The organism is Neoroseomonas terrae, assembly GCF_018129025.1.
GTDB classification, from domain to species: Bacteria; Pseudomonadota; Alphaproteobacteria; order Acetobacterales; family Acetobacteraceae; genus Neoroseomonas; species Neoroseomonas terrae.
This window is the reverse complement of sequence record NZ_JAAEDI010000017.1, coordinates 1-112,260: the sequence shown is the minus strand read 5'-3', so window position 1 is coordinate 112,260 and position 112,260 is coordinate 1. Positions and strand designations below refer to the sequence as shown.

Below are 112,260 nucleotides of genomic sequence, written 5' to 3'. Positions count from 1 at the left end.
GCTTGCCACCTCCATGCCGTGGAAGGTGGATGGCGCCAAGGCACACGGCCCTGGCATTTATGACATGAAGGCCGGGTCCTTCTTCGCCTTCCATGCCGTTCGGGAGATCCTTCGCCAGAAGGTGAAGACGAAGCGCCCGATCATCCTGCTGCTGACGCCGGATGAGGAAGTGGGCAGCCCGACATCCCGCGCGCCGATCGAGAAGGCCGCGACCGGTGCGCGCGCCGTGCTGATCCCGGAACCTGCCGGCGGCCCGAACGGCGCCTGCGTCACCGCGCGCAAGGGTGTCGGCCGTTTCGTGATGAAGGTGCACGGCGTGTCAGCCCATGCCGGCGGCAACTGGCAGGACGGGCGCAGCGCCGTGGTGGCCCTGGCGCGGAAGATCCTCGAGATCCACGACCTGACTGACCTGCCCGGCGGCACCACCACCAACGTCGCGCCGATCTGGGGCGGTACGCGCCCGAACGTCGTTCCGCCCGAGGCCGGCTGCGAGATCGACTGCCGTGTCGCGACCGTTCCCGACGGTGAGCGCATCGAGCGCCTGATCCACGCCATGGCGGGGGAAGCGCACGGCATCCGCATCGAGGTGACCGGCGGCATGAACCGCCCGCCGATGGTGGAGACGCCCGAAATCACGGCGCTCTACGAGATGGCGCACGGTATCGCGGCACGGCATGGCTACACCCTGCCGAAGCAGCATCGGGGCGGCGGGTCGGATGGCAACTTCACCGCGGCGATCGGCGTACCAACGCTGGACGGGCTGGGCTGCACAGGGGCAGGCGCGCATGCGCCGTTCGAGCACGTGCTGTGGCAGGACCTGGCACCGCGCTGCGCGACGCTGTGCGAGCTGCTTGAGAGCATCGATTGAGGTTGCGCGGCGGGTTGTTGGAGAGGGGCGCCGCCCCTCTCCAAGCCACTCCCCGCCAAAGGCCGAAGGGCCTTTGGAAACCTCGATCTGGCGCCGGGCGGGCAAGGCGCCGGCCACGGCAGTGCGCCCATCACCAGGAAGCAACCACCGTGCACGACGACACCTTGTCGTGCCCAACGAACCGTATGGCCCAGCACCAAGTTGAGGTTTGCAAAGGCCTTTCGGCCTTTGCTGGGGTGGTCTGGAGGGGCAAAGCCCCTCCAATGCGCCCGTGATCCTGATCTACACCCTTGCCGCCATCGCCGAGATCGGTGGCTGCTTCGCCTTCTGGGCGGTGCTGCGTCTCGGCCGCAGCCCGTGGTGGCTGGTCCCCGGCGTGGCGGCGCTGATTGCCTTCGCCTGGCTGCTGTCGCGCGTCGATGCCGCCGCCGCCGGGCGCGCCTTCGCCGCCTATGGCGGCGTCTATATCGCCGCGTCGCTCGTCTGGATGTGGCTGGTGGAGGGCGTCCGGCCGGACCGCTGGGATGCCATCGGTGCCGCACTGTGCCTGACCGGCGCCGCGGTCATCCTGCTGGCGCCGCGCGGCGCCTGAGGTCAGGGCGGCAGGCGCAGCGCCGAATCGACGCGGATCGTCGTGCCGTTCAGCAGCGGGTTCGCGCAGATCGCCAGCACCATGGCGGCGAACTCCGCGGGCTTGCCGAGCCGTGCCGGGAAAGGCGGCAGCGCGCGGATCGCTGCCTGGGCAGCATCCGGCAGGCCGGCGAGCATCGGCGTCTCGAACAGCCCCGGGGCGATGGTGACGACGCGGATGCCGGATTTTGCCAGTTCCCGCGCCGCGGGAAGCGTCAGCCCCATCACGCCCGCCTTGGATGCGGCATAGGCGCATTGGCCGACCTGCCCGTCCTCGGCGGCGATGGAGGCGGTGTTGACGATGACACCGCGCTCATGGTCCGGCGCCGTCGGCTCCAGCCGCTGCATGCGCTGCGCGGCGAGGCGCAGCACATTGAAGGTGCCGACCAGATTGATGCGCAGCGTGCGTTCGAACAGCGCGAGGTCATGCGCGCCGTTGCGTCCGACAACGCGGGCGGCAGGCGCAATGCCCGCACAGTTCACGACCAGCCGCAGCGGTCCGAGGCCGCCGGCAGCTTCCAGGGCGCCCGCGACATCGGTTTCGCTCGTGACGTCCCCGGCGATCGGCGTGGCATCGCAGCGAGACGCGAGAGCGGCGAGGCCGTCCGCATTCAGGTCCATCGCGACGACATGCGCGCCGGCGGCGGCCAGCGCCTCGGCCGTGGCAGCGCCGAGGCCGGAGCCCGCGCCGGTAACGAGGGCAGCCGCTCCGTTCAACTGCATGGCGCATCGCTCCGCACGAAGGTCCAGTACCGCGGCATCCGGCCCTCGCGGATCGCCTTCGCCTCGTATCGCGTCGGATGCCAGTCGGCGGCGCGGTCGGTGACAACGCTGCGCAGCGTGAAGAACGCCTGGTCGGCGAAGACCTCCTCCACCCAGGCCTGATAGGTCGGGTCGTCGGAGGCGATGCGCCATTCGGCCCCGGCGCGCAGCACGCGGGCCACCAGCGGCAGCATGGCGTGGTGCACGAAGCGGCGCTTGGCGTGCCGTGCCTTCGGCCAGGGGTCGGGGAACATCAGGTACAGCCGGCCGAGCGCCGCATCCGGCAGCAGCGCGACAAGGTGGCGCGCATCCTCCGGCCACAGGCGCAGGCGGTCGGGCACCCGGCAGGTCGCCTCGGCGCCTTCGGGCACGACCCGCGTCAGCAGCGAGCACAGCCCGTTCTCGAACACCTCGGAGGCGATCAGCGCAACGCCGGGATGCGCCGCGGACAGGGCGAGCGCATGCTCGCCCCCGCCGAAGCCGACTTCAAGCCACAGGTCGGTCGCACCCGGGAAGGGGCCCTGCGGGTGGGCCGCCTCCGCCGCGGTGAGGCGGAAGCGCGGCAGGGCAAGCTCGATCAGCCGTTCCTGCCGCGGCCGCAGGGGATGCCCCCGGCGGCGGCCATACAGCCGGTCGGGAATACCCTCCGGCGTCAGGGAGGGCGCGCGATGCGGCAGGTCGCCCGGCCGCATGTCACCCTGCGTCGTCACCGGCCGAAGGCGCGCTTCAGCTCGTCGGTGAGGTCGGTCTTCTCCCAGGTGAAGGTCCCGAGATCCTCGTCCGGCGTGCGGCCGAAATGGCCATAGGCCGAGGTCGGCACGTAGATCGGCCGGTTCATGTGCAGGTGTTCGCGGATGCCACGCGGGGAGAGATTCACCAGCCCGTCGATCACCTTGGCGAGCTTCACCTCATCGATGTCGCGCCCGGTGCCGTGCAGGTCGAAATACACCGACAGCGGCTTCGACACGCCGATCGCATAGGACACCTGGATGGTGCACTTGTCCGCGAGGCCGGCCGCGACGACGTTCTTCGCGACATAGCGCGCGGCATAGGCGGCCGAACGATCGACCTTCGTCGGATCCTTGCCCGAGAACGCCCCGCCACCATGCGGCGCGGCGCCGCCATAGGTGTCGACGATGATCTTGCGCCCGGTCAGGCCGCAATCGCCGTCCGGACCGCCGATCACGAACTGGCCGGTCGGGTTCACGTACAGCTCGGCTTCCGGGCACATCCAGCCGGCGGGCAGCGCTTCCTCGATCAGCGGCTTCACCATCGCCTTGATCTGCGACTGCTCCATGCCTTCGGCGTGCTGGGTCGAGAGCACGATGGAGGTCGCGCCCACCGGCTTGCCGTCCACGTAGCGCAGCGTCACCTGGGACTTCGCGTCGGGCAGCAGGCCCTGCACGGATGGGTGCGCGATGCGGCGCAGCTCGCTGATGCGGCGCAGGATCAGGTGCGCGTAGTACAGCGGCGCGGGCATGAGATCCGGCGTCTCGGTGCAGGCGTAGCCGAACATGATGCCCTGGTCGCCGGCGCCTTCATCCTTGTTGCCGGCGGCATCGACGCCCTGCGCGATATGGGCGGACTGGGCGTGCAGGTGGCATTCGATGCTCGCCTTCTCCCAGTGGAAGCCGTCCTGCTCATAACCGATGTCATGGATCGCAAGCCGCGCCAGATGCATCAGGTATTCCGGCGTGACCGAACCGGGGCCGCGGACTTCGCCGGCCAGGACGACACGGTTGGTCGTCACCAGGGTCTCGCAGGCCACCCGCGAATAAGGGTCGGCCGTCAGGAAGGCATCGAGCACCGTATCCGAGATGCGGTCGGCCACCTTGTCCGGATGGCCTTCGGAAACGGACTCGGACGTGAAGAGATACTCGCCGGTATCGCGCATGGCTTGGTTCGGCCTCTTGTCGCGGGGGGAATTCGCCGGCTGGAAGCCCCGGCGGGCTGGGCCCGGGGCATCCGGGGACGATCGCGTATGGCAAGGGGGTGTGGCGGGGTCAAGGCAGCGCGGTTGCGTCCGGAGACGCTTTACGGTTCATCCATCCGGGGCTTTCCGGAACAGGGGGCGTGACGGCATGGCCGGGATAACGAAGCTGAGGGTGGGCGACGAGGATTTCCTCGTTGCCAGCATGATCGAGCGCTGCCCCCGGTCGATGATGATCCGCGAACTGGTGAAGAATGCGCTGGAGGCCGCCTGCCATGCGCCGCCGGGCCGCCGACTCGTCGAGATCACCGGTGTCGCGGTTGACGGCGTGCGCAAGCTGCGGCTGTGGAACACCGGGCCGGGGCTCGATGCCGATGAGCTGCACCGGATGTGCGACATCGCCTCCTCGGTCGGGAAGCTGCAGGCGCTGGACGGCAATTTCGGCATGGGAGCGAAGGTCGCCACCCTGCCGTCGAACCACCTCGGCGTGCGCTACCGGTCGTGCAAACGTGGGCAGGTCAGCGAGGTCACGATCGGCAAGCGGAACGGCGTCTATGGCCGGATCCTGCAGCCTGGCGGCGCCGCCGTCATCGACGTGACGGCAGCCGTGCGTGAGGCCGGCGCCGACACCACTCATGACTGGACGGAGGTGACGCTGCTCGGTCAGCGCGCGGACCAGGACACGGTGGCCGATCCCTACGGCGGCAATCCCCGGGTCCTGAAAGGGTGGGTGTTGCGGGAACTGCAGCACCGCTTCTTCCGCATCGCCGGCGGCGTGCGGGTGATGCTCGGCCCCGAGATCGCCAATACGCTGCGGCCGCGCGCCTTTGTTCCGCTCGACAGCCACATGGACCAGCGCTTCGCTCGCTGCGAGGTGGTCGAACTGCCGGAAGGCGTCATGGCGCGCTTCGGCTACGACCCGGCGCATCCGAGCCTGCCGGGGCGGAATGCCTCATTCGTTGACCGGCTCTCCCCCGACATCAGCTTCGGCGGCCTGGTGCATGACGACGAGTTCTACGATTTCCGATCCGCCACGCGCTGGACGCAGGAAGCGCCCGCTTTCGGCATCGGCTTCGGGGCACGGCACCTGTCCGTCGTCATCGAACTGCCGAAAGGATACCCCGCGCGGCCCGAGGCGTACCGGCAGTTCCTCCGCTACCGCAACGGCGCGCAGGACCCGGCGCGCCTGCCCGACTTCGCCGCCATGGTCCGCGCGCGCCTTCCGGGCTGGGTGCGGGAACTGGTGCAGAGCCTCTCGCCCGATCTCGACCTGCTGGGCGACGTCAACGATCAGCTTCGGCACCTGATGGCCGAACTGGGCCTGAAGCGAAAGCGGCCCCGCCTGCGTCGCCCGCCGCCCACTGGCCCGGAGACGATGGCAGGGGTCGCTGCTCCCCCGGATGCCGCCGCAGCACCCAAGGCCGCGCCCGATGTGACGCCGCCGCCGCCGCCGCCCGGCGACGCCGAGGGCCAGGTCGTCGATGAGGTCGAGGATCTGGAGGTGATCCCGGAACTGCTCCTGCTGCGCGACGAGCAGGAGATCGCTGATCGCAACCTGACGCACCGCGCCGCGCGCTTCTATCCGGAGACGCACCAGCTCTATGTCAACCTCGGCTACCCGAGCGTGCAGCGTGTGGCCGATGCATTGATCGCGACGGCGCCGGCCGAGGTGCCCGCCGAGCAGGCCCAGGCCGCGGCGCTGACTATCGCCGAGCGCATGCTGGTGCTGCGGCTCGGCCAGGCCTTGCTCTACGGCCTTTCCAAGCGCGAGGCGAAGGGCTGGGCGCCCATCGAAAAGCAGCAGGCGACCAGCAGCGAGATGCTGACCCTGGCGGCGGACACGCTCGCCGCCTTGTTGCTGGAAGCCCGGCAGATGTTCGATGACCGTCTGGGCGAGACCTACATGCCCAGCACGTCACGCATGCCATAGAGCCCGGGCGCGCGGCCCGAGACCCAGAGCGCCGCGCGCACCGCGCCGGTCGCATAGACCCGGCGATCGAAGGATTGATGCGTCAGGCTGATGTGTTCGGACGCTGCGGCAAACAGCAGCGTGTGCTCGCCGACCACCTGGCCCCCGCGCAGCGCCGCGAAGCCGATCGTGCCCGTGCCGCGCGCGCCGGTATGCCCGTCGCGGCCGCTCTCCCGGCCGGCCTCCTCGAGCGTCGTTCCCCGACCCGCGGCGACCGCCCGGCCCAGCGCCACCGCCGTGCCTGACGGCGCATCCACCTTCTGGCGGTGGTGCATCTCGACGATCTCGGCGTCGTACTGGGCGGCCGGAAGGGCGGCGGCCATGCGTTCGGCGACGGCGAGGAACAGGTTCACCCCCGGCGCGAAATTGGCGGCGTAGACGATCGGGGTGCGCTGCGCCGCCTCGGCCACCGCCGCTTCCTCCGCCGCCGTCAGGCCGGAGGAACCAAGCACCAGCGGCGTGCCCGTCTCGGCGGCCGCCAGCGCATGGGCGCGGGCCGCATGGGCGTGGGTGAAGTCGATCACCACATCGGAGGCCGCGCACAGCGCCACGATATCCGTCATCACCGGCAGCCCGGCGGGCAGCGTTTCGAGCGGCGCGCCGGGGCGGATGGTGCCGCCGGCCAGGGTGGCGCCGGCGGCGGCCGTCTCCTCGGCGAGAAGACGACCCATGCGGCCGGCGATGCCGGCAATGCCGATGCGGATGGTCAAGTGGCTGGTCCTTATCCTGTGGCGGGAGTCAGCGCGCTTGCCGTGATCGCCGCAAGGGGCGACAGGCCGGAGAAGGCGTTGCCCGGGAACCCCTCGACCAAAGCCGACGGTCCAAGGCAGTACTTCGTGGTGGCTGGTAAAGGCAGTTGGTTCGGACAGCCGGGGCCGGTATTCGATTCCAGACGACAATGTTATCGCGCAACACCCGAATGCCTGTCGCGATCTGCGCCAATATCGCAGCTCGGCTGGAACCCTCTGCACGGACCCGCGTTCTCCCGGGGCAACCCCCGCAAGGAGGAACCGAGATGAACACCGTCCCCGATCCCCGCCAGAACGCTCGTCCGACGACGAAGGACATGACGGCCCCCACCACCGGCCACCTGATCGCCGGCGGCAAGGTATCCGGTACCGACGTCTATTCACTCAATGCCGAGCACATCGGCAGCATCGAGGACGTGATGCTGGACAAGCAGACAGGCCGCGTCGCCTACGCCGTGCTGTCCTTCGGCGGCTTCCTGGGCCTGGGTTCGAAGCACTACCCGCTGCCGTGGGAGATGCTGCGCTACGACACCAGCCTGGGTGGCTATGTCGTGAAGATGGACAAGGAGCGGCTTGAAAAGGCGCCGGTCATCGAGGAAGGCTGGGCCGAACGTCGCCGGCTGGTCGACGACTACTGGGCGATGCCGGCGATGTAACGCCGGGCGCGGAGAGGGGGGTGGCCCCCTCTCCGGTGGCGCCTAGCGCCCCAGCCCGTCCCAGAACTCCTTCACCTTCGCAAAGAAGCCCTCGCTTTCGGGGCTCGTCTTGCTTGCGGATGTCGCCTCACCCTCGAACTCCTCGAGTAACTCGCGCTGACGGGTGGTGAGGTTCTGCGGCGTCTCGACGCTGACCTGCACATACATGTCGCCGCGCGCGGCAGAGCGCAGCACGGAGAAGCCCTTGCCGCGCAGGCGGAACTGGTCCCCCGTCTGGCTGCCGGCCGGAATGGTCACCCGCGCGCGGCCGCCATCGATGCTCGGGACCTCCACATGCCCGCCGAGCGCCGCCTGCGTCATACGCAACGGCACGCGGATGAAGATGTTCGCCCCTTCCCGTTGGAAGATCGGGTGCGGCTTCACGGCGATGTCGACGTAGAGGTCGCCCGATGGCGCGCCACGCAGTCCGGCCTCGCCCTCACCCGCCAGGCGGATGCGCGTGCCGTCCTCCACCCCCGGCGGGATCGTCACATTCAGGTTGCGGTCGCGCTGCACGCGCCCGGCGCCGTGGCAGATCTTGCAGGGGTTCTTGATGGTACGGCCGGAACCGCCGCAGGTCGGGCACGTGCGTTCGATTAGGAAGAAGCCCTGCTGCGCACGCACCTTGCCCTGGCCGTTGCAGGTACCGCAGGTCTGCACGCCTGATGTCGCGCCGTCCTCCGCGCCCGTGCCCTTGCAGGCCTCGCAGCTGACCGAACTCGGAATGCGGATATTGGATTTGGTGCCGCCGAAGGCTTCCTCCAGCGTGATCTCGACCTGCGTCCGCAGGTCTGCGCCACGGCCCGTGGCGCCGCCGCGCCCGCCGCGGCCCCCGCCGAAGCGGCCGAACATCTCCTCGAAGATGTCCTCGAAGCCGCCACCGAAGCCCTGGAAGCCACCGCCACCGCCGCCCGGTCCGCCCTGCTCGAAGGCGGCATGGCCGAAGCGGTCATAGGCGGCGCGCTTCTCGCCATCCTTCAGGACGTCATAGGCCTCGTTCAGTTCCTTGAACTTCACCTCGGCCTGCTGGTCACCCTGGTTGCGATCAGGATGATACTTCATCGCGAGCTTGCGATACGCCTTCTTCAGCGCATCCTCATCCGCATCGCGCCCCACGCCGAGGACTTCGTAGTAGTCACGTTTAGACATTGTTCAGGCCCTCAGACGGCGGGCGCCGCACATCCGTGCGGCTTGCCTTCGCGCCCTGCACTGGTCCGCCGGGGACCGCTGTTGGTCTGGGCGCGGTCGCGCTGTGCGCTCGCGGGTCGCGGCGGGCCGCGATCCGAAGACTTGCCCCCAAAAGATGCGCCGCCCGGTCCCTTGGGGAACCGGGCGACACTATTCACGACGACGCTGCCGCCCGTCAGGACGGCTTGCGCTTGTTCGGGTCGACTTCCTCGAACTCGGCGTCCACGACCTTGTCGTTGCCCGCCGCGCCCGAGGCACCACCCGGCGCCGCGCCGCCCTCGGCCGGCGGCGCTTCCGCCTGGGCCTTGTACAGCGCCTCGCCCATCTTCATCGACGCCTGGCCCAGCCGCTCGGTAGCACGGGTCATCGCCTCGGCGTCCTGGCTCTCCATGGCCGAGCGCGCCTCGGTGATGGCGGCTTCCACATCGGCCTTCTCGGCCGGCGGGATCTTGTCGCCATTCTCCTTCAGCGTGCGCTCGGACTGGTGCACCAGGGCTTCGAGCTGGTTGCGCGCCTCGACACCCTCGCGGCGCTTCTTGTCCGCCTCGGCGTTCTGCTCGGCGTCCTTCACCATCCGCTCGATATCGGCGTCCGACAGGCCGGACTTGGCCTGGATGCGGATCTGCTGCTCCTTGCCCGTGGCCTTGTCCTTCGCGCTGACGGACACGATGCCGTTCGCGTCGATGTCGAAGGTCACTTCCACCTGCGGCACGCCGCGCGGCGCCGGCGGGATGCCGGTCAGGTCGAAGGTGCCGAGCTGCTTGTTGTCGGCCGCCATCTCCCGCTCACCCTGGTAGACCTTGATGGTCACCGCGGTCTGGTTGTCGTCGGCCGTCGAGAAGACCTGCGACTTCTTCGTCGGGATGGTGGTGTTGCGGTCGATCAGGCGGGTGAACACGCCGCCCAGCGTCTCGATGCCCAGCGACAGCGGGGTGACGTCGAGCAGCAGGACGTCCTTCACGTCGCCCTTCAGCACGCCGCCCTGGATCGCGGCACCGATGGCGACCACCTCATCCGGGTTGACGTTGCGGGCGGGTTCCTTGCCGAAGAAGGACTTCACCACCTCGATGACCTTGGGCATGCGGGTCATGCCGCCGACCAGGATCACCTCGTCGATCTCGCCCGCCGTCAGCCCGGCATCCTTCAGCGCCTGCTTGCAGGGGTCGAGGGTGCGGGTGATCAGGTCGTCCACCAGCGCTTCGAGCTTCGCCCGCGTCAGCTTCATCACCAGGTGCTTCGGCCCGGAGGCGTCGGCGGTGATGAAGGGCAGGTTGACCTCGGTCTCCTTGGCGGAGGACAGCTCGATCTTTGCCTTCTCGGCCGCTTCCTTCAGGCGCTGCAGGGCGAGCTTGTCGCCGCGCAGGTCGATGCCCTGCTCCTTGCGGAACTCGTCGGCCAGGTAGTCGATGACGCGCTGGTCGAAGTCCTCGCCGCCGAGGAAGGTATCGCCGTTGGTGGACTTCACCTCGAACACGCCGTCGCCGATCTCGAGGATCGACACGTCGAAGGTGCCGCCGCCGAGGTCATAGACCGCGATGGTGCCGCCCTTCTTCTGGTCCATGCCGTAGGCGAGCGCTGCCGCCGTCGGCTCGTTGATGATGCGCAGCACCTCGAGGCCGGCAACCGTGCCGGCTTCCTTGGTCGCCTGGCGCTGGGCGTCGTTGAAGTAGGCCGGGACGGTGATGACGGCCTGGGAGACGGTCTCGCCGAGATAGGACTCGGCGGTCTCCTTCATCTTGGTCAGCACCATCGCGCTGACCTGCTGCGGCGCGTAGGACTGGCCGTCCACTTCCACCCAGGCATCGCCATTGGCGGCCTTGGTGATCTTGAAGGGCGCGAGGCCGATGTCCTTCTGCACCATCGGGTCGTCGAAGCGGCGGCCGATCAGGCGCTTCACCGCATACAGCGTGCCCATGGGGTTCGTGACCGCCTGGCGCTTCGCGGACTGGCCGACGAGGCGCTCGCCATTCTTGGCGAAGGCGACCATGGAGGGGGTGGTGCGGGCACCCTCGGCGTTCTCGATGACCCTGACGTCCTTGCCTTCCATGATGGCGACGCAGGAATTCGTCGTGCCGAGGTCGATGCCGATGACCTTGCTCATCCGATACTCTCCTCTGCGGCAGGCAGGGACGGCCCGAGAGGTGGCACCGTGCCCGCCCCCTGTGTGAACCGGCGGCGAGAGCCGCCGCGGATGGGTGGTGGGGGGATCCCCGCGCGGGGCGGGGCTTCGTGACGGGTTGGATGTATTGTTTGGCGAGGCGGCGGACAAGTCCCGGCGCAACGCCGCGCGGCAAATGTCCCTCCCGCCCCCGTGATGTGGCTGGACCTCTGCTTCAGCATGCATCTAAATTTCGGCACCCGGGGGCAGGGAGATTCCAACCATGAGTGCGGGACAGTATTTCGCCAATTGGCTTGATCATGCGCTGTCGACCAATCGCAAGGCGAGCATGAAGTTTGGCGAGGGGGCCTGGGTCGTCAAGCTGTCGGAACATTATGTTATCGGCAACACCAAGACGGCGACCGAGTGCTGGATCAGCGGTCACGGCGGATCCGATTCCGGGGACTATCTGATCGACAATGATACATTCACTGTTCCCACCGGATGCTCGGTCCAGTTCTTCCAGCCGCATGGCTATTGCCTGATCTACCGGACCAACAACCTGCGGACCGGCAAGCCGATCGTCGACAACCAGAACAACGACACCGCCTTCGGCGCGGGAGAGCGGTGCACCAACTACATCCTCAACAAGTTTGAAGGTCGGCATAATCAGGCGCCGGAGGACGCGAAGGCGGAGCGCGGCTACACCTACGAATCCCTGCAGTCGATCTGCGAGGAGGGCAAGGTGGTCGTCGTCACGATCCGGAACCGCTGGTTCAGTTCCCACGTGACGCTCCAGGACACGATCAAGGCCGTTCGCAAGGTCGCGCCGAGCATTACCAAGTTCAATTGCCTCTTCTGCCGTGTCGGCGACGACTATGAAGATGACGATCCGGCCTGGAACGCCGGCTCGGGGAGCTGGGTCAGCTAAACGCGGCTTCGAATGTCAGGCGCTGCGCCAGCGCACAGACGGCGCGGGTAGCGCCTCGCAAGCTCCGGTCCGGTCCGGTATCGTTCCGGACAGACCGGGGCGCCATCCATGACCTTCCAGCCGACACTGGGCCGACGCGGCCTTCTGGCCCTGCTTGCGGCAATGCCGACCGTGCCGGGCATCGCTCAGGCCCAGCCGGCGGTCCACCCGCTCAACGTCATCGTCATCGGCGCCGGGCTGTCCGGCCTCGGATGTGCCCGGGCGCTCGCCGATGCCGGGCACCGCGTCACCGTCCTCGAAGCCCGCCCGCGCACCGGTGGCCGCCTGCACACCGTCGATTTCCGGGGCGTCCGGCTCGACATGGGCGGCGCCTGGATCCATGGGCCCGAGGGCAACCCCCTCACGCCCCTTGCTGACCAGGCCGGCATCCGCCGGATGCCGACCTACGACGCGCGCAGCATCATGGCCGATGCCGATGGCCGCCGCCTGACCGAGGCCGAGACCACCGCCATATTCGACACCGTCGGCAAGCTGATCGCCCATGACAGCCCCTATGCCTATGCCGGCGCGCGGGACGTCTCGCTGGCCGAGGCGGTGCCGGTCCTCGACCCCACTACCCGCGCCACGCCCTATGAGCAGCGCGTCTCGGCCTGGCTTTCCTCCTACGTCGCCGGCTATGCCGGCGGTGACGCCGCCGAAGTCTCCGCCCAGGGCTGGTTCGGCGGGGAAGGCGAGATCCCGGAGGAGAACCACCTCCTCGCCCAGGGCTACAACGCCATCACCGACCTGCTCGGCCGCGGCATCGACATCCGGTTGCGGCAGGCGGTCCGGTCGGTGCGCCTCGCCGGCTCCGGCGTCGTCGTCGCTACCGCCGAGCAGGCATATTTCGCCGACCGCGTGGTGGTGACGCTGCCGCTCGGCGTGTTGAAGCGCGGCGACGTCGCCTTCGACCCGCCGCTGCCCGCCGCCCATCAAGGCGCGATCGCGCGCATCGGCAACGGCCTGCTGAACAAGATCGTACTGGCCTTCAACCGCCCCTTCTGGCCGCCTGACGCGCATTACCTGCGCAGCCTTTCCGCCACGCGGGACAACGCCGCACCCGAGATCGTCTCCCTCCAGCCGCATCTGGACGTGCCGGTGCTGGTGGCCCTGGTCGGCGGGTCCGCCGCCCAGCGCATCGAGATGCTGCCCGACGCCGCCCAGGTTGATCTGGTGATGGAGGCGCTGCGCCGGATGTTTGGCAGCGACATTCCGCGCCCGGTGGACAGCCGCGTCACCCGCTGGTCCCGCGACATCTATGCTCGCGGGTCCTACTCCTTCCTGCCGGTGGGCGGGTCGCTCGACGACCATGGCGCGCTGTCGCGGCCGGTGGCTGGGCGGATCTTCTTCGCCGGGGAGGCCGCGACCACCGAGGCGCCGTCCTACGCCCATGGGGCGCTGCTGGGCGGGCGGCGGGCGGCGCGAGAAGTGGCGGTGAGTTGAGAAAGAGCGGGGGAGGAACACCTCCCCCGAATCCCCCTCCGCTTTTTATCGGTTGGAGACTGATTTCACCGGCCGGCGCCAATAGACAGAAAAAGGAGGGGGTTCGGGGGAGTTCTCTCCCCCGACCTTTCTTCTTACCGCCCGACGACGACCATCGCCGGCTTCAGCAACCGCCCGTTCAGCGTCCAGGCCGGCGTCCAGCAGGTGACGACGGTGCCCGGCGCGAAGCCGTCCGGCGCCGGCTGCTCGGCCATCGCCTGGTGCAGCTCGGGGTCGAAGGGCTTGCCGGTCGGGTCGTCCCGCTTCACGCCGTTGCGCTCCAGGATGCCGAGGAAGGAGCGTTCGACCCCTTCGATCCCGTCGCGGATCTTGGTCAGCACCTCGGGTTCGCCGGCCATCCGGCCGGGCAGGGCGTCGATGCCGCGGCGCAGGTTCTCCGCGGCCTCGACCACGTCCCGGGCGAATTTCTGCGTCGCGTAGGCACGGGCTTCCTGCACCTCGCGCTGGGTGCGGGATCGCAGGTTCTGCATCTCCGCCTCGGCGCGCAGCCACTTGTCCTTGAACCCGGAAGCCTCAGCCTCGAGCGCGGCGATGCGTTCCTCGGGGGTTAGCTCAGGGGCGGGGCCGGCTTCGGATGCGGTCGGCGCAGCCTCGGTCTCGGCTGCCTTCAAGTCCTTGTCGTCGCTCATCAGGGATTGGCGTCTCGTTCACAGGCGCGGCGAAGGGCCGCGGGAGGCCCTTCACCTAGGCTGCCGAACGACCCGCGGCAAGGCGCCGGGCCTACCAGCGCCGGTCGCCGCGGTGGCGGTCGTCGTGCCGGCGATGATCGTACCGGGTCTGACGCGGACCGTCCCACCCCCGTCCGCGATGGGGCGGGGCAGCCCAGCGCCGCGGGGGCGGCGCGGCATGCCAGCGCGGCGGCGGCGGTCGCCAGCCCCAGCGTGGCGGCGGCGGCGCGGGCCGCTGGTACCAGACCGGGGTGACTGGCGCCGGACCCCAGCCGGGCTGGTACGGCGCCTCATAGGCGCAGGCCGGTGCCGCGGCCATGGTGGCGATAAGCAGGGCGGCGGCGGGAAGCAGGCGGTTCATGGCGCTTCTCACTTTCATGGAAGGGAACAGCACCATGGCGGCCGGGCGGCGCCGCGGCGCCTTGATGGCGATGGCGCGGCGGGCCGTGACGGATTGTGTCAAAGCCCTCGGCGCCGTCGCCGCACCCTCAACAAACGGCACCGGACGCGCCATAAGCCCCGCGATGGCCAGCCGCGACCTTTCCGTGCCGGGCGCGCGCCGCGCCGCCTGGCTCAATTCCCTGTTCGTCGACCACGCCTTGTTGCGGCTTGGCTGGCGAAACTGGGGCGTGGTCGAGAGCGGACGGCTCTACCGGTCCAACCACCCGATGCCGTGGCAGCTCGAGCAGGCGGCGCGCCGGCACGGCATCCGCACCGTCATCAATCTGCGTGGCCATCGGGAGGCCTGCGGGTCCGACGCGCTTGGCCGCTTCGCGGCGACGGAGCTGGGGCTTGAGCATATCGATGCGCCACTGGAATCGCGCGGAGCCCCGCACAAGGACCGCGTGCTGCGGCTCGCCGGCATCTTCGCGCGCATGACCGAACCCGCGCTGATCCATTGCAAATCCGGCGCGGACCGCACCGGCCTTGCCGCGGGCGTCTGGCTGCTGGCCCAGGGGCGGCCGGTGGAACAGGCGCTCGGCCAGCTTTCGCTGCGCTTCGGCCATGTAGCGGCGGCGCGCACCGGCATCCTGGACGCCTTCTTCCGCCGCTACGCGGCCTTCCTGAAGGCGCGCGGCCCGAAGCCGTTCCTCGACTGGGTGCGCGACGACTATTCGGAGGACGAGCTGCGCGCCGAATTCCGCAGCCGCCCCTGGGCGGACCGGCTCGTGGACGGCGTGCTCAGGCGCGAATGAGCGCGTCGACACCGCCGGTGACCAGCGCGGGGATGGCGCGGGCGACGCGTTCCGCCGGCCAGTCCCACCAGGCGATGTCCAGCAGGCGTCCGACGTCGCCCGCGGGGAAGCGCATCTTCACCACCTGCGCCGGGTTGCCGGCGACGATGGCATAGGGCGGTACGTCGCGCGTGACGACGGCGCGGGCGCCGACGATCGCGCCGTGGCCCACCGTCACCCCGGGCATGATCAGGCAGGCGGTGCCGAGCCAGACATCGTGCCCGACCGCGGTCGGCCCGCCCCCGCGCCAGGGATAGTCGGACAGCGGCAGCGCCTCGGCGAAGGACCCGCCGAAGATGCCGAAGGGGAAGGTCGACGGCCCCGCGACCGCATGGTTGGCGCCTGGCATCAGGAAGGTCGCGCGATGCGCGATGGCGCAGTAGCGCCCGATCGAGAGCGACCCGAAGCCGAAATTGTAGCGCACGCAGCGCTCCAGGAAGCGCAGCGCGTCTTCATGGTCGTGGTAGTAGGAGTAGTCGCCGGCCGTCACGTTCGTGACGTCGGGGAACAGCGACAGCAGCGGCTTCAGCAGCACCGTCGAGGTATCGCCAGGCACCGGGTACAGCGCGCCGGGATCGGGCGGGGCGCTCATCCGAATGTCTGCGTCCGCACGAGCCGCGCGTAAAGTCCGTCCTGTTCCATCAGCGCCGCATGGTCCCCCTGTTCGACCGCGCGGCCCCGGTCCATCACCACGATGCGGTCGGCGTCGCGCACCGTGGCGAGGCGATGCGCGATGACCAGCGTGGTGCGACCGGCGCGGAGCCGCGCCAGCGCCTGCTGCACCAGAGCCTCGTTCTCCGCATCGAGCGCGCTGGTCGCTTCGTCCAGCAGCAGGATGCGCGGGTTGCGCAGCAGGGCGCGGGCCAGCGAGACGCGCTGCCGCTGCCCGCCCGACAGCCGCGATCCGCCGGGGCCGAGCGGCGTGTCGTACCCATCGGGCAGCGCGGCGATGAAGTCGTGCGCGGCGGCGGCGCGGGCGGCCTCCTCGACCTCGGCGCGCGTCGCGCCAGGGCGCCCGCAGCCGATGTTGGCGAAGGCGGTATCGTCGAAGATCGTCGCCTCCTGCCCCACATAGGCGATGGCGTCGCGGAGGGAGGCAAGCGTCACGCTTCGCGTGTCGACGCCGTCGATCAGCACCCAGCCCTCGGTCGGGTCGTAGAGCCGCGGCACCAGCGCGATCGCCGTGGACTTGCCGCCGCCGGACGGGCCGACCAGCGCGACGGTCTGCCCCGGCTCGGCCGCGAAGGTCAGGCCGGTGAGCGCGGCGTCCGGTACGCCGTCGTAGGTGAAACCCACACCCGCGAAGGCGATGCGGCCATGACCCGGTGGCAGGGCCACCGCATCCGGCGCATCGACGATGCGGCGCTTCTCATCGATCACGGCATAGACCCGCGCCAGGCCGGCGAGCCCCTCCTGCAGCGCCGCGTTCAATGACCCCAGCGCGCGGGCGGGGCGCGAGGCGATCAGCAGGGCCGCGACGAAGCCGGTGAACTCGCCGACCGTCCCCGTTCCCGAGGAGACGCGCCAGCCGACGAAGACCAGCACGGCGGCCACGGCGAGGCCGCCCAGCGATTCGAGCATCGGATCCAGCGAGGCGCGCGTGCGCGCGATACCGTACAGGCTGTCCCGCAGCCGGGCGAACAGGCCGGCGGCACGGGCTTCCTCGGCGCCCTCCAGCCGGTAGGCGCGCACGACGCGCGCGGCGCCGAAGGATTCCGTCAGCGTGGCAGCGGCCTCTCCCACCCGTTCCTGCATGCCGCCCGAGGCGCGGCGGATGCGCTTGCCGAGCTTGAGGATCGGCAGCACCGCGATCGGGTAGAGCAGCCCGCCGACCAGGGACATCTGCCAGTCGAGCCACACCATCGAGATGACGAGCCCGACCAGCGTCAGCGCATCGGCCACGGCGCTGATGGATTTCGTCAGCGCCTCGCGGATCAATGCGGCATCGGTGGTGAAGCGTGCGGCGTGGCGGGCCGGGGCCTCCCGCGCCACGGTGGCGAGGTCGGCGCGCGTCAGCGCGCGGAACAGGCTGTTCTGCAGCCCTTCGATCACCCGCAGCACCACGGATTGGATCGCCACGGCTTGGCCGAACTGAGCAGCGGCCTTCAGCGATGTGACGGCGACGATGACGATCGGCACGAGCCACAGCCAATCATGCCGGCCCTCGGTGTAGCGGTCGAAGGATTGCTGGATGACGATCGGATACAGCGCGGTCGTGGCGGCGACGCCGAGCGTGCAGGCGAGCGCGATCGCGATCCGGCGCCGGTGCCCCGCCAGATGGTCGTGCCAAAGCCGCTTCAGCAGGGCGCGGGCGGAGGGTTCGAGGGCATTAGCCATGGCGGCGGGGATAACCCGGAACCGGGCCGGGGGGTATCCGGGGGCGCCGTTGTCACGGCGAGTCGGAGGGGCGTTGCCCCTCCAAACCACCCCAGCAAAGGCCGAAGGGCCTTTGCAAACCTCCCACCTGGCACCGGGCGACGCGGGCAGAAACAGCGCCGAAGCCCGCTTCCCTGCGCAAAATGCGCTTGGATGAGCTGGTGCGCCTGCTGCACCCGCCACCAAGAGGAGGTCCGGGTGCCTCAGGCATCAGGGGGGCACCATGGCCTTGCGAAGCAACTGGCGGGACCCTGTTGGCGGGGTGGTCCGGAGGGACAGAGCCCTCCGATCGGAGCTCGGCGGAAGTAATCAAGACACCAGGAAAGCGCCTGCAAACCTGTACCTGTCGCAGGCCGGCAAAAGCTGCAGCGATGCCGGGAGCCACGGCGGGCATGAGGGCACGCAACACGCCTCAGGAACGCTCTTGCCCGCCGCTGCGGTGAGGTGATAGTTCTCTTTTTGTTCCGGTGAACGCGGCGGGGCCGGATCCCCCACTCATCCCCCGAGTGCGGTCCCGCCGCTCTTACCTGACAATCGCCGGTTCAGTGCCGCGAGACAGGCGTGCCGGTCGTCCGCGCAGCCGCGGGTAATCCACCAGGCGCGCAATTCTTCCATCAGCGCGCCGACCGCCGGGCCGGGCGGCACGCCCAGCGCCAGCGCATCGCGGCCTGCGAGCGGGAAGTCCGGCACGGGTTCGGCAGCGATGCGCCTGCGCAGCGCCGCCCAGGCTTCTGCATCCTCGGTCCACGCGTCCGGCATGAACCAGGCCCCTCGCGGCAAGGCCTGCGCCAACCAGGCGCGTAACGACAGCAGCGTCGTGGTATCGACGCCGCGCCATCGCCGGGCCGCGCGCGCCAGCATCCGCCGCAACTCGGCACCCGTCACCGCGGGCGCGATGCGGAACACGTTCCAGGCGACGTCCTCGACGGCGCCGAGCATCGCGGCCAGCAATGCCGATTCGCTGCCCGAAAGGCGCAGCCGGCCCGGCAGGGCCGAGGCGGCCCGCATCATTGCGCCCTGGTCGTCGCGGACCAGCAAGCCGGCCAGTCGCAACATCGGATCGGCCGGCGCGCGGGTCGCGACGAGCCGCGGCAGCAGCCCGGGGGGCCGGACCTCCGGCAGCACGGCGCCGAGCACGCCGGTTTCCGTCATCAGCGACACCGCCGGGACGGGGTCGGGCACGGAAAGGATACGCTTCAGCTCCATCCACACGCGCTCGGCGGAGAGCCGCGCGAGCCCCGGCACCGCGCGCCGGATTGCCGCCACCGCGGACGCATCCGGTGCGCCGCGCCCGTAGCGCGCCTGGAAGCGGAAGAAGCGCAGGGCGCGCAGATAATCCTCGGCGAGGCGCGTGTCGGGGTCGCCCACGAAGCGGACCAGCCCTGCCGCCAGGTCCTGACGCCCGCCGAAGTAGTCGAACACCGTGCCGTCCGGCGCCATGGACATGGCGTTGATGGTAAAGTCGCGCCGCGCCGCGTCCTCCCGCCAATCGGCGGTCCATTCGACCGCGGCGTGGCGGCCGTCGGTCAACACATCCCGGCGGAGCGCCGTGACCTCGACCGGCAGATGGTCCTTCACCGCGGTCACGGTGCCATGGGCGAGCCCCGTCTCGAACACCTTCAGACCGGCCAGGCGCAGGCGTTCGGCGATCGCGTCGGGCGGGAAGGGTGCGGCGACGTCGATATCGGCCGAGTCGCGGCTGGCCAGCGCATCCCGCACGCAGCCGCCCACGGCCCGCGCGCCCGGCAGCGCGGCGAGCACGGCCGCGACGGCCGGCAGGTCGAGAAAGGGGGGCCGGATCGTCATCGCAGCCGTTCTCCGTGACCGGGTTCGATGCGGCTGCCTTCGAGATGTGCGGGCACATAGGTCATGCCGGGCGGCAGGCTGCGCGACACGCCGTACCAGAAGGCGCCGCCGACCATCAGCACGGCGCCGATCGCCGCGAGGATCAGCAGGACGGTGCTGGGTTCCGCCTGCGGATGCAGCCGCCGCCACAGGCCGTAGGCCGCAAAGGGCAATAGGAACAGCACCAGCTCGATCAGGTAGGGCATGCGACTCCGTCTCTGGGTGCAGCCTAGAGCAGATTCCGTTTGTCCTGGCCCGTAGCCTGCTGCGGGTGACGTCCGGCCACTATTGCTCGCCGCCGTGCGTGGTCCCGCTTGGAAGCTCATGTCGACGGTTGGAGAGAGCGCAGATCGTGCTCGGCGCAAGCCGACACGGTGATCGCGGTGCAGCAGATCGGTCGGATCCGCCAGTGAGCTGGCCGCACCCCTTCGTCGCGGCGCGACAGCCTCTCAGCCGCCCGTCGGCTTGCCGCTGAGCTTCCGCAATGACAACGGCCTCAGACGCACGATGCCCTCCGGGTCATCCGGATCGTCCGCGAACCGCATGCGGGACAGCAGGTAGTCCGCGGCAGCCTCTATTTCCGCCTTCAGCTCCGCAGCCGCTGTCACGCCATCCCGCGCTCGCAGGGCCTGCAACACTTCACGATGTTGGTTGCCCGTAGGGTTGCGCCCAAGGATGATCCATCGAGCATCCCAGAACATGGGTCCGCGCCGTAGCCATAGGCTTTCGATGATGCCGTACAGCATGGGTGCCGCCGCTGCGCGGTAGAGCGCGAAGAGGAAATCGCGATCCGCCCGAAGCATGCCTTCCGGATCATTACCGGCTCTCGCAGCCTCTCCGCCGAGGATCATCCGTTCGAGCGCGGCGAACTGCCCCTCATCGATCCTGCCCGCGGCCATGGCGACAGCCATCGGCTCCAGCGTCGCCCTGATAGCTGAGAGTTCCCTGAACGCGCGGCGAGTGAGTCGCGGCACAATTGCCGTGCCGCTCGAAAGGACGTCCAGGGCCTGCTCCGTCGCAAGCCGACGCAGCGCTGTCCGCGCAGGCATCGGACTGGTTCCCAACGCCGCGGCGACCCGGCGGATCGAGAGCTTCTGGCCAGGCGCGAAGATGCCTTCCATGAGCGCGTGGCGCAGGCGCTCAAAAGCCTGGTCCTCGAGCGATACGGCCGAAGCCTCGGATGTGCCTTGCGTAACTCGCATTTTGTGATCACACTATGACAAATAACGAGATTTCAAACAAAGGGACGTCTTTATGGCTCGCGGTATTCTGATCCGTCTGCCGGTACCATCCTGCAGGCACTTGTTCCGGTAGCGCCCGCCATGCCGCGCATCCTGGGATACGACCGTCAGCCTGGCGCCGACAGGACGGGCGGTTCCATCGCCCGGCGAAGCCGCCGCGATATCCTGCTGGCGGCTGCCGCGGCGGGAACGGCGGCGCTGCCGCGCTTTTCCCATGCGCAGGGCGGCGCGCCGCCGAAGCCCGACCGCATCGTCGTCAACGCCTCGGGCGGCTCGATGACGAGCAACCTGCGCCGGTTCTATTTCTCGGAGTACGAGCGGCAGCACGGCATTCGCGTCGTGGACACATCGCCTGTCGATTTCGGCAAGCTGCGCGCCATGGTCGCCAGCGGCAACCCGGAATGGACCGTCACCGAGATTGGCGGACAGGATGCGATGCGGGCCGTGGAGCTGAACCTCCTCGAGCCGATCGACATCAGCATCGTCGACCTGAGCGGCTTTCCCGCCATGGCGCGGCAATCCCACATCTATGTCGGCGCGACATCCTCGACGGCACTCGGTTACCGCACGGATGCATTTCCGGACGGCTCGCACCCGAAGGGCTGGGCTGAGTTCTGGGATGTGCGGCGCTTTCCCGGCGCTCGGTCACTTCGCAATCATCCGGTGGACAACCTGGAGTTCGCGCTGCTCGCCGACGGCGTCGCGCTCGACAAGATCTATCCGATCGACATGGATCGCGCCTTCCGCAAGCTGGATGAGATCCGCCCGCACATCGCGGTGTGGTGGACCACGGGCGCGCAGCCGGCACAGATGCTTGTGGACCGGGAGGTCGTGCTGGCCAGCGGCTGGAACGGGCGGTTCTTCGAACTTACCCGTCGCGGCGCGCCGGTGAATACGGATTTCACCGGCGGCTCGCTGAAGACCAGCGCCTGGGGCATCCCCCGCGGAACACGCAATGCCTATTGGGGCCAGCAGCTTTTCCGCACCATGACCAATCCGCGCCTGCAGGCGGCCTATGCGACCGAGTTGTCCTATGCCGGGCTGAATCCGCAAACGATCAGCTTCGTGCCGGAGGATATCCGCCCGCTGCTGCCGGCCGCCCCCGCCAATCTCGCGAAGCAGTTCTGGATGGATCTGGCCTGGTGGACCGAGAACGGCGCGCGCGCGCAGGAGCGTTGGAACCGCTGGATGCTGCAGCGTTGAACCGACAGACGGAGGTGTGAGCATGACGATCCTGACGAACCGCCGTGGCCTGCTGCGCGCAGCGGGCGGCATCGCGACCGCCGGCCTGCCGCTTCCGGCCTTCGCGCAGGGCAGCCCGCCGCCCAAGCCGGACCGCATCGTGGTGAACGCCTCGGGCGGCGGCATGGCGACGCAGCTGCGCCGCTCCTACTTCGCGGAGTTCGAACGCCTGCACGGCATTCGCGTGGTGGACACCTCGCCTGTCGATTTCGGCAAGCTGCGCGCCATGGTCACCAGCGGCAACCCGGAATGGACCGTCACCGAGATCGGCGGCCAGGACGTGGACCGCGCCAAGGAACTGAACCTGCTGGAGCCGATCGACACCTCGATCGTCGATCTCTCCCGCTATCCGGCGGCCGGGCGCAATTCGCACGCCTTCATCGGCTCCGCCTACTCGACCGTGCTCGGCTTCCGCAGTGACGTGTTCCGGGACGGTTCCCACCCGAAGGGCTGGGCCGAGTTCTGGGATGTGCGCCGCTTTCCTGGCGCGCGGTCGCTGCGCAACCACCCGGTGGACAACCTGGAATTTGCGTTGCTCGCCGATGGCGTGCCGATGGACCAGATCTATCCGATCGACATGGATCGCGCCTTCCGCAAACTGGATGAGATCCGCCCGCATATCTCGGTGTGGTGGTCCACCGGCGCACAACCGGCACAGATGCTGGTGGACCGGGAGGTGGTGCTGGCCACGGGCTGGAACGGACGCTTCTTCGAACTCGCCCGCCGCAATGCGCCGGTCGGCTCGGAGTTCATGCAGGGGTCGCTGAAATCCTCGGCCTACGGGATCCCGCGCGGTACGCGGCAGGCCTATTGGGGCCAGCAGCTGTTCCAGGTGATGACCAACCCGCGGCTGCAGGCGATGTACGCCACCGAACTCTCCTATGCCGGTCTGCATCCCGACACGGCGAGCTTCGTCGCCGAGGACATCCGGCCGCTCCTGCCAACGGCGCCTGTCAATCTCGAACGCCAGTTCTGGCTGAATGTCGGCTGGTGGACCGAGAACGGCGCCCGGGCGCAGGAACGGTGGAACCGCTGGATGCTGCAGCGGGGCTGAGACAGGCGTGGAACTTTCGGTCAAAGGCATCGTCCGGCGCTTCGGCCCGGTGACGGCACTCGGCGGCGTCGATCTCGACGTCGCCGAGGGCGAATTCCTCACCATCCTCGGCCCGTCCGGCTCGGGCAAGACGACGCTGCTCAAGACCGTCGCCGGCTTCGAGATCCCCGATGAAGGCCGTGTGCTGCTGGGTGGGGAGGACGTAACCCTCGCGCCGCCCCGCCGGCGCGACGTCGGCATGGTGTTCCAGAACTACGCGCTGTTCCCGCATATGAGCGTGGCGCAGAACGTCGCCTTCCCGCTGGAGATGCGTCGCCGCCCGCGTGACGAGGTGAAGCGCCGCGTCATCGAGGCGCTGCGCCTCGTGGAACTCGAAGGCTATGGCGACCGGTTGCCGCGCCAGCTTTCCGGCGGCCAGCAGCAGCGCGTCGCGCTCGCCCGCGCCGTCGTCTTCGGGCCGCGGCTGTTGCTGCTGGATGAGCCGTTCGGTGCGCTTGACCGCAAGCTGCGCGAGTCGCTGCAGCTCGAGGTGCGGCGCCTGCAGCGCCAGCTTCGGCTGACCACCCTGTTCATCACGCATGACCAGGAAGAAGCGCTCATCATGTCCGACCGCATCGCGGTCATGGACAAGGGGCGCATCGAGCAGGTGGGAGCGCCCGGCGACCTCTATGCCCATCCCGCGACGCGCTTCGTCGCTGACTTCCTGGGCGAATCCAATCTTCTCGACGGCAGCGCGTCGGCCGGCCACGCCGCCATTCCGGGCTTCGGCGCCGTGCCGCTGCCCGCCGGGCAGCCCGATGGCGGGGTCACGCTGCTGCTGCGGCCGGAGGCTTTGCGTATCGCGGCGGATGCCGCCGCGATGCCCTGCCGTGGTCAGGGCAAGGTGCTGGAGACCGTCTTCCTCGGCCAGTCGGCCAAGCTGCGCATGGCACTCGACGGCGGCGGCGAGGTGCTCGCCCGCCTGCCGCTCCGCCCTTCCGACCCGCCACCCGCGCGTGAGGGCGAGACGGTTGCGGTCGGCTTCGCACCGGAGGACCTGCATGTCGTCCCCCGGGGATAGCCGCCGCACCACCGCGCGCCGGCGCGAGACGGCGCTGTTCCTGCTCGCGGTGCCGGCGCTGCTGCTTCTCGGCATCATCTTCGCCTGGCCGGTGCTCCGGCTGCTCGCCATGTCGGTCGAAGACGGCACCCTCGCGAATTTCGAGAAGGCGACGCTCGACGAGCTCTATCTGTATGTGCTGTTCGACAGCGTGAAGATCGCCGCGATGGTCATGGCGATCTGTCTGCTGGTCGCCTATCCGGTGGCCTTCTGGCTGTCGCGGGCGGGACGCTGGGGCGTCGCGCTGGGCATGTTCGCGCTGCTGCTGCCGTTCTGGACCTCGGTGCTGGTGCGCACCTATGCCTGGCTGGTGCTGCTCGGACGCAACGGCGTGGTCAATCGCTGGCTGCGCGATGCGGGGCTGATCGACGCGCCGCTGCCGCTGCTGCACAACACCTCCGGCGTGCTGATCGGCATGGTGCATGTGCTGCTGCCCTACATGGTGTTCCCCATCTACGCCTCCCTCCTGCGCATCGACCCCGATCTGTCGCGCGCGGCGGAGGGCCTCGGCGCGCCCGCCTGGCGATCGTTCCTGCGCGTGACCTTCCCGCTGTCGCTGCCGGGGGTCTCGGCCGGCTGCGCGCTGGTCTTCGTGCTGTCGCTCGGCTTCTTCATCACGCCGGCGCTGCTGGGTGGTGGGCGCGTCATCATGGTGTCGATGCTGATCGAGCAGCAGGTGCGGGAGTTCCTCGACTGGCCCTTCGCCGCGGCCCTGTCGACGGTGCTGCTCGTCGCGACGCTCGCCATCTACGCGCTGATCGGGCGCATCACCCGGGGCGCGCGCCATGCGTAGGCGGCGCGTCAGCCAGATCCTGCTCGGCCTGTTCGCCGGGCTGGTCTTCCTGTTCCTGCTGCTGCCGCTGGCGGTGGTGTTCCCGATCTCGCTGTCTTCCGCGTCCTACCTGCAATTCCCGCCGCCGGGATTTTCCTGGCAGTGGTACCAGCGCTACCTGGATGACCCGAGCTGGATCGACGCCACGATCCGCAGCGTGAAGGTGGCGAGCCTGTGCACCGTGCTCGCCATGGGGCTCGGCGTGCCGCTCACCTTCTTCCTCGTCCGGTCGCGCCTGCCTGGCGTGCGCGTGCTGGACCGGCTGGCGGCGGCGCCGATCATCGTGCCGACCATCATCCTGTCCATCGCGTTGTACGGCGTGTTCGCTCGGCTCCAGCTCATCGGGGAATGGTATGGCGTCGCGGTCGCTCACACCGTGCTCGCGCTGCCTTTCGTCGTCATCCTGGTCAGCGCCGGGCTGCGCGGCTTCGATGAGGCGCAGGAGCAGGCCGCGGCCGGTCTCGGCGCGAGCTGGCCGGCCATCATCTGGCGGGTGACCCTGCCGCAGCTCAGGCCCTCGCTGGTCTCCGCCGCCTTCCTGTCCTTCATCAGCTCCTTCGACGAGCTGGTGCTGGCGATGTTCCTGTCGGGCGCGTCGATGACGCTGCCGAAGAAGATGTTCGACAACATCATGATGGAAATCGACCCCACCATCGCGGCGGTGTCGGTGTTGCAGATCCTGCTGGTTGCCGTCGCGCTCGGCCTGACCAGCCTGTTCGGCCGTGGCGCGCTGACCACGACCATCACGCGCTGAGGACGCCATGGACAGTTCCGTCTTCCACCCCGACTTCAAGGCGAAGCCCTTCTGGTGGGAAGCCATCGCGATGGGCGAGGACGACCCGCCGGCGGAGCTGCCGCCCAAGGCCGACGTCGTCATCGTCGGCGGCGGCCTCACCGGGCTGAATTGCGCGATCGAACTCGGCCGCGGCGGCACCAAGGCCGTGGTGCTGGATGCGGAGCCGCTCGGCTTCGGCGCCTCCACCCGCAATGGCGGCGGCGTGTCCGGCGGCAACAATGTCGGCAAGGGGCTGTCGGGCGCCAAGGGCCGCCAATCCCCCGAGGAGGTGCGCGACTGGCTGCGCGCGATCATGGGCGATGCCTCCGAGGGCCTCGCCCATATCGAGGCGCTGGTCCAGCGCGAGAACATCCAGTGCTTCTACGAACGCACCGGCCGCTTCGTGGGCGCCTGGACGCCGAAACACTATGACGGCATGGCCGCGAAGATCGATGCGCTGAACGAGTACGCCGGTGCCGACGCCTCCATGCTGCCGCGCGAGCGCCAGCGGGAGGAGATGGCCTCCGACTACTATTTCGGCGGCATGCTGGTGAACCGGACGGGCAAGATTCATCCGGGCCTGTATCACCGCGGCCTGATGCAGGCGGCGCAGCGCTATGGCGCCACGCTGCTGGGCCGCACCAAGGCCGGCGCGCTGACGCGCATCGCGAATGGCTGGCGTGTCGAGACGTCCCGCGGGCCGATCGAGGCCGGCGAGGTGGTGATCGCGACCAACGGCTACACCGGATCCCTCACGCCCGATCTGCGGCGGCGGCTGATCCCCGTGGCGTCCCACATCATCGCGACCGAGGAACTCGATCCGGATCTCGCGCGCAGCCTGATCCCGAACCAGCGCACGCTGGCCGATAGCCGACGCATCCTGACGTATTACCGCATGTCGCACGACAACAAGCGCGTGGTTTTCGGCGGCCGGGCACGCTTCACGCAGGTGACGCCGGAGGTCTCCGCCCCGATCCTGCATTCGATGATGCTCGCCCGCTGGCCGCAGCTGAAGGGTGTGCGCGTCACCCATGCCTGGACCGGCAATGTGGCCTTCGCCTTCGACTACCTGCCGCATATGGGTGTGACGCAGAAAGGGCTGCACTACGCGATGGCTTGCAACGGCGCCGGCGTCGCGATGCTGTCCTATCTGGGGGCGGAGGTCGGCAAGAAGCTGCTCGGCAAGACCAACAAGCTGCCGGTCTTCGACGGCCGGGACTTCCCGACCCGGGCCTTCTACACCGGCAATCCCTGGATGCTGCCGATGGTCGGAAGCTGGTATCGCTTCCGCGACTGGCTGGACCGGAAGGCCGCCTGACGGAGGGGGACAAGATGAGCGGGCCGGTCTTCTACGTTGTCGAGATCGAGCCGGCCGCCGAGGCCCTGCCCGCCTTCGCCGAGTGGTATGCCTCCGTCCACGCGCCGCATCTGTTCAATGCGGGCTTCAACAACTGCACGTCCTATGTCGGCGTCTCGGGCACGATGGCGGTCGTGGACATCTACCAGGCCGGCGACTGGGCGATGTTCCAGCAGCCGGCCTTCGACCGGTATCGTGACATTGCAGCCACCGATCCCTGGCGGCCCCCTGCGATCAGGGGCCTGCCCAACAGTCGCACGGTCTATCACCACCATCCCTCGACGCCCGTGCCCTCGCGCGATGCTGCCGCGCCCCTCGATGCCGACTGGATTCTGATCTGGCGGTTCGAGGGCGATGCTGCGCTCGAGGAGCGCATCGCCGCATGGCTGACCGAGGGCGGCGGCGCGACTCTCATCGACCATGGCGCGCGCCAGATACGGCTGCTGCATCGCGGCCGCGACGCGCCGACCGGCCCGTCGATCCGGCCGGCATTGTCGCTGGTCACCGAATGGGCCGCGCAGCCGCCATACGGCTTGGCAGCCACGCTGCCCGGCTGGCTGTCGTCGCGGATCGATCCCGCCCTCGGCTTCGCCGGGTGGCGCCTCTACCCCTGGGCGCGCGACCCCGCGCTGCGCCTCGCCACCGCCCCCAAGCGCATCGGAACAACGGCATGAGCCAGCTCTTCTCGCCCATCACGCTGCGCGGGCTGACACTGCCCAACCGCATCGTCATCGCGCCGATGTGCGAGTTCCACGCGGTGAACGGCAATGCGACGGATTGGCATATTATCCATCTCGGCCATCTCGCCTTGTCCGGAGCGGGGCTGCTGATCATCGAGGCGACCGGCGTCGAACCGCGTGGCCGCATCAGCCGCGAATGCCTCGGCCTCTACAACGACGAGAATGAGGAAGCGCTGAGCCGCGTGCTCGCCATCGTGCGGCGGTACAGCGGCATGCCGATCGGCCTGCAACTCGGTCACGCCGGCCGAAAGGCGTCCGTGCTGAACCCGACCGCCGGGCGACGCTACGGGCATGCGCCCGCTTCCGAAGGCGGCTGGGAACCCATCGGAGCCTCCCCGATCCCCTGGGCCGAGGGTTGGCCTGTTCCGCGTGAGATGACCCGCGCGGATATGGAGGAGGTGCTGGCATCCTTCGCCGATGCGACGCGGCGCTGCGCGCGGCTCGGGATCGACCTGCTCGAGATCCATGGCGCGCATGGCTACCTCGTCAGCAGCTTCCTATCTTCCGTCGCGAATCAGCGCAGCGATGCCTATGGCGGTAGCCTCGAGAACCGGATGCGGTTTCCCCTGGAGGTCTTCGACGCGGTGCGTGCGGCTTGGCCGGCGGATCGTCCGCTCGGCGTGCGCTTCAACGGCACGGATTGGATCGAGGGCGGCATCGACACGTTGGAAGCCGTCGCCTTCGGCACCGAGCTCGCCCGTCGTGGCTGCGACTATGCGGATATGTCGAGCGGCGGCAATGGCTTCGCCACCATCCCGGATGGTCCGGGCTATCAGGTGCCCTTTGCCGCCGCGGTCCGGGAAGGCACGGGCATGGCGACGATGGCCGTTGGCCTGATCCGCGAGCCGGCCCATGCGGAATCCATCGTCGCCAGCGGTCAGGCGGACATGATCGCAATCGGCCGCGGCATGCTGAACAACCCGCGATGGCCCTGGCATGCGGCAGAGGAGCTCGGCGCGCAGATCGAGGTGCCGTCCGCCTACATCCGGGCCGCCACGCGCACGGGGCGCAACGCCTATGCCCGCTGAGCCGCGCCGCTGGCATATCGACCTGCCCGGCACGCGGGTCGACGAGTTCCCCTGGCGGATCCACGTCCTGGAATTCGGCAGCGGCGGCCCTGCGACGGCCATCGTCGCCGGCATGATCGGCGACAAGCCGCTCGGCGTGCTGGCGATGCATGAGCTGGCGAAGCGGCTGACCGAGCGCAGCGTGAAGGGAACGGTCCTGATCCTGCCTATCATCAACCCCTTCGGCTTCCAGGCCGCGACGCGGCACAACCCCGACCTTGTGGAGCTGAACCGGCGCTTCCCCGGTACGCCGCACGGCGCCGTCTCCGACCAGCTCGCCCACGCGCTGTTCGCCGCGCTGAAGGAACGCGTCGACTGTGTCATCGACGTGCATTCCGGCACGCCCGTGCGCGCGACCGAGTTCGCGTATGACTACGGCAATCTCGAGCTGAGCGCCTCCTTCGGCTACATCCCGGTCATGGTGGGGCGGCACACGCCCGGCCAGCTTTGCGCCGAGGCGACGCGCGCCGGCATGCAGGCCACGCTGATCGAGTTCGGCGGCGCCGACCGCAACGACATGACGCTGGCGGTCGAGGGCTGCCTCAACATGCTGCGCTTCCGAGGCCACCTGGACGACGTGCCGACCGGGCCGGATCGCGTGGACATCCTCGACCAGGTGAAGCTGTTCTTCGCGTCGAAGGATGGTGCGCTGTGCAGCGACTTCGGCGCGGAGCGCGTGGGCAAGCCGGTCGGCCCGGGCGTCATCGGCTGGGTGACCAATGTCGTCACCGGCGAGCGGCTCGAGGAGTTCGTCATCGACCCGATCGGCGTCGAGACCGGCACCGGCCCGGGCTTCGACCGCTGGGGGCCGTCCGTGATGAAGCCCTTCGTGCCGAAGGCGCCGCCCATCCTGATGGTCGGCCAGGCCGTCCCTGCGATGGTCCGGCCCGGTACCCTGACCTACATGGCCGGCTGGGTCGGCGATACGATCGCAACACCGCGCCGCTGATGCGGCGTCAGGGAGGAGAGGACAATGACCCGAAAGAGGTTCTTCGCCGCAACCATCGCGCTGGGGTTCGCGATGCCCGCCGCGGCCGAGAGCGTGCTGCGCTACGCGCCGAGCTCCGACCTCGCGACGCTGGACGCGATGATCACGACGGCGACGACCGTCGGCCAGCATGGCAGCATGGTCTATGACACGCTGTACTCGCTGGACGAGAATCGCGAGCCGCGACCGCAGATGGTCGGGCAGGAGGAGATTTCCCCCGACGGCCTGACCTATCGCCTCACCCTGCGGCCGAATCTGCGTTTCCATGATGGGCAGCCCGTGACGTCGGAGGACGTCGTCGCCTCGATCAATCGCTGGATGATCCGCGACACGCTGGGGCAGCTGCTGAAGGCGAATCTGCAATCCTTCTCCCCGGACGGGCCGCAGACGGTCGTCTTCCAGCTCCACCGTCCGTTTCCCTTCCTGCGGCTTGCGCTGGGTTCGATCGCCGGCACGCAGCCGCTGATCATGCGGCGGCAGGATGCGCAGCAGGACCCGTTCCGGCCGGTCACCACGGCGATCGGTTCCGGTCCCTTCCGCTTCGTGCAGAGCCGCTACATGCTCGGCGCTGGCGCCGTGTGGGAGCGCAACCAGGACTACGTGCCGCGCGAAGAGCCGGTGAACGGCCTTGCCGGCGGCAAGCGCGCCTTGATCGACCGCGTGGAGATGCGCTTCATCCCTGATGCCGCGACGCGCGGCAACGCGTTGCGGCGCGGCGAGATCGACCTGATCGACCAGCTGCCCGCCGACATGATCCCGCTGCTGCAGCGCGATCGGAACGTGGTCGTCACGCGCCTCGCGCCACTGGCCTCCGTCTCTTACCTCAGGCCGAATTTCCTTCATCCGCCGTTCAACGACGTCCGGGCACGACGTGCGCTCGCCCTGGCGGTGAACCAGGCCGATTTCATGGCGGCGGGCTACGGCACGCAGGAATGGTGGCGGCCCGGCTGCTTCTCCTTCTTCGGCTGCGACACGCCGAACGGCACGGAAGTCGGTTCCGAGCCCTATCGCCAACAGAACCTGGAACGCGCGCGGCAGATGCTGCGTGAGTCCGGCTACAATGGCGAGCGGATCGTGCTGATCGGCACTACCGAGCTACCGGCTCAGCAGGCGCTCGCCGAGGTCGCCGCGGATGCGTTGCGCCGCATCGGCGCCAATGTCGACCTGCAGCTGATGGACTTCGCGGCGGTCCAGGCACGCCGGCTGAGCAAGGCGAGCCCTGATGCCGGAGGCTGGAACCTCACGCCTTCCGCGCTGTCCGGCACGGGCATGTGGACCCCGCTGCTCAACGTGACGATCAACACCAATTGCGAGCAGCGCAACTACCTCGGCTGGCCCTGCGACGAGAACATCGAGCGACTGCGTGCCGCCTACGCCCAGGAACCTGACCCCGCGCGACGGGAAGCGATCCTTGAGGAATTGGCCCGGGCGTTATGGGACTTCCTCCCGGTGATCCTGACCGGCAATTACTACTCGCCCTTCGCTTGGCGGCGGGAGGTGACCGGCGTCATTCGCAGCTCCCCGCTGGTGTTCTGGAACATCGAGAAGCGCTGACGCCACGGACGAAGACGGACCGCATGGCGTCCGCCGCAGGATGCTGGGCGAATTGGTCCATGCGGCTCCTCGTACGCGCAGTGTGCGATTGCTTCGTCGCCGGCGCGCTCATCGCGTTGTCAGGGGCCGTCGCGCACCTCCGATGGGGAGCCTGAAGGCAGCGCTCTTCAGCTCCCGATCGCCGGTCCCGTATCCATTGCCCGTCTGGTCCGACGACGCGGCGTTGCCGTCGTCGCGCGGCGGGACGGCGTCGTGACGGGCGGCGGCGGGGCAGCGGCGCGCACGGGTGGTGGTGGCGGCATCTCCGGCTGGCGGAGCAGTGCACTACGCAGCAGAAGGTCGCGTCGGATGGACATCAACTCAGCTTCCGGCGATTCGGGGTTCGGATGGTGTTCAACCTGCCGATCGAGGCAAATGAAGGACTTCTGGACGACCGATCCGTGATATTCCGCACTTGGACCGAATTCGGTGCGTGCTCCATACAGTCCAGTCGCGGGTGGCGGGCATGCCGGTTCCGCAATGCGGTCCTGCGGCAGCATCGGGCGGGTCTGCGACCCGGCCCGGTGATATCGTTGCGAGCGCTGCATCGATTTCTCATCCCCCAGACTGCCCTCGAACGAAACCGGGCGACGGGGGTTGCGCCGCTGCGCGCGGAACGATGCCCCGGCCGGCCCGTTAGCTCCGGCCCGCTTGGCGCGCGGCTTCGACGCGCAGGGCGGCCATGGCTTCGCGGCGCAGGCCCACGCCGCTGACAGGCACCGGCAGCCCGGCGGCGGCCAGGGCGGCCATCACCCAGCTGTTGCATGTGAAGCGGAGGCTGTAGCGCCGTCGCGAAGGCAGCAGCAACGAACCGCCGGGCGGGACTGGCGGCAGAGGGACCTCCAACTGGCCCGCAATAAAGGCGTCGATGGCGGCGTGGCCCCCGTAAGGAAGGCGCAGGGCCACGGATTCCTCCGCCGTGACCGGCGCCGGTCCTGGCAGCGCCTGGATGGCGACGACCGCCGGGCCACCCGCCAGCGCGCCCAACGCCTCGCCGGAGCCGGGCCGTGCCGCGCGCATCCAGGACTCGAGCCCGAAGCCGAAGGCGAAGGCCTGGGCCGTGGGAGAACCCTGGGCTAGCGGCGCCAGCCGGCCAGCCCCGATCGCGGCGGCCGTCAGGCAGAGATCGAGATGCCAGGATTGTGCGGTGACGAGCACCGCCTCCTGCGACAGCGGCCGCGGATCTTCCGCCGGGCCTGGCGAAGTACAGGCCCCGAGCAGGACCATGGAGAAGAAGGAGCGCCGATGCGGCATCCATCGGTTTCACCACGCCCTGCGGTCGCCGGTCCAGGCGCATGCTATTCCGGCCGCGCGCCGGTGCTGCGCACCACGGTTGGCCAGCGTTCTGCTTCGGCCCGGATCAGGGCTGCGAAACGATCGGGCCCATGGCCGGTGACGGTGAAACCCTGTCGCGTGAGGTCGTCTGCGACCCCCGGCAGCGCCAGCACGGCGGCGAGGTCGGTGGCGAGGCGGTCGATCGCCGGCTGCGGCGTGCCGGCAGGGGCGAGGACACCCTGCCAGGTCACGACATCGAAGCCGGGCAGAAGCGCCTCGGCCACGGTCGGCACCGCGGGTATGGCGGCGGACCGCTCCGTGCCGGTTACCGCCAGGGCGCGCAGGCGGCCGCCGCGAATGTGCTCGATGGCGGCCGGAAGGGTCACGAACAGCGCCTCGACATGCCCGGCGACCACGTCGATCACAGCCGGGCCGCCACCGCGATAGGGCACATGGGTGAAGCGCAGATCGGCCCGCTGCGCGAACAGCGCGCCGGCCAGATGTCCTATCGAGCCATTGCCCTGGGAGGCGACGGTCAGCCGGCCCTCCTGCTCCTTTGCCCATTCCACGAAGCCGGCGAGATCGCTGACGGGCGAGCGCGGGTTCACCACAAGCACCTGCGGCGCCCGCACGGCTTCGATAATCGGCGCGAAGTCGCGCACCGGATCGTAGCCGACGCGCGGATACAGCGCCGGGTTGATGGTCAGCGGATCGGATCCGACCAGAAGCGTCAGCCCGTCGGGCCGGGCGCGGGCGACTGTCTCAAACGCGATGTTGCTGCCCGCGCCGGGCAGGTTCTCGGCCACCACCGGCTGGCCGAGGCGCGGCGACAGATGCCGCGCCAGCAGGCGGCCCAGGATGTCGAGGCTACCGCCGGCCGCGACCGGCACGACGATGCGAACGGCCCGATCCGGCGCCCAGCCGCCCTGCGCGCCGGCGCTCCGCGGCAGCATCGCCGTGGCGCCGAGCAGGGTGGTGTGAAGGAGGAGATGGCGGCGGATCATCGGGAGCGCTCCGGGGCGACTGGAGCATCGATTTCTCTCGTGGCCCGGAAATCTTGCAAGCAAAAGATTTTCCTACTACTGACCGCCGCGATATCAGCCAAGGACTTGCTCGTGAGCCGCCGTTTCGACCCCGACCATACCGATCGCGCCATTCTGCGGCTCATCCAGCGCGACGCCGCGCTGTCGCTCGCGGACATCGCCAAGGAGGTGGGGCTGACACCCACCCCATGCTGGAAGCGCATCCGCAAGATGGAGCAGGAGGGGGTGATCACCGGCCGGGTCGTGCTGCTGGATCCCGAGAAGGTCGGGCTCGGCGTCTCGGTCTTCGTGGCGATCGAGACCGGTGACCATTCGGCGCCCTGGATCGAATCCTTCGCCACGACGGTCGCGAAGATGCCGGAAATCGTAGAGTGCTGGCGGCTCGGGGGCGACGTGGACTACCTGCTGCGCGTAGTCGTGCCCGACATGCAGGCGTTCGACACCTTCTATCGCCGGCTGACGGCACAGGTGCCGGCGCTGCGGAAGGTGACGTCACGCTTCGCGATGGAGCGGGTCAAGAGCACAACGGCGCTGCCGATCTGACACCGATACGGCGGCGGTGCCGGGCCTTTCAAACGGCCTGGCGGCCGTTCGTGCCCGCCTCCATTGGCGGCATCGCAACGGTGACCGTCGCGCCGCCGGTCGGCGCATTGCCGAATTCGAGTGAGCCGCCGAGCCGCTGCGCCATGCTGCTCATGACCAGCAGGCCGAGGCTGTCGCCGTCCTCGACGTCCGGCAGCGCGGCGAAGCCCGGCCCGTCATCCTCCACCGTCAGGCGTCGATGGCCGGCCGCGTTCACGTCGAAGCGGATGTGGATGCGCCCGGAAGCACGCCCGGCGAAGGCGTGCTTGATGGTGTTGGTCACGGCCTCCGCCACGATCATCGACAGGGTGGTCGCTTCGGCGGGCGAGATCGCGAGTCGCGGTGCCTGCACCGTGACCGCCACGCTCTGCCGGCCCGCGGCGGAGAGGATGTCGCGCGTCAGCGTCTCGAGCGCCTTCTCGAAGCCTGCTTCCCCGAGCGCGGGGTCGTGCAGCCGGCGATGGATGGTCGCGATGACCGACAGCCGCGTGACCGCGTCGTCGAGAACCGCGATGGCATCCTCGGTGGTCTCGACCCGGGTCGCCTCGAGCGAAAGCAGGCTCGCGACGAGTTGGATGCCGTTGGCGACGCGATGCTGCAGCTCGCTGAACATCAGGTGCTCATTCGCGCGCATGGCTTCTATCTGCGCACGCTTCCATTCCAGCCGCGCGAGCGCCTTGGTCAGCCGATGCACCAGCGCGATCTGCGTGGCGGCGATGATGACGAAGAATGCCAAGGCAACCAGATCGCGGGGCCAGGTGTAGACGCGCGTGGTGCCGGGCGACGGCAGGCCGAAGTAGGAGGCCGCTGCGACGGACGCTGCCACCACAGCCGCAGCCGGCTGCCAGCCGCCTGCGAAGGATGTGATTAGGACCGCCAGGAAGAAGGTGAGAAGCGGAAGCGATGCCAGCGCATCGGAGAAGTGGTGACGGGCCAGAAAGGCAAGCGTGAAGGAGATCGCCCCCACCGCCCACCCTATCCACGGCCTGCGCCCGGGGGCGTGCAATGCGGCCAAGCAGGTCCGTCTCCCTATGGAGAGGTAACGTGCAACTGGATCGCGCCGGCGTCATTAACCTGGGATAATGATCCACATGGAACCGGCCTTGCCCTGCGCAGCCTGCCCGCTGCGGCCCTTGCCGGACTTCAAGCCGGTGACGCCGACCGAGCTCGCGTCGATCTACGACGCCAAGGTTGGCCAACGCCTGTGTGCGGCGGGGGCGACCATTCTCGCCGAAGGGCAGGTCGCCACGCGCGTCTATACCCTGCTGAAGGGATGGGCCTTCCGCTTCAAGACGCTGGAAGACGGGCGGCGGCAGATCCTGAACTTCCTGCTGCCCGGCGATCTGCTGGGGTTGCAGGGCGAATTGCATGCCGCCCTACCGCATGGCGTCGAGGCGCTGACGCCGGTCAACCTCTGCGCCTTCGGCAGCGACGCCCTACCCCGCTTCTTCAGCCGTCATCCGAGCATCGCGCTCGACATCACCTGGCTGTCCGCGCACGAGGAGCGGCTGGTGGACGACGTGGTGCTGACGGTCGGCCGCCGCACCGCCATGGAACGTGTCGCGGCACTGCTGGTGCATCTGTACAAGCGCGCCGCCTCGGCCGGGCTGATCGAGACTAGCGGTATCCAACTGCCGCTGACGCAGATGCATATCGCCGACGCGCTCGGCCTGTCGGTGGTGCACACGAACCGTGTGCTGCAGCGGTTGCGCAAGGGCGGATTCATCCGCCTGGAGGACCAGCGCCTGTCGATTGGCGACCTGCAGGCCATGCGGCGCGTCGGGCGATACTGGGAGGAACCGGCCCCGCGACGGCCACTGCTGTAATTCGCCCGAAGGGCGGCTAGCCTGCGCCCATTGTCGTACGGTGGAGGCGCGGATGCTGAAGGTCTGGGGCCGGGTGAACTCGGTCAACGTGAAGAAGGTGCTGTGGATGCTCGACGAGATCGGCATCCCGTATGACCGCGTGAATGCCGGGCTCGAGCATGGGGTGGTGAACGACCCGCCCTATCGCGCGATGAACCCCAATGGCCGCGTCCCGACCATCGAGGATGGCGACTTCGTCCTGTGGGAATCGAATTCCATCCTGCGCTACCTGGCGATGAAGCACGGCAGCGCGTTGTATCCCGCCGAGCCCGCCGCGCGCGCCAGCGCCGACCGTTGGATGGACTGGCAGCTTTCCACGCTGAGCCCGGCGGAACGGAACCTGTTCTGGGGCCTCGTGCGCACGCCGCCCGAGAAGCGTGACATGGCTGCCGTGATGGCAGCGGCGAAAGCCGCGGGGGAATGCTGGTCGATGCTGGACGCACATATAGCGCGCCATGGCGGGCCCTTCATCGACGGCGCGGCGATGACGATCGCCGACATCGTCCTCGGCTGCTACGCGCGGCGCTGGTTCGGGCCGGAGGTCCAGGTCGAGGGCATGCCCAATTTCCCGGCCCTTGCCGCCTGGTATGCGGCGGTGGGCGAGCGCCCGGGCTTCGCCCGCTGGGTCGCCGTGCCGATGACATGAACGACGACGAGTACACCCGCGCCTACTACGAGAAGAACCGCCCGGAGCGGGAGGCGATCGCGCGCCGTTTGGACCGACAGCCCTTCGGCCGGATGCTGGCGCTGAAGGTTTGGGTGGAGCTGCGCCGCTGCAAGACGGGCGAGGGGCTGATCCACCAGTTCCATCGCGACTACTGCGGCCACGGCCTGATCCGCACCGCCGACGGCGTCATGCTGTGCGAGATCCAGGACGGGCATTTCCCCGGTCCGCCGATCGAGACCTGGCGCGACCGCGACGCGTTCGTGGACTTCATCGCACGGCAGTCGGACTGGACCTGCTCAGGGTGGGAACGGGCCGAGCCGGTGCTCTACACCGACGATCCCTGGAGGCAGTCGAATCAGCGACTGTGCCGCCGCATCCTCGACAGCTTCGACGCTCCCGACGACCGGGCGCGCAGCGATGGCGGTCCCTCGGTAGAAGACATCAAGGCCCTGCGGGACGCGGCGGCCGCCGCGATCGACCGCACGCCCTTCGGCGAGAAGCTGTCCCGGAAGGTGTGGCGCGAACTGTCCTGGTGCGACGACGGCGAGGTCGTGATGCACAAGCGCGAGCGCGGCTACGTCGGCCAAAGCCTGTTGCGTGACAACGGTGCCGTCGTGCTCTGCGAGATCGAGCACTCGGAAGTGCAGGGACCGCCCATCGCAAGCTGGCATGACCGCGACGAGTTCATCACCTTCCTCATGCGCCAATCGGATTGGAGCTGCGCCGGATGGGATCCGGCCGAGCCGGTGTTCCACCTCGACGCACCCTGGCGGCACCACCTGCAACGCCTGACGCGCGCGGCGCTGAAGCGGTTCGTCCCGTTCTGGTAGGGGGAAGTCGCCCTTGCGCCCGGGCCGCTCCCATGCTGATCCCCGCCGATGCGCCTGCTGCTGCTGAACGGCAACACCGATCCCGCCATCACCGCGCTTCTCGCCACCCGTGCGGCGGAAGCGATTCCCCGGCTCGGCCTGCCCACGGCCGAGGTCGTGCCGGTCACGGCGCCCTTCGGCGCGCGCTACATCTCGACCCGCGCCGCCGTGGCCGTTGCCGGCCACGCGGTGCTCGCGGCACTGGCCGAGCATGTCGGCACTGACAATCCGTACGGCTACGACGCCGCCGTGATCGCCTGCTTCGGGGAGCCGGGCATCGAAGCCGCGCGGGAATTGCTCCCCATTCCTATCGTTGGGATGGCGGAAGCCTCGATCGCTGCCGCCCTGGCGCTCGCGCCCCGCATCGCGCTGCTGACGGGCGGCGCGCTGTGGGTGCCGATGCTGGAGGAGTTCGCATTGGTTCGCGGCCACGGACGCGACCAGGTGATGGTGCGCGGCATCGCCCCTACCGGCGACATGATCGCCCGCGATCCGGACGGGGCGGCGGCGGCGCTCGCCAAGGCGGCACAGGAAGCCGTGGCGGACGGTGCGGGGGCAGTGGTGCTGGGCGGGGCAGGCCTCGCCGGGATCGCGCCGCGCGTCGCGCCGCTGGTGTCGGTGCCGGTGTTGGACAGCCTGGACTGCGCGCTGGCGGCGGCGCTGGGCGGCGGATGCGGCCGGGCGCGGGTGGCACAGGCGCCGATGGTAGGCGTTTCGGACGCGCTTCGGCGATGGTCCGCATGAGGGGCGGGGCAGCGCAGGGCCGTATGGGCGGCAGGCGGCCGGGGAGGGGCTTTGCCCCTCCCCGGACCCCACCCCACCAAAGGCCGAAGGGCCTTTGGAAACCATTATCTGGCGCTGGGCCGATCGGGACCGTTGGGTTGGTGGGAACCTCAACGGGCGCTGCGCCGAGGATGAATCCAGAGCGACGCGCACAGCGTGTGGCCCGCCATTGCGAACGGCCCGGCACCCCGGCACCAGATCAAGGTTTCCAAAGGCCCTTCGGCTTTTGGTGGGGGGAGGCCCGGAGGGGGGCAAAGCCCCTCTCCGGTCACGCCCGATGACCCAGGATCTCCCTGTCGCCGAGGCCCTCCCCGCCCTTCGTGACGCTCTCCAAGTCGGGTCGAACGCCGTCCTTATCGCGCCCCCCGGTGCGGGCAAGACGACGCTCGTCCCGCTGGTGCTGAAGGACGAGCCGTGGGCCGCGGGCGCCCGCATCCTGGTGTTGGAACCCCGCCGTGTCGCCGCCCGCGCCGCTGCGCGCCGCATGGCCGAGCTGCTCGGTGAGCCGGCGCCCGGCGGAACCATCGGCCTGGCCACGCGGCTAGACCGTGCCTTTTCCGACCGCACGCGGGTGGAGGTCGTCACGGAGGGGCTGCTGGTCCGCCGCCTGCAATCAGACCCCGGCCTCGATGGCGTTGCCGCCGTGCTGTTCGATGAGGCGCATGAACGCAACATCGATACCGACCTCGCTCTGGCGCTGTGCCTCGACCTGCAGCGGGCGCTGCGGCCGGAACTGCGGCTGCTGGCGATGTCCGCCACGCTGGATGGCGGGGCCTTCGCCAGGTTGCTGGGCGATGCGCCGGTGGTCGAGAGCATGGGGCGCGCCTACCCGGTCACGCTGAAGTACCGGCCGCGCGACCTTTCGGACGCGCGCGACCTGCCCGAGGCGATGGCCGGCGCGATCCGCGACGCGTTGCGGGAGCATCCCGGCGACGTGCTGGCCTTCCTGCCCGGCTGGGGGGAGATCCGGCGCACGCAGGAACGACTGTCGGGCCTCGATGCGCTCGTGGTGCCGCTGCATGGGGAATTGCCGCCGGCGGAACAGGACATCGCGCTGAACCCTGCGCCGGACGGACGGCGGAAGGTGGTGCTGGCGACGTCGATCGCCGAGACCTCCCTGACCGTCCCCGGCGTGCGCATCGTGGTGGATGGCGGGTTCCGTCGCGCCCCAAGGCTGGACCCGGCATCGGGCCTGTCCCGGCTGGTCACGGTGCGGATCAGCCGCGCGGCGGCTGAGCAGCGGGCGGGGCGCGCCGGCCGCACGGCGCCGGGCGTGGCGATCCGGCTCTGGACCGAGGCGCTGCATCGCGGCCTGCCGCTGGCCGACCGGCCGGAGATGCTGGAGGCCGAGCTGTCGTCGCTCGTGCTGGATGTCGCGGGTTGGGGCGCGTCGCTCGGCGACCTCGCCTTCCTCGACCCGCCGCCGGCCGGTGCCGTGAAGGCGGCGCAGGCGCTGTTGCGCGACCTGGATGCGCTGGATGGCGAGGGGCGCATCACCGCGACGGGCCGGCGCATGGCGCGGCTCGGCACGCATCCCCGCCTCGCGCGCATGTTGGTCGCCGCCACGGATGACGGGGAACGGGCGCTTGCCGCCGACCTCGCCGCGCTGCTGGAAGAACGCGACCCGATCCGCGATCGGGAGGCGCCGTCGGACGTGCATCTGCGGCTCGACCTGCTGCATGGCGCGGATCGGGCGGATGCGGATCGCGGCACGGTCCACCGCATCCGTCGCGCCGCGGCCCTGCACCGGCGGCGACTGGGCGTGCATGGGCAGGTGCAGGCGGATGGCGATGCTGGCGCGCTGCTGGCGGCTGGCTTTCCCGACCGGATCGCCGCGAAGCGCGGAGCTATGAACGGGGCCTTCCGCCTCGCCTCGGGCCAGGGGGCGCGGCTGCCGGCGACCGATCCGTTGGCGAAATCGGCGCTGCTCGCCGTGGCTGACCTTGCATTGCAGGGCACCGAGGCGCGCATCCGGATGGCCGCGCCGATCGACCGCGGCGTGCTCGAAGCCCGTTTCCCGGAACGGCTGCGGCGAGAGGAAGGCGCCGCCTTCGACGCGCGCGCCGGCGCCGTGCAGGCTCGCCGCCGGCTGATGTTCGGCCCGCTGGTGCTGGAGGAAGCGCCGCTGCCGCAGGCGGACCCGGCGGCCGTCGCGGCCGCGCTGGCCGCCGCCGCCGCCGACCGCGCCCTGCGCGACCTGAACTGGACGGATGCGGCGCGCCAGACCCAGGCGCGCATGGGCTGGATGCGAAAGGCGGAGGGCGAGGACTGGCCGGACGCGTCCGATGCCGCGCTGGTCGAAACGGTGCAGGATTGGCTCGCGCCGCATCTGCACGGGCGGACCCGGCTGTCGGACCTCGCCGCGCTGGACGTTACGGCCCTTTTGCGGGACGCCCTGCCCTGGGACCGGCAGCGGGCGCTCGACGCCGCCCTGCCGCCGCGCCTCGGCCTGCCATCCGGGCGATCTGCCGCGATCGACTATGCGCGGGAGGTGCCGACCCTCGAAGCCCGCGCGCAGCACCTGTTCGGCATGGCCGCCATGCCGCCGCTGGCCGGCGGGCGCGTACCGTTGCAGGTGGCGCTGCTCTCCCCCGCCGGACGGCCGATCGCCGTGACCGGCGACCTCGCCGGCTTCTGGAAGGGCAGCTGGGCCGAGGTGCGCAAGGAAATGCGCGGCCGCTACCCCAGGCATGCATGGCCGGAGGACCCCGCGGCCGGCGGTTGAACCCCCCGAGACGGCAGCGCAGATTGCATCCCGTGACCACAAAACCTCCCCTGACCGAGTCGCTCGCCCTGCCGCGCCGCCTGGCGCTGCTGCTGCCTCTCGCTGCCCTGCCCGGCTGCAATGGCTCCGCCCAGGCGCAGCGGGGCCTGCCCGATTTCGCCGACCTAGCCGAGAGCGTGCTGCCCGCCGTGGTCAGCATCCAGGTGACCAGCCGCGAGGAGAGCGAGCCCCGCCGGCCGGCAGACCGCCGGCGCGGCCGCGGCGAGCATCTGGTGCAGGGGGCGGGGTCGGGCTTCATCATCGAGCCCTCGGGCATCATCGTCACCAACGGCCATGTCGTCGGCAACGCGACGCGCGTCGTCGTCACGACGCAGGACGGTGCGGAATACCCGGCCCGCGTCATGGGTGTGGACGAACTGACCGACCTGGCGCTGGTGAAGATCACGGCGCCGGCGCCGCTCGCCGCCGTGTCCCTCGGTCATTCCGCGCAGATGCGCGTCGGGCAGTGGGTGATGGCGGCCGGCAATCCCTTCGGGCTCGGCGGCTCGGTCACGGCGGGCATCGTCTCGGCGCGCGGCCGCGACATCGGCGCGGGACCGTTCGACGACTTCATCCAGACCGATGCGCCGATCAATCCCGGCAATTCCGGCGGCCCGCTATTCAACATGGCGGGCGAGGTGATCGGCATCAACACGGCGATCTACTCGCCGTCCGGCGCCTCCGCGGGCATCGGCTTCGCCGTGCCGTCCGACCTTGCGCGGCCGGTGATCGAGGCGCTGATCCGTGGTGGCCGCGTGGAACGCGGCTGGCTTGGCGTGTCGGTCGGCGACGCCGAGGAACAGGGCCGCGGCCGCCGCGGCGCCGTCATCATGGGCGTGGAGCGCAACAGCCCCGCCGCGCGTGCCGGGCTGCGCCAGGGGGACCTGGTGACGGCGCTGAATGGGGAAGCGGTCGCGACCTCCCGCGCGCTCGTGCGCGGCGTGGCTGTGCTGCCGCCGGGGGAAACGGTGCGCCTGACGCTGCTGCGCGGCGGGCGCCAACAGGAGATCGCCGTGCAGATCGGACGGCGGCCGGGCGAAGGGTAGGACGACACACATGCGCATCCTGCTGGTCGAGGACGATGCGGAGGTCGCGCGCTTCGTGCGCAAGGGCCTCCAGGAAACCGGCCACGTGGTCGAACACGCGGGCAACGGTCGGGACGGGTTGTTCCTCGCCGCGTCGGAGCAGTTCGACATCCTCGTGCTTGACCGGATGCTGCCGGGCGGTGTCGATGGGGTGCGTCTGGTCGAGACGCTGCGCGCCCAGGGCAACCGCACGCCGGTGCTGTTCCTCTCTGCGCTGTCGGCGGTCGATGAGCGGGTGAAGGGGCTGAAGGCGGGCGGCGACGACTACCTCGTCAAGCCCTTCGCCTTCGCCGAGCTGCTGGCCCGCGTCGAGGCGCTGGCCCGTCGCCCCTCCGTCGACGCGCCGGCGACGCGGCTGAAGATCGCCGATCTCGAGATGGATCTGCTTTCCCGCACCGTCACACGCGGGGGCAAACGCATTGAGATCCAGCCCCGCGAGTTCCGGCTGCTGGAACACCTGCTCCGCCACGCCGGGCAGGTGGTGACGCGCACCATGCTGCTCGAGAAGGTGTGGGACTACCACTTCGACCCGCAGACCAACGTCATCGACGTGCATGTCAGCCGGCTGCGCCAGAAGGTCGACAAGGGCTTCGACAAGCCGCTGATCCATACCGTGCGCAACGCCGGCTACATGATCCGCGCCGAGGCCTGAATGTCCGCCTGGCAGGTCCGGCATCGGCCCGCACTCCCGCCCCGCCACCCATCCCCGGAAACGGACGCGGGTGGCCGGGCAGGGGAACGGGCCGGTGCCGGACGCCGAAACGCGCCTGCAGGCGCGTTTCCGAAGGGACTCTGACGATGCGGTGGTCGGGCGGGGGCCGCCCCTACGGCCGTCCCGTCCCCGAACCCATCCCCCACGCCTGGGACCCGCTGCTGCGCTTCGTGCGCAGCGCATCTTTCCGCTTCGCGCTGTTGTTCGCCGGGGTGTTCAGCGCATCGGCCGTGCTGTTCGCACTGGTGCTGTGGTTCGCGACCGCCGGCTCGCTCGACCGCCAGACCGATGCCGCGCTGCGCACGGATGCCTATGGTCTCGTGGAACGCTCGCGGGAGGCCGGGCCCGCCGCGGTCGTCGAGGCCATCGCCGAACGCCTCGCTGCCGATGTCGAGAACCATGCCATCTACCTGATGATCGCCGCCGATGGCCGGCGCCTTGCCGGTAATCTCGACCGCTGGCCCGTCGAGGCCGAAGGCGATGGCACCTGGGCGGTCGCCCTGGTGGCGCGCGAAGGATCGCAGGTCGAGGCGCGCACCTACACCATCGACCTCGATGGCTATCGCGTGCTGATCGGCCGCGACGTCAACGAGAAGCAGCGCCTGCGCGAATTGCTCGCGGAGGGTATCGCCTGGTCGGCCGCCGCCGCCGGCATCTTCGCGCTGATCGGCGCGGCCGTGCTGCGTCGCGCGCTGGAGCACCGGCTGCGCCCTGCTTCCCAGACCGCGCAGGCGATCGCCGCCGGCGACCTTTCCCGGCGGGTGCCTTCCTCGGGGCGGGAGGACGAGTTCGACCGGCTGGGCGAGAGCATGAACGCGATGCTCGACCGCATCGACTGGCTGATGGCCGGCATCCGTGGCGTATCCGATTCCATCGCGCACGATCTGCGCACGCCGATCGCCCGCGCCCGCGCGAAGCTCGAGGAAGCGCTGGCCGATGCCAGTGATGCGGACGCGCTGCGCGCGGCGATGGAGCAGGGCATCACCGACCTCGACAACATCACTCGCGTCTTCGAAGCCCTGCTGCGCATTGCCGAAGCCGAGGCCGGCGCGCGGCGCGCCGCCTTCGCACCGATCGACCTGGTGCCGGTCCTTGCCGATGTCGCGGAATTCTACGGCGCCGTGGCCGAAAGCCGGGGCCAGTCGATCGAGACCGATCTGCCCGAACGGCTGGAACTGGTCGGCGACCGGGACCTGCTGGCACAGGCCGTAGGTAACCTGCTGGACAATGCGCTGAAGTTTACCCCGGCGGGCGGCACCGTGCGCCTATCCGCGCAATCCCGCATCCGGGACGGCATCGAGATCGCCGTCGCCGACACTGGTCCCGGCCTGCCGCCTGAGGACCGCGCCCGCGCGGGGGAGCGCTTCTTCCGCGCCGATGCTTCCCGTGCGACGCCCGGCTCGGGGCTCGGCCTCTCGCTGGTGCTGGCGGTCGCGCATCTCCACGGCGGTGAGCTGGAACTGGAGGATGCATCGCCGGGCGATACGCCGCCGGGCCTGCTTGCCGTCATCCGGCTGGGGCGGGCATGAGGCCGATGAACGAGGCTTCATGCCGCGGCCACCGGGCCGCCAGCCCCGCCCGCTCATGGTGGCCGCGATGCGTGCCGTCCTGCCCCTGGTCCTTTTCTTCGCCGCGCCCGATTTCGTGGCCGGCGGGGAGCCGATGCCGCGCGTCACGACCGACAGCCGCGAGTACTGCACCGAACTCGCCGACCGACTGGTCGCACTCCCGGGCGCCCGCGAAGACACGGTCCGTCGGCTGGTGGAGGATGGGCTGCGGCTGTGCGAAACCGGCCACCCCCGCACCGGCGTCGCCAAGCTGCGGCGGGCGATCCGCGCGGCACAGGCACCGCCGTGAGCACCGGGCGGCGTTGAATGGGAGAGGGGCTTTGCCGCTCCCCGGACCTCTCCTCGCCGCAGCCCCGGTTACGCCGATACTGCTGTCGCCGTGGGCGGGGCGTTGCCCCCTTTGCTCGACGGTAAGATCGGAGAGGGGCGCCGCCGCTGTCCGAACCTCACCCCGCCAGGCCATGGATGGCCTGGACCGCCATGATCTGGCACCCGGCGCGAAAACCAGTTCTCCCGATCTCAGAACCCGTTCGTGCGCAGAACCGCGTGACGACCATGTCCCGACCCTGCGCGCGCAGCGCCGGGCCGAGGTTTGCAAAGGCCCTTCGGCCTTTGCCGGGATAGGGTTCGGGAAGGGGCAGAGCCCCTTCCTGATCCCCCGGCACGAACCGCTTGCGGCCCAGATGCTCCCGGCACCAGGGGCACCCGTTGGCGGGCCGGTTTGGAGAGGCTGCTCCCCTCCGGCCTTTGAGGGGGTGCGGCAAGGCCCCACCTGCCGCGCCCTCCGGTGACCCGTCCTCTCCTTGCCCCTGCACTGGCCGGCGCGGCGGCGACCTGTTCCGGTATCGGTCTTGCCCGCTTCGCCTATGTCCCGCTGTTCCCGGCCATGGTCGCGGCGGGCTGGGTCGACGGCGCCGGCGCCGGCCTGCTGGGCGCGATCAACCTGACTGGCTACCTGGTCGGGGCGTTGTCGGCACCGCGGGTTGCGCGGGCCCTGTCGATCCCGCGCGCCCTGGATGCGGGCATGATGCTGGCGGCACTCGCCGCGGCCTGCTGCGCCTGGCAGGGCGGGTTGGCGTGGCTGGGGTTCTGGCGCTGCCTGGCCGGGGTGGCGGGCGGCGTGCTGATGGGGCTGACGGGGCCGGCGGTGCAGGCCGTGGTCGCGCCGCAGCGGCGCGGCGTGGCGGGCGGCGTGGTGCTGCTCGGGGTCGGGTCCGGCGTGACGCTCGGTGCGCTGCTGGTGCCGGCGCTGGTCGGGCACGGCGTGCCGGCGGCCTGGCTGGGGTTGTCCGGCGCAACGCTGCTGCTGTGGCTGGCGGCGCGGCGCTTCTGGCCTGTCCCGCCACCCGCCGAGGCGAAGCGTTCTCCGGGCGCGCTGCCGCCGGTCGGGCTGCTGGTCCTGTCCTACGGCCTGTCGGGAGCAGGGTTGGTACCGCCGATGGTCTACCTTGCAGACCTCGCGGCGCGTGGCCACGGGCTCGGCGTGCGGGCAGGTGGGCTGATGTGGGTGGTGTTCGGCCTCGGTGCGGTGTCGGGCAGCCTGACGGGTGGGGCGCTGGCGGACCGGCTTGGCGGGCGGCGGGCCATGGTGGTGGCGTTGTCGGTTCAGGTTGCGGCACTCGGCGCGGCGCTACTGCCGGGTATTCACTGGCTGGTCGCGTCCGGGCTGCTGTCGGGAGTCGCGGCGGTCGGCGTCACGGCGGTCGCGCTGGCAACGGCGCGGGAACGTGCCGGGGTGGAGGCCGCCGTGGTGTGGGTGCGCGTCACGGCGGCGTTCGCCGTGGCGCAGGCGGTCACCGGCTTTGCCATGGCCGCGCTGTTCGGCGCGACGGGTGACAGCCATGCCGCGATTTTCGCAGCGGGGCTGGCACTGTCGGTGACGTCGCTGGCGGTGGCGATGGCCGATCGGCCGGCCTGACGCGCGGGGCTCAGCGCAGCCGCCAGACCTCGACCGGCCCGCGATCCTCATAGACGACCGAGGCGAGGTCGTAGCGATCGGCCAGCGCCTCCTCGATCATCGTCGCGATGCGTGGGCGCACGCGCGGCCACCAGCCGCGGTCGACGACGATCACCTGCGGGTTGCTGGCGAGGATGCGTTCCACTTCCTCATTCGGGTCGATGCCCGTCACCCGCCAATAGGGACCGACGAGCTGGCCCGGGAAGGCATAGCGCGTCGCCAGCCCTGCCTTCGACAGCACATACAGGGCCGGGTGGTAGTTCACGACCCAGACGGGGTCGCCCGGCTCGATTTCGCGCCGGATGGCGGCTGCCACTTCGCGGACCGGATCCGGCCCGCCCAGGCCGACGGCGGCGTAGAGCATCGGCACGGTGGACGATCGCCACGCATCGACCGCGACGCCCCCCACCAGCAGCGCGAAGGCGGAGACGACCAACCCCGGCCGGGCCGCCCGCGCCAGCCGCCGCGCGCCTAGCGCCGCCAGCAGGCTGAGCGGCGGCAGCCAGATCAGGAAATAATGCTGGTAGTACATGCCCGGCATGACCACCGCCCCGGTGGCGGCAATGAACCAGGCGACGGCGACCCAGCGCAGCAGCGCGACCGGCCCACGCTTCACCCGCGCCCGGATCAGCGCCGGCGGCACCAGCGCGAAGGTCCAGAGCAGGATCATCACGACGATCAGCGTGTAGCGGGCGGCATCCATGAACCCGACGCCTTCCCCGGCATAGCGGAGCGGCGCGATGAAGGTGCCGGTGATGAAGGCGGCGAGCTCGCCGCGCGCCAGATAGGCGAGGCCGAGTACCAGCGTCGGCGTGGCGCAGAGCACCGCGTAGGACAGCGCGTAGACGAGCACCCGGCGCCAGGAGAGCAGCCCGCGCAGGAAGGCCGGGCCGACCAGCAGGGCCCAGGCGAGGCAGCCCTCGAAGACCGAGACCGGCTTGATCGACAGCGCACCGCCGATCATCAGCCCCATGGCGAGGATCTTGAAGAAGGGCGGCGCCTCGTCGTGTTCGAGGGCCCGGCGCACCGCCCGCAGCGCGAGCGCCATCGACCACGCGACGAGCGGCGCGAACAGGATCTCGGTATTCGTGGCCAACCCGCCGAGCAGCGTGGTGTGGGCGAGGTAGAGCAGCCCCGCCGCCAGCCCCAGCGCCGGCGGCGCGGTCGCGAAGCGCACGATCGCGAACAGCGCCCAGGCCGTGAGCCAGGTGCTCACGAGGCCCAGCATGCGCGGCACCCAGACCGCCTCGCCGAACAGCCACATAATGCCGGCGAACAGCGCCGGGGCGCCGACCGGGTGCATGTCCCACACACCCACGAGCGGCCAGTTGCCGTTCAGCCATTCGCGCGCCTGCACCATGTACAGGCCCTCGTCGGTGTCGATCACCGCGGGGACGAAGGCGAAGGCGCGCAGCAGCGCCGCGGCGAGGAGCAGCACGACGGGCACCGCCCCGCTGCGCAGCAGCCGCCGCAGGCGCGGCGAAGGCGAGGAAAGGCCCGCGGGCTGTTCGGCTTGGCTGAGGATGGCGCTGTCCGGGCTCATGATGGTCGCACTGCGCGTCAGAACGCGGGGCGCATGTCCTTCCAGGGCGCGGCGCGCTCATAGGCGGCGGCGGCGCGATAGATCGTCGCCTCATCGAAGAAGCGGCCAACGAGTTGGAGGGAAAGCGGCAGGCGATCCTCCTTCGTCAGGCCGCACATCAGCGTCAGGGCGGGGTGGCCGGTGACGTTGAAGCCCGTACGCGCCTGGCGCGGATAGGTGATCTCGATGGCGGCCGCATCGTCGATGCGGCAGGCCGGGTCCATCGAGGACGCCGTGAGCAGCAAATCGACGCCGGCGAAGACGTCCTCCACAGCCGCGACCAGTTCGCGTCGGCGGCGCTGCGCCTGGACGTAGTCCTCGGCGCGAATGAACAGGCCTGGGGCGAGGCGCTTGCGGGTCAGGTCGGAATAGCCCTCCGGCGCGTCCCGCAGCCAGCGCCCATGGATGGCGGCGGCCTCGGAGAGCAGGACGGTGCGGTTCACCCCGGCGAATTCGTTCAGCGAAGGCAGGGTGACGGTCCTGATCTTCGCCCCTTCCTTCGCCAGCAGCTTCGCGGCGGCGTCCAGGGCGGCGGCCACCTCGGGCGCGGCGGGCTGGTCGCTTTCGTGGAAGTGCCGCACGAAGCCGATGGTCAGCCCCTTCAGCCCCTTCTTCATGTGCCGGCCGTAGCGTTCGGTCCTGCGTACGGCGGAGCCCGGATCCTCCGGGTCGTGCCCAGCCATGATGCCGAGCAGCAATGCGTTGGAGGCGACGTCCTTCGTCATCGGACCGACATGGTCGAGCGTATAGGACAGCGGAAACACGCCGCGGCGCGAGACGAGCCCGTAGGTCGCCTTCATGCCGACGATGCCGCAATGGCTTGCCGGGTGGCGCACCGAGCCTGCCGTGTCCGTGCCGAGCGCCGCCGGCAGGATCTGCGCGCCGACGATCGATCCCGAACCGGATGACGAACCACCCGGATGGTGCGCCGGGTTCCACGGGTTGCGGGCCGGGGGGAAGGCCTGGTCGAAGGCCGGTCCGCCGATCGCGAATTCATGCGTCGCGAGCTTCGCCGGGAAGATCGCGCCGGCCGCGCGCAGCGCCACGACCACCGCCGCGTCGGCCTGCTTCGCATTGTCCAGCAGATGCCGCGAATGGCAGGTCGTCGGGTGACCGGCGAGGTCGATGATGTCCTTCAGCCCGATCGGCAGCCCGTCGATCGGCGAGCGTGGGCCGGACCGGGCGATGCGCCGCGCGGCCTTCTTCGCGTCTTCCCGCGCCGATTCCCACAGCGGCAGGATGGTGGTGTTGAGCCGCGGCTCCAGCGCTTCGAACCGTGCGTGCAGGGCGTCGAGATAGTCGACCGGCGAGAGTCGGCGCCGGGCGATGGCGGCGGAAACCTCGGCGAGGGTCAGGTCGTGCAAGGCAGCGTCCATCAGCGGGCGGCCTTCGCGGCGGGGACAGCATAGGCGGGCATGGGCTCGGCCCGCTCATCGGCCGGATGGGCGAAGGCTCCGGCGAGGCGACGGGCGTGCGCGGCTGCCTCGGCGATCTCGGCCTCGCGACCGCGCCACGCTTCTCCCAGTCCGGCTGTCCTCGCGAGTGCCTTTTCCTCGTCCATGCCCCAGCATCCTTGGTTCCTGACGGCGGCCAACCTGCCGCAAAAGCGGGCGGGGAGAAAGTTGCCCCCCGGAGATGGCGAGGTGATGGCGCGGGGTATCCGCTGCGCAGCCGTCCGCGCGTGGCTGCGTCCCGGCCGCAGTCGGCGCCGCCTATGCAGCCCATCGTCCGGGATCTCGCCGTGAGCGCCATCGAACGGCGGGCGCCGTGATCGAAACGGCCGAGCCGCTTGCCGTCCCGAAGGCGGCGCGAGCTGTGCCCGGCGGCTGGTCGAGGGCGCCGCGGACCGACCCGCGCCCGCGGATTTGCCGCCGTCGCAATCCGGCGTATGGGTCAGCCATGACTCAAGCGCCCAGCCTGCCCCTGACGGGGCTCAAGATCGTCGAGCTCGGCCACTACATCGCCGCACCCTTCGCTACACGGCTGCTCGCCGATCTCGGTGCCGAGGTCATCAAGGTGGAGCCGCCGGGCGGCGACCCCGTGCGCGGCTGGGGCAGCAGCGTCGACGGCAATGCGGTGTGGTTCAGCGTCCATGGCCGGAACAAGCTGTCCGTCACGCTCGACCTCAAGAAGCCGGAGGACCGCGCGCGGCTGGTCGCGCTGCTGAAGCGCGCCGATGCGCTGATCGAGAATTTCCGCGCCGGCTATCTGGAACGCATCGGCCTCGGCCCAGATGTGCTGCACGCGGAGAACCCCCGGCTCGTGATCGGCCGCATCTCGGGCTACGGGCAGGATGGTCCCTACCGAGACAAGCCGGCCTTCGGCGCGATCGGGGAGGCCATGGGCGGGTTGCGACACCTCACCGCCAACCCCGGCCAGACCGAGTACCCGCCGCCGCGCTGCGGCGTGTCGATCAGCGACGACCTCGCCGGCATGTATTGCGCCATGGCCGTGATCGCCGCCTGCTGGCAGGTGAAGGGCGACCCGACGGCGAAGGGCCGGGTCGTCGATGTGGACCTCGTCAGCAGCGTCTTCTCGCTGATGGAGGGGATGCTGCCGGAATACGGGCTGTTCGGCTGGGTGCGGCAGCCGCAGGGCGCAGCCATCAAGACGGCGGCGCCGACCAACACCTATCCCTGCGCGGACGGGAAGTGGCTGTGCGTCGCCGGCAATTCGGACCTGATCTTCAAGCGGCTGATGGCGGCGATCGGGCAGCCGGCGATGGCCGCCGATCCGCGCTTCGCGACCAATGCCGGCCGCTGCGAGAACGTCGCGGAACTGGATGCCGCCATCGCCGACTGGACGCGCACGCAGCCCGCCGCCGAGGCCGAGGCCATCCTCGAAGCGGCGGAAGTGCCGTGTTCCCGCCTGTTCGACATGGCCGACTGCGCCAACGACCCGCATTTCCGCGACCGCGGCTGGGTGATGGAAGTGGCCGACCCGCTGCTCGGTCAGGTGCTGCACCCGGCGGCGCCCTTCCGCTTCGACGGGGTCAGCCCGCAGGCCATGGTGCGCTGGCCGGGCGTCGGTGCCGGCGCCCACAATGACAAGGTCTTCGCCGCGCTCGAGCGGGGAGAAACCACGCCGCTGTCGGCGTGACGCGATACGAAGGAACGCAATACATGACGACGACCACGACCACCGCCGCGCGCGGCGCCGCGACGGCGCGCTTCTGGGGCATGGCGCTGCTGGGCTCGGCCGTGCTGGCCGCCTCGGCGCAGATCAGCCTGCCGATGTGGCCGGTGCCGGCCACGCTGCAGACGCTGGCCGTGCTGCTGCTGGGCGCGCTCGGCGGGTCGCGGCTCGGCGTGGCGAGCGTCATGCTGTACCTCGCCGAAGGCGCCATGGGGCTGCCGGTCTTCGCGGGCGGGGCCGCGGGCCTGCCGGCGCTGGCCGGGCCGACGGGCGGCTACCTCCTCGGCTTCCTGCCCGCCGCCTGGATCGCCGGGCAGGTCGGCAAGGGCGCGCTGCGCCAGGCCGCCATGCTGACCGCGGCGCACCTCGCGCTGTTCGTGCCGGGCGTTGCCTGGCTGGCCGGCTTCGTCGGGATGGAGCGCGCGCTGGTCGCGGGCTTCATGCTGTTCGTGCCGGGCACGCTGGTGAAGACTGCGCTTGCCTTCGCCACGCTGCGGGCGATGCGGCGCGGCTGACCCCTGCTCGCCGGGCCTGCGCCATCCGCGCAGGCCCTCGCGCCGCAGGCCCAGGCGTGGGAAAAGGGGGTCGAGACCAGGAGGATCCCCATGACCGACGCCGCCATCATCAGCGAGGTCGCCCCGCGCGACGGCATCCAGTCGATCACCGGCGCCCTGGTCAGCACCGAGGCGAAGATTGCCCTGATCCAGGCGTGCTATGATGCCGGGCTGCGGCGGATGGAGGTCGGCTCCTTCGTCTCGCCCAAGGCCATCCCGCAGATGGCGCAGACGGAAGTCGTGCTGTCCGCCTGCAAGAAGATGCCCGGTCTCGAATCCACCGTGCTGGTGCCGAACCGCCGCGGCTTCGACGCGGCCATCGCGCATGGCGCGGATCGGCTCGGCTTCTTCATGTCGGCCACCGCCGGACACAACAAGGCGAACCTGAATCGCACGCGGGAGGAATCCTTCGCCGAGCTCGCCACGCTGGTGCAGGACACGCCGAAGGGCGTGAAGATCCGTTTCAACCTCTCCTGCGTGTTCCACTGCCCCTTCGACGGCGTGGTGCCGGAAGCGGAGGTGATGCCCTGGATCGAGCGCATCGTGGCCGTGCATCCCGAGATGGAGATCGCGCTTGCCGACACGACCGGCAATGCGAGCCCCGACCAGGTCGGCCGTATCTTCCGCCACGCGATCACGACCTGGGGCGACCGCTTCGCCTTCCACGGGCATGACACCTACGGCATGGGCGTGGCGAATGTCTCGGCGGCCTGGGAAGCGGGCTGCCGCGTCTTCGACAGCGCCGCCGGCGGCATCGGCGGCTGCCCCTTCGCGCCCGGCGCGACGGGCAATGTGGCGACCGAGGACCTGGCCTGGATGTTCCGTCGCATGGGTGTCGCGACCGGGATCGACTGGAACCGGCTGCTGGTCGCGGCCGACATGGCGGCGGCCATTCCGGGTGCCGTTCCCGGTGGGCGCATGCGCGCGGTGCCGGCGGCGCGGAAGGCGGCGTGAGAGAGCACCCGACCCGCTCGCCCGCCCTTTCGCGCGCGGGCACGACACCCAATCTGTGGCGGCGCATGCGACACGGACCTCGCCTTCTGATCCTTCTGCTCCTCGCCGCCGGCTGCGCGCCGGCAGGCGACATGGCGCCCGGCGAGGATGACGGGACGCAGGCGGAGATCGCGGCCGGGGACGGCACCATCGTCACCGACTACGGCGGTGGGAACGCGCCGGTCACGCGGTATGTGCGGCGGCCCGACGGCACCGCGGTGATGCCCGGCCAGGGCCAAGGCCCCGTGGCGGCGGTGCCGGGCGGCGATGGCGGCAGCGAGGCGCCAGCCCCTGGCACGCCGCGCAGCGGGCGGGCGATCGGCACGGGTTCCGCCTTCGCCGTCACGACCAGCGGCATCGCCGTGACCAACGCCCACGTCGTGCAAGGCTGCAGGACCGTGGTGGACGACCAGGGCCGGCAGGTGCGGATCGTTGCTTCCGATCGCCGCCGCGACCTTGCCATCATCGATGTCGGGCGTCGCTTCCGTTCAGTCGTGCGGTTCCGTGAACGGAACGCGGTCGACCTCGGCGAAAGCGTGCTGGTCTTCGGTTTTCCCTATGGTCAGGCGCTCGGCACCGGGCTGAACGTAACCAACGGCATCGTCACCGGGCTGGCGGGCCCGGGTGGCGATGCGTCCCGCTTCCAGATGAACGCGGCCGTGCAGCCGGGCAATTCCGGCGGGCCGGCGGTGGACGACGCGGGCATGCTCCTCGGCGTCGCGGTCGGGCGGCTGAACGACATTGCCGTGCTGCGCGCCACCGGCAGCCTGCCGCAGGGCATGAACTTCGCCATCCGCGCCGACCAGGTGGAACGCTTCCTCGCCGAGAACGGCGTCATGCCGGAACGTGGTGGCGGGGGCGCGGCGGGCAGCGGCGCCCGTGCCGTCTCGGCCGCGGTGGCGCCGGCGGTGTTCCAGATCCTCTGCCGGGGATGACCGCTCACGGCGAATTGCCCACCCTCGGCCGCAACCTGTTCATGATTCCGGCGCTTTTAGCTGCGACTATCTGCAGCATGCCGCGGAATGCATTGCGGCCGCCTGGAGGGATTGCATGTCTGATGCCGAGATGGACCGGCGGATGGCGGAGCTTGACCGCCTGTTGAACGACCCCGAGACCCGGATGGATGCCGAGCGCGTCTGGACCATCCTGGCCGAAATCAAGACCGTTCGTTCGGCTTGCCCTCGCCGCGCGTGAGCCGGCGGAGAGGGACTTTACCCGGACCCTGCCCAGCGGTCCGGAAGGCGTTGCAATCCTCCATCTGGCATCGTCGCCACAGCGGGAATGATGCCGAATCGCGCTTTAGTCACTGACGGAGCGCGCGTGCAGCGTGGGCCAAGAGATTGCGGTCGTGGATGCCTAGCATCCTGGCAGGGTAGTTCGGAGGGGCGGCGCCCCTCCGATCCGCAGCATTAGGACCTAGGGTTGGAGAGGGACGGCGTCCCTCGCCCGTGGCCCTCAGCGCGCTGCCGCGGCTGGAAAAGCGAAGTTGTCGTATGAGTTCTCCGAAACCCGGAACCACTGGTACAACTCGTCGCGATACGGCCGGTACGCTTCCCAGATCTTCTTGAACCGCGGGTTCCGCGCCGAGGTCTCGGCGTAGACCTCATTGGTCGCGTTCCACGCCGCCTGCATCACGTCGCGCGGCCAGAAGCGGAGCTGCGCACCGGCGGCAACCAACCGCCGCAGGGCAATTGGGTTCAGGTGGTCATAACGGGCCAGCATCTCGGAATCCTGCTCGTTGCAGGCGGTTTCGATGGCGGCCTTGTAAAGGTCGGGCAGTGCGTCGAAGGAGCGCTGGTTGATCATCAGATGCAGCCGCGCACCCGGCTCCCAGAAGCCCGGCGCGTAATAGTAGCGGGCGACGCGCACGAAGCCGAGCTTCTCGTCATCATGCGGGCCGACGAATTCGACGGCGTCCAGCGTGCCGCGCTCCAGCGACGGGTAGATGTCCGCAGCGGCGACCTGCGTCGGCGCGGCGCCGAGGCGTTGGAACACCTGCCCCGCGAAGCCGGCGATGCGGAACTTCAACCCTTGCAGTGCGGCGAGGTTCGGCACCTCGTTGCGGAACCAGCCGCCCATCTGCGCGCCGGTGTCGCCGGCGGGGAAGGAGATGGCGTTGTAGTCGCTGAACAGCTCCGCCCCCAGCGCCGCGCCGCCGCCATGGCGCCACCACGCAGTGAACTGCCGCGACTTCATGCCGAAGGGCACGGCAGTGAAGAAGGCGAAGGAGGGATCCTTCCCGACATAGTAGTACGGCGCCGTGTGGGCGCATTCGACCGAGCCCGACTGCACCGCCTCGAGCGCCGCCAGTGCCGGGGCGATCTCACCGCCGGGGAAGGCCTGGATGCGGAAGCGCCCGTCGGTGAGCTGGCCGACGCGCCGGGCGATGCCCTCCGCCGTCCCGAACAGCACGTCGAGGTTGCGCGGGAAGGAGGAGGTCAGGCGCCAGCGCACTTCCGGCATCTGGCTTTGCGCCAAAGCGGGGGTGGCGAGCGCAGCGGGCGCGGCGGCGGCCGCGGCTGCCACCAGGGAACGACGATTCATGGGACCAGTTCCTCCCGTCGGGTTATGGCGAAGAGCGCGTCCCCATAAGCGAAGCCGGACGCCGGGGAAAGGATCAGGCGATGGCCGGCCTGGGTGCCGGCGGCGCGGCGCCGCGCAGCGCATAGGCGAACTGCACCGCCCCGGCCACCAGTCCCATCCCGACGCCGAGTTTCCAGGCCAGGGCATAGTCGCCGTTGAGGTCGAACAGAACCCCGCCGCCGAAGGCACCGAGGAAGGAGCCGAACTGGTGCGACATGAAGGCGAGGCCCTGGATCATTGCCTGGAACCGCAGGCCGAACATCTCGACCACCAGGCCCGAGACCAGCGGCGCCACGCCGAGCCAGAGGAAGCCCATGATCGCGGCGAAGACCATCGTCGAGGCCTCCGATGGCGGCCACGCGAAGTACAGGCCGAGCACCAGCGAGCGCACGAGGTAGATGGCCCCGAGCAGCACGCCCTTGTTCCACCGCCCGCCCGCCCATCCGAAGAACAGCGACCCCAGCACGTTGAAGCCGCCGATCAGCCCCAGCGCCTTGGCTGACAACATCGGGTCCTGCCCGCAAAGCGTCAGGTAGGACGGCAGGTGCGTCGTCAGAAACACGAGTTGCAGCCCGCAGACGGAATAGGCCGCGGCCATCACCAGGAACGGCGTGTGCGTCATCGCGCGGCCGAGCGCGGCCCACATGCCGGGCGCTTCCCCCGGCGGCGGCGGCGGGATCGGCACGCGGTCCACGCGCCCGGCGATCCAGGCGGCCGGCAGCATGGCAAGGCCGAGCAGCAGGAACCCCCACACCCCGACGCGCCAGCCCCACCCATCGGCGAGCAACTGGCCGATCGGCGCGGCCATGAGCGCGCCCGCCGACCCCGCCGCCGAGACCAGCCCGAGCGCCGAGGACCGCAGCGCCGTCGGCACCGGCCGCGCCGCCACGGCGAGCGCCATGCCGCTGCCCGTGCAGGCCAGTGCGACGCCCATCAGCACGCCGGCGCCAATCGTCAGCGAGATCGCGCCTTGCGCCAGGGCCATCACAGCGAGCCCGGCGAGGTAGCAGACCACGCCGCCCAGCAGCACCGGCCTGAACCCCCAGCGTGCCGCCGCCGCCCCGGCGAAGGGCTGCAGAATGCCCCAGCCGAGGTTCTGCACCGCGATCGCCATCGTGAACTGCGCGACCGAAACGCCGAGATCCTGCGTCGCCGGCGCCATGAACAGGCCGAGGCTCTGCCGCAGCCCCATCGCGATGGACAACGTGACGGCCGCGCCGAGCAGAATCGGCAGGCTCGGGCGGAGGGATGCGGTCATGCGCGCGATGCTGGCCCGTGGAGCGCGGCGCCGTCGAGCGGCAAGGCCATGCGTGACAGGCGCGGGGGCATGCGGCAGGCGCGGTGCAGAGTGGCGGGCAGCTTGGCGTAGCGGCCTGCATTGGACGTGTTCGCATCAGCGGAGGACGTTCGGCCCGGCGGGGCCGAAGGTTGGCCGGCAGAGACCGGACCGTGACCGGCGGGCTTTTCGCAAGGATGGAGGTCCTGCCGTGCCCCATGCGTTGGATCCGACGTCGGGCGCTGGGTCCAGCCCGCGTGCGGTCGGTCCCAACCGGCATGCCCCGGACCAGGTCGAGGAGTCCAGAGGCCTTTCGGCCTTTGGTGGGGTGGTCTGGAGGGGCAAAGTCCCTCCAGATATTCCGCTACGCGACCAGCGCGCCATTCCTCGCCACGACCCGACCGCCGGACACGACCACCCGCCGCGCCGGCCGCGCCACCACCGCTTCGGCGAGCGTCCGCGCCTCGACCAGCACGAGCTCCGCCCGGGCGCCTGGGGCCAAGCCGTGGTCGACAAAGCCACAGCCGGCGGCGCCGGCACGGCTGACGCAGTCGAAGGCCAGCGCGACCTCATCATCCCGGCGGAAGTTGTTGCGCAGGCCGATGAGCATGGCGCGTTCGAGCATGTCGGGCGAGCCATAGGGCGTCCAGGTGTCGCGGATGCCGTCATTACCGCCGAAGATCGTCACGCCCGCAGCGCGGCAGGGGGCGACCAGCGGCACGGGGCGGGAGGCGGAGGCCGTGGTCGCGATGGCGACGCCGAGTTCGGCCATCTGGCCGAGCAGCGTGTCGCGCTCGCGTTCGGGAATGTCGCCGAGGCAAAAGGCATGGCTGACGACGACCCGGCCCTGCATGGACAGGGCGCGGGTGCGCTCAAGGATGAGCTCCAGGGAGAAGGCGCCCATGGAGCCGGGTTCGTGCAGATGGATGTCGACAGGTTTCGCGTGCTTCTCGGCAAGGCGGAAGACAATGTCGAGATGACGCACGGGGTCGCGTTCGATCGCGCAGGGGTCGAGGCCGCCGACGATGTCCGCGCCCATCGCCAGCGCGGCATCGAGCAGGCTGTCGGTGCCCTGGCGGGCGAGGATGCCGGATTGCGGGAAGGCGACGACCTGGATGTCCTGCACATCCTTCATCGCCTCGCGCGTCTGCAGCACACGCTCGACATGCTGCGTCCCGCCCGAGGTGTCGACGTCGACATGGCTGCGGATGCGCGTAGTGCCCTGCGCGAGGAACGCGCGCGCCAGGGCGAGCGAGGCGGCGCCGGCATCGTGGCCGGTGCGCGCGCGCCATTCGCGCTCGGTGTCGATCTTGTCGATGATGCGGGGGCCGACCTCGTTCACCAGCCAGTCGGGCTGGTGGAGGGTGGTCTTGTCGAGATGCGTGTGGCCTTCGACGAAGCCGGGCAGCAGCAGCGCACCGCGGCCATCTTCCGTGGCGATGCCTGCGGGCGCGGGTCCTTCCGCGATGCGGCCCTGCAGGACCAGAACATCGGTGGCCGCGCCGCCCATCGGGCGCACGTTGCGCAGCAGCAAGTCGGTCATGCGGCCAGCACCCAGTCGCGGAAAAGGTCGAGGTCGATGTTGCCGCCGGAGAGCACCAGGCCGACGCGCTTGCCGCGCATCGCATCCCGTTCCTGGAGCAGGGCGGCGAGCGGTGCGGCGCCGGCGCCTTCGGCGAGGTTGTGCGTGTCCTGCCAGTAGCCGCGCACGGCTTCCGCGATCGCCGCATCAGGCAGGGTGACGATGCGCGAGGCGCCCGCACGGATGATGGCAAGGGCGGCAGGGTCCGGGATGCGCGTCGCCATGCCGTCGGCCTGGGTGTCGGCCCGGTTCGTCATCACGACCTCGCCCGCGGCGAATGACAGCGCATAGGATGCCGCACCTTCCGCCTGCACGCCGATGATGTCGGTCGACAGGCCGAGCAGGTCGCGCGCGAGGATGCAGCCGCAGATGCCGGAGCCGAGGCCGATCGGCACGTACAGCGCATCGAGCGGCGGTGCGCCGCGGAAGAATTCCAGCGCATAGGTCGCGACGCCGATGACGAGGTCCGGCGCGAAGGATGGTGCGAATTCGAGGCCTTCGACGGTGGCGAGCCGCATCGCTTCCTGGCGAGCGGCGTCGAAATCCTCGCCATGCTCGATCAGCCGCGCCCCGAAGGCACGCATCGCAGCGTTCTTCTCCGCGCTGTTGCCGTGCGGGACGAGGATGGTGACGGGAACGCCGTGGCGATGCCCGGCATAGGCGAGCGACTGGCCGTGGTTGCCGCGCGTCGCGCTGATCACGCCCTTCACGTGCGGGCGTTCGTGCTTCAGCCGGTCCATGTAGACGAGCCCGCCGCGCACCTTGAAGGCGCCGGCAGGCGTGTGGTTCTCGTGCTTGACCCAGACTTCCGCCCCGCAGCGCGCGGCCAGCAGGGGCCAGGCAATCTGCGGGGTGGGAGGGAAACACTGATGGACGAGGTGCGCCGCCTCCTCGAGCTCGGCCAGTGTGAACATGACGGTCGGCGGCGCTCTCGGGGCTACAGAGGCTTCAGGTTGGTGGCGGCGGCCTTGCCCCGTTCGGTGACGACCTCGTAGCTGACCTTCTGGTTCTCGTTGAGACCCGTCAGCCCCGCCTTCTGCACGGCGGTGATGTGGACGAAGACGTCCTTGCCGCCATCCTGCGGGACGATGAAGCCGAAGCCCTTCGTCGCGTTGAACCACTTCACGGTGCCAGTCGCCATGCGCTGTCTCCTTGCCCTGTGCCCGACGGCGGTGGTGGCCGTCGACATCTTGTCCGTCAGCGGCCCGGATCGGCTTGGAGGCGACCGGGCATCCGGAGGCACGGCAAGGCGAGGCAAGACGCAGTCGGAACCGAAATCAGGCACAGATTGCCGCGGCGGCGTCAATCAAAGCTGACGCAAACGGCGCGCGGCATGATTCTAGTCAACGCGGATCCCGAGTTCCGGAATCGTCCGGCCCCAGAAGGCGTGTTCGTCGCGCACCTGCCTGGTGAAGGCTTCGGGGCTGACCGGTGCGGCAAGCGGTTCCAGCCCGTCGCGGCCGAGCTTCTCATGGAAGATGGGCATGGCAGCGATCTCGGCGGCGGCGGTACGCAGCGCGGCGACCGGTTCCGCCGGCGTGCCGGGCGGGAAGAAGGCACCGTGCCAGCCGGTGACGGCGTAGCCCGGCAGGCCCTGCTCGGCGACCGTCGGTACATCGGGGAAGGCGGGCGAACGCTGCGCGCCGGTGACGGCGATGGCCCGCAACTGTCCTTCGCGCACCAGCGGAATCGCCGGCGGAGGGGAGGAGACGTTGAACTGCACCGTGCCGTTCACCGCATCCATCAGCGCGGGCGCGGTGCCGCGGTAGGCGACGTCGTTCAGCTCGATATCCGCCATCTTCGCGAGCAGCTTGCCGGCCAGGTGGTTGTTTCCGCCATTGCCGGAGTGGCTGAAGGTGATGCGGCCGGGCTGCTGCTTCGCCAGCGCGATCAACTGCTGGATGTTCGTCGCCTCGAAGCGCGGATTGGCGACCAGGATGTATTGGTAGTTGGCGAGGATACCTGCAGGGATCAGCACCAGTGCAGGGTCTTCCCGCTGCGCGGTGCGATAGACGTGCGGGTTGATGACGACGTTGGAGGAGACGGCGTAGAGGAAGGTGTAGCCATCGGGCCGCGCACGCACCGCCTGCGTCGTGCCGATGTTGCCGCCGGCGCCGCCGCGATTGTCCACCACCACGGACTGGCCGAGCTTCTGCGAGAGGATCTGCGCGAATTCGCGCCCGACGATGTCGGTGCCGCCGCCGGCAGCATAAGGGACGATCATGGTGATCGGGCGGTTGGGACGCCAGCCGCTGCCCTGCGCGTGGGCCAGCGCGGGCGCAAGAAGGGTGGGGGTCAGGAGAAGGCCGCGGCGCTTCATTGGACGGTCCCGTGGGTTTTTTTGGGCCGCTCCCTTAGCACCAACGCGAGGTATGGCCATAGCGGAATGAATCGGCCGCGGAGACTAACCGTGTGCGCTGCGACAAGCGCGCGACTGTTGCGCCCGGTGGCAGAAGCTTGCGGTCCAGGATGTCCAGCATCCTGGCGGGCGCGAAGCACTGCTTCGCGGTGAAAGAGGAGGGCAGACCCCTACTCCGATCACTGCCGGGAGCCGGCCGGGCAGTCGGCAAAAAGAAAGGGCGGTCCCGAAGGACCGCCCTCCCTGCTTCGGACCGGGAAGACCCGATCAGAAGTCCATGCCGCCCATGCCGCCCATGTCCGGGCCGCCGGCCGGAGCCGCCGCCTTCGCCGGACGCTCGGCCACCATCGCTTCCGTGGTGATCAGCAGCGAGGCCACCGAAGCGGCATCCTGCAGGGCAGTGCGCACGACCTTGGTCGGGTCGATGATGCCGGCGCCGACGAGGTTCTTGTACTCGTCGGACTGGGCATCATAGCCGTACTCGTAGGTGTCGGTGCGCAGCACCTCACCGGCGACCACGGCGCCGTCCTTGCCGGCGTTCTCGGCGATCTGGCGGATCGGCGCCTGGATCGCGCGGCGCACGATCTCGATGCCGACCTGCTGGTCGTTGTTGTCGGCCTTCAGGCCCGACAGCTTCTGCGAGGCGCGCAGCAGCGCCACGCCGCCGCCCGGGACGATGCCTTCCTCGACCGCGGCGCGGGTCGCATGCAGCGCGTCATCGACGCGATCCTTGCGCTCCTTCACCTCGACCTCGGTCGAGCCGCCGACGCGGATGACGGCCACGCCGCCGGCCAGCTTCGCCAGACGCTCCTGCAGCTTCTCGCGGTCGTAGTCCGAGGTGGTCTCCTCGATCTGCGCCTTGATCTGCTCGCAGCGGCCGGTGATGGCGGACTTGTCGCCAGCGCCGTCGACGATCGTGGTGTTCTCCTTCTCGATCTTCACGAGCTTGGCCTTGCCGAGCATGGCGAGGGTCACGCTCTCGAGCTTGATGCCCAGATCTTCGGAGATCACTTCACCGCCGGTCAGGATGGCGATGTCTTCCAGCATCGCCTTGCGGCGATCGCCGAAGCCCGGCGCCTTCACGGCGGCGATCTTCAGGCCGCCACGCAGCTTGTTGACGACCAGGGTGGCCAGCGCCTCGCCCTCGACGTCCTCGGCCACGATCACGAGCGGACGGCCCGACTGCACCACGGCCTCGAGAAGCGGCAGCATCGGCTGGAGCTGCGACAGCTTCTTCTCGAAGATCAGGATGTAGGGGTTTTCCATCTCGGCGATCATCTTCTCCGCATTCGTGATGAAATACGGGGAGACATAGCCGCGATCGAACTGCATGCCCTCGACGACGTCGAGCTCGGTCTGGATCGACTTGGCTTCCTCGACGGTGATGACACCCTCGTTGCCAACCTTCTCCATCGCCTTGGCGATCATTTCGCCGATCTCGGTCTCGCCATTGGCGGAGATCGAGCCGACCTGCGCCACTTCGGCCGAGGTCGTGATCTTCTTGGTCTTGGCTTCGAGGTCCTTCACGACCTCGGCCACGGCCTTGTCGACGCCGCGCTTCAGGTCCATCGGGTTCATGCCGGCGGCCACGGCCTTCGCACCCTCGCGGATGATGGCCTGGGCCAGCACGGTCGCGGTGGTGGTGCCGTCACCGGCCAGGTCGTTGGTCTTCGAGGCCACTTCGCGCACCATCTGGGCGCCCATGTTCTCGAACTTGTCGGCCAGCTCGATTTCCTTGGCGACCGTCACGCCGTCCTTCGTGATGCGCGGGGCACCGAACGACTTGTCGAGCACGACGTTGCGGCCCTTCGGGCCCAGCGTCACCTTCACGGCGTCGGCCAGGATGTCCACGCCGCGCAGCATCTTGTCGCGCGCCGAGGCGCCGAACTTCACGTCCTTAGCAGCCATTGTCTTTTACCTTTGCGATTGAATTGCGATCGAGGGAGCGCGGCGCCTCAGGCAGCCAGCACGCCCATGATGTCGCTCTCCTTCATGATGAGGAGTTCCTCACCATTGAGCTTCACCTCGGTGCCCGACCACTTGCCGAAAAGGATGCGGTCGCCGGCCTTCACGTCGAGCGGGCGAACCTCGCCCTTCTCGTTCACGGTGCCGGTGCCGACGGAGACGATCTCGCCTTCCTGCGGCTTTTCCTTGGCGGTGTCGGGAATGATGATGCCGCCGGCGGTCTTCTCTTCCGCGGTGACGCGGCGAACGAGAACGCGGTCGTGCAGGGGACGGAAGTTCATGAGTGTCCTCTCCTGAGAGCCTCGGGTTGGTGACGGCTCGCCCTGGGAAGCCTGGCCGATCGCCGGAGCGCACCGGCCGCTAGCACTCCCCCCAGAGGAGTGCCAGCGATCTAAGCCCCGTCCTGGCCGGCGTCAAGCGCTCGGCAGCACTCACGGAGTGAGAGTGCTAATATCCTGATCGTAAACGATTTTTCTTGCGATGTACTGCGCCGCACATGTCATGCTGATGACGAAACCCGCCTTGGCGAGGCGGCGTTGCTGGATGACGAAGCCTTCTGTGAAAGGGCCAACCACGGTGCTGCAGGGACTGGAACCGATCCTTCGCATTCCCGACTGGCGGATGACCACCGCCGAGCTGCTGTACCACCTGCCAGACCATCCCCATGTGCTGCAGGCCTTCCTGTGGCAGAAGGTGGATCTGGCGCCGGCCTTCCCTGAGCTGAGCCGCTTCCTTGATTTCTGGCGGCGGGAAATCGACGGGCCGCTGCATTCGGTTCGGGTGGCTTCGGCGGCGCTGACGCGGGCGGCCGAACTTCGCTACGCCAACGGGGTGTTCACCCTGCACTGATCGCCAGGGCGCATTGCCGGGCGCGCGCGGGCATGCACGGATAGCGGGTCCACCGCAGCAAGGGCTATCCATCCGTGACATCCTCGCCCCTCTGGCAGCACTCCGCCACCGAACTCAGCGCCCTGATCCAGTCGGGAGAGGTGAGCGCCGCCGAGGCGGTCGCGTCCGCCGTCGAGCGGATGCATGCGGTCAACCCCGCGCTCAATGCCGTCGTCACCGACCTCTCGGCCTCGGCGTTGGAGCGCGCGAAGGCGCTGGATGCCACGAAGGGCCCGAAGGGGCCGCTGCATGGCGTGCCCATCACCATCAAGATCAACATCGATCAGCAGGGCGAGGCGAGCTCGAATGGCGTCGTCGCCTTCAAGGACCTGATCGCGCCGGGCGACGCACCGCTGGTGAAGAACCTGCTGGGTGCGGGCGCCGTCGTGATCGGCCGGACGAATGTCCCGGAATTCTCCCGCCGCTGCGAGACCGACAATCCGCTGTTCGGCAAGACATGGAACCCCTGGGGCAAGCATGTCAGCGCGGGCGGGTCGTCCGGTGGCGCAGGCTCGGCGGTCGCGGCCGGCATCGGCGCGCTGGCGCATGGCAACGACATCGGCGGCTCGCTGCGGTTCCCAGCCGCCGGCAATGGCGTCGTGACCGTGAAGCCGGGCGTTGGGCGCGTCGCGGTCTACAACCCCTCGCAGACGGCCGAGCGCGGCATCCTGGCGCAGCAGATGTCGGCCCAGGGGCTGCTGGCGCGGTCGGCGCGGGATCTGCATCTGTCCATGCCCGCGATGGTCGCCCCCGATGCGCGCGACCCATTCCATGTGCCCCTGCCGTGGCGCGGCCCGACGCTGGATGGCCCGGTCAAGGTCGGCTTCAGCCTTGAAGCGCCGGACCTGCCGCTGCATCCGGAGGTGGAGAAGGCGTTGCTCGACGCCCGCGCCGCGCTGACCGACGCCGGCTACGTCGTCGAGGAGGTCACGCCGCCTTCGCTCCGCGAGATCGCCTTCGAAGGACGCTCGGCTTTGATGACCGAGAGCTACCACCTGATGGCCGACGACATCGCGAAGTATGGCTCGCCCGCCATCGCCGGCGTCTTTGAGCAGAACTACCGCCGCACGCCGACGGTCGGGATGACCGAGATGCTGGCGATGCTGGCCCGCAGGACCTTCTACGCGCGGCAATGGTCGGTATTGATGGAGAAGTACCCGCTGTTCCTCTCGCCCTTCTTCCCGCAGCCCTTCTATGCGCCGGGGCGTGACGCGGAGGGCCCCGAAGGATTGCGGGAGACCATCGGCCAGGCGTTCTGGTCCACACTCGGCAACTATCTCGGCCTGCCGGCGGGGAACGTGCCCGCGCGGCTCGGGGAATTCCCGGACGGCCCGAAGCCGGTCGGCGTGCAGATCCTCGGGCGCCGCTGGCGGGAAGACCTGGTGGTGGACGCGATGATCGCGATCGAGGATCGGCTGGGCACGCTGTCGAAGCAGCTCTGGGCGCGGATGGGCTGAGGCCGTTGCCTCGCCGGGTTGCGCTCGCCGCTGGAGGAGTTTCACCTCAGCAAAGCCCGAAGGGCCTTTGCAAACCGCGACCTGGCATTGCGCGCGCAGGGTCGGAACACGGTCGTCGTAAGGCTCCGCGCACGGAGGGCCTTTGAGATCAGCAGCATGGGCCTTCGCGCCCCGCACCAGATGATGGCGGTCCAGGCCATCCACGGCTTGGCGGGGTGAGGTTCGGAGAGGGGCAGCGCCCCTCTCCGATCATACCTTCGGGCAAGCAGCGGAAGCGCCGCTCCAATCCCTGTCGGGCGCAGTCGCCGCTCTGACCGCGCAGACTACCGCGCCGGCGCTTCGAGGTTGCTGGGGTTCAGCCCCAGCGCCTGCGCCGTGGTCGGGTTGATCTGGCCGTTCGGCTCCAGTCCGCGGCCGCGCTGGAACCGTTCGAGCGCCGCCTGGGTGCCGGCGCCCCACAGCCCATCCGCCTGCTGCCGATAGAAGCCGAGCGCCCGAAGCCGCGCCTGCACGTTGCGGATGGCGGCGGGGCTCAGGGCAATCGGGGCGGATCCGGCGGGCGCCGCACCGGCGGCCGGTTCCGCCGGCGGCGGCAGAAGCCGCGGCACGCCGATCCCGAGCGCCTGCGCCGTCGCCAGGTTCATCGATCCCGTCACCACCATGCCCCGCGCCTGCTGGAAGCGGTCCAGCGCCGTCTGGCTCTCCGGCCCCCAGACGCCGTCGGTTGCGCCGGTATAGACGCCGGCATCGCGCAACCTCTCCTGCACCACCATCGTCGCGGAGGGCGACAGCGGCTGCATGAAGGATAGCGGTGCGGGTGCCTGCGCCCAGGCTGGCGCGGCGGCGGCGAGCGTCGCGGTGACGAGGGCCAAGCCAAGCAGGCGCGGCATCGGTCGCATCGGAAATCCTCCTTTGTCGTCGGACAAGGGAACGTTGCGACCCTCGCAAGGTTGCTCGCGCGGGCGTCAGCCGCCGCTGACCGCCGTCATCACCAGCATCTCGGCGCCGGGCCGGAGGGGCGTGTCGAGCGTGGCGCGCTCTCCATCGACGAAGACCTTCAGGTGGCGGCGGATCGCCGGCGTCGAATCGCATAGCCGGTCGGCCATGCCGGGCCAGCGCGCATCGAGCGCGGCGATGGCCTCGGCAACGGTAGCGGCCGAAACCGCCAGCCGCTTCGGGGCGCCGGGGAAGAGGCGGCGCAAAGCATCGGGCAGGATGACCTCGGCCGGGTCAGCCATCGAGGACCAGCGTGTCGACGCTGAGGATGCCGGGCAGGTGCTCGGCGATGCAGGACCAGCTTTCGCCCTCATCGGCGCTGGCGAACAGCGCGCCGCCGCTGGTGCCGAAATAAATGCCGGCGGGGTCCATCCTGTCCACCGCCATCGCCCGCCGCAGCACGCCGAAGAAAGCGTTGGCCTGGGGCAAGCCCTGACGCAGTGCCTGCCAGCTGGCCCCGGCGTCGCGCGTGCGCCAGACGGCTGCCGCGGCATCGGGCATGAAGCGGCCAGCCTGGTCGCCGTTCAGCGGCAGCAGATAGAGGGTGTCGGGGTCGCGCGGATGCGCCACGGCCGGGAAGCCGAAGCTGGACGGCAGCCCGGCCTCGATGCTGGTCCAGGCGCGGCCGCCATCGTCGCTGCGGTACATGCCGCAATGGTTCTGCTGGTACAGCCGGTCCGGCATGCCGGCGGCCATCGCGAGCGCGTGAACGCATTGGCCGAATTCAGGGTAGCGCTGGTCCTCCGGCGCGTAGTCCTGTCGCGTGCCCCGGTTGCGCGGCGCCCAGTTGCGGCCGCCATCCTCGGTGGCGAAGACGCCGACGGCGGAGATCGCGATCCAGACCCGGTCGGCGTCCGCCGGGTGGGGAAGGATACCGTGCAGGATCAGGCCGGCACCGCCAGGCTGCCACTCGGCGCGGCTTGGGTGGTCGGTCAGGCCCGACACGTGGGTCCATGTATCGCCGCCGTCGGCGCTGCTGAACAAACCGGCAGGCTCCACCCCGGCCCACAGCGCGCCATCCGGGCCGAGCGCCAGCGACCATGCGGATTTGATCGGCGTTTCTCCCTCGGCATAGGCGAGGCCGGCACTGGAATGCGTCCAGCTCTCCCCCAGGTCGGTGGAGCGCCAAACCGCCGGGCCGAACCATTCATTGCCACCGGCCGCCCAGATCGTGCCGGTCTTCGGGTCGGCGATGGCGTGGTTGATGGGCCAGGTCTCGCAGAAGGGCCCGCGCAGGGACCAGCTGCCCCGCGCCGCATCGCCATCCACCAGGAAGGCGCCCTTCCGGGTCCCGAGCAACAGCATCACGCGATTTGCCATCTCGTTTCCTCCGTCCCTTACGATGTCCGCTCGAGCGCGGCAGCCAGCCGGTCGAGGCTGCTTTCCCAGAACCGGGTGTAGCGCTGCAGCCAGGCCATCGCGTCCGCCATCGGCGCGGCGACCAGCCGGCAGGCGACGGTCCGGCCGGTCTTCTGCCGGATGATCAGCCCGGCACCCTCCAGCACTTCGAGATGCTTCACCACGGCCTGCAGCGACATCGGCAGGGGGCGGGCCAACTCGCTGACCGAGAGGCTGTCCTCCTCGGCGAGCCGTGCCAGCACCGCACGCCGGGTCGGGTCCGTCAGGGCGGCGAAGATGCGGTCGAGCTCATGAGACTGAACCATTTGGTTCAGTGTTGGCATCCCCGGAGGGCGACGTCAAACGGAAGCTGCCGTGTCCCGCCGCGCCGCGATCAGGAACTCGCGATTGCCTTCCGGGCCGGTGATCGGGCTCGGCTCGATGCCGAGCACCTGCCAGCCCGGCAGCGCCGCCCACCAGTCGCGGACGGTGGCGCAGACAGCCTCATGCACCGCCGGGTCGCGCACAACGCCGCCCTTGCCGACATTCTCGGGCCCCGCTTCGAATTGCGGCTTGATCAGCGCGACGGCAAAGGCACCGGACGCGGCCAGGGCGAGGGCCGCCGGCAGCACCGTGCGCAGGCCGATGAAGGAGGCATCGCAGACCACGGCACCCGGCGGTTCGGGGATCTGCCCGGCGGTCAGATGCCGGGCATTAGTGCGTTCCAGCACCACCACGCGCGGGTCGTTGCGCAGCTTCCAGTCGAGCTGTCCATGGCCGACATCGACTGCATAGACTTTCGTAGCACCTTGGGTCAGCAGCACATCCGTGAAGCCGCCGGTGGAGGCGCCAATGTCGAGGCCGATGCGCCCCGCCGGCGACAGGCCGAAGAAATCCAGCGCATGGGCGAGCTTGATGCCGCCGCGGCTGACCCAGGGATGGTCCTGGCCGCGAACGATGAGCGGTGTGTCCTCGGCCAGCAGATCGCCCGCCTTGGCGATGCGGCGTTCGCCGGAAAAGACCTTCCCGGCGAGGATCAGCGCCTGCGCCTTGGTGCGGGATTCAGCGAGGCCCCGTTCGACGAGGGCGATGTCGGCGCGTTGCCTGGGCATGTCAGGTGGCGCCGCTGCGACTGTCGGAGCCGGAGAGGGTCGCTGCCCCTCTCCGGACCTCACCCCGCCAAAGGCCGAAGGGCCTCTGGACACCTTGAGTTGGTGCCGGGCGCCAGTATTCGACGAACATGGAGAAGGCGCCGTGGGCACGATGCCAGGGATGTTCCGGACGCCCGGCACGACGCGTGCGCCGTAGCGGCGAAATCCCCGCCCTGCCCAACACCGAGGTTCCAAAGGCGTTCCTGATGAGCCCGATAGGTCCGCTGTTGTCGTTGGAGGGGCGTCGCCCCTCCAAGCCACCCCAGCAAAGGCCGAAGGGCCTTTGCAAACCTCCACTTGGCGCCGTGCACCATGGCCAGGAATAGCGCCGAGACCCGCTTTGGCGCACGAAACGCGTCTGGAGGGAGCAACAAGCTCGCCATGCCCGGCGCCAACAGATTGCGGTCCAGCTGCTCCAAGCACCTGGCGGGGTGGTTCGGAGGGGCAGCGCCCCTCCGCTCTCTGCTGCGGCAAGCAGCCGGATCATCAGAACGGCCTTTCGCCCCTGGCTCGGCAGGGCACCTCCCCGGAAGCGCGACGACCGACTCATCACAGCACCGGACTGAACATCGTCAGCGTATTCTCCCACAGGCGGCGCGGGATTGTCCGCCGCGTCAGCTTCTCCGGCCGGACCTCGGTCGCGCTGCGCAGGTAGCTTTCCTGCCGTTCGCGGATGTCATGAGCCATCTGCTCCGAGGACAGCAGGATGTTGTTCTCGAAGTTCAGGTCGATGCTGCGGCGGTCCATGTTCGCCGAGCCGATCAGAGCGACGGCGCGGTCGGGCACCAGCGTCTTCGCATGGAGCAACCCACCGTGGAATTCGAAGATCCGGACACCGGCGGCCAGCAGATCCGGGTAGTAGGCCTTGCTGATGGCACTGACTGCCCAGGAGTCGTTGCGGGCAGGCACGATCAGCAGCGTCTCCACGCCGCGCCGAGCGCAGGCGATCAGGGCGGCGAGCAGGGGGGAGTCCGGCACGAAATAGGGGGTGGAGATGACCACCTCCCGCTCGGCGCCGCCGAGCAGGGCGATGAAGACGTCCGACATCGCGCCTTTCGGCGAGTTGGGGCCGGTGCCGAAGGCGATGGCCGGAAAGCCGTCCGGCTGGGGGGCAGGCGCCGGGCGGGCGAGAACGGCCGTGAGGTCCTCGCCTGCCTCCGCCATCCAGTCGCTGGCGAAAAGGAGCTGGTTCTGCAGGACCACGGGCCCTTCGAAGGACGCCATGATGTCCACCCAGGGCGCGAAACGGGGCTTGATGCGGAATTCCGGATCGGCGCAGTTCTGGCTGCCGCAGAAGGTGATGCGGTTGTCGATGACGACGATCTTGCGATGGTTGCGCAGGTCGGCGCGGGTGCCGAGGAAGACGAGTGGGCCGCGGGCGACGGGCAGGGCACTCTGCAGGTGCACGCCGGCGTCCCGCATGCGGCGCCAGTGGGCGGAGCGAACGAGCGGGCGTGAACCGATTCCGTCCGCGATGACGCGACAGGTGACGCCGCGCGGCGCGGCGCGGCAAAGCGCATCGACGACCTTCAGGCCGTTGGTGTCGGCCAGCCAGATGTAGAAGGACAGGTGGACCGTGTCGGTCGCGGCGTCGATGGCGGCGACCATGGCATCGATGGCGGCGTTGGAATCCGCAGCGAGGCGGGCGGTATTGCCGCCGGCGGTCGGACAGCGGGCGAGTGCCTCGCAAAGCCGGAAGGCGGCGCGGAACCGTTCGGGGATGGCGTCGCGCGGGGCGGCGGCGGCCTCGCAGCCGGCGCGGGTGCGGCTCGCCAGCAACTCCAGCACCGCTGCGGAACGGCGCCGCAGCCGCCGCGCCAGCCAGGGTTCGCCGACCAGCAGATAGGCGATGACGCCGAGGCCGGGCAGCAGCAGCAGAGCGAGGACCCAGGCAGCACGCGACATCGGGTCGCGGCTTTCCACCAGCAGCGCGCGCAGGATGACCAGCACATGGATCACCGCGAAAGCGATGACCAGCAGAAGGTGGGCGGTCGTCACTGCCGCGGGTTCGTGGGCGGCCGGCGGTGCCCGATCAGGCCCTCGCCGGCTGCACGGATCGCGCCTGGCCCAGCGCGGCGAGCGCGGTGGCGACGATCTGCGGAGCGTTCAGCCCGGCTTCCTCATACTGCTTCTTCGGCGCTTCATGGTCGATGAACCGGTCGGGCAGGCACATCGGCCGGATCTTCAGGCCGCCGTCGAGCAGGCCGCGCGTCGCGAGATGCTGCATGACCAGTGCACCGAAGCCGAGGATCGAGCCTTCCTCGATGGTGATCAGCACCTCGTGCTCGCGCGCCAGGCGTTCCACCAGGGCGGTGTCGAGCGGCTTCGCGAAGCGGGCGTCGGCCACGGTGCAGGACAGGCCGTGGGTGGCGAGGTCGTCCGCCGCCTTCAGGCATTCGCGCAGCCGCGCGCCGTAGGACAGGATGGCGATCGACGTACCCTCGCGCAGCAGGCGGCCGCGCCCGATCTCCAGCACCGAGCCGCGCGCCGGCAGGTCGAGCCCGAAGCCCTCGCCGCGCGGGTATCGGAAGCCGCAGGGGCGGTCGTCGATCGCCGCGGCGGTGGCGACCATGTCCATCAGCTCCGCCTCATCCGCCGCGGCCATCAGCACGAAGCCGGGCAGGCAGCCGAGATAGGCGATGTCGAAGATGCCCGCATGGGTGGCGCCATCGGCGCCGACCAAGCCCGCCCGGTCCATGGCGAAGCGCACCGGCAGGGATTGCAGTGCGACATCGTGCATCACCTGGTCGTAGGCGCGCTGAAGGAAGGTGGAATAGATCGCGCAGAAGGGCTTCATCCCCTCCGTCGCCATGCCGGCCGCGAAAGTGACGGCGTGCTGCTCGGCGATGCCGACATCGAAGCAGCGCTTCGGGAACTCCTTGGCGAAGAGGTCGAGACTGGTGCCGGACGGCATGGCCGCGTTGATCGCGACGATGCGATCATCGGCCCGTGCCTCGGCGATCAGCGCCTTGGCGAAGACCTTCTGGAAGGCCGGCGGGCCGGGCGGCGCCTTGGCCTGTTCGCCGGTGACGACGTTGAACTTCTGGACGCCGTGATACTTGTCGGCCGCGGCCTCCGCGGGGGCGTAGCCCTTGCCCTTCTGCGTGACGACATGCAGCAGGATCGGGCCGGCATGGTCCGTGTCGCGCAGGTTGCGCAGGATCGGCAGAAGATGGTCGAGGTTGTGACCGTCGACCGGGCCGACATAGTAGAAGCCCAGTTCCTCGAACAGCGTGCCGCCGGTGAACCAGCCACGGGCATATTCGTCGGCGCGCCGTGCCGCGCGTTCCAGCGGGCGCGGGAAGCGCTTCGCCAGCCGCGCCATCATGTCGCGGATCGACAGGAAGGGGCGGGAAGAGATCAGCCGCGACAGATAGGCCGACATCGCGCCCACGGGCGGGGCGATCGACATGTCGTTGTCGTTGAGGATGACGAGCAGGTTCGCCTTCGAGGCGCCGGCGTTGTTCATGGCCTCATAGGCCATGCCGGCGCTCATCGCGCCGTCGCCGATCACGGAGATGACGTGCCGGTCGTCATTGCCCTTGAGGTCGCGCGCCACCGCCATGCCGAGGCCGGCCGAGATCGAGGTGGAGGAATGCGCCGCGCCGAACGGGTCGTATTCCGATTCCGACCGCCGGGTGAAGCCGGACAGCCCGCCGCCCTGGCGCAGGGTGCGGATGCGGTCGCGCCGGCCGGTCAGGATCTTGTGCGGATAGGCCTGGTGGCCGACGTCCCAGATCAGCCGGTCCGTCGGCGTATCGAACACCGCATGAACCGCGACGGTCAGTTCCACCACGCCGAGCGAGGCGCCCAGGTGCCCGCCGGTGACGGAGACGGCGTCGATCGTCTCGGCGCGCAGCTCGTCCGCCAGGGTCTTGAGCTGGTCGGCCGAGAAGTTGCGCAGGTCGGCCGGCACGGACACGCGGTCGAGCAGGGGGGTGGCCGGACGGGTCATCAGTTCCTCCGCGCGATCGCGTAGGCCGCGAGCGCCCGCAACAGATCGGCACGATCGCCCAAGGCGTCCAGATGTGACGCGGCCTGGGCGGCCAGGGTTTCCGCCTGGGCCTGGGCGCGCGGCAATCCGAGCAGCCCGACCAGGGTGGCCTTCCCGGCCGCGGCGTCCTTGCCAGTGCGCTTGCCGGTCTCCTCGGGGGAGGCGGTGGCGTCCAGCAGGTCGTCGGCGATCTGGAAGGCGGCGCCGAGATCGCGGCCGTAGGAGCACAGCGCCTGGCGAAGCTGGGGCGGGGCCTTGCCGAGAATGGCGCCCGCCTCGGCGGCGAATTCGATCAGCTTGCCGGTCTTCAGCGTCTGGAGCCGGCCGATCTCGGCCTCTTCCAGCGGTTCGGCGGCGGCTTCGGCCAGCATGTCGAGCATCTGGCCACCGCACATGCCCCGCGGGCCGGCGGCGCGGGCGAGGCAGCGGCACAGCTCGGCCCGGACGGCCGGGTCGGCGTGGGTTTCCGGTTCGGCGAGCGCATGGAAGGCGTTGGCCTGCAGCGCGTCGCCGGCGAGCACGGCGGTCGCCTCGTCGAAGGCCTTGTGGACCGTGGGCTTGCCGCGCCGCAGGTCGTCATCGTCCATGCAGGGCAGGTCGTCATGCACCAGCGAATAGGCGTGCAGCATCTCGATGGCTGCGGCGGCGCGCAGCGCGCTGTCGCGCCCGACGCCGAACTGCCGCGCCCCTTCCAGCACCAGGAAGCCGCGCAGCCGCTTGCCCCCGCCGATCGCGGCGTGGCGCATGGCGTCGAACAGGCGCGCTTCCGGTCCTTCGGAGGGCGGGATCAGCAGGTCGAGCGCCTGGTCGATCTCGGCCGCCGCCTCGGCCATGGCCGTGCGCAGCGCCTCCGCCTGCTGGCTATTCGACATCGCGCAGCGTCAGCCCCGATGGCGTTTCGACGATGGCCTGCACCTTCTGCTCGGCCTCTGCGAGCTTGCGCTCGCAATGCGTCCGGAGCGCCGCGCCGCGCTGGTAGGCGGCGACCGACGCTTCGAGCGCGCCCTGGCCGCTTTCCAGCGCCTTCACGATGCCTTCAAGCTCGGCCAGCGCCTGCTCGAAGGTGAGGGTATCGATGTCGGCGGGCGTCTGGCCCGCCTCGGTCCGTGTAGTGGCCATGCCCGGCCATTCTACCGCCAAAGAGCGCGGCGGGCTATTCCGGCTCGATGCCCGCCATGCGGATGGCGGCGGTCCATTTGGCGGTCTCGGCGCGGACGAAGGCGACGGCGTCGGCCGGGGTGGACCCGCGGATGTCCATGCCGAAAGTGCCGAGCCGGGCGCGCGTTTCGGGCAGTTCGAGCGAGGCGTTGACCGCGCGGTTGAGCCGCGTGACCCGCTCCGCCGGCGTGCCGGCCGGGACGAACAGGGCGAACCAGGCAATCACTTCATAGTCCGGCAGGTTGCCGGCTTCGCGCACCGTCGGGATCTCCGGCACCGCACCCGAGCGTTGGCCAGAGGTGACGCCGAGGATGCGAAGGGCGCCGGCCTGGGCCTGCGGCAGGATGACGGCCTGGTCGGCAATGAACAGGTCCACGCGGCCCGACAGCACGTCCTGCACCGCGAGCGGCGAGGAGCGGTAGGGGACGTGCAGCATCTTGATGCCGGCCATCGCCGCGAGCGATTCGGTCGCGACCCGCTGGGAGGCCGAGGCGGAGGCGAAAGTGATGCCCTCGGGCCGGGCCTTCGCCGCGGCGATCAGCTCGGCCAGCGTCCGGTAGGGGCTGTCGGCCTTCACGGCGACCAGCAGGGGGACCGTCGCGATGGTGGAGACGGGGATGAAGCCGTTCTCCATGTCGAACGGAACACGGCGGAACAGGGCGTTCGCGGCGGCGTTGGTGGAGTTCGTGCCGATCAGGACGGTGTTGCCGTCCGGGGCGGCGCGGGCCACGGCCTCGGCGCCGATCAGGCCATTGGCGCCGGCGCGGTTCTCGACCACCACGGGCTGGCCGAGAGAAGGGCGCATGCCCTCTGCGACGACGCGGGCGACGGTGTCGGTGGCGGAACCGGGCGCGAAGGGGACGATGCCGCGGATGGGTTGGTCGGGCCAAGCCTGTGCGCCGGCGGTAGCGGGCAGGAGGGAGGCCGCCGGCAGGGCGGCGAGCAGGGCGCGACGGTTCATGGGCGTTCCTTCCCGAAGGATGGGGGCGACATAAGGCGCGGCGCCGGCCCCGTCCAGCGTGCTGCTCGCAGCTCCGTGTGTGGGCCTATTGCGCCGCGCGCCGGTCGCGGATGAACAGCGCCTTCGATTGGCCGTCCCCGCGTGCGCGTTCCTCGACCTCGAAGTGGCGCGACAGCGACTTCACCAGGCCGCTGAGCTTGGCGTGGCCCCAGCTTCTGGAATCGAAATCCGGCGACTGCTTGGCGATGATGCTGCCCACGGCCGAGAGCGCCGCCCAGCCTGTGTCGTCCGATGCGGATTCGACGGCGTTGCGGAGCAGGTCGACCGGCACGCGGCTTTGCTCGGGCGCGGCCTTGGCCGCTGCCTTTGCCGCGCGCGGCTGGAGTAGCTCCGTGTAGACGAAACGATCGCAGGCGGCGACGAAGGCCTTGGGCGTCTTCCGTTCCCCGAAGCCGATCACCTGCAGGCCATTCTCGCGAATCCGCCGCGCGAGGCCGGTGAAATCGCTGTCGCTCGACACGATGCAGAACCCGTCGAGTCCGCGCGTATGCAGCAGGTCCATCGCATCGATGATCATCGCGCTGTCGGTCGAGTTCTTGCCCTTGGTGTTGGCGAACTGCTGCATGGGCTGGATGGAATGGTCCAGCAGCACGGTCTTCCATCCGCCGAGCTGCGGCGTGGTCCAGTCACCATAGGCGCGCTTCACGCTCGAGACGCCATACCGCGCGACTTCGGTCAGCAGGGCCTCAATGACCTTCGGATTGGCGTTGTCAGCGTCGATCAGCACGGCGAGGCGGTCGGAACCCGTAGCATCCGACGTCATCGGACAGCCCCCGTCCTCATGCGCGCATCAGCGTTCGGACATGGGTCGCCGCCGACCGGCCCAGGGCCTCGAGGTCATATCCACCTTCCAGCAGCGAGACGATCCGGCCGCCGCAGCAACGGTCGGCCAGGACGCAGAGCGCCTCGGTGACGGCGGCGAAATCCGGCTCCCGCACACGGAGCTGCGCCAGCGGGTCGGCGGCATGGGCGTCGAAGCCGGCGGAGATGACCAACAGCTCCGGCGCGAAGGCCTCCACCGCCGGAATGATCCGGTCGGTCCAGGCGGTACGGAACGCCTCGCCATCCGAACCAGGCGGCAGGGTGACGTTGAGGATGTTGCCGACGCCGTGCTCGTTCACGTCGCCGGTGCCGGGGTAGAGTGGCCATTGGTGGCTGCTGGCGTAGAAGATCGAGCCGTCCGTCTCGACGCAGGCTTGGCTGCCATTGCCGTGATGCACGTCGAAATCCACGATGGCGACCCGCGCGGCGCCGTGCGCGGCCTGCGCGTGCCGCGCCGCGACCACGGCGTTGGAGAACAGGCAGAAGCCCATCGGTCTGGCGGGCTCGCAGTGGTGCCCGGGGGGGCGGGTGGCGCAGAAGGCGCGCAGGACTTCGCCCGTCATCACGGCATCGACCGCGGCGACGGCGGCACCGGCCGCGCGCAGCGCCGCCTCCGCGCTGCCCCAGGACATCACCGTGTCGCCGTCCAGGGCAACGTGTTCGTCCGGTTCCGGCCGGATTGCCAGGATCGCCGAGACATAATTCTCCGGATGCACGCGGCTAAGCTGCTCGGTGGTCGCGAGCGGCGCTTCGCCGCGGATCAGGTCTGTGAATTCTCCGGCGTCGAGCGCCTTCAGCACCGACCGCAGCCGATCCGCGCATTCGGGATGGTGCGGGCCCGGATCGTGGTGCAGGCAGGCCCGGTGGGTCAGGAGGAGCACGCTCACGCGGGCGGGTCCGCCCGCTTGCGGATCACGAAGCGATAAGCGCCGGCTTCCTCCCCGAAGGCGACCAGAGCATGGCCGGTTTCCTTGCAGAAGGCGCGGAAATCGGCGACTGAGGCCGGGTCGGTCGTCAACACGGTCAGCCGCGAGCCGGCGGGCAGGCCGCGCAGCGCCTTGTTGGCCTTGAGGACCGGCAACGGGCAGGTCAGGCCCTTCACGTCGAGCAGCGTTTCACCCATGCGCCGATTGCACCACCCGGCGCGGCGCGGAGCAAGCGCGGCGGTTGGGGTGCCGCGCCGTGCTTCATGGGGTACAGAATGCTCCGGTAAGGACAGGAGCGAGGATGCCGGATTCGATCGCGATGCTGACCGCTGGCCAGCGCCGGAACGAAGCGTGACGGGGATGCGGTTTGGAATCGACTTGGGCGGCACGAAGGCCGAGATCGTCGCGCTCGACCGCGATGGCGCGGTGCGACTGCGCCGCCGGGTTGCCACCCCGACGGGCTATGAGGAGATCGTCCAGGCCATCGCCGGCCTGGTGGGGCAGGCGGAGCAGGAAACGGGGGAGCGCGGCAGCGTCGGCATTGGCATTCCGGGCAGCCTCAGCCCTGCGACCGGCCTTGTGCGCAACGCCAATTCGCAGGCGCTGAACGGCCGTCCGCTGGACCGGGACGTGGCGGCGGCGATCGGCCGCGATGTCCGCGTGACCAACGACGCCAACTGCCTGGCGATGAGCGAGGCAGCCGATGGCGCGGGCGCGGGGTATCGCACCGTCTTCGCGGTCATCGTCGGGACCGGCTGTGGCGGCGGCATCGTCTCCTCCGGCCGATTGCTGGACGGGCCGAACGGCACGGCCGGGGAATGGGGCCATACGCCGCTGCCCTGGATGCGGCCGGCGGAGTTCCCGGGCCCTCGCTGCTGGTGCGGGCGGCATGGCTGCCTGGAGACGTTCCTGTCCGGGCCGGCGCTGGCCGCGGATTGCGACGGGCCGGGCGCGCGCGATGCCGGCCGCATTCCCGCCCGCGCGGCGGCGGGGGATGCGCTGGCTGTCGCCGCGCTGGCGCGGCATGCGGACCGCTTGGCGCGCGCGCTGGGGCTGATCGCCAACATCATCGACCCGGACGTGATCGTGCTGGGCGGCGGGCTGTCGAACATGCCGCACCTATACGCCGACCTACCGGGGCTGATGGCGCCGCATGTGCTGGGGGACGTGGCGCGGACGCCGATCGTGCAGGCGAAGCACGGGGATTCGTCGGGGGTCTTCGGCGCGGCGCGACTATGGGATGCCGGGTGATGCCGCAGGGGTAGGCGCTGACCCTCCCGCGCGCTCGGTCCATCGCTCGGACTCGGTTTCGCGGGGAGCGCTTGCCCCCCGGACCACCCCACCAGGATGCTGGGCGTCCTAGACCGCAATCCGTCGGCACGGGGCGCGAGGGAGAACCACGACCCTGTCCGCGCGTTTGGGACGCACGGGCGGACCCCGGCACTGTTCCCGCCACGGCGCGCGGCACCAAATTGAGGTTTGCAAAGGCCCTTCGGCCTTTGCTGGGGTGGTTTGGAGGGGCAACGCCCCTCCAACACCGACCTGCCCGTTTGAGAACCGCCATGCCCGCCCTCTGCCGTGACTGCTTTCACGCCGCCGAGCCCGTGTTCTCGCGCTGCCCCGTCTGCGCATCGCGGCGCGTCGCCGCGCATCACGAGTTGTTCCGCCTGACCGTCGCGCATGTCGATTGCGATGCCTTCTATGCCAGCGTCGAGAAACGTGACCGGCCAGAACTGCTGACGAAGCCGGTGATCGTGGGTGGGGGTACGCGCGGGGTGGTATCGGCCTGCTGCTACATCGCGCGCACGCGGGGCGTGCGGAGTGCGATGCCGATGTTCAAGGCGCTGGCGGCCTGTCCGGATGCTGTCGTAATCAAGCCGGAAATCGCCAAGTACGTGCGTGAGGGCCGACGCATCCGCGCGATGATGGAGGCGCTGACGCCGCTGGTGCAGCCGATGTCGATCGACGAGGCGGTGCTCGACCTGGCAGGCACGGAGGCGCTGCATGGCGCGCCGCCGGCGGTGGTGCTGGCGCGCTTTGCGCTCGCGGTCGAGCGCGAGGTCGGGGTGACCGTCTCGATCGGCCTCGCGGCGAACAGGCTGATGGCGAAGCTGGCCGCGGAGCGGGACAAGCCGCGAGGCTTCGCGGTGATCGGCGGCCCCGAGGCTGCCGGTTGGCTGGCGCCGCAGCCGGTGTCCGTCCTGCCCGGGGTGGGGCCGGCGGTGACGAAGCGGCTGCAGGCGGCGGGGTTCTCGACGCTCGGGCAGATAGCGGCGCTGGATGTGCGGGAGGCGATGCGGCGCTTCGGGGAGGACGGGCCCGCCCTGGCCGCACGGGCGCGGGGCGAGGATGTGCGCCGTGTGAATCCGGACCGGGAAGCGAAGTCGATCAGCGCCGAGACCACCTTCGAGAGCGACATGACGTCCCGCCAGGCGCTGGAGGCGCCGCTGTGGCGGATGTGCGAGAAGCTGGCCCGGCGGCTGCGGGAAAAGGAACTGGCGGCGAGCGGCGTGACGCTGAAGATGAAGACGGCGGGCTTCGCGACGCGAACGCGCGCGGTGCGACTGCCGCAGCCGACGCGGCTGCCGGACGTGCTGTTCGCCGCCGCGCAGCCGATGCTGGCGAAGGAGACGGACGGGACCGCTTTCCGCCTGATCGGCATCGGTGCGCAGCCGCTGGTGCCGGCGGCCCGGGCCGATCTCGGCGATCTGGCGGACCCCGAGGCGCCGAAGCGCGCGGCGCGCTGGCAGGCGGTGGAAGCGCTGCGCGCGAAGTTCGGCGAGGATGCGGTGCTGCGCGGGCGCGGCTTGCCCCATGCGCGGCCCAAGCCGTCCTCGAAGGGGTAGCGCTCCACGCCCACCCAGCCGCAGAGGTGACGCATCGGCTCGTCGTCGCGCGAGGCCTCGCCGGTCATGGTCCCCGTCGTATCGTCGTGCTGGCGCGGGATGCAGTCAGCGGCTGCTTTCCTGCGAAGACCATGCGCGCGGCGTGACCTGGTTTACGCCGCGGCGTCCTCCCGGATCATCGCCGCCCCCTTCTCCCCGATCATGATGGTCGGGGCGTTGGTGTTGCCGGTTGTCAGCGTGGGCATCACGGACGCGTCGATGACCCGCAGGCCCTGGAAGCCGCGCAGGCGCAGGCGGCTGTCGACCACCGCATCGGGTCCTTCGCCCATGCGGCAGGTGCCGACCGGGTGGTAGATCGTCGTGCCGTATTGGCGGTTGAAGGCGAGAAGCTCGTCGTCCGTGGCGACGCCGGGGCCGGGCAGGATTTCCTGGACGCTGTGCCGGGCGATGGCCGGCTGGGCGAAGATGTCGCGCACCATGCGGATGCCGGCGGCGAGCAGTGCCTGGTCCGATCGTGCCGAGAGGTAGTTGGGCCGGATCGCCGGCTTGTCGAACGGGTCGGCGGAACGCGCCATGACGGTGCCGCGGCTGTCCGGCTTCACCGGGCAGATGGCGCAGGTCATGCCTGGTTCCGTCTCCAGCACGCCGAACTTGCCTGCTGCATAGGAGGCCGGGGTGAACGACAATTGCAGGTCGGGGCTTTCCAGGCCCTCGCGCGAGCGCGCGAAGACCTGCGCCGTCGTGACGCCGAAGGTCAGGGCGCCGTCGCCACGCAGGAAGAAGCGCGCGACCTCCCCGGCGAGACGCAGGCCGCGCGCGAGCTGGTTCGTGCTGACGCTATCCCTCACGCGATGCTGCACGCGGGAGACGTAGTGGTCCTGGAGGTTGGCGCCGACCGCGGGCATGTCGGCCAGCACGCCGATGCTGAGTGACCGCAGGTGCTCCGCCGGCCCGATGCCGGACATCTGGAGGATGTGCGGGGAATTCACCGCGCCGCCGGACAGGATCACCTCCCGCCGCGCCGTGATGCGGCGCGTCTCCCCGCCCTGGCGGTACTCGGCGCCGACGCAGCGGCGTCCGTCGAAGATCAGGCGGGCCACCTGCGCATCGGTTTCGACCTGCACGCGGTTGCCGGCGCCGCGCAGATAGGTCCGCGCCGTCGAACCCCGCCAGCGGCCGATGCGCGTCATCTGGGAATAGCCGACGCCTTCCTGTTCCTGCCCGTTCAGGTCCTGCCGGAACGGATGGCCGGCCTGCTGCGCGGCCTCGATGAAGCGGTGGGTCAGCGGCAGGATGGTGCGGTAGTCCTCGACCTGGAGCGGGCCGTCGGTGCCGCGATAGTCGGGATCGCCGCCGCTGCGATAGGTCTCGGACTGGCGGAAGAAGGGCAGCACCTCGGCATAGGACCAGCCGCGGCAGCCCATCTGCGCCCAGATGTCGAAATCGGCCGGGTTGCCGCGGACATAGAGCATGCCGTTAATGGAGGAGGTGCCGCCGAGCGTGCGGCCGCGCGGCCAGCGGATCTCGCGGTTGTTCACGCCCTCAGCCGGTTCGGCGACGTAGCCCCAGTTCACGAGGTTCTGGTTCTGCAGCAGCTTCAGCATCCCGGCGGGGATGTGGATCCAGGGATGGCGGTCCTTCGGCCCGGCTTCGAGCAGGGTGACGCGCGCACCGGTCTCGGACAGGCGCGCCGCGACGACGCAGCCGGCCGAACCGGCGCCGATGACGAGGTAGTCCGTTTCCATCCCGCGACTTCCGCTGTGGTTGCGGGCAGGGTCCTACGGGGCGGGGCTGAAATCCATCCCCTCGAACGCACCGAGCATGGTGCGGAGCTTGTCCGGAACCGGCACGGGGCGGCGCGTCGCCTGGTCGGTCAGCACCCACACGATCTCGCCCGTGGCGAGCAGCGTATCGGCATCCTTCGGGAAGATGCCGGGCTGGAAGGTGACGGAGCTGCGGCCGATGCGGGTGCAGCGGACGCCGACCTCGATCTCCGCCTTGCGGCCGATCGCCACCTTGTACTCGACAAGGCCGCGGACGACGTGGAAATCGCAACCGGAGGCCTTCACCTCATCCTGGTACTGCCAGCCGGCGGCGCGGATGTAGTCCGACACGGTCTCGTCGTACCAGGTCAGGTAGTGGGCGTTGAAGACGATGCCCTGCGTGTCGAGTTCGACGTAGCGAACCCGATGGGCCATGAAGAAGCGGAAGTCGGCGCGGCTCAGCGGGCGCTTCGCCACGCCGTCCATCCGGTCAGCCCCGCGCGGTCTTCACGGCGGCGGTCGCGGCCTGGCACATCAGCCCGACCTCGTTCGCGATGGTGACGAGCTTGAAGCCCTTCTGGATCATCTTGTTGGCATAGGCCGGGGTGCCGTTGTGCAGGCCGGCGGCGATGCCGCGCTTGCCCGTCTCCTCAAGCAGCATGTCGTAGATCGCGAGGATCTCCGGGTCCTCGACATCGAGCTTCGGCTCCTTGCCGTAGGAGAAGCAGAGGTCCGAGGGGCCGACATAGATGCCGTCGATACCCGGAACATCGAGGATCCCCTTGATGTTCGCGATCGCCTGCTTGGTCTCGATCATCGGGATGACGAGGATCTCGTCATTCGCGGTCTTCTGGTAGCCGCCCGAGGAACCGTAGGCGCCGGCGCGGATCGGCCCGTTGGACCGCGTGCCCTTCGGCGGATACTTGCTGTACTGCACCAGGGCGCGGGCTTCCTCGACGGTGTTCACCATCGGGCAGATGACGCCCATTGCGCCGGCGTCGAGCACCTTGCCCACGATGCCGGGCTCGTTCCACGGCACGCGCACCATCGGCGTCGCGGTGGAGAGCTGGATGCCCTGGAAGCAGGCCACGCAGGACAGGTAGTCCTGGACGCCATGCTGCATGTCGACGGTCACGCTGTCCCAGCCGCATTTGGAATACATCTCGGCAGAGAAGGCGTTCGGGATGGCGAGCCACCCGTTCACCACGGCCTTGCCGGCCTTCCACGCTTCCTTGACCGCATTCGCCATGGCGCCGTTTCCTCTGTTGTTGGCACTGCTATGGCAGGGACGCTAGGACGCGCCCCGGCCAGCGTCAAACGCACCCCCTGGACGGGCAGGCATGCGCCCGGCAGGCTGCGCTGCATGTCCACCTGGGCCGTCAGTTCCGAGACCGGCGCGCTGACCGATGTGCTGGTCTGCCCGCCGGATCACTACCGCTGGATCCCCACCAATTCGATCGTGCGCCGCACGCTCGCCGGGGCGCAGCAGCCATCCGCCATGGCGCTGGCGGCACAGCATCAGGAACTGGTGGCGGCGCTGCGGCAGGGCGGGGCCCGGGTGCATGTGCTGCCGCCGGAAGCGCACCTGCCCTACATGGCCTATACGCGCGATTCCGCGGTGGTGACGCCCTGGGGGCCCGTGCTGACGCAGCTCGAACGCCCCCAGCGGCGGGGCGAGTATGCCGCGGTCATCGACTTCCACGAAGGTGCGTTCTGGCGGAAATCCTCGGCCGGGACGCTGGAGGGTGGGGACATCCACATCATCCGGCCGGGGCTCGCGGTCGTCGGCGCTTCGGGCGGGCGCACCGACCTGGCCGGCGCGGAGCAGTTCGCGGCCTGGCTGCGGGCCGAGGGGTGGGAGGTGCGGGTCGAGAGCTTCGACGAGCATTTCCTGCATCTCGACGTGCTGTTCTGCATGGCGGCGCCAGCGCTGGCGGTGGCCTGCCTGGATGTGCTCGATCCGGACTTCGTCGGCTGGCTCGGCGGGCATGGAATCCGCTGCATCGACGTGGCGTATCGGGACGCCATGCAGCTTGGCTGCAACATCCTGGCGCTGGGCAACGACACGGTCGTCTCGGCCCGAGGATCGGCGCTGCTGAATGCGGCGCTGCGGGCGGAGGGGCTGACGGTGCTCGACCCCGACCTGTCCCTGTTCACTGCCGGCGGGGGTGGGCCGCATTGCCTGACCTGCCCGCTGGGCAGGACCGAGCCATCCGCCTGACCGTCTTGCCAGCGTCCCGGAATCGTCGTTCCTGGCGCATCGGACTGGAGCAGATTCCGATCAGGTGGACTGACCTGATCGCGTGGAGATGCTCGTCCGATCACTTGCCTGGAGCCGCGGCCAGACGCCGACGCGAACGGAGGCGGCTTTAAAGTTCCGCGTGGAAGGAAAGCCAGCATGGAAGCCAGTACCGCCGTTTCGGCCGTGATCGCCGCCGCGCGCGAGATCCTGGGCGACCGCCTCAGCGTGAATGCCAGCGTCCGCGAACAGCATAGCCATGGCGAGGACACCACCACCCCCACCCTGCCGGATGCCGTCGCCTTCGTGGAGACGACCGAGGAAGTCTCGCGCCTGCTCGCCTTGTGCCATCAGCATGGCGTGCCGGTGACGCCCTTCGGCGCGGGCACCTCACTGGAAGGGCATGTGAACCCGGTACGCGGGGGTATCTCGCTCGACCTGTCCACCATGAAGGCGGTGCTCGAGGTGAACGAGGAGGACATGGACTGCCTTATCGAGCCGGGGGTGACGCGGCAGGAGCTGAACACCTTCCTGCGCGACAAGGGGCTGTTCTTCCCGGTCGATCCCGGCAGCCACGCCTCGCTCGGCGGCATGTGCGCCACGCGCGCCTCCGGCACCAATGCGGTGCGCTACGGCACGATGCGGGAGGCGGTGCTGGGCCTCGAGGTCGTGCTCGCCGACGGCCGTGTGATCCAGACCGGCGGGCGCACGCGCAAGGCGTCGAATGGCTACGACCTGACGCGGCTGTTCATCGGCTCGGAAGGCACGCTCGGCGTCATCACCAAGGTGCGGCTGCGGCTGCAGGGCATCCCGGAGGCGACGTCCGCTGCCGTCTGCCAGTTCCAGTCGCTGGCCGCCGCGGTCGAGACGGTCATCACCGTCATGCAGACCGGCATTCCCGTCGCGCGCATCGAATTGCTGGACGACGACCAGATGGCGGCCTGCATCAAGTATTCGAAGCTGGAGGGCTTTGCCCCGATCCCGACGCTGTTCCTGGAGTTCCACGGCACCGAGGCCGGCGTGAAGGAACAGGCCGAGGCGGTCGAGGCCATCGCGACCGAGTTCGGCGCCTCCGGCTTCACCTGGGCGACCGATGCGGAAGCGCGCAGCAGGCTGTGGCAGGCGCGGCACGACGCGTATTGGGCGGCGATCGCGTTGAAGCCGGGCCATCGCGGCATCACCACCGATGTCTGCGTGCCGATCTCGCGCCTCACCGAAGCCGTGCTCGGGGCGAAGAAGAAGTCGGAGGAGAGCGGGTTGACCTCCTGCATCGTCGGCCATGTCGGGGATGGCAACTTCCACTGCCTGATCCTGTTCCCCGAGAACGAGCCGGACGGGCTGGAGCGCGCCTGGGCCCTGGACCGGGCGATCGTGGCGGAGGGGTTGTCGCTCGGCGGCACCTGTTCGGGCGAGCACGGCGTCGGCCTCGGCAAGCGGGAGTTCCTGGAACAGGAGCACGGGCCGGAGGCACTGGCCGTGATGCGCAGCGTGAAGACGGCGTTCGACCCGCGTGGCATCCTGAACCCGGGGAAGATGTTCAGGAACTGACGGCCATGCCCATCATCACGCATGACGCACCTGATGCGCCGCCGACGCTCGGGGGCTATGCCCAGGCGGCGGAGGTTGTCGCACCCGCGCGGCTGCTGTTCGTCTCGGGCCAGGTGCCGCTGCTGGCGGATGGCAGCCGGCCGGAAGGCTTCGCGGCGCAGTGCCGCCAGGCCTGGGCGAATCTCGAGGCGCAGCTGCGCGTCGCCGGGATGGGTCTCGACAATTTGGTGAAGGTGACGACCTTCCTCGCCCAGCGCGAGGACGCTGCGGAGAACCGTGCCATCCGCAATGAGGTCCTGGCCGGGCGGCGTGTCGCCCTGACCGTCATCCTGCCGGCCATCTTCGACGAGGCCTGGCTGATCGAGATCGAGGCAGTGGCGGCGGCGTGAACGCGCTGGGGCTCGCCATCCTGACCCTTGCGCTCGGGCATGTCTTCTCCAATGCGGTGCGGACGCTGCCGGCGATGGCGGCGGATGTGCTGCAGCGGGATCTCGGCCTCACGGCGGATGGGCTGGCCGCGCTGACGGGCGCCTTTCCGGCGGCCTTCGCGCTCGCGATGCTGCCGGTCGGCGTGGCGCTGGACCGCTACGGCGTGAAGCCGACGGCGCTGGCTCTGCTGGCGATCGCCGCGGCGGGTTCGCTGCTCGGCGCGGCGGCGACCGGGCCGTGGTCGATGCTGGCGGCGCAGATCGTGCTCGGCATCGGCTGTTCGGGGATGCTGATGTGCCCCGTGACCTATGCCGCCAAGACCATGCCGCCGCAGCGGTTCGGGCTGTGGGGCGGGATCATCCAGGCCTTCGGCAATACCGGGATGTTGCTCTCCGCAAGTCCGTTGGCGCTGCTGGTGGACCATGCCGGCTGGCGCAGCGGCTATGTCGCCTGCGCCCTGCTCGCGGCCGGTGCCGCGACCGCGGTCGCGTTGGTGGTGAAGGAGATGCGCGCCGCGCCGCAGGCCCCGCGCAGCATGCTGGCGGATGTGCGGGAGGTGCTGGCTCTCAGCCTGTCCCGCGATATCCGCGGACCAGTGGTGATCGCCTTCGCCTCCTTCGCCGCCGTGCTCGGCGTGCGCGGCCTGTGGGGTGGCCCCTGGCTGATGGAGGTGAAGGATTTGGCGCGCGTGCCCGCCGGCAATGTGCTGCTGGCCTGCACCGTGGCGCTGATCATCGGGCCGGCGGTGGCGGGGGTGCTGGAACGGCGCTTCCAGCGGCACCGGAGCGCGATACTGGTGGCCGGGCATCTGGGCGCCGCGGCGGTGATCGGGCTGATCGTGGCGGGCGGGCCGCTCGGCTGGGGGGTGGCGGCGGATGTGGTGCTGCTGGCGGCCTTCGGGCTGCTGATCTCCGCGCAGGTAATCTGCTTCGCGCTGGTGCGGGCGGCGGTGCCGCCGGAACGGGTCGGCCGGGCGTTGTCGGCGATGAACATGTCCTTCTTCGGCGGGGCGGCGGTGCTGCAGGCGCTTTCCGGGCTGGCCGCATCGGCCGGCGGGATCGGCGCGGCGCTGCTCGTCTTCGCCGTGGCGCTCACCATCTGCTCCGTGGCCTTCCTGCGGCTGCCCGGGCCGCGCTGACGCGTCACGTTGGCCTGCATCGTCGCGGCGGCTAGCATGCTGGAGGGGGGCCATACCGCATGATCCGCAGCATCCTGTTGGCGTTGGACGATACGAAGGGCGCCGTCGCGGCGCGCGATCTGGCGATCGGGCTGGCGCGCCGCACCGGCGCGGCACTGACGGCGGCAGCCGTGCTCGACGTGCCGCACGCACGAGACGCGCATGAGGCGGTGCCGCCTGGTGGCGGCGCTTTCAAGGAACGCCGGGACGCCGCGCGCGCCGCCCGCCTGGAGACCGAAGCCGATCTCGCCCTCGCGGCCTGTGTCGGGGCGGCGGGGGAAACGCCGGTCACGCCGCTGCGACTGACCGAGGCACCCGACGCCGCGTTATTGCTGGCCGGTACATCGCATGACCTCATCGTCATCGGTCGCGATTCGACCCTGGGGCTCGAAACAGCTCCGGACGGGCTGGCGCCGGTGATCGGGGCGCTGTTGCAGGACGGGGCGCGACCGTTGCTCGTCGTCCCACCGGCGCCACCGCGGGTCGAGGGCGGCGTGCTGGTCGCCTATGACGGGTCCGTGGGTGCGCAGCGCGCGCTGCAGCTGTTCACGCTGCTCGGCCTGGGCGAGGGCATGGCCGCGCGCGTCGTCTCGGTCGATCCCGCGGAGCCTACGGCGGCCCTCCTGGCGGAACAGGGGGCCGCCTATCTGCGCCGGCACGGCATGGCTGCCGAGGCTGTCGGGGTGGCTGGCTCGCATCCGCTCGACATCCTCCTGGCCGAGGCGGCAGCGATGCCGGCACGGCTGCTGGTCATGGGCGCCTATGATCATTCAGGGTTGCGCCTGCTGTTCACGGGCTCCGCCACCGAAAAGCTGCTGCTCGGCGCATCCTGTCCGGTCTTCGTCGCGCACTGATGCGGCAGAGGGCCCTTCCGGCGTACTGAAGGCGGGCCATCGCCCGTCGCGTTCCTGCTTGACGCGCCGCACCGTGAACCGCCATGTCGGAGCGCCTCGAGTGGATGCCGTCATGAATCGACTTTTCGCCGGTGCCGTCGCGCTGATCCTGCTCGCCGGCGCCCAGCCTGCCGCCGCGCAGTTCGGCCCGCAGGGGCCGCCTGCTGTCGGCGTGATGACGGCCGAGCGGAAGCCGATCACGGAAACGTCGGAATTCGTCGGGCGGGTCGAGGCGACGGACCGCGTCAACATTCGTGCCCGCGTCACGGGCTTCATCCAGGAACGGCTGTTCCGCGAGGGCGGCGACGTGACCCAGGGCGAGGTGCTGTACCGCCTTGAACGGGCACCCTTCGAGGCGCAGCTCGAGCAGGCGCAGGCAAGCCTGGCCTCGGCCCAGGCGCAGCTGGAGAATGCGAGGGTGGCGCTGACTCGCGCGCGGGACCTGCGGCAGACCGGCGCGGGCACGCAGGTCGCGCTGGACAACGCTCAGGCGCAGGAACGAACCTCGTCTGCACAGGTGCTTTCGGCCCAGGCAGCGGTGCGGGTGGCAGAGATCAATCTCGGCTACACCGAGATCAATGCGCCGATCGCCGGACAGATCGGGCGCACCAACCTGACCATCGGCAATGTGGTGGGCCCGGATGCCGGCACGCTGGCGACCATCGTCAGCCAGGACCCGATGCGGGTCGCCTTCACGGTCAGCCAACGCACGGCGCTTGACCTGCGCAACCGCTTCGAGGGCCGTGGCGGGCCCGATGCGGTGCGGGTGCGCATCCGCACGACGGACGGGCGGATGTACCAGGAAACCGGCCGCGTCGACTTCGTGGACAACCAGATCGACCGCAACACCGACACCATCCTGGTGCGGGCGCTCATCCCGAACCCGATACGCCGGCAATCGGACAGCAACGTGCCCGTCACGCCGCGCGAACTGGTCGATGGCCAGTTCGTCACCGTGTTCCTGGAAGGTGCGGAACCGGTACTGACCATCACCCTGCCGCGCGCGGCCGTGCTTCAGGACCAACAGGGCTCCTACGTCTTCGTCGTGGGTGCGGAGAACAAGGCGGAGAGGCGCAACGTCACCCTCGGCCGGTCCTCCGGCCAGACGGCCGTGATCGAATCCGGCCTGCAGGGCGGCGAGACGGTGATCGTCGAGGGTATCCAGCGCGTACGCCCCGGCCAGCCGGTGAACCCGGCACCTGCCGGGGCGCCGCCCGGGCCGCAAGCGCCGGCGCGGGGCTGAGCGGTCGTGTTCTCGGCCGTTTTCGTCGATCGCCCTCGCTTCGCGATCGTGATCGCCATCGTCACGGCACTCGCCGGGGCGCTGGCGATGACGCGCATCCCTGTCTCCCAGCTGCCGGACATCGTGCCGCCGCAGGTGTCGGTGGTGACGCGCTTCCCTGGCGCCTCCGCGACCGTCATCGAACAGACCGTCGCGCAGGTGATCGAGGCCTCCGTCAACGGCGTGGACCGCATGATCTACATGCGGTCGAACAGCGCCAATGACGGGTCCTACAGCCTCAACGTCTCCTTCCAACTCGGCACGGATCCGGACCTCGCCACCGTCAACGTCAACAACCGCGTCCAGGCGGCGCTCGCCCGATTGCCGCAGGAGGTGCAGCGGCAGGGCGTGACGGTGCGCAAGCAGTCCTCCGCCGTGCTGCAGTTCATCTTCCTGTATGCCGAAAGCGGCGACCACACGCCGCTGTTCCTGTCGAACTACGCCACCATCAACATCGTCGACCGGCTGGCACGCGTGCCGGGCATCGGCCAGGTCAGCCTGTTCGGTGCCATGGATTACTCCATGCGCATCTGGTTCGAGGTTGACCGGCTGATCAGCCTGAACCTCACGCCGTCCGACGTGGTGGCGGCGATCCAGGCGCAGAACGTGCAGGCGCCGGTCGGGCGGCTCGGCGGACGGCCGATGCCGGACGACCAGCAGTTCCAGATCAACCTGGAGACCCAGGGCCGGCTTTCCACGCCCGAACAGTTCGGCGACATCCTGATCCGCGCCAATCCGGACGGGTCGGTGCTGCGGGTGCGGGACGTCGCGCGCGTCGAGCTCGGCGCCGCCAGCATGGACACCGAAAGCCGCTTCGACGGCCGGCCGGCGGTGACCTTCGGCGTGTATCTCCAGCCCGGCGCCAATGCGGTGACGGCCGCGGAGAATGTCCGCCGCACCATGGACGACATGCGGACCCGCTATCCCGCGGGCGTCAACCACCGCATCTTCTTCGACACCTCGGACTTCGTGAACGACACGATCCGCGAGGTGATCAAGACGCTGGTCGAGGCCTTCATCCTCGTCGTCATCGTGGTGTTCCTGTTCCTGGGGAACATGCGGGCGACGATCATCCCCACCATCGCCGTGCCGGTCAGCCTGATCGGCACCTTCATCATCCTGCTGGCCCTCGGCTATTCGGCGAACACCATCTCCCTGCTGGCGATGGTGCTGGCCATCGGCATCGTGGTGGATGACGCGATCGTCGTCGTCGAGAATGTCGAGCGGGTGATGGAGGAGGAGCCGAACCTCACCCCCGCCGAGGCCACCAAGAAGGCCATGGCGCAGATCACCGCGCCGATCATCGCCATCACGCTGGTCCTGCTGTCGGTCTTCGTACCGATCGGCTTCATCCCCGGCCTGTCGGGCGAGCTGTTTCGCCAGTTCGCGGTGACGATCAGCGCCGCGATGGTGATCAGCGCGATCAACGCGCTGACCCTGTCCCCAGCGCTGTGCGCCGTGTTCCTGCGCCCACACGCCCATGCAGGCGGGCGGCGGCCGGGGCTGATGGGGCGCTGGCTGCGCGGCATCGACTGGGTGCGCGACCGCTATGCCGGCGCGGTGTCGCGGCTGGTGCGGGTGTCGCTGCTCTCGCTGGTGCTGACCGCCGGCTTCTTCTTCGGCATCTGGCAGATGTCCAAGATCACCCCCTCGGGCTTCCTGCCGCAGGAGGACCAGGGCGCCTTCTTCGTGCAGGTGCAGCTGCCGCAGGGCGCCTCCGTCTCCCGCACGCGGGAGGCGGTGGTGCAGGTCGAGGAGATCCTGAAGAACATCCCGTCGGTGCAGGGGACGCTTGCCATCGTCGGCTTCTCGCTGATCGACGGCGGGGCGCAGTCGAATTCCGCCTTCCTCGTTGCGCGGCTGAAGCCCTTTGCCGACCGGACGACGGCGGCGATGTCGGTGAATGCGGCGATCGGGCAGGTCTTCGGCGCGGGGCAGGCGGTCCGGACCGCCAATGTCTTCGCCTTCAACCTGCCGCCGATCATCGGCCTCGGAACCGGCGGTGGCTTCGAATACATCCTGCAGGATTATGAGGGGCGGCCGCCGGCGGAACTCGGCGCCGTGATGCTGTCCCTGATCGTCGCGGCGAACCAGAATCCCGATTTGACGGCGGTGTTCTCGACCTTCAACGCGACCAACCCGACGCTGTATCTCGACCTTGACCGGGAGAAGGCGCAGGCGCTGGGGCTGCGCATCTCGGACGTGTTCACGGCGCTGCAGGCGACGCTCGGCGGCTTCTACGTCAACGATTTCAACCTGTTCGGCCGCACCTGGCAGGTCAATCTGCAGGCCGAGGCGTCCGACCGGCGGGATATCGACAACATCTGGCGCATCCATGTCCGCAACAGCCGCGGGGAGATGGTGCCGCTGCGGGCGGTCGCCGATGTGCAGACGCGGATCGGGCCGCAGACCATTTTCCGCTACAACAACTACCGCGCCATCTCGATCAGCGGCGCGCCGCGGGCCGGCGTGTCATCGGGCGATTCACTGGCCGCGATGGAGTCGCTGTCCGCCCGCATCCTGCCGCCGGGCTATGGCTATGAATGGACCGGCACGGCGTATCAGGAGAAGCTGGCGGCGGGGCAGACGGTCTACATCCTCGCGCTGGCGGTGATGTTCGCCTATCTGTTCCTGGTCGCGCTGTACGAATCCTGGGTCATCCCGATCCCGGTGCTGCTGTCGGTGGCGGTCGGCGTGCTCGCGGCCTTCGGGGCGCTGTTCGTGGCGAGCATGCCGCTCGACATCTATGCCCAGATCGGCCTGGTGGTGCTGATCGCGCTGGCGGCGAAGAACGGCATCCTGATCGTCGAATTCGCGAAGGAGCAGCGGGAGGCCGGGCTTTCCATCCGGGAGGCGGCGATCATGGGCGCGCGGCTGCGGTTCCGCGCGGTGATGATGACGTCCATCGCCTTCGTGCTGGGGCTGGTGCCGCTGGTCTTCGCGACCGGCGCCGCCATGCTGTCCCGCCGGGCGGTGGGCACGGCGGTGTTCGGCGGCATGATAGGCGCCGCGGTGATCGGCATCTTCGTCATCCCGATGCTCTACGTGGTGTTCCAGTCGATGCGGGAGGCGACGAAGCGGCGGTTTGGCCGCAAGGAGCCGGCCGCGGGGCACTGAGCGGGGGGTGCCGGCGACGGCGCCCCTTCCCATTTGGCCGCCGCATCGCAGATGATGGGTGCAGCCAAGGGAGAAACCGCGCATGGCGAAGTTCGGCCTGAGCCAATCCATCCGTCGCGTCGAGGATCCGCGCCTGCTGAAGGGCGCCGGCCGCTACACGGATGACGTCGCGGTGCCCGGGCAGGCGCAGGGCTATGTCCTGCGCAGCCCGCATGCCCATGCGAAGATCACCGGTATCGACACGTCGGCAGCCAAGGCCATGCCAGGCGTGCTCGGTGTCTGGACGGGGGCGGACCTCGCCGCCGTCGGGGTGGGGCACCTGCCCTGCCTGGCGCCGGTGAAGTCGGTGGATGGCACCCCGACCTCCGACACGCCGCACCCGGTGCTGGCCGAGGGCGTCGTGCGCTATGTCGGCGATCCGGTCGCCTTCATCGCGGCTGAGACGATCACCCAGGCGCGCGACGCCGCCGAGGCGATCATGGTCGATTACGACCTGCTGCCGGCGGCGACCGATCTCGCCACCGCGACCGAGCCCGGACAGCCGCAGCTCTGGGGGAGCGCGCCGAACAACACCTGCTTCGACTGGCATGTGGGCGACGCGGCCAAGGTGGACGCGCTGATCAAGGGCGCGGCGCATGTGGCGCGGCTGCGCGTGGTGAACAACCGCGTCATCGTCGCCTCGATGGAGGCGCGGGCCTCGCTCGCCGAGTACGATGCGGCGCGCAACCACTGGACCATCACGACCAACACCCAGGGGTCCTGGCTGGTGCGCGACGTGCTGGCCAAGAACATCTTCAAGCTCGAGCGTGACAATTTCCGCGTCATCACCCCCGATGTCGGCGGTGGCTTCGGGATGAAGATCTTCATCTATCCCGAGCATGTCCTGACCGCCTTCGCGGCCCGCGAGATCAACCGCGCGGTGAAGTGGACGTCCGAGCGCACTGAGGCCTTCCAGTCCGACACCCATGGGCGCGACAACATCACCGTCGGCGAGCTCGCGCTCGACAAGGATGGGAAGTTCCTTGCCCTGCGCACGAAAAACTGGGCGGGGATGGGGGCCTATCTCAACACCTTCGCGCCCTTCATTCCGACCGGGGCCGGGACCAAGGTGCTGGCCTCGGTCTATGGCTTTCAGGCGATTCATGCGCAGGTCATCGGCGTGATGACCAACACCGTGCCGGTCGATGCATATCGCGGCGCCGGGCGGCCGGAAAGCAACTACCTGGTCGAACGGCTGATCGACACCGCGGCGCGCGAGATGGGCATCGACCGTGTCGAGATCCGCCGGCGCAACATGGTGCCGTCCGCGGCCATGCCCTACGTCTCCGCGATGGGGCAGCGCTACGATTCCGGCGAGTTCGCGCAGCTCATGTCCTCCGCCCTGACGAAGATCGACTGGGCGGGCTTCCCGGCGCGCAAGGCGGGGGCGGCGAAGAGCGGAAAGAAGCGGGGCATCGGCCTTGCGTATTATCTGGAAGCCACTGGCGGCGCGCCGACCGAGAACGCCGCGGTGAAGTTCACCGATGACGGTTTCGCCGATGTTTATGTCGGCACCCAGTCGACCGGCCAGGGCCATGAGACGGCCTATGCCATGATGACGAGCTTCGAACTCGGCATTCCTATCGAGAAGATCCGCGTGAAGCAGGGGGACTCCGATACTCTGCCCGATGGCGGCGGCACCGGTGGCGCGCGCAGCCTGTATTCCGAAGGTCAGGCGATCCTGGTGACGACCGCGAGCGTCGTCGAGAAGGGTAAGAAGGCCGCCTCCGAGCATCTGGAAGCCTCGGTCGCCGACATCGAGTTCGCCCCGCGCGATGGAGGCTTCACGGTCGTCGGCACGGACCGGTCGGTCGGCATTCTTGACCTGGCCGCCGCGCAGCGGAAGAAGGTGGCGGCGGGGATCGAGGCGACGCTCCTCGATGCGCAGGAAACCGCCGAAATCAAGTCCCACACCTTCCCCAATGGCTGCCACGCCGCCGAGGTGGAAGTGGACCCGGAGACGGGGATCGTCAGCGTGCTGCGCTACATCGTCGTGGACGATGTCGGCCACGCGCTGAACCCGCTGATCGTGCGGGGGCAGGTGCATGGCGGGGTGACCCAGGGCATCGGCCAGGCGCTGCACGAGCGCACCGCCTATGACGGGGAAAGCGGGCAGCTGCTCTCGGCTTCCTTCATGGATTACGCGCTGCCGCGGGCCGAGGACCTGCCGGACATCGACGTCGACCTGATCGAAGTGCCGTGCGAGACGAATCCGCTCGGCGTGAAGGGTGCGGGCGAGGCGGGCGCGGTGGGCTCACCCCCGGCGGTGATGAACGCGCTGGTCGATGCGCTTTCCGATGCCGGCGTGCGGAGCATCGACATGCCGGCGACGCCGGAGGCCGTTTGGAAGGCGCTGGCCAAAGTCGCCGCGTGACGTGATCGGGCAGGGGAGACGCCGCGCTCCCCTGCCTGGATGAAACCCTACGGCGCGCGGCCGGTTCCTCTGGATGCAACCAGGAGACGCGCCATGCGCAGCAGCATCCTTTCGGCTGATGGTGGTCGCCGCACCCATGTCGTCATCCTTGATGAGGGCGAGGATGCCGTCGCCGCTCTCGGTAGCTTCGCCAAGGAGCATCGGATCACCGCCGCGCAGCTCACGGCGATCGGGGCGTTCAGCGCCACCGAGGTCGCTTTCTGGGACACTGGAGCCAAGCAGTACCGCTCGGGCCGTGTCGATCGGCAGGCCGAAGTGCTGAGTCTGGTGGGTGATATCGTGCTGGACGAGCACGGTGAGCCCGCCTGCCATATCCATGTCGTGCTCGGCCTCGAGGATTTCAGCGTGCGCGGCGGCCATTTGAAGTCGGCGACCGTCCGTCCGACGCTCGAGGTGATCGTGAATGAAAGCCCCGCGCATCTGCAGCGGCGCTTCGACCCGAAACTGGGCCTGGCGGTGATCGTGCCGCAGGCATAGCCATCGCGTCGCTCAGGGACGGGCATTGAACGTCCCGGATCGAGGTCAGTTGCCGGCGCTACGACGCTTTGTCAGGTCGCGCGGCTTCCTCAGCGCCGAGGCGGCGGATCGTGTCGAACCGCGGCCTCGGCCCGTGGCATAGCATCCTGCACCGGCTGCCGGTGGCGCCGGCGCTGGGACGCCTATTCAGCCTCGCGTCGGCGCGGCCGAGACATAGCCGGCAGCACGATCCTGCGCCGCCGCCGTCACCGCCCGCTGGCCCGGGTCGCCATGGCCGCCACCGCCGGGCGTGGCCATCGAGACGGTGTCGCCGGCCTTCAGCACGTATTGCCGCTTCGGGTCGACCTTCTCGCCGTTGATCTTCAGCACACCCGGTGCGCCGTCCTGCCCGCCCTCGATCCCGAAGGCCGGAAAGATGGTGCGTTCGGCCAGGAAGGAAACTGCGATGGGCGTGGGGGACCGGCTCTCCAGCAGGATCTCCTGTCCCAGCCCGCCGCGATGGCGGCCGGGCCCGCCGCTATCCGGCCGCAGCCGCTTGTGGCGGATGCGGAGCGGGGCGATGTGCTCGCTGATCTCGACGGCGGTGGAGGAAACGTTGGACGGCCAGGACAGGCAGGAAATGCCGTCCCCATGCACGTTGCCGCCCATGCCGCCGTTGAAGAAGAACATGTTGGCGTAGGGCTTGCCGGATGCGTTCACGCCGGACTGGTTCATGCCCCACATGGGGGACCCGCAGGCGGCCATCACCCGGTCGGGCACGATCTGCCCCAGGCAGCCGAAGACCAGCATCGGCAGGTAGTGACCGATCAGCATGCGCGACCCGCCGGGCGAGGGAAATTGCGGGTTCACGATGCAGCCGGGCGGCGCGACGATCGAGATCGGCCGCCAGGCGCCCTCATTGTTCGGCAGCGTGGGGCTGGTGCAGACCTTCACCCCGTACACCACCATCGCATAGGTGTAGCAGAGCGCGCAGTTGATCGCGCGGTCCACCTGCGCGTCGGTGCCCGTGAAGTCGGCCGTGACGGTGTCGCCCTTGATCGTCAGTGCCAGCTTGATGGTGATCGGCGTGTCGAGCAGGCCGTCGGTCTTGAGCTCGCTGCGATAGGTGCCGTCCGGTAGGGCCGCGATGGCGCCGCGCATCGCCGTTTCGCAGCGCCGATGGATCTCGGCGGCAAGATCCGTGAGGTCGGCGAGCTGCGCCTGCTCCATCAGCACATGCAGGCGTTCCTCCATGAGGTCGAGCGCGACGACCTGGGCCCAGAGATCGCCCATCGTCTGCTCGGGCGTGCGGACGTTTTGCCGGATCATGGCGACCAGCGTGTCGTCGGTCACGCCGGCGCGCATCAGCTTCAGCGGCGGGATCTGCAGGCCTTCCTCGAAGACCTCGCGCGGTTCGGGGCTGCGGATCTTGCCGCCGATGTCGGGCGCATGCGCCGTGCTCGCGCTGAACGCCACCACGCGCCCGTCGCGAAAGATCGGCTTGGCCACGGTGATATCCGGCAGATGGCCGGTGCCGAGCCAGAGGTCGTTGGTGATCAGCACGTCGCCGGGCTGCAGCGTCTCGATGGGGAAGAAGCGGATGAAGTGCTTCACCGTCTCCGGCAGCGTGCCGATGAAGGACGGGATGCTCTCCGTCGCCTGCACCAGGGACTGCCCGTCGGCGTCGGTGACGACGCAGGAGAAGTCGTAGGATTCACGCACCAGCGTCGAGAAGGAGGTACGCACGAGCGCCGCCGCGGCTTCGTCGACCAGCGAGATCAGGCGGCGCCAGAGAAGTTCGAGTTCGACCGCGTCGAAGGTCCGGGTCATGCGATGCGCTCCGCGAGGATGGCGCCGTCCGGCAGCACTTCGATGCGCGCGCCGGGGCCGACGATGAAGGTGCTCTCGTTCTCCTCGAAGACCGCGGGGCCTTCGAGCTGCGTGCCGGTGGGAATCGCGTAGCGGTCATAGACCGGCGTCGAGACGGCGCCCCCGGCATCCGGGAAGTGTACCGCGCGATGGCCCTTCAGGGCGCTTGAGCCGCCACCGAGGCCATCGAGACGCAGCGTTCCGCCCGCGCCGGGCATCGGTGCGGAGACGGCCAGGCGCAGCGCGACGAACTGCGCGTTCGCGCCGGGCGGCGTGCGGCCGAACAGCGTACGGTAGGCGGCCTCGAAGGCCGCCAGCACCGATTCCAAGGTCAAGGCTTCCGGCAGTGCGACGGTGATCTCCGACCCCTGGCCGACATAGCGCATGTCGGCGAGCCGGCGGACCTCGCGCCGCGACAGGTCGGCGCCAGTCGCGCCCACCACGGCGAGCGCATCGGATTCGAGCGTGGCGAACAGGCGCGTCGCCTCCGTCCAATCCGCGCCGGCGAGCGGCGTATTGAACGACGCGACCCGATCGATGCGCGCCGGAGCCATCAGCATGCCGATGGTGCTGCCCGCACCCGCACCCGGCGGACAGACCACGCGGTTCACGCCGAGCTTGCGCCCGACATGCCAGGCATGGACCGGCGCGGCGCCGCCGGTCGCGAGCAGCGCGTAGTCCTGCGGGACGCGGCCGCGTTCGGCGATGGCGACGCGGGCCGCGCCGGCCATGTTCTCGTTGACCACGTCATGGATGCCGAAGGCGCCGCGCGCGGCATCCAGGCCGAGCGTGCCGGCGAGCCCGCCGAGCGCCTCCCCGGCCTTGCCGGCATCGATGGTCATGGTGCCGCCGAGGAAGAAGTCGGCGTTCAGATAGCCGAGGGCGAGATCGCTGTCGGTCACCGTGGGTTCCGTGCCCCCGCGGCCGTAGCAGACCGGGCCTGGCTGCGCGCCCGCGCTTTCCGGCCCGACATGCAGCGTGCCGAGTTCGCTGCGCCGGGCGATGGAACCGCCACCGGCACCGATCTCGATCAGCTCGACCGTCGCGATCTGGATGGGCAGGCCGGAGCCGCGCAGGAAGCGCTTGGTCCGCGCCGCCTCGAAGCCCCAGGCGACGAGCGGATCGCCATCGTCTACCAAGGCCAGCTTCGCCGTGGTCCCGCCCATGTCGAAGGCCAGCACGCGATCCAGCCCCGCATGCCGGCCGAACCAGGCACCCGCCAGCGCGCCGGCCGCCGGGCCGCTTTCCAGAAGCTGCACCGGCGCACGCTTGGCTTCCGCCACGTGCGTCAGCCCGCCATTCGACAGCATCAGGAACAGGCCGCCCGGAATGCCCGCACCCTTCAGCGCCGCTTCCAGCGTGTCGAGATAGGTCTCCGCGATCGGCCGCACATAGGCGTTGGCGCACGTCGTCACCATGCGCGGATACTCACGGATCTCGGGCGACAATTCCGAGGACAGCGAGAGCGACAACGACGGGAAGCGCTTCGCGACCGCCTCCGCGGCCATCCGCTCATGCGCGGGGTTAGCGTAGGCGTGCAGGAAACAGATGGCGAGGCTCGTCACGCCTTCCGCCACCAGTGCTTCGACCTCACGCAGCGCAGCATCGACGTCGAGCGGACGTTCCACGCTGCCATCGGGGCCGAGCCGTTCCAGCGCCGCCCGTCGCCAAGGCCGCGGCACCAGCGGTGCCGGCATTTCCAGGAACAGGTCGTACAGCTCATATTTCCGCTCGCGCGCGATTTCCAGCACGTCGGTGAAGCCATCCGTCGTGAGCAACCCCGTCGCCGCGCCTTTCCGTTCGATGAGCGCGTTGGTGAAGAGCGTGGTGGCGTGCACGACGCGGCCGATCGAGGACGGCGCGATGCCGCCCTTCTCCAGCAGCCGGTTCAAGCCGGTGATAGCCCCGCGCGAGGGGTCGTCCGGTGTCGTGCTCTCCTTCCAGATCACCGCCCGGCCATCCTCGGGGTCGAGGATGACCAAGTCGGTGAAGGTACCGCCAATGTCGATGCCAAGCGAAAGCGACGCAGCCATGGTGTTCCTTGGACGCGATGATGAGACGGGAATGCGGGGAAGACGGATCAGTCGCCGCGGATGTTGTTGGTCTCCACGACCTGGCGCCAACGGGCGCGGTCGCGCTGGATACGCTCGGCGAAGGCCGGACCGGGTTCACCGATGGGAATGAGGCCGCGCTCCATCATGGTGCGCGTGGTCTGCGGATCGCGCAGCGCGGCCTGGAAGATGTCGAACAGCCCGTCGCGAATGTCGGCCGGCAGGCCCGCGGGTCCGACCATGCCGAACCAGTTGTTGATCTCGAGCGTCGGGAAGCGGCCGGCCAGCGGTGCGAGTTCAGGCATCAGCGGCGTCGGCTCCGCGGCGGTGACTCCGAGCCCCTTCAACTGCCCGCCGCGGATGCTGCCGGCAACCTCGGCGACATTCGCGACCATCATGTCGACCCGCCCGGCCGAGACGTCCAGCAGCGCCGGTGCACCGCCGCGATAGGAGATGTGGTTCAGCGTGACGCCCGCAGCGTTCGCGAAGAGCAGCGCGCCGAGCTGATTGATCGAGCCATTGCCCGAGGAGGCGAAGGTCGCCGTCCCGTTGCGCTGCTTCGCATAGGCGATCAGCCCATCGATGTCGTTGAACGGCGCATCCGGCCGCACCACGAGGGCCATCGGCGTGCCCGCGAGATTGACAACGGGCGTCAGCTCCCGATCGAGGTCGAAGGGCACGGGAATGCCGGGGATCGCGGGCGCGACGCTCATCATGCCCATGATGGCGCTGGCCAGCGTGTATCCATCCGGCGCCGAGCGCGCCGCCGCTTGGGCGGCGATGAAGCCATAGGCGCCGGACCGCACCTCGGGCACCGTCGAGACGCCGCGCACGCGCTGCGCGCCTTCCGCCACGACGCGGAACAGGATGTCGACGGCGCCGCCGGGCGGGTAGCCGATGAACATGCGGATGGGCTGGGACGGCGTCCAAGCGGCGTGCGCCGGCGCCTGGGGCGCCGCGGCAACGGCGGCTGCGGCCCCGAACAGGGCGCGACGCGGCAGGGGACGGAACGTGTCGGTCATGAGGCCTCCTTGCTTTACCGTCCGGCCCAGCGTCCCCGTGCCGCCGGGTTGGGTCCGGCGGTGAGCAGGCCGCGCTGTTCATGCGCCGCCCGCATGGGCGGGGTGCTCCCCGCTCCGTGCATCGCCGAGTGTTTGGCGAATTTCGAGGACTGGCAACCGATACTCCCTCATGCCTTCATGACGGTTTGGCATGAAGTCCGGGGCCCACCATGCGCCGTCACACCCCTCCCACCGCCGCCTTGCAGGCCTTCGAAGCCTGTGCGCGCCACCTCTCGGTCTCCCGCGCGGCGGAGGAGCTGCACCTCACGCAGAGTGCGGTCAGCCGGCAGCTCGCAGGGCTGGAGGCGCTGCTGGGTGTGCGCCTGTTCCTGCGCGTGCGGCAGCGCCTGGTGCTGACTGCGGCGGCGGCTGCCTATGCGCCGCAGGTGCGATCAGCACTGGCGCGGATCGAGAGCGCAACGCTGGAGCTGGTGGCGCATCAGGGCGCGGGCGGCACGCTGACGCTCGCGGTGCAGCCGACCTTCGGCACGCGCTGGCTGATGCCGCGGCTTCCGCGGTTCCTGGCAGCGCATCGCGGCGTCGTCGTGAACTTCCGCAACTACACGACACGGCCGACGCCGCTCGACTTCGCGGCGGAAGATGTGGATGCGGCGATCATGCTGGAGGCGGCGGGCCGGCCGGGCATTGCGAGCCATCGCCTAGTGGCCGATCTGCGCGTGCCCGTCTGTGCGCCGGCGCTGATGGACGGCGGGCGGCTGACGAGCGTCACGGATCTCGCGCGATATACCCTGCTGCAGCATTCGACGCGCCCGCGCGCCTGGGCGGAGTGGTTGGGAATGGTGGGCGCCGGCGAGGTGGTGGATGGCTTCCGCGGTCCGCAATTCCATCATCACGCCATGGTCGCGGAGGCGGCGGCGCAGGGGCTGGGCATCGCGCTGATGCCGCGCTTCATGGTCGAGGACGAATTGGCGCGGGGCCGGCTGACCGTGCCCTTCGACCGCGCGCTCGACATGGGGGAGGCCTATGTCCTGGCCTACCCGGAAGCCTCGGCGGATATGCCGGCACTGCGCGCGTTCCGCAATTGGCTGCTCGCGGCAAGCGGTGCGTGAGAAGAGCGCAGAGCACTTCCCGCCGCACGACAGGGAGCGCTCCGGCTGAACCGCCGCCCTTCAGGGAAGCACGCTCGCGGTGCCAGTGAAGAATGCGGAGCTACGGAGCGGCGCCGGCAGGCGCAATGCATGCTCAACTTGCCTTGTATTTTAGAATTGTAAAACGTACTAAAATAGTGCAATTATGTGTGCCATGAAGCGCGATAACATCAAGTGGAAAACCTCCGGCCGAAGTGCCCCGCGATGTCGCGGCGCGGCGACCATGGTGGCCATGTCGCCGCAACACTGACCCGCCCCGGCCGGGGCGGGCGGTTCCCTCCTGCTTGAAACGAGCCGCAGCCGAACGCTGCGGTCGCCGGCGCGGGCGCGCCGCTGGAAGCGCGCGCCCTGCCCGGGAGATCGAGGTCGTATCCATGATCAGCCGCAGACACATTCTCCTGGGATCGGGGGCCGCATTGCTCTCGCGTCCCGCACCTGGCCAAACGGTCGCTGATTGGCCCCACCGGCCGATCCGCATCGTGGTTCCCTGGCCCGCCGGCGGGCCCACCGACATCTATGCGCGAGCGCTGGTGAAGGAGATCGCGGCGGGCATCAGCCAGCCCGTCGTGATCGACAACCGGACGGGTGCCACGGGTACGATCGGCGTGCAGCATGTCGCACGCGCTCCTGCCGACGGGCACACCCTGCTGGTCGCCAACGTCACGGCAATGATCGGCAGCGTCGTCGCCCTGGGCGACGTGGTGCAGTTCGATCCGATACGCGACTTCGCGCCGATCGGCATCTTCACGGAGTCATCCAGCATCATCTGGGCCAACCCCAGGCTTGGCGTACGCAGCTTCCGGGAATTCCTCGACCGGGCACGCGACAGCAGCCGGCAGCGCATCGCCTTCGGCACGACCGGCAGCGGATCGGTGTCGGAGCAATCCGTTGAGCAGTTGGCGCGCGAGTTCCGCCTCGATCTCCTCAAGGTCCCTTACCGGGGCACGGCACCGCAACTCATCGATCTCGTGGCCGATCATGTGCAGATCGGTGGCGCAGACTATCCGACCGCCAGCCCGCATTATCGCGAAGGCCGCCTCGTCCCCCTCCTCGTCATCGGTCCACAGCGGCTGCCTGAACTGCCGGATGTGCCGTCCTTCGCGGAGATCGGCCTGACGGAGCCGGACTTCACGGTTTGGAATGGCTTCTTCGCGCCCGCTGGCACGCCGCCGCCCACGATCGAGCGTCTGGAGGCTGCGTTGGTCACGGCCTCGCGCAGCGAGACGTTCCGCGCCGTCACCAACGGTAACGGCAACCGGGCGATCCTTCTGCGTGGCCAGGACGCGACCGCGCGGCTCGCGAGGGATCTGGCATCGCGGCAGGCATTTGCGCGCCAGGGCGCGGCGTCGGGCTGAGACTCCCGTTGAGGCGTCGCGCACCGGGCGTGGCAGCGCGTCTCCAGACAGGCTGTGAGCACCTGGCCAGGCATGAACGGCAATGCACGGGGCGCCCCCTCGGGGGCGTCTCGCTGGTCGCGGCCGGCGCCGTCGTGCCATCGTTGCGCCTGGGACAGCGACATCCATCAAGCGCCGTACCGCCTTGACGGGCACGGGCAGTGAGGAGGCATGACGTGAACAAGACTCTGATGCGGGCCAGCGTGATCCTGGCGGTCTCCGCCGCACCGGCGATGGCGCAGACCCTCGCGATCGGCGTGGGAAACCCGGTGAACTCGGCGGACCCGCAATTCACCAACACCACCTCCAACATCGCCATGGGCAACCATGTGTTCGATCGTCTGGTGCACACGGATGCCGCGCTGCGCCGCGAACCGGGCCTCGCCGAATCCTACCGGCCGATCTCGGACACGGTGTGGGAGTTCAAGCTGCGGCCCGGCGTAACCTGGCATGATGGCCGGCCGTTCACCGCTGAGGACGTCGCCTTCTCCATCCGGCGCGTGCCGAATGTCCCGGGCAGCACCGGCGGATTCACCTTTGCTGTGCGGCGCATCACGCAGGTGGAGGTCGTGGACGCGCTGACCATCCGCTTCCACACCAACGGGCCGCACCCGTTGCTGCCGACCGACCTGTCGCAGGTCGCGATCCTGGCCCGCCACGTCGGCGAAGGCGTGGCGGCGGAGGATTTCAACAGCGGCCGCGCGGCGATCGGCACCGGGCCCTTCCGCTTCGTCTCCTACCACCCGGGAAGCGGCGCGGTCTTCGTCCGCAACGACGCCTATTGGGGGCCGGCGCCGGCCTGGGCGCGGGTGGACTACAAATTCCTCGCGAATGATCCCGCGCGCACGGCGGCGCTGCTTTCCGGCGATGTCCAGATCATCGACCAGGTGCCCACATCGGACCTGCCGCGCCTGCGCCGCGACGCGCGCTTCCGCATCAGCGAGGTGGACGGTGTCCGCGTCATCTTCCTGCAGCCGGATTTTTCGCGCACCGGCGAGGTCCCGCGCGTGACGGACAATCAGGGCCGCCCGCTGCCGCGCAATCCGTTCCTGGACCTTCGCGTCCGGCGTGCGCTGAACCACGCCATCGACCGCCAGGCGCTCGCCGAGAGGGTCATGGAAGGCACCGCCGTCGCCACGGGGCAGTGGCTGCCGGCGGGTTTCTACTCCTACAACCCGGATGTCGGCGTCCCGGCCTACGACCCCGCCCTGTCGCGGCGGCTGCTCGCCGAAGCGGGCTTCCCCGACGGCTTCCGCCTGGTCCTCACCAGCCCGAGCGACCGCTATCCGAACGACGCCAAGGTGGCGCAGGCCGTCGCGCAGTTCTGGACGCGTGTCGGCGTCCGGACGGAGGTCGAGGCGCTGCCCTGGGCCGTCTACAGCCCCCGGGGCGCGACGCAGGCCTATGCGGTTCGCCTGCATGGCTGGGGCAGCGGCACCGGGGAGGCCTCCTATCTCCTGCGCAACATCATCGGAACCTATGATCGCGCGGCCGGCACCGGCACGGCGAACCATATGCGGTACTCGAACCCGGCGCTCGACGGGTTGACGGAACGGGCCATCACAACGCTCGATGACGGCAGCCGGGAGCAGATCCTGCGGCAGGCCGTGGCGATGGCCAGCGAGGACCTCGGCTTCATGCCGCTCTTCCTCCTCCGGAACGCATGGGCAAGCCGCGCCGATCTCCGACATGAACCGCGGGCGGACGAACAGACGCTGGCCCAGGGCGTCACGCCCGCGCATTGACGCGACGGGGCGCCACCAAGCACCGCGGCATCGTCATGCGCAACGACCCCGCCCAGGATTGCAGAGCAGCCATGCAGCTGGTAGCGCATGGCTGAGCGGGACGGCGCCAGGTTCCGAGAGTGCGCCCTGTCCGATGAACGCGTGCCTTGTTGCGCGCGATGCGGCGTGCCCGTGCCCGGCGCCGGCTGCCTTGGTGAGGGAGTAATGGAATGGCGATGTCACACCGCATCTCGGCCGATGATGTCGTCCTGGACCTAAGTGCCGGGAGCAAGCGCGCCGTTCTGAAGCTCCTCGCGGAGGAGGCGGCCAGGAGGCTGGGGCGGGACGAGGCCGAGATCCTTGCCGCCCTGACCGATCGCGAAGCCCTTGGCTCGACCGGCCTCGGCCGCGGCATTGCCCTGCCGCATGCCCGGCTTCCCGGCGATCAGCCGCCACTCGTGCTGTTCGTGCGGCTTCAGCGGCCCATCGACTGGGAGGCACGGGACGACGAGCCGGTAGACCTCGTCATCCTGGTGCTTTGGCCCGAAGCCTCCGCGGATGGCTTCCTGCCCGCCCTCTCCGATACATGCCGAGGGCTTAGGAACCCGCAGGCGCTCAGGTCGCTGCGGTCGGCCGCTTCGGCCGAGGAGGCGGCGACTCTGCTGGACCGCTACAATCAGGCACCGCCCGCGGAGGCGGAGGACGCCTGATGCGGGGTACGGCCAGGGGCGGGCGCCGCGATGCCTGACAGCGTCCTTCTCCTCACCCTGATCGTCCTGCCCTTCGTCGCCTCCATCGGCGCGGGCCTGCTGCCGACGGGCGCCCGGGACACGGCCTCCGCGCTGGCGGGCGCGGTGGCACTCATCGGGCTCGGCATGGTGTGGGCAGCCTATCCGGCGATCTCGGAAGGCACCGTTCTGCGGGCCGAATTCGCCTGGATGCCGTCGCTCGGCCTGAACTTCGTGCTGCGCATGGACGGCTTCGCCTGGCTGTTCTGCGGGCTGATCACTGGCATCGGCGCGCTCGTGGTGCTTTACGCGCGCTACTACATGTCGTCCGAGGATCCCGTCCCGCGCTTCTTCGCCTTTCTGCTCGCCTTCATGGGCGCGATGACGGGCGTGGTCATCTCCGGAAACCTGATCCAGCTCGCGTTCTTCTGGGAGTTGACGAGCCTCTTCTCCTTCCTGCTGATCGGATATTGGCACCACCTGGCGGCGGCGCGGGACGGCGCGCGCATGGCGCTGACCATCACCGCCACGGGCGGGCTTTCGCTGTTCGCCGGCATCCTCGTCCTCGGGCACATCGTCGGCAGCTACGACCTCGACGCCGTGCTGGCCGCGGGGGATCGCATCCGCGAGCACGCGCTCTACCTCCCGGCGCTGCTTCTCATCGTGCTGGGGGCCCTGACCAAGAGCGCGCAGTTCCCCTTCCATTTCTGGCTGCCGCACGCCATGGCGGCGCCGACGCCCGTTTCGGCGTATCTGCACTCGGCGACCCTCGTGAAGGCGGGCGTCTTCCTGCTGGCGCGGCTGTGGCCGGCGATGGCGGGCACCGATGCCTGGACCTGGACCGTCGGCCTCGCCGGGCTGATCACGATGCTGATCGGCGCCTACATCGCGATCTTCCAGAACGATCTCAAGGGGTTGCTCGCCTACTCGACCATCAGCCATCTGGGGCTGATCACGCTGCTGCTGGGGCTAAAGAGCGAGCTCGCGCTGGTCGCGGCGATCTTCCACATCATCAATCACGCCGCCTTCAAATGCTCGCTGTTCATGGCGGCCGGAATCATCGACCACGAGACCGGGACGCGGGACATCAGGCGGCTATCGGGCCTCAACCAGTCGATGCCGTTCACGGCACGGCTGGCCATGGTGGCCGCGGCCGCCATGGCCGGGGTACCGCTGCTGAACGGGTTCCTGTCCAAGGAGATGTTCTTCGCCGAGGCCCTGTCGGCCGAAGCGCCCGTCTCCACGCTGCTGAACATCCTGCCGATCGCGGCGATGACAGCGAGTGCGTTCAGCGTCGCCTACTCCCTGCGCTTCATCCACGGCGCCTTCTTCGGCCCGGAGGCGACCGATCTGCCGCGCAAGCCCCACGAGCCGGCGACATGGATGCGCTTCCCGGTCGAGATCCTGGTCCTGACCTGCATCGTGGTCGGCGTGCTGCCGGCGGCGACCGTCGGGCCGTTTCTTTCCCTGGCCGTTCACTCGGTGCTGGGCAACCACGTGCCGTACTACAGCCTGGCCGTCTGGCACGGCTTCAACCTGCCGCTGCTGATGAGCGTCGTGGCGATGGTGGCTGGCATCCTGCTCTACCTCCTGCTGCAGCGTCGGCTGCGCAGCGATGTGGAAGGGCCGCCCGTGATATGGCGGCTCGAGGGGCAGCGCATCTTCGAGCGCGTGATGGTCTTCGTGTCCTGGCGGCTGGCCCGGCGGTTGGAAGCGGTGCTCGGCACGCGCCGTCTGCAGCCCCAGTTGCGACTGCTGGTCGGTATCGCGATCCTGGCCGGTGCCACGGCCGCCTGGTGGCGCGGCTTCGGACCCGGCAACTTGCCGCCATCGCCCGTCGATCCTGTCCTGCTGCTCATCTGGGTGGTCGGCGGGGCGTGCAGCCTTGGTGCGGCGTGGCTCGCCAAGTTCCACCGGCTGGCGGCGCTGATCCTGGTGGGCGGCGCGGGGCTGGTGGTCTGCATCACCTTCGTCTGGTTCTCCGCCCCCGACCTCGCCCTGACGCAGTTGACGGTGGAGGTCGTGACGACCGTCCTTCTGCTGCTCGGCCTGCGGTGGCTGCCGAAGCGCGTTCAGCTTCCCGGCGAGCGGGGGCCGGAAGTCCTGTCCCGCACGCGCCGCCTGCGCGACCTCGCCCTCGCGACCGGCGCGGGGCTGGGGATGGCGGCGCTGGCCTATGCCACGATGACGCGGACGCCGCCGGACCTGCTCGCCCGTCATTTTCTCGCGCGCGCCTATACGGAGGGCGGCGGCACCAATGTGGTGAACGTCATCCTCGTCGACTTCCGTGGCTTCGATACACTGGGCGAGATCTTCGTCGTCGCCGCGGTGGCGCTCACGACCTATGCGCTGCTGCGGCGGTTCAGGCCGGCGCAGGACAGTGTCGAGATTCCGGAGCAGCAGCGCGACCAGGCGGCGACCGACGCCAACGAAGCCGGGCGCGCCGAGCCCGGCCGCGTCGCGGACTGGCTGCTGGTGCCCTTCACGCTGACGCGGCTGCTGTTCCCGGTCATGCTGATCGTCGCGATGTACCTGCTGTTGCGCGGCCATGACCTGCCGGGTGGCGGCTTCTCGGCGGGCATGGTCGTCGCGATCGCGATCATCCTTCAGTACATGATCGGCGGGACGGAATGGACCGAGGACAGGCTGCGCCTGCGCCCGCAGCTCTGGGTCGGTGCGGGCCTGCTGCTCGCGGCCGGGACGGGGCTGGCGGCCTGGCTCTTCGGCCGCCCCTTCATGACGTCCTACTTCGCCTATGGCGAATTACCGATCATCGGCAAGGTACCGATGGCCAGCGCACTGATATTCGACATCGGCGTCTTCGCGCTGGTGGTCGGCGCGACGCTGCTGATGCTGGTGGCGCTGGCGCACCAGTCCGTCCGTGCTCACCGCGCCGCTCCGCGCCGGGCCGCTACCGAAGCGGGAGACGATTGATGGAACTCGTCCTCTCGCTCGGCATCGGCGTGCTGGCCGGCTCAGGCGTGTGGCTGCTGCTGCGGCCGCGCACCTTCCAGGTCATCATCGGGCTGGCGTTGCTGTCCTATGCCGTGAACCTCTTTATCTTCTCGACGGGTGGGCTGCGCAGCGGGTCGCCTGCCATCCTTGAACCGGGGGAAGTCGGGACGATCGCGGAGTATGCGGATCCGCTGCCCCAGGCGCTGGTTCTCACGGCGATCGTCATCGGCTTCGCGACCACCGCGCTGCTGCTCGTCGTGCTGCTCGCGGCACGCGGCCTGACCGGCACCGACCATGTGGATGGACGGGAGCGCGAGCGGTGACGGGCTGGATCGACCACCTCCTCATCGCGCCCATCGTCGTGCCGATGCTGGCCGGCGCGGCGATGATCCTGGTCGGCGACAGGTCGCGGACGGTGGTCCTGGCGCTCGGCCTGCTGTCCACGGCTGCGCTCGTGGTGCTCGCCATCGTGCTGCTGGGCCTCGCGCAGGAACCGGTGGTGCGCATCTACCGGCTGGGCAACTGGCCCGCGCTGTTCGGCATCGTGCTGGTACTGGATCGTCTCACGGCGCTGATGCTTACCCTCGCCGCAGTGCTTGGTTTCTCCGCCTTCCTGTTCGCGATCTGCCGCTGGCACCGGGCAGGGGCCCATTTTCATCCGCTGTTCCAGTTCCAGCTCATGGGCCTGAACGGCGCCTTCCTGACGGGCGACCTGTTCAATCTCTTCGTCTTCTTCGAGGTGATGCTGGCGGCGTCCTACGGCATGGCGCTGCACGGGTCGGGCGTGGCGCGTGTCCGCGCCGGACTGCACTACATCGTCATCAACCTGGTGGCGTCGCTGCTGTTCCTGATCGGGGCGAGCGTCGTCTACGGGATCGCCGGCACGCTCAACATGGCGGACCTGGCGGCGCGGATGCGCAGCGTGGCGGTCGAGGACCGGGGCCTGCTCGAAACGGGTCTCGGGATTCTCGGTATCGCCTTCCTCACCAAGGCGGCGATGTGGCCGCTCGGCTTCTGGCTGCCGCCCACCTATGCCGCGGCCACCACGCCGGCGGCGGCGATCCTGTCCATCCTGAGCAAGGTCGGCATCTATGCCGTCCTGCGCGTCTGGCTGCTGCTGTTCGGGGACGAGGCCGGGGCGTCGGCCGGCTTCGGCGGAACCTGGCTGCTGCTCGGCGGGCTGGCGACCATCGCCTTCGGCTCGATCGCCGTGCTCGCGACGCAGAACCTGCCGCGCCTTGCGGGGGCGAGCGTGATGGTCTCCTCCGGCACGCTGCTGGCCGCGATCGGCACGGGGCAGGTGGCCGTCACCGGCGGCGCGCTGTTCTACCTGACCAGTTCCGTGCTCGCGATCGGGGCCTTCTTCCTGCTCATCGAGCTTGTCGAGCGCGGGCGGGAGGTCGGGGCGGACGTGCTTGCCGTGACGCGCGAGGCCTTCGGCACCGGCGAGGAGGACGAGGAATCGCCCGAGCATGAGGAAGTCGGCGTCGCCATCCCCGGCACGGTGGCAATCCTCGGCGTCACCTTCATGGCCTGCGCGCTGCTGCTGGCCGGGCTGCCGCCATTGTCGGGCTTCCTGGCCAAGTTCGCCATCCTCGCCCCGCTGCTCACCTATGGCGATGGCGGCGTGCCGGCGACGACCTGGGCGCTGATGGTGGCGCTCATCCTGTCGGGCCTCGCGAGCCTGATCGCGATGCTTCGCGTGGGCATCGATGTCTTCTGGGCATCCCCTGCACCGCGGGTGCCCCGGATCGCATTGCTGGAGATCGCGTCGGTCTCGTTGCTGCTGGTGCTGTGCGCGGCGCTGACGGCGGGTGCCGGCCCGGCCATGGAATACATGCAGGCGGCGGCGCGGGCGCTGCATGCACCGGGCGACTACCTGAACGGCGTGCTGGCGGTGCCCACCACCTTGCCGGGGGGCGGCGGATGAGGCGCTGGCTCCCCTATCCGCTGGTCGCGCTCTCGCTGCTGGTCCTCTGGCTGCTGCTGACCGGCAGCACATCGCCGGGCGCCTTCCTGCTCGGCGGGGTGCTTGCGGTCGCGGGATCGGGCGCGTTGGCGGCACTGACGATGCCGGCCGCGCATCTGCGGCGGCTGGCCACCATCCCGGCCCTGCTGCTCGACATCCTGGTCGAGATCGTGCGGTCGAACAACGCTGTCGCCCGGATCATCCTTTCGCCGGGGGGCACGTCGACCCGCCGTTCGGGCTTTGTGCGCATCTCGCTCGACATGCGCAGCCCGCACGGCCTCGCGGCGCTGGCCTGCATCCTGACCGCCACGCCCGGTACGGTCTGGGTGGAATATGATTCGTCGGACGGCACCATGCTGTTGCACGTGCTCGACCTCATCGACGACGAGGCGTGGGTCCGCATCGTCAAGGATCGCTGGGAGCGGCGGCTGATGGACATCTTCGAATGAGCGCGGCCATCATCGGCAGCGCGGTTCTGATCGCGCAGATCATGCTGGTCGCCGCAATGGGCTGCGCGACGTACCGCATCCTGCGGGGGCCGCGCGCGCAGGACCGCGTGCTCGCGCTCGACACGATGTATGTCAACGCCGCCATCCTGCTGGTGGTGTTCGGCATCCGAAGCGGCAGCATTTATTATTTCGAGGCGGCGCTGTTGATCACGCTGCTCGGCTTCGTCGCCACGGCGGCGGCATCGAAGTTTCTGATGCGGGGGGAGGTGATCGAGTGAATCAGGCAGCCGATCTGCCTCTTTGGGCGGCGTTGCCCGTCGCGGCGCTGGTGTTGCTGGGCGCCGGGCTGGCGCTGGTCGGTTCGATCGGGCTGCTGAAGCTGCGCAGCTTCTACGACCGGATTCACGCCCCGACGCTTGGTACGACGCTCGGGATCGGCTGCGTGCTGCTGGCCTCGATGCTGTTCTTCTCCGTTCTCCAGACCCGCTTTGTGCTCCACGAGATCCTGATCACGGCGTTCATGGTCGTCACCACGCCGGTCACGCTGATGCTGCTCGCGCGCGCCGCGCTTTACCGGGACCGGCAGGAAGGCAGCGCGGAGGTGCCGCCTGTCCCGCCCGCCGCGCCGCCGGTAAAGGAATAGCCGCCGCGCCAAGGCGGTCGTCGCCCGGCCGCCGATCCGCGATCAGTCGCCGCGCTGGCTCCGCAGCACGCGGCGCAGACCGTCCTGCCAGCTCGGCAGGCGCAGCCCGAATGTCTTCTCCAGCCGCGTGCCATCGAGCCGGCCGTCTGTCGGCCTAACGGCCTTGGTCGGATACTCGGAGGTCGTGATCGGGTGCAGCGTCGGGCGTTGTACCCCGGCCTCCGCGAAGATCGCCTCGGCGAAGCCGTGCCAGGTCGTGAAGCCGGACCCCGTGGCGTGAAAGACCCCGGCGTGCCGTTCCTGCCACCCTTCCTGGCGGATCTGCGCCAGGATCGACGCGATCGCATCGGCCAGGTCCGGCGCGGCGGTTGGGCTGCCGTGCTGGTCGGCGATGATGCGCAGCTCGGGGCGCTCGGCACCGAGCCGCAGCATGGTCCGCATGAAGTTGTTGCCGTTGGGGGCAAAGACCCAGGCTGTGCGCAGCACCAGCGTCTGCCGGTGGGCCGCCAGCGCTGCCCATTCCCCGGCGAGCTTGGTTCGTCCGTAGGCGCTCAGCGGATTCGGCGTGTCCGTTTCGAGGTACGGCGCGCCTTTTCGGCCGTCGAAGACGTAGTCGGTCGAGACCTGGATCAGCGGAATGCCGAGGGCAGCGCAGTGCGCGGCCACCAGCGCAGGTCCCAGTGCATTGGCGTGGAACGCGGCAGGCTCATTGTCCTCGGCGGCATCGACGGCGGTCCAGGCGGCGCAATTGACCACCGCGTCGGGCTCGGCCGCGGTGAAGGCGGCTGCGACGGTCGCCGGGTCGTCGAACTCGAATTCCGGCTGCCCGACGAGAATGGCATCGAAGCCCTGCGCCGGCAGGGCGGTCTCAAGACCCGTCGCGAGCTGCCCGCCGCGGCCGGTGACAAGGATGCGCCGCATCACCACGCACCCTGCGGAAAGGGCGGGGCGATCGTCGCAAGCCGGGGGGCGCCGCGGTCCTTCTCCGACAGCATCGGCGTATCGACCGACCAGTCGATGTCGAGGTCCGGATCGTCCCAGGCGATGCCGGCATCGGCTTCCCGGTCGTAGTAGTTGTCGGTCTTGTAGAGAACCTCGGTATCCGGCTCGAGCGTCACATAGCCATGGGCGAAGCCACGCGGCACCCAGAGCTGGCGCCAGTTGTCCGCACTCAGTACTTCCGACACGTGACGGCCGTAGGTCGGCGAGCCTTTGCGGATATCGACGGCGACGTCGAGGATGGCGCCGCGCGCGACCCGCACCAGCTTGCCCTGCGCCGAGGGTGGGCGCTGGAAATGCAGCCCGCGCAGCACGCCGGCCTGGGCTGAGAAGGCGTGGTTGTCCTGCACGAAGTCGATGTCGACACCGTGCTCCGCCAGGCTGCGCGACGACCAGACCTCGCTGAAGAAGCCGCGCGCATCGCCGTGGCGGGCGGGTTCGATCAGCAGCACGTCGGCGATATGGAAGGTCTGGATGTTCATGCGAGCTGCCCCCCTGCAAGGTCGCGCAGATAGGTGCCATAGGCCGTCTTGCCCAAGGCATCGGCCCGCGGCCGAAGTGTCGCGGCGTCGATATGGCCCATGCGATAGGCGATCTCCTCCGGACAGCCCACCTGCAGCCCCTGGCGTTCCTGCACGGTCTGCACGAACAGCGCGGCCTGC

General features: G+C 69.7%; 104 protein-coding genes and 1 pseudogene (1 of these 105 only partly in view). 56 read left to right on the top strand and 49 right to left on the bottom strand.

Annotated elements, in window-relative coordinates; genetic code table 11:
• Both GXW78_RS16750 and GXW78_RS16745 read left to right on the top strand, forming a co-directional pair.
• Nucleotides 1–868, top strand: partial view of a M20 family metallopeptidase gene (locus GXW78_RS16750; protein WP_211869981.1) — the 3' portion only. 263 nt of this gene lie to the left of the window's left edge; only the last 868 of its 1,131 coding nucleotides appear in the window; its start codon lies beyond the left edge, outside the window; it ends in the stop codon at nt 866–868.
• Nucleotides 869–1,139: 271 nt separating this feature from the next.
• Complete coding sequence (locus tag GXW78_RS16745; RefSeq protein WP_211869980.1) at nt 1,140–1,460, top strand: YnfA family protein; 321 nt, start codon at nt 1,140–1,142, stop codon at nt 1,458–1,460.
• Between the two features lie 2 nt (nt 1,461–1,462).
• On the opposite strand, the gene GXW78_RS16740 is transcribed toward GXW78_RS16745, so the two are convergent.
• Genes GXW78_RS16740 through metK form a run of 3 tightly spaced genes read right to left on the bottom strand, consistent with a single transcriptional unit; the run spans nt 1,463 to nt 4,154 of the window.
• On the bottom strand, nt 1,463–2,221 hold the full coding sequence (locus GXW78_RS16740) for an SDR family NAD(P)-dependent oxidoreductase (RefSeq protein WP_211869979.1): 759 nt from the start codon (nt 2,219–2,221) through the stop codon (nt 1,463–1,465).
• Entirely contained in the window at nt 2,212–2,952 is a 741-nt protein-coding gene (trmB, locus tag GXW78_RS16735; RefSeq protein WP_211870011.1) for a tRNA (guanine(46)-N(7))-methyltransferase TrmB, read from the bottom strand. Before trmB ends, GXW78_RS16740 begins: the two co-directional genes overlap by 10 nt.
• A 14-nt stretch (nt 2,953–2,966) precedes the next feature.
• Nucleotides 2,967–4,154 (bottom strand): methionine adenosyltransferase, encoded by a 1,188-nt coding sequence (metK, locus tag GXW78_RS16730; protein WP_211869978.1) that lies wholly within the window; start codon nt 4,152–4,154, stop codon nt 2,967–2,969.
• 187 nt (nt 4,155–4,341) lie between these two features.
• Between metK and GXW78_RS16725 the strand changes: the two genes are divergently transcribed.
• Complete coding sequence (locus tag GXW78_RS16725) at nt 4,342–6,120, top strand: ATP-binding protein (protein ID WP_211869977.1); 1,779 nt, start codon at nt 4,342–4,344, stop codon at nt 6,118–6,120.
• Here GXW78_RS16725 and dapB read toward each other — a convergent pair.
• Nucleotides 6,090–6,863 (bottom strand): 4-hydroxy-tetrahydrodipicolinate reductase, encoded by a 774-nt coding sequence (gene dapB, locus GXW78_RS16720; protein ID WP_211870010.1) that lies wholly within the window; start codon nt 6,861–6,863, stop codon nt 6,090–6,092. The genes GXW78_RS16725 and dapB overlap by 31 nt on opposite strands.
• Before the next feature lie 311 nt (nt 6,864–7,174).
• Here dapB and GXW78_RS16715 point away from each other — a divergent pair, with 311 nt between their 5' ends.
• A complete protein-coding gene (locus tag GXW78_RS16715) occupies nt 7,175–7,564 on the top strand; it encodes a PRC-barrel domain-containing protein (protein WP_246522294.1) in 390 nt (129 codons plus the stop codon).
• Between the two features lie 42 nt (nt 7,565–7,606).
• Here the strand turns inward: GXW78_RS16715 and dnaJ are convergent, their stop codons facing one another.
• The gene (gene dnaJ / locus GXW78_RS16710) at nt 7,607–8,752 is read right to left on the bottom strand and encodes a molecular chaperone DnaJ (protein WP_211869976.1); all 1,146 of its coding nucleotides are present in this window, start codon (nt 8,750–8,752) and stop codon (nt 7,607–7,609) included.
• A gap of 214 nt (nt 8,753–8,966) precedes the next feature.
• Nucleotides 8,967–10,892, bottom strand: a complete 1,926-nt coding sequence (dnaK, locus tag GXW78_RS16705) for a molecular chaperone DnaK (RefSeq protein WP_211869975.1) — start codon at nt 10,890–10,892, stop codon at nt 8,967–8,969.
• 280 nt (nt 10,893–11,172) lie between these two features.
• Between dnaK and GXW78_RS16700 the strand changes: the two genes are divergently transcribed.
• Nucleotides 11,173–11,820 carry a putative adhesin gene (locus GXW78_RS16700; RefSeq protein ID WP_211869974.1) on the top strand — a complete coding sequence of 216 codons (648 nt, stop codon included), beginning with the start codon at nt 11,173–11,175 and terminating at the stop codon, nt 11,818–11,820.
• A gap of 108 nt (nt 11,821–11,928) precedes the next feature.
• Complete coding sequence (locus GXW78_RS16695) at nt 11,929–13,302, top strand: flavin monoamine oxidase family protein (protein ID WP_211869973.1); 1,374 nt, start codon at nt 11,929–11,931, stop codon at nt 13,300–13,302.
• A 134-nt stretch (nt 13,303–13,436) separates the two neighbouring features.
• Here GXW78_RS16695 and GXW78_RS16690 read toward each other — a convergent pair whose 3' ends face one another.
• Nucleotides 13,437–13,991: a nucleotide exchange factor GrpE gene (locus tag GXW78_RS16690; protein WP_211869972.1), complete on the bottom strand. Its 555-nt coding sequence runs from the start codon at nt 13,989–13,991 to the stop codon at nt 13,437–13,439.
• Nucleotides 13,992–14,082: 91 nt separating this feature from the next.
• Nucleotides 14,083–14,391, bottom strand: coding sequence for a hypothetical protein (locus tag GXW78_RS16685; RefSeq protein WP_211869971.1), 309 nt, complete (start codon nt 14,389–14,391; stop codon nt 14,083–14,085).
• Nucleotides 14,392–14,554: 163 nt separating this feature from the next.
• Between GXW78_RS16685 and GXW78_RS16680 the strand changes: the two genes are divergently transcribed.
• Nucleotides 14,555–15,226, top strand: a complete 672-nt coding sequence (locus GXW78_RS16680) for a tyrosine-protein phosphatase (RefSeq protein WP_211869970.1) — start codon at nt 14,555–14,557, stop codon at nt 15,224–15,226.
• Here the strand turns inward: GXW78_RS16680 and GXW78_RS16675 are convergent.
• From GXW78_RS16675 to GXW78_RS16655, 5 genes are all read right to left on the bottom strand, one after another.
• Nucleotides 15,213–15,857 carry a CatB-related O-acetyltransferase gene (locus GXW78_RS16675; RefSeq protein ID WP_211869969.1) on the bottom strand — a complete coding sequence of 215 codons (645 nt, stop codon included), beginning with the start codon at nt 15,855–15,857 and terminating at the stop codon, nt 15,213–15,215. The genes GXW78_RS16680 and GXW78_RS16675 overlap by 14 nt on opposite strands.
• On the bottom strand, nt 15,854–17,602 hold the full coding sequence (locus tag GXW78_RS16670; RefSeq protein WP_211869968.1) for an ABC transporter ATP-binding protein: 1,749 nt from the start codon (nt 17,600–17,602) through the stop codon (nt 15,854–15,856). Before GXW78_RS16670 ends, GXW78_RS16675 begins: the two co-directional genes overlap by 4 nt.
• Before the next feature lie 534 nt (nt 17,603–18,136).
• Nucleotides 18,137–19,447 carry a CCA tRNA nucleotidyltransferase gene (locus GXW78_RS16665; RefSeq protein WP_211869967.1) on the bottom strand — a complete coding sequence of 437 codons (1,311 nt, stop codon included), beginning with the start codon at nt 19,445–19,447 and terminating at the stop codon, nt 18,137–18,139.
• Nucleotides 19,444–19,692, bottom strand: coding sequence for a DUF6111 family protein (locus tag GXW78_RS16660; protein WP_211869966.1), 249 nt, complete (start codon nt 19,690–19,692; stop codon nt 19,444–19,446). The genes GXW78_RS16665 and GXW78_RS16660 overlap by 4 nt, the downstream gene beginning before the upstream one ends.
• 243 nt (nt 19,693–19,935) lie before the next feature.
• Nucleotides 19,936–20,688 carry a GntR family transcriptional regulator gene (locus GXW78_RS16655; protein ID WP_272876860.1) on the bottom strand — a complete coding sequence of 251 codons (753 nt, stop codon included), beginning with the start codon at nt 20,686–20,688 and terminating at the stop codon, nt 19,936–19,938.
• Nucleotides 20,689–20,808: 120 nt separating this feature from the next.
• Between GXW78_RS16655 and GXW78_RS16650 the strand changes: the two genes are divergently transcribed.
• From GXW78_RS16650 to GXW78_RS16605, 10 genes are read left to right on the top strand one after another with little or no spacing between them, the layout of a single operon-like run.
• Nucleotides 20,809–21,930: an ABC transporter substrate-binding protein gene (locus tag GXW78_RS16650; protein ID WP_211869964.1), complete on the top strand. Its 1,122-nt coding sequence runs from the start codon at nt 20,809–20,811 to the stop codon at nt 21,928–21,930.
• A 22-nt stretch (nt 21,931–21,952) separates the two neighbouring features.
• A complete protein-coding gene (locus GXW78_RS16645) occupies nt 21,953–23,023 on the top strand; it encodes an ABC transporter substrate-binding protein (protein ID WP_211869963.1) in 1,071 nt (356 codons plus the stop codon).
• Between the two features lie 7 nt (nt 23,024–23,030).
• Nucleotides 23,031–24,083 carry an ABC transporter ATP-binding protein gene (locus tag GXW78_RS16640; RefSeq protein WP_338147765.1) on the top strand — a complete coding sequence of 351 codons (1,053 nt, stop codon included), beginning with the start codon at nt 23,031–23,033 and terminating at the stop codon, nt 24,081–24,083.
• Complete coding sequence (locus tag GXW78_RS16635; RefSeq protein ID WP_211869961.1) at nt 24,064–24,915, top strand: ABC transporter permease; 852 nt, start codon at nt 24,064–24,066, stop codon at nt 24,913–24,915. Before GXW78_RS16640 ends, GXW78_RS16635 begins: the two co-directional genes overlap by 20 nt.
• Complete coding sequence (locus tag GXW78_RS16630; protein WP_211869960.1) at nt 24,908–25,708, top strand: ABC transporter permease; 801 nt, start codon at nt 24,908–24,910, stop codon at nt 25,706–25,708. The genes GXW78_RS16635 and GXW78_RS16630 overlap by 8 nt, the downstream gene beginning before the upstream one ends.
• 7 nt (nt 25,709–25,715) lie before the next feature.
• Nucleotides 25,716–27,047 carry an NAD(P)/FAD-dependent oxidoreductase gene (locus GXW78_RS16625; protein ID WP_211869959.1) on the top strand — a complete coding sequence of 444 codons (1,332 nt, stop codon included), beginning with the start codon at nt 25,716–25,718 and terminating at the stop codon, nt 27,045–27,047.
• Between the two features lie 14 nt (nt 27,048–27,061).
• Complete coding sequence (locus GXW78_RS16620; RefSeq protein ID WP_211869958.1) at nt 27,062–27,760, top strand: hypothetical protein; 699 nt, start codon at nt 27,062–27,064, stop codon at nt 27,758–27,760.
• On the top strand, nt 27,757–28,854 hold the full coding sequence (locus GXW78_RS16615; RefSeq protein ID WP_211869957.1) for an NADH:flavin oxidoreductase/NADH oxidase: 1,098 nt from the start codon (nt 27,757–27,759) through the stop codon (nt 28,852–28,854). Before GXW78_RS16620 ends, GXW78_RS16615 begins: the two co-directional genes overlap by 4 nt.
• Entirely contained in the window at nt 28,844–29,842 is a 999-nt protein-coding gene (locus GXW78_RS16610; RefSeq protein ID WP_211869956.1) for a succinylglutamate desuccinylase/aspartoacylase family protein, read from the top strand. The genes GXW78_RS16615 and GXW78_RS16610 overlap by 11 nt, the downstream gene beginning before the upstream one ends.
• A gap of 24 nt (nt 29,843–29,866) precedes the next feature.
• On the top strand, nt 29,867–31,435 hold the full coding sequence (locus GXW78_RS16605; protein ID WP_211869955.1) for an ABC transporter substrate-binding protein: 1,569 nt from the start codon (nt 29,867–29,869) through the stop codon (nt 31,433–31,435).
• Between the two features lie 675 nt (nt 31,436–32,110).
• On the opposite strand, the gene GXW78_RS16600 is transcribed toward GXW78_RS16605, so the two are convergent.
• Nucleotides 32,111–32,728 carry a DUF2459 domain-containing protein gene (locus tag GXW78_RS16600; protein WP_211869954.1) on the bottom strand — a complete coding sequence of 206 codons (618 nt, stop codon included), beginning with the start codon at nt 32,726–32,728 and terminating at the stop codon, nt 32,111–32,113.
• Nucleotides 32,729–32,772: 44 nt separating this feature from the next.
• A complete protein-coding gene (locus tag GXW78_RS16595; protein WP_211869953.1) occupies nt 32,773–33,753 on the bottom strand; it encodes a Bug family tripartite tricarboxylate transporter substrate binding protein in 981 nt (326 codons plus the stop codon).
• Between the two features lie 111 nt (nt 33,754–33,864).
• Between GXW78_RS16595 and GXW78_RS16590 the strand changes: the two genes are divergently transcribed.
• Nucleotides 33,865–34,335: an Lrp/AsnC family transcriptional regulator gene (locus tag GXW78_RS16590; protein WP_338147764.1), complete on the top strand. Its 471-nt coding sequence runs from the start codon at nt 33,865–33,867 to the stop codon at nt 34,333–34,335.
• A 28-nt stretch (nt 34,336–34,363) separates the two neighbouring features.
• Here the strand turns inward: GXW78_RS16590 and GXW78_RS16585 are convergent, their stop codons facing one another.
• On the bottom strand, nt 34,364–35,341 hold the full coding sequence (locus GXW78_RS16585; protein ID WP_211869951.1) for an ATP-binding protein: 978 nt from the start codon (nt 35,339–35,341) through the stop codon (nt 34,364–34,366).
• A gap of 124 nt (nt 35,342–35,465) precedes the next feature.
• Between GXW78_RS16585 and GXW78_RS16580 the strand changes: the two genes are divergently transcribed.
• The 10 genes from GXW78_RS16580 (at nt 35,466) to GXW78_RS16535 (ending at nt 46,605) form a co-directional block, all read left to right on the top strand.
• Nucleotides 35,466–36,200 carry a Crp/Fnr family transcriptional regulator gene (locus GXW78_RS16580; protein WP_211869950.1) on the top strand — a complete coding sequence of 245 codons (735 nt, stop codon included), beginning with the start codon at nt 35,466–35,468 and terminating at the stop codon, nt 36,198–36,200.
• Nucleotides 36,201–36,252: 52 nt separating this feature from the next.
• Complete coding sequence (locus tag GXW78_RS16575) at nt 36,253–36,885, top strand: glutathione S-transferase family protein (RefSeq protein ID WP_211869949.1); 633 nt, start codon at nt 36,253–36,255, stop codon at nt 36,883–36,885.
• Complete coding sequence (locus GXW78_RS16570) at nt 36,882–37,736, top strand: hypothetical protein (RefSeq protein ID WP_211869948.1); 855 nt, start codon at nt 36,882–36,884, stop codon at nt 37,734–37,736. Before GXW78_RS16575 ends, GXW78_RS16570 begins: the two co-directional genes overlap by 4 nt.
• Nucleotides 37,737–37,784: 48 nt before the next feature.
• Entirely contained in the window at nt 37,785–38,519 is a 735-nt protein-coding gene (locus GXW78_RS16565; RefSeq protein ID WP_211869947.1) for an aspartate/glutamate racemase family protein, read from the top strand.
• A 316-nt stretch (nt 38,520–38,835) separates the two neighbouring features.
• Entirely contained in the window at nt 38,836–41,283 is a 2,448-nt protein-coding gene (hrpB, locus tag GXW78_RS16560) for an ATP-dependent helicase HrpB (protein WP_211869946.1), read from the top strand.
• Nucleotides 41,284–41,315: 32 nt separating this feature from the next.
• Nucleotides 41,316–42,368 carry a S1C family serine protease gene (locus GXW78_RS16555; RefSeq protein ID WP_338147763.1) on the top strand — a complete coding sequence of 351 codons (1,053 nt, stop codon included), beginning with the start codon at nt 41,316–41,318 and terminating at the stop codon, nt 42,366–42,368.
• A gap of 10 nt (nt 42,369–42,378) precedes the next feature.
• Nucleotides 42,379–43,059, top strand: coding sequence for a winged helix-turn-helix domain-containing protein (locus tag GXW78_RS16550; protein ID WP_211869944.1), 681 nt, complete (start codon nt 42,379–42,381; stop codon nt 43,057–43,059).
• 146 nt (nt 43,060–43,205) lie between these two features.
• Entirely contained in the window at nt 43,206–44,648 is a 1,443-nt protein-coding gene (locus GXW78_RS16545; protein WP_211869943.1) for a sensor histidine kinase, read from the top strand.
• Between the two features lie 19 nt (nt 44,649–44,667).
• A complete protein-coding gene (locus GXW78_RS16540) occupies nt 44,668–44,976 on the top strand; it encodes a hypothetical protein (protein WP_211869942.1) in 309 nt (102 codons plus the stop codon).
• A 498-nt stretch (nt 44,977–45,474) separates the two neighbouring features.
• Nucleotides 45,475–46,605 (top strand): YbfB/YjiJ family MFS transporter, encoded by a 1,131-nt coding sequence (locus tag GXW78_RS16535; protein WP_211869941.1) that lies wholly within the window; start codon nt 45,475–45,477, stop codon nt 46,603–46,605.
• A 10-nt stretch (nt 46,606–46,615) separates the two neighbouring features.
• Here GXW78_RS16535 and GXW78_RS16530 read toward each other — a convergent pair whose 3' ends face one another.
• Genes GXW78_RS16530 through GXW78_RS16520 form a run of 3 tightly spaced genes read right to left on the bottom strand, consistent with a single transcriptional unit; the run spans nt 46,616 to nt 49,787 of the window.
• Nucleotides 46,616–48,187: a glycosyltransferase family 39 protein gene (locus GXW78_RS16530; protein WP_211869940.1), complete on the bottom strand. Its 1,572-nt coding sequence runs from the start codon at nt 48,185–48,187 to the stop codon at nt 46,616–46,618.
• Between the two features lie 17 nt (nt 48,188–48,204).
• On the bottom strand, nt 48,205–49,602 hold the full coding sequence (locus GXW78_RS16525; protein ID WP_211869939.1) for an amidase: 1,398 nt from the start codon (nt 49,600–49,602) through the stop codon (nt 48,205–48,207).
• Nucleotides 49,602–49,787 (bottom strand): hypothetical protein, encoded by a 186-nt coding sequence (locus GXW78_RS16520; RefSeq protein ID WP_211869938.1) that lies wholly within the window; start codon nt 49,785–49,787, stop codon nt 49,602–49,604. Before GXW78_RS16520 ends, GXW78_RS16525 begins: the two co-directional genes overlap by 1 nt.
• Nucleotides 49,788–50,125: 338 nt before the next feature.
• Here GXW78_RS16520 and GXW78_RS16515 point away from each other — a divergent pair, with 338 nt between their 5' ends.
• The 5 genes from GXW78_RS16515 to GXW78_RS16495 all read left to right on the top strand — a co-directional run bounded on the left by GXW78_RS16515 (nt 50,126) and on the right by GXW78_RS16495 (nt 54,102).
• Nucleotides 50,126–51,325: a CaiB/BaiF CoA transferase family protein gene (locus GXW78_RS16515; protein WP_211869937.1), complete on the top strand. Its 1,200-nt coding sequence runs from the start codon at nt 50,126–50,128 to the stop codon at nt 51,323–51,325.
• Between the two features lie 23 nt (nt 51,326–51,348).
• Entirely contained in the window at nt 51,349–51,876 is a 528-nt protein-coding gene (locus GXW78_RS16510; protein ID WP_211869936.1) for a biotin transporter BioY, read from the top strand.
• A gap of 90 nt (nt 51,877–51,966) precedes the next feature.
• The gene (locus GXW78_RS16505) at nt 51,967–52,869 is read left to right on the top strand and encodes a hydroxymethylglutaryl-CoA lyase (RefSeq protein WP_211869935.1); all 903 of its coding nucleotides are present in this window, start codon (nt 51,967–51,969) and stop codon (nt 52,867–52,869) included.
• Between the two features lie 65 nt (nt 52,870–52,934).
• Nucleotides 52,935–53,843, top strand: coding sequence for a S1C family serine protease (locus GXW78_RS16500; protein WP_211869934.1), 909 nt, complete (start codon nt 52,935–52,937; stop codon nt 53,841–53,843).
• Nucleotides 53,844–53,958: 115 nt separating this feature from the next.
• Nucleotides 53,959–54,102, top strand: coding sequence for a peptide chain release factor 1 (locus tag GXW78_RS16495; RefSeq protein ID WP_211869933.1), 144 nt, complete (start codon nt 53,959–53,961; stop codon nt 54,100–54,102).
• Between the two features lie 261 nt (nt 54,103–54,363).
• Here the strand turns inward: GXW78_RS16495 and GXW78_RS16490 are convergent, their stop codons facing one another.
• The 8 genes from GXW78_RS16490 to groES all read right to left on the bottom strand — a co-directional run bounded on the left by GXW78_RS16490 (nt 54,364) and on the right by groES (nt 62,954).
• Nucleotides 54,364–55,452 (bottom strand): TRAP transporter substrate-binding protein, encoded by a 1,089-nt coding sequence (locus GXW78_RS16490; RefSeq protein ID WP_211869932.1) that lies wholly within the window; start codon nt 55,450–55,452, stop codon nt 54,364–54,366.
• Between the two features lie 73 nt (nt 55,453–55,525).
• Nucleotides 55,526–56,749: an MFS transporter gene (locus GXW78_RS16485; RefSeq protein ID WP_211869931.1), complete on the bottom strand. Its 1,224-nt coding sequence runs from the start codon at nt 56,747–56,749 to the stop codon at nt 55,526–55,528.
• Between the two features lie 382 nt (nt 56,750–57,131).
• A complete protein-coding gene (locus tag GXW78_RS16480) occupies nt 57,132–58,310 on the bottom strand; it encodes an amidohydrolase family protein (RefSeq protein ID WP_211869930.1) in 1,179 nt (392 codons plus the stop codon).
• Entirely contained in the window at nt 58,307–59,263 is a 957-nt protein-coding gene (locus GXW78_RS16475; protein WP_211869929.1) for a threonine dehydratase, read from the bottom strand. The genes GXW78_RS16480 and GXW78_RS16475 overlap by 4 nt, the downstream gene beginning before the upstream one ends.
• Before the next feature lie 23 nt (nt 59,264–59,286).
• Complete coding sequence (locus GXW78_RS16470) at nt 59,287–59,490, bottom strand: cold-shock protein (RefSeq protein ID WP_211869928.1); 204 nt, start codon at nt 59,488–59,490, stop codon at nt 59,287–59,289.
• Nucleotides 59,491–59,688: 198 nt separating this feature from the next.
• Entirely contained in the window at nt 59,689–60,669 is a 981-nt protein-coding gene (locus GXW78_RS16465) for a Bug family tripartite tricarboxylate transporter substrate binding protein (protein WP_211869927.1), read from the bottom strand.
• Nucleotides 60,670–60,975: 306 nt separating this feature from the next.
• Complete coding sequence (gene groL, locus GXW78_RS16460) at nt 60,976–62,616, bottom strand: chaperonin GroEL (protein ID WP_211869926.1); 1,641 nt, start codon at nt 62,614–62,616, stop codon at nt 60,976–60,978.
• A gap of 47 nt (nt 62,617–62,663) precedes the next feature.
• Nucleotides 62,664–62,954 (bottom strand): co-chaperone GroES, encoded by a 291-nt coding sequence (groES, locus tag GXW78_RS16455; protein ID WP_211869925.1) that lies wholly within the window; start codon nt 62,952–62,954, stop codon nt 62,664–62,666.
• A 262-nt stretch (nt 62,955–63,216) separates the two neighbouring features.
• Between groES and GXW78_RS16450 the strand changes: the two genes are divergently transcribed.
• Together GXW78_RS16450 and GXW78_RS16445 are read left to right on the top strand one after the other, a co-directional pair.
• The gene (locus GXW78_RS16450; protein ID WP_211869924.1) at nt 63,217–63,522 is read left to right on the top strand and encodes an usg protein; all 306 of its coding nucleotides are present in this window, start codon (nt 63,217–63,219) and stop codon (nt 63,520–63,522) included.
• A gap of 74 nt (nt 63,523–63,596) precedes the next feature.
• A complete protein-coding gene (locus GXW78_RS16445) occupies nt 63,597–65,018 on the top strand; it encodes an amidase (RefSeq protein ID WP_211869923.1) in 1,422 nt (473 codons plus the stop codon).
• 323 nt (nt 65,019–65,341) lie between these two features.
• Here the strand turns inward: GXW78_RS16445 and GXW78_RS16440 are convergent, their stop codons facing one another.
• From GXW78_RS16440 to GXW78_RS16380, 13 genes are all read right to left on the bottom strand, one after another.
• Nucleotides 65,342–65,917, bottom strand: coding sequence for a peptidoglycan-binding domain-containing protein (locus GXW78_RS16440; protein ID WP_211869922.1), 576 nt, complete (start codon nt 65,915–65,917; stop codon nt 65,342–65,344).
• A gap of 66 nt (nt 65,918–65,983) precedes the next feature.
• Nucleotides 65,984–66,256: a MoaD/ThiS family protein gene (locus GXW78_RS16435; protein WP_211869921.1), complete on the bottom strand. Its 273-nt coding sequence runs from the start codon at nt 66,254–66,256 to the stop codon at nt 65,984–65,986.
• Nucleotides 66,249–67,334 carry a WD40/YVTN/BNR-like repeat-containing protein gene (locus GXW78_RS16430; RefSeq protein ID WP_211869920.1) on the bottom strand — a complete coding sequence of 362 codons (1,086 nt, stop codon included), beginning with the start codon at nt 67,332–67,334 and terminating at the stop codon, nt 66,249–66,251. The genes GXW78_RS16435 and GXW78_RS16430 overlap by 8 nt, the downstream gene beginning before the upstream one ends.
• A 17-nt stretch (nt 67,335–67,351) precedes the next feature.
• A complete protein-coding gene (locus GXW78_RS16425; RefSeq protein WP_211869919.1) occupies nt 67,352–67,678 on the bottom strand; it encodes an ArsR/SmtB family transcription factor in 327 nt (108 codons plus the stop codon).
• A 33-nt stretch (nt 67,679–67,711) separates the two neighbouring features.
• The gene (locus tag GXW78_RS16420) at nt 67,712–68,464 is read right to left on the bottom strand and encodes a TlyA family RNA methyltransferase (protein ID WP_211869918.1); all 753 of its coding nucleotides are present in this window, start codon (nt 68,462–68,464) and stop codon (nt 67,712–67,714) included.
• 588 nt (nt 68,465–69,052) lie between these two features.
• Nucleotides 69,053–70,501 carry a cardiolipin synthase gene (cls, locus tag GXW78_RS16415; RefSeq protein WP_338147762.1) on the bottom strand — a complete coding sequence of 483 codons (1,449 nt, stop codon included), beginning with the start codon at nt 70,499–70,501 and terminating at the stop codon, nt 69,053–69,055.
• Nucleotides 70,502–70,535: 34 nt separating this feature from the next.
• Nucleotides 70,536–72,458: a 1-deoxy-D-xylulose-5-phosphate synthase gene (gene dxs, locus GXW78_RS16410; protein ID WP_211869917.1), complete on the bottom strand. Its 1,923-nt coding sequence runs from the start codon at nt 72,456–72,458 to the stop codon at nt 70,536–70,538.
• Complete coding sequence (locus tag GXW78_RS16405; RefSeq protein ID WP_211869916.1) at nt 72,458–73,369, bottom strand: polyprenyl synthetase family protein; 912 nt, start codon at nt 73,367–73,369, stop codon at nt 72,458–72,460. The genes dxs and GXW78_RS16405 overlap by 1 nt, the downstream gene beginning before the upstream one ends.
• Entirely contained in the window at nt 73,359–73,616 is a 258-nt protein-coding gene (locus GXW78_RS16400) for an exodeoxyribonuclease VII small subunit (protein ID WP_211869915.1), read from the bottom strand. The genes GXW78_RS16405 and GXW78_RS16400 overlap by 11 nt, the downstream gene beginning before the upstream one ends.
• 34 nt (nt 73,617–73,650) lie before the next feature.
• Nucleotides 73,651–74,616 (bottom strand): Bug family tripartite tricarboxylate transporter substrate binding protein, encoded by a 966-nt coding sequence (locus GXW78_RS16395; RefSeq protein WP_211869914.1) that lies wholly within the window; start codon nt 74,614–74,616, stop codon nt 73,651–73,653.
• 85 nt (nt 74,617–74,701) lie between these two features.
• Nucleotides 74,702–75,439 (bottom strand): NYN domain-containing protein, encoded by a 738-nt coding sequence (locus GXW78_RS16390; RefSeq protein WP_211869913.1) that lies wholly within the window; start codon nt 75,437–75,439, stop codon nt 74,702–74,704.
• 16 nt (nt 75,440–75,455) lie between these two features.
• On the bottom strand, nt 75,456–76,385 hold the full coding sequence (locus GXW78_RS16385; RefSeq protein WP_211869912.1) for a histone deacetylase family protein: 930 nt from the start codon (nt 76,383–76,385) through the stop codon (nt 75,456–75,458).
• Nucleotides 76,382–76,621, bottom strand: coding sequence for a sulfurtransferase TusA family protein (locus GXW78_RS16380; RefSeq protein WP_211869911.1), 240 nt, complete (start codon nt 76,619–76,621; stop codon nt 76,382–76,384). Before GXW78_RS16380 ends, GXW78_RS16385 begins: the two co-directional genes overlap by 4 nt.
• 163 nt (nt 76,622–76,784) lie before the next feature.
• On the opposite strand from GXW78_RS16380, the gene GXW78_RS16375 reads away from it, so the two are divergent.
• Together GXW78_RS16375 and GXW78_RS16370 are read left to right on the top strand one after the other, a co-directional pair.
• Nucleotides 76,785–77,675 carry an ROK family protein gene (locus GXW78_RS16375; protein WP_211870007.1) on the top strand — a complete coding sequence of 297 codons (891 nt, stop codon included), beginning with the start codon at nt 76,785–76,787 and terminating at the stop codon, nt 77,673–77,675.
• A 311-nt stretch (nt 77,676–77,986) separates the two neighbouring features.
• Nucleotides 77,987–79,270 carry a DNA polymerase IV gene (locus GXW78_RS16370; protein ID WP_211869910.1) on the top strand — a complete coding sequence of 428 codons (1,284 nt, stop codon included), beginning with the start codon at nt 77,987–77,989 and terminating at the stop codon, nt 79,268–79,270.
• A 152-nt stretch (nt 79,271–79,422) separates the two neighbouring features.
• Here GXW78_RS16370 and GXW78_RS16365 read toward each other — a convergent pair whose 3' ends face one another.
• From GXW78_RS16365 to GXW78_RS16355, 3 genes are read right to left on the bottom strand one after another with little or no spacing between them, the layout of a single operon-like run.
• The gene (locus GXW78_RS16365; RefSeq protein ID WP_211869909.1) at nt 79,423–81,015 is read right to left on the bottom strand and encodes a GMC family oxidoreductase; all 1,593 of its coding nucleotides are present in this window, start codon (nt 81,013–81,015) and stop codon (nt 79,423–79,425) included.
• A 33-nt stretch (nt 81,016–81,048) separates the two neighbouring features.
• A complete protein-coding gene (locus GXW78_RS16360) occupies nt 81,049–81,510 on the bottom strand; it encodes an acyl-CoA thioesterase (protein ID WP_211869908.1) in 462 nt (153 codons plus the stop codon).
• A 13-nt stretch (nt 81,511–81,523) separates the two neighbouring features.
• On the bottom strand, nt 81,524–82,282 hold the full coding sequence (locus GXW78_RS16355; protein WP_211869907.1) for an HpcH/HpaI aldolase family protein: 759 nt from the start codon (nt 82,280–82,282) through the stop codon (nt 81,524–81,526).
• A gap of 114 nt (nt 82,283–82,396) precedes the next feature.
• Here GXW78_RS16355 and GXW78_RS16350 point away from each other — a divergent pair, with 114 nt between their 5' ends.
• The 9 genes from GXW78_RS16350 to GXW78_RS16310 all read left to right on the top strand — a co-directional run bounded on the left by GXW78_RS16350 (nt 82,397) and on the right by GXW78_RS16310 (nt 94,668).
• On the top strand, nt 82,397–83,254 hold the full coding sequence (locus tag GXW78_RS16350; RefSeq protein ID WP_211869906.1) for a dimethylarginine dimethylaminohydrolase family protein: 858 nt from the start codon (nt 82,397–82,399) through the stop codon (nt 83,252–83,254).
• 177 nt (nt 83,255–83,431) lie between these two features.
• Nucleotides 83,432–84,820 carry an FAD-binding oxidoreductase gene (locus GXW78_RS16345; protein ID WP_211869905.1) on the top strand — a complete coding sequence of 463 codons (1,389 nt, stop codon included), beginning with the start codon at nt 83,432–83,434 and terminating at the stop codon, nt 84,818–84,820.
• 5 nt (nt 84,821–84,825) lie between these two features.
• A complete protein-coding gene (locus GXW78_RS16340) occupies nt 84,826–85,209 on the top strand; it encodes a RidA family protein (protein WP_211869904.1) in 384 nt (127 codons plus the stop codon).
• Nucleotides 85,206–86,387 carry an MFS transporter gene (locus tag GXW78_RS16335; RefSeq protein WP_338147761.1) on the top strand — a complete coding sequence of 394 codons (1,182 nt, stop codon included), beginning with the start codon at nt 85,206–85,208 and terminating at the stop codon, nt 86,385–86,387. Before GXW78_RS16340 ends, GXW78_RS16335 begins: the two co-directional genes overlap by 4 nt.
• 59 nt (nt 86,388–86,446) lie before the next feature.
• Nucleotides 86,447–87,280, top strand: coding sequence for a universal stress protein (locus GXW78_RS16330; RefSeq protein WP_211869903.1), 834 nt, complete (start codon nt 86,447–86,449; stop codon nt 87,278–87,280).
• Nucleotides 87,281–87,392: 112 nt separating this feature from the next.
• Nucleotides 87,393–88,562, top strand: a complete 1,170-nt coding sequence (locus tag GXW78_RS16325; protein WP_211869902.1) for an efflux RND transporter periplasmic adaptor subunit — start codon at nt 87,393–87,395, stop codon at nt 88,560–88,562.
• Nucleotides 88,563–88,568: 6 nt separating this feature from the next.
• Nucleotides 88,569–91,718 (top strand): efflux RND transporter permease subunit, encoded by a 3,150-nt coding sequence (locus GXW78_RS16320; protein ID WP_211869901.1) that lies wholly within the window; start codon nt 88,569–88,571, stop codon nt 91,716–91,718.
• A gap of 82 nt (nt 91,719–91,800) precedes the next feature.
• The gene (locus GXW78_RS16315) at nt 91,801–94,131 is read left to right on the top strand and encodes a xanthine dehydrogenase family protein molybdopterin-binding subunit (RefSeq protein WP_211869900.1); all 2,331 of its coding nucleotides are present in this window, start codon (nt 91,801–91,803) and stop codon (nt 94,129–94,131) included.
• Nucleotides 94,132–94,224: 93 nt separating this feature from the next.
• Complete coding sequence (locus tag GXW78_RS16310; RefSeq protein ID WP_211869899.1) at nt 94,225–94,668, top strand: PPC domain-containing DNA-binding protein; 444 nt, start codon at nt 94,225–94,227, stop codon at nt 94,666–94,668.
• Between the two features lie 186 nt (nt 94,669–94,854).
• Here the strand turns inward: GXW78_RS16310 and GXW78_RS16305 are convergent, their stop codons facing one another.
• The 3 genes from GXW78_RS16305 to GXW78_RS16295 are packed head-to-tail and all read right to left on the bottom strand — an operon-like array spanning nt 94,855 to nt 99,589.
• A complete protein-coding gene (locus GXW78_RS16305; RefSeq protein ID WP_211869898.1) occupies nt 94,855–96,477 on the bottom strand; it encodes a hydantoinase B/oxoprolinase family protein in 1,623 nt (540 codons plus the stop codon).
• On the bottom strand, nt 96,474–98,549 hold the full coding sequence (locus GXW78_RS16300) for a hydantoinase/oxoprolinase family protein (RefSeq protein WP_211869897.1): 2,076 nt from the start codon (nt 98,547–98,549) through the stop codon (nt 96,474–96,476). The genes GXW78_RS16305 and GXW78_RS16300 overlap by 4 nt, the downstream gene beginning before the upstream one ends.
• Nucleotides 98,550–98,596: 47 nt before the next feature.
• Complete coding sequence (locus tag GXW78_RS16295) at nt 98,597–99,589, bottom strand: Bug family tripartite tricarboxylate transporter substrate binding protein (RefSeq protein ID WP_211869896.1); 993 nt, start codon at nt 99,587–99,589, stop codon at nt 98,597–98,599.
• A gap of 209 nt (nt 99,590–99,798) precedes the next feature.
• Between GXW78_RS16295 and GXW78_RS16290 the strand changes: the two genes are divergently transcribed.
• The 10 genes from GXW78_RS16290 to mnhG all read left to right on the top strand — a co-directional run bounded on the left by GXW78_RS16290 (nt 99,799) and on the right by mnhG (nt 110,599).
• The gene (locus GXW78_RS16290; protein WP_211869895.1) at nt 99,799–100,698 is read left to right on the top strand and encodes a LysR substrate-binding domain-containing protein; all 900 of its coding nucleotides are present in this window, start codon (nt 99,799–99,801) and stop codon (nt 100,696–100,698) included.
• Nucleotides 100,699–101,216: 518 nt separating this feature from the next.
• Nucleotides 101,217–102,092: a tripartite tricarboxylate transporter substrate binding protein gene (locus GXW78_RS16285; protein ID WP_211869894.1), complete on the top strand. Its 876-nt coding sequence runs from the start codon at nt 101,217–101,219 to the stop codon at nt 102,090–102,092.
• A 215-nt stretch (nt 102,093–102,307) separates the two neighbouring features.
• On the top strand, nt 102,308–103,876 hold the full coding sequence (locus GXW78_RS16280; protein ID WP_338147760.1) for an ABC transporter substrate-binding protein: 1,569 nt from the start codon (nt 102,308–102,310) through the stop codon (nt 103,874–103,876).
• Between the two features lie 209 nt (nt 103,877–104,085).
• Nucleotides 104,086–104,565, top strand: a complete 480-nt coding sequence (locus tag GXW78_RS16275) for a PTS sugar transporter subunit IIA (protein WP_211869893.1) — start codon at nt 104,086–104,088, stop codon at nt 104,563–104,565.
• Between the two features lie 30 nt (nt 104,566–104,595).
• The gene (locus GXW78_RS16270; protein ID WP_211869892.1) at nt 104,596–107,517 is read left to right on the top strand and encodes a monovalent cation/H+ antiporter subunit A; all 2,922 of its coding nucleotides are present in this window, start codon (nt 104,596–104,598) and stop codon (nt 107,515–107,517) included.
• Complete coding sequence (locus GXW78_RS16265; RefSeq protein ID WP_211869891.1) at nt 107,517–107,861, top strand: Na+/H+ antiporter subunit C; 345 nt, start codon at nt 107,517–107,519, stop codon at nt 107,859–107,861. Before GXW78_RS16270 ends, GXW78_RS16265 begins: the two co-directional genes overlap by 1 nt.
• On the top strand, nt 107,858–109,468 hold the full coding sequence (locus GXW78_RS16260) for a monovalent cation/H+ antiporter subunit D (protein ID WP_338147759.1): 1,611 nt from the start codon (nt 107,858–107,860) through the stop codon (nt 109,466–109,468). The genes GXW78_RS16265 and GXW78_RS16260 overlap by 4 nt, the downstream gene beginning before the upstream one ends.
• A complete protein-coding gene (locus tag GXW78_RS16255; protein WP_211869890.1) occupies nt 109,465–109,956 on the top strand; it encodes a Na+/H+ antiporter subunit E in 492 nt (163 codons plus the stop codon). The genes GXW78_RS16260 and GXW78_RS16255 overlap by 4 nt, the downstream gene beginning before the upstream one ends.
• A complete protein-coding gene (locus GXW78_RS16250; RefSeq protein ID WP_211869889.1) occupies nt 109,953–110,234 on the top strand; it encodes a K+/H+ antiporter subunit F in 282 nt (93 codons plus the stop codon). The genes GXW78_RS16255 and GXW78_RS16250 overlap by 4 nt, the downstream gene beginning before the upstream one ends.
• Nucleotides 110,231–110,599 carry a monovalent cation/H(+) antiporter subunit G gene (mnhG, locus tag GXW78_RS16245; protein ID WP_211869888.1) on the top strand — a complete coding sequence of 123 codons (369 nt, stop codon included), beginning with the start codon at nt 110,231–110,233 and terminating at the stop codon, nt 110,597–110,599. The genes GXW78_RS16250 and mnhG overlap by 4 nt, the downstream gene beginning before the upstream one ends.
• Before the next feature lie 42 nt (nt 110,600–110,641).
• Here the strand turns inward: mnhG and rfbD are convergent, their stop codons facing one another.
• The 3 genes and pseudogenes from rfbD to GXW78_RS16230 form a co-directional block, all read right to left on the bottom strand.
• The gene (gene rfbD / locus GXW78_RS16240; RefSeq protein WP_211869887.1) at nt 110,642–111,520 is read right to left on the bottom strand and encodes a dTDP-4-dehydrorhamnose reductase; all 879 of its coding nucleotides are present in this window, start codon (nt 111,518–111,520) and stop codon (nt 110,642–110,644) included.
• The gene (rfbC, locus tag GXW78_RS16235) at nt 111,520–112,080 is read right to left on the bottom strand and encodes a dTDP-4-dehydrorhamnose 3,5-epimerase (RefSeq protein WP_211869886.1); all 561 of its coding nucleotides are present in this window, start codon (nt 112,078–112,080) and stop codon (nt 111,520–111,522) included. Before rfbC ends, rfbD begins: the two co-directional genes overlap by 1 nt.
• Nucleotides 112,077–112,260: pseudogene (locus GXW78_RS16230) on the bottom strand (glucose-1-phosphate thymidylyltransferase); the annotation flags it as partial. The pseudogene GXW78_RS16230 and the gene rfbC, both read right to left, overlap by 4 nt.

Bases quoted from the DNA above. Each gene is read 5' to 3' on its own strand.
- GXW78_RS16290 (WP_211869895.1), top strand. From the start codon at position 99,799: ATGCGCCGTCACACCCCTCCCACCGCCGCCTTGCAGGCCTTCGAAGCC.
- GXW78_RS16430 (WP_211869920.1), bottom strand. From the start codon at position 67,334: ATGGCAAATCGCGTGATGCTGTTGCTCGGGACCCGGAAGGGCGCCTTC.
- GXW78_RS16425 (WP_211869919.1), bottom strand. From the start codon at position 67,678: ATGGTTCAGTCTCATGAGCTCGACCGCATCTTCGCCGCCCTGACGGAC.
- GXW78_RS16665 (WP_211869967.1), bottom strand. From the start codon at position 19,447: ATGACGATCCGGCCCCCCTTTCTCGACCTGCCGGCCGTCGCGGCCGTG.
- GXW78_RS16675 (WP_211869969.1), bottom strand. From the start codon at position 15,857: ATGAGCGCCCCGCCCGATCCCGGCGCGCTGTACCCGGTGCCTGGCGAT.
- GXW78_RS16250 (WP_211869889.1), top strand. From the start codon at position 109,953: ATGAGCGCGGCCATCATCGGCAGCGCGGTTCTGATCGCGCAGATCATG.
- GXW78_RS16690 (WP_211869972.1), bottom strand. From the start codon at position 13,991: ATGAGCGACGACAAGGACTTGAAGGCAGCCGAGACCGAGGCTGCGCCG.
- GXW78_RS16275 (WP_211869893.1), top strand. From the start codon at position 104,086: ATGGCGATGTCACACCGCATCTCGGCCGATGATGTCGTCCTGGACCTA.
- groES (WP_211869925.1), bottom strand. From the start codon at position 62,954: ATGAACTTCCGTCCCCTGCACGACCGCGTTCTCGTTCGCCGCGTCACC.
- groL (WP_211869926.1), bottom strand. From the start codon at position 62,616: ATGGCTGCTAAGGACGTGAAGTTCGGCGCCTCGGCGCGCGACAAGATG.
- GXW78_RS16700 (WP_211869974.1), top strand. From the start codon at position 11,173: ATGAGTGCGGGACAGTATTTCGCCAATTGGCTTGATCATGCGCTGTCG.
- GXW78_RS16375 (WP_211870007.1), top strand. From the start codon at position 76,785: ATGCGGTTTGGAATCGACTTGGGCGGCACGAAGGCCGAGATCGTCGCG.
- GXW78_RS16605 (WP_211869955.1), top strand. From the start codon at position 29,867: ATGACCCGAAAGAGGTTCTTCGCCGCAACCATCGCGCTGGGGTTCGCG.
- GXW78_RS16440 (WP_211869922.1), bottom strand. From the start codon at position 65,917: ATGCGACCGATGCCGCGCCTGCTTGGCTTGGCCCTCGTCACCGCGACG.
- GXW78_RS16660 (WP_211869966.1), bottom strand. From the start codon at position 19,692: ATGCCCTACCTGATCGAGCTGGTGCTGTTCCTATTGCCCTTTGCGGCC.
- GXW78_RS16305 (WP_211869898.1), bottom strand. From the start codon at position 96,477: ATGACCCGGACCTTCGACGCGGTCGAACTCGAACTTCTCTGGCGCCGC.
- GXW78_RS16500 (WP_211869934.1), top strand. From the start codon at position 52,935: ATGCGACACGGACCTCGCCTTCTGATCCTTCTGCTCCTCGCCGCCGGC.
- GXW78_RS16620 (WP_211869958.1), top strand. From the start codon at position 27,062: ATGAGCGGGCCGGTCTTCTACGTTGTCGAGATCGAGCCGGCCGCCGAG.
- GXW78_RS16725 (WP_211869977.1), top strand. From the start codon at position 4,342: ATGGCCGGGATAACGAAGCTGAGGGTGGGCGACGAGGATTTCCTCGTT.
- GXW78_RS16685 (WP_211869971.1), bottom strand. From the start codon at position 14,391: ATGAACCGCCTGCTTCCCGCCGCCGCCCTGCTTATCGCCACCATGGCC.
- GXW78_RS16450 (WP_211869924.1), top strand. From the start codon at position 63,217: ATGACGAAGCCTTCTGTGAAAGGGCCAACCACGGTGCTGCAGGGACTG.
- dnaK (WP_211869975.1), bottom strand. From the start codon at position 10,892: ATGAGCAAGGTCATCGGCATCGACCTCGGCACGACGAATTCCTGCGTC.
- GXW78_RS16405 (WP_211869916.1), bottom strand. From the start codon at position 73,369: ATGTCGAATAGCCAGCAGGCGGAGGCGCTGCGCACGGCCATGGCCGAG.
- rfbD (WP_211869887.1), bottom strand. From the start codon at position 111,520: ATGCGGCGCATCCTTGTCACCGGCCGCGGCGGGCAGCTCGCGACGGGT.
- GXW78_RS16490 (WP_211869932.1), bottom strand. From the start codon at position 55,452: ATGAATCGTCGTTCCCTGGTGGCAGCCGCGGCCGCCGCCGCGCCCGCT.
- GXW78_RS16505 (WP_211869935.1), top strand. From the start codon at position 51,967: ATGACCGACGCCGCCATCATCAGCGAGGTCGCCCCGCGCGACGGCATC.
- GXW78_RS16475 (WP_211869929.1), bottom strand. From the start codon at position 59,263: ATGTTCACACTGGCCGAGCTCGAGGAGGCGGCGCACCTCGTCCATCAG.
- rfbC (WP_211869886.1), bottom strand. From the start codon at position 112,080: ATGAACATCCAGACCTTCCATATCGCCGACGTGCTGCTGATCGAACCC.
- GXW78_RS16380 (WP_211869911.1), bottom strand. From the start codon at position 76,621: ATGGGTGAAACGCTGCTCGACGTGAAGGGCCTGACCTGCCCGTTGCCG.
- hrpB (WP_211869946.1), top strand. From the start codon at position 38,836: ATGACCCAGGATCTCCCTGTCGCCGAGGCCCTCCCCGCCCTTCGTGAC.
- GXW78_RS16595 (WP_211869953.1), bottom strand. From the start codon at position 33,753: ATGATCCGCCGCCATCTCCTCCTTCACACCACCCTGCTCGGCGCCACG.
- GXW78_RS16655 (WP_272876860.1), bottom strand. From the start codon at position 20,688: ATGCGAGTTACGCAAGGCACATCCGAGGCTTCGGCCGTATCGCTCGAG.
- GXW78_RS16715 (WP_246522294.1), top strand. From the start codon at position 7,175: ATGAACACCGTCCCCGATCCCCGCCAGAACGCTCGTCCGACGACGAAG.
- GXW78_RS16325 (WP_211869902.1), top strand. From the start codon at position 87,393: ATGAATCGACTTTTCGCCGGTGCCGTCGCGCTGATCCTGCTCGCCGGC.
- GXW78_RS16370 (WP_211869910.1), top strand. From the start codon at position 77,987: ATGCCCGCCCTCTGCCGTGACTGCTTTCACGCCGCCGAGCCCGTGTTC.
- GXW78_RS16345 (WP_211869905.1), top strand. From the start codon at position 83,432: ATGGAAGCCAGTACCGCCGTTTCGGCCGTGATCGCCGCCGCGCGCGAG.
- GXW78_RS16510 (WP_211869936.1), top strand. From the start codon at position 51,349: ATGACGACGACCACGACCACCGCCGCGCGCGGCGCCGCGACGGCGCGC.
- GXW78_RS16740 (WP_211869979.1), bottom strand. From the start codon at position 2,221: ATGCAGTTGAACGGAGCGGCTGCCCTCGTTACCGGCGCGGGCTCCGGC.
- dxs (WP_211869917.1), bottom strand. From the start codon at position 72,458: ATGACCCGTCCGGCCACCCCCCTGCTCGACCGCGTGTCCGTGCCGGCC.
- GXW78_RS16485 (WP_211869931.1), bottom strand. From the start codon at position 56,749: ATGACCGCATCCCTCCGCCCGAGCCTGCCGATTCTGCTCGGCGCGGCC.
- GXW78_RS16540 (WP_211869942.1), top strand. From the start codon at position 44,668: ATGCCGCGGCCACCGGGCCGCCAGCCCCGCCCGCTCATGGTGGCCGCG.
- GXW78_RS16365 (WP_211869909.1), bottom strand. From the start codon at position 81,015: ATGGAAACGGACTACCTCGTCATCGGCGCCGGTTCGGCCGGCTGCGTC.
- GXW78_RS16545 (WP_211869943.1), top strand. From the start codon at position 43,206: ATGCGGTGGTCGGGCGGGGGCCGCCCCTACGGCCGTCCCGTCCCCGAA.
- GXW78_RS16420 (WP_211869918.1), bottom strand. From the start codon at position 68,464: ATGCCCAGGCAACGCGCCGACATCGCCCTCGTCGAACGGGGCCTCGCT.
- GXW78_RS16295 (WP_211869896.1), bottom strand. From the start codon at position 99,589: ATGACCGACACGTTCCGTCCCCTGCCGCGTCGCGCCCTGTTCGGGGCC.
- GXW78_RS16615 (WP_211869957.1), top strand. From the start codon at position 27,757: ATGAGCCAGCTCTTCTCGCCCATCACGCTGCGCGGGCTGACACTGCCC.
- GXW78_RS16650 (WP_211869964.1), top strand. From the start codon at position 20,809: ATGCCGCGCATCCTGGGATACGACCGTCAGCCTGGCGCCGACAGGACG.
- GXW78_RS16630 (WP_211869960.1), top strand. From the start codon at position 24,908: ATGCGTAGGCGGCGCGTCAGCCAGATCCTGCTCGGCCTGTTCGCCGGG.
- GXW78_RS16530 (WP_211869940.1), bottom strand. From the start codon at position 48,187: ATGAGCCCGGACAGCGCCATCCTCAGCCAAGCCGAACAGCCCGCGGGC.
- GXW78_RS16645 (WP_211869963.1), top strand. From the start codon at position 21,953: ATGACGATCCTGACGAACCGCCGTGGCCTGCTGCGCGCAGCGGGCGGC.
- GXW78_RS16390 (WP_211869913.1), bottom strand. From the start codon at position 75,439: ATGACGTCGGATGCTACGGGTTCCGACCGCCTCGCCGTGCTGATCGAC.
- GXW78_RS16470 (WP_211869928.1), bottom strand. From the start codon at position 59,490: ATGGCGACTGGCACCGTGAAGTGGTTCAACGCGACGAAGGGCTTCGGC.
- GXW78_RS16520 (WP_211869938.1), bottom strand. From the start codon at position 49,787: ATGGACGAGGAAAAGGCACTCGCGAGGACAGCCGGACTGGGAGAAGCG.
- GXW78_RS16480 (WP_211869930.1), bottom strand. From the start codon at position 58,310: ATGACCGACTTGCTGCTGCGCAACGTGCGCCCGATGGGCGGCGCGGCC.
- GXW78_RS16435 (WP_211869921.1), bottom strand. From the start codon at position 66,256: ATGGCTGACCCGGCCGAGGTCATCCTGCCCGATGCTTTGCGCCGCCTC.
- GXW78_RS16525 (WP_211869939.1), bottom strand. From the start codon at position 49,602: ATGGACGCTGCCTTGCACGACCTGACCCTCGCCGAGGTTTCCGCCGCC.
- GXW78_RS16515 (WP_211869937.1), top strand. From the start codon at position 50,126: ATGACTCAAGCGCCCAGCCTGCCCCTGACGGGGCTCAAGATCGTCGAG.
- GXW78_RS16495 (WP_211869933.1), top strand. From the start codon at position 53,959: ATGTCTGATGCCGAGATGGACCGGCGGATGGCGGAGCTTGACCGCCTG.
- GXW78_RS16300 (WP_211869897.1), bottom strand. From the start codon at position 98,549: ATGGCTGCGTCGCTTTCGCTTGGCATCGACATTGGCGGTACCTTCACC.
- GXW78_RS16600 (WP_211869954.1), bottom strand. From the start codon at position 32,728: ATGCCGCATCGGCGCTCCTTCTTCTCCATGGTCCTGCTCGGGGCCTGT.
- GXW78_RS16680 (WP_211869970.1), top strand. From the start codon at position 14,555: ATGGCCAGCCGCGACCTTTCCGTGCCGGGCGCGCGCCGCGCCGCCTGG.
- GXW78_RS16350 (WP_211869906.1), top strand. From the start codon at position 82,397: ATGTCCACCTGGGCCGTCAGTTCCGAGACCGGCGCGCTGACCGATGTG.
- GXW78_RS16340 (WP_211869904.1), top strand. From the start codon at position 84,826: ATGCCCATCATCACGCATGACGCACCTGATGCGCCGCCGACGCTCGGG.
- metK (WP_211869978.1), bottom strand. From the start codon at position 4,154: ATGCGCGATACCGGCGAGTATCTCTTCACGTCCGAGTCCGTTTCCGAA.
- GXW78_RS16625 (WP_211869959.1), top strand. From the start codon at position 25,716: ATGGACAGTTCCGTCTTCCACCCCGACTTCAAGGCGAAGCCCTTCTGG.
- GXW78_RS16265 (WP_211869891.1), top strand. From the start codon at position 107,517: ATGGAACTCGTCCTCTCGCTCGGCATCGGCGTGCTGGCCGGCTCAGGC.
- GXW78_RS16270 (WP_211869892.1), top strand. From the start codon at position 104,596: ATGCCTGACAGCGTCCTTCTCCTCACCCTGATCGTCCTGCCCTTCGTC.
- dnaJ (WP_211869976.1), bottom strand. From the start codon at position 8,752: ATGTCTAAACGTGACTACTACGAAGTCCTCGGCGTGGGGCGCGATGCG.
- GXW78_RS16395 (WP_211869914.1), bottom strand. From the start codon at position 74,616: ATGAACCGTCGCGCCCTGCTCGCCGCCCTGCCGGCGGCCTCCCTCCTG.
- GXW78_RS16355 (WP_211869907.1), bottom strand. From the start codon at position 82,282: ATGGCGAATGCGGTCAAGGAAGCGTGGAAGGCCGGCAAGGCCGTGGTG.
- GXW78_RS16400 (WP_211869915.1), bottom strand. From the start codon at position 73,616: ATGGCCACTACACGGACCGAGGCGGGCCAGACGCCCGCCGACATCGAT.
- GXW78_RS16465 (WP_211869927.1), bottom strand. From the start codon at position 60,669: ATGAAGCGCCGCGGCCTTCTCCTGACCCCCACCCTTCTTGCGCCCGCG.
- GXW78_RS16570 (WP_211869948.1), top strand. From the start codon at position 36,882: ATGAACGACGACGAGTACACCCGCGCCTACTACGAGAAGAACCGCCCG.
- GXW78_RS16315 (WP_211869900.1), top strand. From the start codon at position 91,801: ATGGCGAAGTTCGGCCTGAGCCAATCCATCCGTCGCGTCGAGGATCCG.
- GXW78_RS16695 (WP_211869973.1), top strand. From the start codon at position 11,929: ATGACCTTCCAGCCGACACTGGGCCGACGCGGCCTTCTGGCCCTGCTT.
- GXW78_RS16310 (WP_211869899.1), top strand. From the start codon at position 94,225: ATGCGCAGCAGCATCCTTTCGGCTGATGGTGGTCGCCGCACCCATGTC.
- GXW78_RS16610 (WP_211869956.1), top strand. From the start codon at position 28,844: ATGCCCGCTGAGCCGCGCCGCTGGCATATCGACCTGCCCGGCACGCGG.
- GXW78_RS16575 (WP_211869949.1), top strand. From the start codon at position 36,253: ATGCTGAAGGTCTGGGGCCGGGTGAACTCGGTCAACGTGAAGAAGGTG.
- GXW78_RS16550 (WP_211869944.1), top strand. From the start codon at position 42,379: ATGCGCATCCTGCTGGTCGAGGACGATGCGGAGGTCGCGCGCTTCGTG.
- trmB (WP_211870011.1), bottom strand. From the start codon at position 2,952: ATGCGGCCGGGCGACCTGCCGCATCGCGCGCCCTCCCTGACGCCGGAG.
- GXW78_RS16670 (WP_211869968.1), bottom strand. From the start codon at position 17,602: ATGGCTAATGCCCTCGAACCCTCCGCCCGCGCCCTGCTGAAGCGGCTT.
- GXW78_RS16565 (WP_211869947.1), top strand. From the start codon at position 37,785: ATGCGCCTGCTGCTGCTGAACGGCAACACCGATCCCGCCATCACCGCG.
- GXW78_RS16330 (WP_211869903.1), top strand. From the start codon at position 86,447: ATGATCCGCAGCATCCTGTTGGCGTTGGACGATACGAAGGGCGCCGTC.
- GXW78_RS16635 (WP_211869961.1), top strand. From the start codon at position 24,064: ATGTCGTCCCCCGGGGATAGCCGCCGCACCACCGCGCGCCGGCGCGAG.
- GXW78_RS16580 (WP_211869950.1), top strand. From the start codon at position 35,466: ATGGAACCGGCCTTGCCCTGCGCAGCCTGCCCGCTGCGGCCCTTGCCG.
- GXW78_RS16255 (WP_211869890.1), top strand. From the start codon at position 109,465: ATGAGGCGCTGGCTCCCCTATCCGCTGGTCGCGCTCTCGCTGCTGGTC.